Source organism: Stenotrophomonas sp. C3(2023), from assembly GCF_032911385.1.
Lineage (GTDB): Bacteria > Pseudomonadota > Gammaproteobacteria > Xanthomonadales > Xanthomonadaceae > Stenotrophomonas.
The window spans coordinates 3559524-3662036 of record NZ_JAWJLO010000001.1; the positions used below are offsets into that span (position 1 = coordinate 3559524).

The 102513-nt window shown below is 65.9% G+C and carries 87 protein-coding genes, 3 rRNA genes and 2 pseudogenes (1 of these 92 cut by a window edge); 31 read left to right on the top strand and 61 right to left on the bottom strand.

What is annotated here, in order from left to right; all coding sequences use genetic code 11:
- Nucleotides 1-829, top strand: the 3' portion of a protein-coding gene (locus tag RZA67_RS15750) for a BPSS1780 family membrane protein (protein ID WP_317213666.1). Its footprint begins 59 nt before the window's first position; the window shows 829 of its 888 coding nt (coding positions 60-888); the start codon falls outside the window, past its left edge; it ends in the stop codon at nt 827-829.
- 109 nt (nt 830-938) lie between these two features.
- Here the strand turns inward: RZA67_RS15750 and tatC are convergent, their stop codons facing one another.
- The 4 genes from tatC to RZA67_RS15770 all read right to left on the bottom strand — a co-directional run bounded on the left by tatC (nt 939) and on the right by RZA67_RS15770 (nt 3367).
- A complete protein-coding gene (tatC, locus tag RZA67_RS15755) occupies nt 939-1694 on the bottom strand; it encodes a twin-arginine translocase subunit TatC (protein ID WP_317213667.1) in 756 nt (251 codons plus the stop codon).
- Nucleotides 1691-2152 (bottom strand): Sec-independent protein translocase protein TatB, encoded by a 462-nt coding sequence (tatB, locus tag RZA67_RS15760; protein WP_317213668.1) that lies wholly within the window; start codon nt 2150-2152, stop codon nt 1691-1693. The genes tatC and tatB overlap by 4 nt, the downstream gene beginning before the upstream one ends.
- A gap of 15 nt (nt 2153-2167) precedes the next feature.
- Nucleotides 2168-2395 (bottom strand): Sec-independent protein translocase subunit TatA, encoded by a 228-nt coding sequence (tatA, locus tag RZA67_RS15765; RefSeq protein ID WP_317213669.1) that lies wholly within the window; start codon nt 2393-2395, stop codon nt 2168-2170.
- A gap of 78 nt (nt 2396-2473) precedes the next feature.
- Entirely contained in the window at nt 2474-3367 is an 894-nt protein-coding gene (locus RZA67_RS15770; RefSeq protein ID WP_317213670.1) for a lipid-binding SYLF domain-containing protein, read from the bottom strand.
- Nucleotides 3368-3530: 163 nt separating this feature from the next.
- Here RZA67_RS15770 and hemH point away from each other — a divergent pair, with 163 nt between their 5' ends.
- Together hemH and RZA67_RS15780 are read left to right on the top strand one after the other, a co-directional pair.
- A complete protein-coding gene (gene hemH, locus RZA67_RS15775) occupies nt 3531-4493 on the top strand; it encodes a ferrochelatase (protein WP_317213671.1) in 963 nt (320 codons plus the stop codon).
- On the top strand, nt 4490-5344 hold the full coding sequence (locus RZA67_RS15780; RefSeq protein ID WP_317213672.1) for an alpha/beta hydrolase: 855 nt from the start codon (nt 4490-4492) through the stop codon (nt 5342-5344). Before hemH ends, RZA67_RS15780 begins: the two co-directional genes overlap by 4 nt.
- Before the next feature lie 93 nt (nt 5345-5437).
- Here RZA67_RS15780 and rrf (RZA67_RS15785) read toward each other — a convergent pair.
- Nucleotides 5438-5552: ribosomal RNA gene (gene rrf / locus RZA67_RS15785) — 5S ribosomal RNA — on the bottom strand.
- Nucleotides 5553-6048: 496 nt separating this feature from the next.
- Between rrf (RZA67_RS15785) and RZA67_RS15790 the strand changes: the two genes are divergently transcribed.
- Complete coding sequence (locus RZA67_RS15790) at nt 6049-6261, top strand: hypothetical protein (protein ID WP_317213673.1); 213 nt, start codon at nt 6049-6051, stop codon at nt 6259-6261.
- Between the two features lie 43 nt (nt 6262-6304).
- Here the strand turns inward: RZA67_RS15790 and RZA67_RS15795 are convergent, their stop codons facing one another.
- Nucleotides 6305-7681, bottom strand: a complete 1377-nt coding sequence (locus tag RZA67_RS15795) for an HNH endonuclease (protein WP_317213674.1) — start codon at nt 7679-7681, stop codon at nt 6305-6307.
- 441 nt (nt 7682-8122) lie between these two features.
- On the opposite strand from RZA67_RS15795, the gene RZA67_RS15800 reads away from it, so the two are divergent.
- The gene (locus RZA67_RS15800) at nt 8123-8821 is read left to right on the top strand and encodes a hypothetical protein (RefSeq protein ID WP_317213675.1); all 699 of its coding nucleotides are present in this window, start codon (nt 8123-8125) and stop codon (nt 8819-8821) included.
- 31 nt (nt 8822-8852) lie between these two features.
- Here the strand turns inward: RZA67_RS15800 and RZA67_RS15805 are convergent, their stop codons facing one another.
- From RZA67_RS15805 to aceE, 5 genes are all read right to left on the bottom strand, one after another.
- Nucleotides 8853-9164, bottom strand: a complete 312-nt coding sequence (locus RZA67_RS15805; RefSeq protein ID WP_317213676.1) for an integrase core domain-containing protein — start codon at nt 9162-9164, stop codon at nt 8853-8855.
- Nucleotides 9165-9182: 18 nt separating this feature from the next.
- Nucleotides 9183-9677 carry a hypothetical protein gene (locus RZA67_RS15810; protein ID WP_317213677.1) on the bottom strand — a complete coding sequence of 165 codons (495 nt, stop codon included), beginning with the start codon at nt 9675-9677 and terminating at the stop codon, nt 9183-9185.
- On the bottom strand, nt 9677-9991 hold the full coding sequence (locus tag RZA67_RS15815; protein WP_317213678.1) for a DUF1153 domain-containing protein: 315 nt from the start codon (nt 9989-9991) through the stop codon (nt 9677-9679). Before RZA67_RS15815 ends, RZA67_RS15810 begins: the two co-directional genes overlap by 1 nt.
- 176 nt (nt 9992-10167) lie before the next feature.
- A complete protein-coding gene (locus RZA67_RS15820; RefSeq protein WP_317213679.1) occupies nt 10168-13302 on the bottom strand; it encodes an RNA-directed DNA polymerase in 3135 nt (1044 codons plus the stop codon).
- A 115-nt stretch (nt 13303-13417) separates the two neighbouring features.
- On the bottom strand, nt 13418-16105 hold the full coding sequence (gene aceE, locus RZA67_RS15825) for a pyruvate dehydrogenase (acetyl-transferring), homodimeric type (protein ID WP_317213680.1): 2688 nt from the start codon (nt 16103-16105) through the stop codon (nt 13418-13420).
- A gap of 480 nt (nt 16106-16585) precedes the next feature.
- Here aceE and RZA67_RS15830 point away from each other — a divergent pair, with 480 nt between their 5' ends.
- From RZA67_RS15830 to RZA67_RS15840, 3 genes are all read left to right on the top strand, one after another.
- On the top strand, nt 16586-17101 hold the full coding sequence (locus RZA67_RS15830) for a PadR family transcriptional regulator (protein ID WP_317213681.1): 516 nt from the start codon (nt 16586-16588) through the stop codon (nt 17099-17101).
- Between the two features lie 67 nt (nt 17102-17168).
- On the top strand, nt 17169-17966 hold the full coding sequence (locus tag RZA67_RS15835) for a siderophore-interacting protein (protein ID WP_317213682.1): 798 nt from the start codon (nt 17169-17171) through the stop codon (nt 17964-17966).
- 224 nt (nt 17967-18190) lie between these two features.
- Nucleotides 18191-18592 carry a hypothetical protein gene (locus RZA67_RS15840; protein ID WP_317213683.1) on the top strand — a complete coding sequence of 134 codons (402 nt, stop codon included), beginning with the start codon at nt 18191-18193 and terminating at the stop codon, nt 18590-18592.
- Nucleotides 18593-18665: 73 nt separating this feature from the next.
- Here RZA67_RS15840 and RZA67_RS15845 read toward each other — a convergent pair whose 3' ends face one another.
- The 3 genes from RZA67_RS15845 to RZA67_RS15855 form a co-directional block, all read right to left on the bottom strand.
- Complete coding sequence (locus RZA67_RS15845) at nt 18666-19358, bottom strand: YceI family protein (RefSeq protein ID WP_317213684.1); 693 nt, start codon at nt 19356-19358, stop codon at nt 18666-18668.
- Between the two features lie 304 nt (nt 19359-19662).
- The gene (locus RZA67_RS15850; protein ID WP_317213685.1) at nt 19663-20352 is read right to left on the bottom strand and encodes a YceI family protein; all 690 of its coding nucleotides are present in this window, start codon (nt 20350-20352) and stop codon (nt 19663-19665) included.
- Between the two features lie 80 nt (nt 20353-20432).
- Entirely contained in the window at nt 20433-21023 is a 591-nt protein-coding gene (locus tag RZA67_RS15855; protein WP_317213686.1) for a malonic semialdehyde reductase, read from the bottom strand.
- Nucleotides 21024-21135: 112 nt separating this feature from the next.
- Between RZA67_RS15855 and RZA67_RS15860 the strand changes: the two genes are divergently transcribed.
- From RZA67_RS15860 to RZA67_RS15880, 5 genes are all read left to right on the top strand, one after another.
- Nucleotides 21136-22095, top strand: a complete 960-nt coding sequence (locus RZA67_RS15860) for a mitochondrial fission ELM1 family protein (protein WP_317214048.1) — start codon at nt 21136-21138, stop codon at nt 22093-22095.
- Between the two features lie 76 nt (nt 22096-22171).
- Complete coding sequence (locus RZA67_RS15865; RefSeq protein WP_317213687.1) at nt 22172-23020, top strand: DUF2145 domain-containing protein; 849 nt, start codon at nt 22172-22174, stop codon at nt 23018-23020.
- 37 nt (nt 23021-23057) lie between these two features.
- The gene (locus tag RZA67_RS15870) at nt 23058-23570 is read left to right on the top strand and encodes a hypothetical protein (protein ID WP_317213688.1); all 513 of its coding nucleotides are present in this window, start codon (nt 23058-23060) and stop codon (nt 23568-23570) included.
- Nucleotides 23571-23594: 24 nt separating this feature from the next.
- A complete protein-coding gene (locus tag RZA67_RS15875) occupies nt 23595-24104 on the top strand; it encodes a hypothetical protein (RefSeq protein ID WP_317213689.1) in 510 nt (169 codons plus the stop codon).
- A gap of 90 nt (nt 24105-24194) precedes the next feature.
- The gene (locus RZA67_RS15880) at nt 24195-24752 is read left to right on the top strand and encodes a queuosine precursor transporter (RefSeq protein ID WP_317213690.1); all 558 of its coding nucleotides are present in this window, start codon (nt 24195-24197) and stop codon (nt 24750-24752) included.
- A gap of 384 nt (nt 24753-25136) precedes the next feature.
- On the opposite strand, the gene glnE is transcribed toward RZA67_RS15880, so the two are convergent.
- Nucleotides 25137-27950 (bottom strand): bifunctional [glutamate--ammonia ligase]-adenylyl-L-tyrosine phosphorylase/[glutamate--ammonia-ligase] adenylyltransferase, encoded by a 2814-nt coding sequence (glnE, locus tag RZA67_RS15885; protein ID WP_317213691.1) that lies wholly within the window; start codon nt 27948-27950, stop codon nt 25137-25139.
- A gap of 287 nt (nt 27951-28237) precedes the next feature.
- On the opposite strand from glnE, the gene RZA67_RS15890 reads away from it, so the two are divergent.
- Nucleotides 28238-29752 carry an acetyl-CoA hydrolase/transferase family protein gene (locus RZA67_RS15890; RefSeq protein ID WP_317213692.1) on the top strand — a complete coding sequence of 505 codons (1515 nt, stop codon included), beginning with the start codon at nt 28238-28240 and terminating at the stop codon, nt 29750-29752.
- 192 nt (nt 29753-29944) lie between these two features.
- On the opposite strand, the gene RZA67_RS15895 is transcribed toward RZA67_RS15890, so the two are convergent.
- From RZA67_RS15895 to RZA67_RS15925, 7 genes are all read right to left on the bottom strand, one after another.
- On the bottom strand, nt 29945-31309 hold the full coding sequence (locus tag RZA67_RS15895; RefSeq protein ID WP_317213693.1) for a VOC family protein: 1365 nt from the start codon (nt 31307-31309) through the stop codon (nt 29945-29947).
- Nucleotides 31310-31419: 110 nt separating this feature from the next.
- Complete coding sequence (locus tag RZA67_RS15900; RefSeq protein WP_317213694.1) at nt 31420-31872, bottom strand: hypothetical protein; 453 nt, start codon at nt 31870-31872, stop codon at nt 31420-31422.
- A gap of 32 nt (nt 31873-31904) precedes the next feature.
- Entirely contained in the window at nt 31905-32654 is a 750-nt protein-coding gene (locus RZA67_RS15905; RefSeq protein WP_317213695.1) for an HAD family hydrolase, read from the bottom strand.
- Nucleotides 32655-32760: 106 nt separating this feature from the next.
- Entirely contained in the window at nt 32761-33096 is a 336-nt protein-coding gene (locus RZA67_RS15910) for an EF-hand domain-containing protein (RefSeq protein WP_317214050.1), read from the bottom strand.
- Between the two features lie 298 nt (nt 33097-33394).
- Nucleotides 33395-33766: a hypothetical protein gene (locus tag RZA67_RS15915; RefSeq protein ID WP_317213696.1), complete on the bottom strand. Its 372-nt coding sequence runs from the start codon at nt 33764-33766 to the stop codon at nt 33395-33397.
- A gap of 43 nt (nt 33767-33809) precedes the next feature.
- Nucleotides 33810-35270 carry a serine hydrolase domain-containing protein gene (locus RZA67_RS15920; RefSeq protein ID WP_317214052.1) on the bottom strand — a complete coding sequence of 487 codons (1461 nt, stop codon included), beginning with the start codon at nt 35268-35270 and terminating at the stop codon, nt 33810-33812.
- Between the two features lie 342 nt (nt 35271-35612).
- Nucleotides 35613-38645 (bottom strand): TonB-dependent receptor, encoded by a 3033-nt coding sequence (locus tag RZA67_RS15925; protein WP_317213697.1) that lies wholly within the window; start codon nt 38643-38645, stop codon nt 35613-35615.
- A gap of 270 nt (nt 38646-38915) precedes the next feature.
- On the opposite strand from RZA67_RS15925, the gene RZA67_RS15930 reads away from it, so the two are divergent.
- From RZA67_RS15930 to RZA67_RS15960, 7 genes are all read left to right on the top strand, one after another.
- A complete protein-coding gene (locus RZA67_RS15930; RefSeq protein ID WP_317213698.1) occupies nt 38916-40364 on the top strand; it encodes an SH3 domain-containing protein in 1449 nt (482 codons plus the stop codon).
- Nucleotides 40361-41455 carry a dipeptide epimerase gene (locus RZA67_RS15935; protein ID WP_317213699.1) on the top strand — a complete coding sequence of 365 codons (1095 nt, stop codon included), beginning with the start codon at nt 40361-40363 and terminating at the stop codon, nt 41453-41455. The genes RZA67_RS15930 and RZA67_RS15935 overlap by 4 nt, the downstream gene beginning before the upstream one ends.
- 46 nt (nt 41456-41501) lie before the next feature.
- A complete protein-coding gene (locus tag RZA67_RS15940) occupies nt 41502-42350 on the top strand; it encodes a MurR/RpiR family transcriptional regulator (protein WP_317213700.1) in 849 nt (282 codons plus the stop codon).
- 14 nt (nt 42351-42364) lie between these two features.
- Complete coding sequence (locus tag RZA67_RS15945) at nt 42365-43123, top strand: hypothetical protein (RefSeq protein ID WP_317213701.1); 759 nt, start codon at nt 42365-42367, stop codon at nt 43121-43123.
- Nucleotides 43120-44409 carry an amino acid permease gene (locus RZA67_RS15950; protein ID WP_317213702.1) on the top strand — a complete coding sequence of 430 codons (1290 nt, stop codon included), beginning with the start codon at nt 43120-43122 and terminating at the stop codon, nt 44407-44409. The genes RZA67_RS15945 and RZA67_RS15950 overlap by 4 nt, the downstream gene beginning before the upstream one ends.
- 146 nt (nt 44410-44555) lie before the next feature.
- Nucleotides 44556-44900: a hypothetical protein gene (locus RZA67_RS15955; protein ID WP_317213703.1), complete on the top strand. Its 345-nt coding sequence runs from the start codon at nt 44556-44558 to the stop codon at nt 44898-44900.
- Between the two features lie 105 nt (nt 44901-45005).
- A complete protein-coding gene (locus RZA67_RS15960; protein ID WP_317213704.1) occupies nt 45006-46190 on the top strand; it encodes a PQQ-dependent sugar dehydrogenase in 1185 nt (394 codons plus the stop codon).
- 72 nt (nt 46191-46262) lie between these two features.
- Here the strand turns inward: RZA67_RS15960 and RZA67_RS15965 are convergent, their stop codons facing one another.
- The 5 genes from RZA67_RS15965 to tsaD all read right to left on the bottom strand — a co-directional run bounded on the left by RZA67_RS15965 (nt 46263) and on the right by tsaD (nt 52373).
- Nucleotides 46263-46868: a hypothetical protein gene (locus tag RZA67_RS15965; RefSeq protein ID WP_317213705.1), complete on the bottom strand. Its 606-nt coding sequence runs from the start codon at nt 46866-46868 to the stop codon at nt 46263-46265.
- Between the two features lie 138 nt (nt 46869-47006).
- Nucleotides 47007-49181: a glycoside hydrolase family 3 N-terminal domain-containing protein gene (locus tag RZA67_RS15970; protein ID WP_317213706.1), complete on the bottom strand. Its 2175-nt coding sequence runs from the start codon at nt 49179-49181 to the stop codon at nt 47007-47009.
- A 251-nt stretch (nt 49182-49432) separates the two neighbouring features.
- Complete coding sequence (locus RZA67_RS15975; RefSeq protein ID WP_317213707.1) at nt 49433-50698, bottom strand: mechanosensitive ion channel domain-containing protein; 1266 nt, start codon at nt 50696-50698, stop codon at nt 49433-49435.
- A gap of 124 nt (nt 50699-50822) precedes the next feature.
- Nucleotides 50823-51176, bottom strand: coding sequence for a dihydroneopterin aldolase (gene folB, locus RZA67_RS15980; RefSeq protein WP_317213708.1), 354 nt, complete (start codon nt 51174-51176; stop codon nt 50823-50825).
- Nucleotides 51177-51347: 171 nt separating this feature from the next.
- Entirely contained in the window at nt 51348-52373 is a 1026-nt protein-coding gene (gene tsaD / locus RZA67_RS15985; RefSeq protein ID WP_317213709.1) for a tRNA (adenosine(37)-N6)-threonylcarbamoyltransferase complex transferase subunit TsaD, read from the bottom strand.
- Nucleotides 52374-52537: 164 nt separating this feature from the next.
- On the opposite strand from tsaD, the gene rpsU reads away from it, so the two are divergent.
- The 5 genes from rpsU (at nt 52538) to RZA67_RS16010 (ending at nt 57242) form a co-directional block, all read left to right on the top strand.
- A complete protein-coding gene (gene rpsU, locus RZA67_RS15990; protein ID WP_002808376.1) occupies nt 52538-52753 on the top strand; it encodes a 30S ribosomal protein S21 in 216 nt (71 codons plus the stop codon).
- A gap of 149 nt (nt 52754-52902) precedes the next feature.
- Nucleotides 52903-53349: a GatB/YqeY domain-containing protein gene (locus RZA67_RS15995; RefSeq protein ID WP_317213710.1), complete on the top strand. Its 447-nt coding sequence runs from the start codon at nt 52903-52905 to the stop codon at nt 53347-53349.
- A gap of 119 nt (nt 53350-53468) precedes the next feature.
- Nucleotides 53469-54413 (top strand): YihY/virulence factor BrkB family protein, encoded by a 945-nt coding sequence (locus RZA67_RS16000; RefSeq protein ID WP_317213711.1) that lies wholly within the window; start codon nt 53469-53471, stop codon nt 54411-54413.
- A gap of 56 nt (nt 54414-54469) precedes the next feature.
- Complete coding sequence (gene dnaG / locus RZA67_RS16005; RefSeq protein ID WP_317213712.1) at nt 54470-56209, top strand: DNA primase; 1740 nt, start codon at nt 54470-54472, stop codon at nt 56207-56209.
- Between the two features lie 61 nt (nt 56210-56270).
- A complete protein-coding gene (locus RZA67_RS16010; RefSeq protein ID WP_317213713.1) occupies nt 56271-57242 on the top strand; it encodes a bile acid:sodium symporter family protein in 972 nt (323 codons plus the stop codon).
- Nucleotides 57243-57377: 135 nt separating this feature from the next.
- On the opposite strand, the gene RZA67_RS16015 is transcribed toward RZA67_RS16010, so the two are convergent.
- The 7 genes from RZA67_RS16015 to RZA67_RS16045 form a co-directional block, all read right to left on the bottom strand.
- Nucleotides 57378-58133, bottom strand: coding sequence for a hypothetical protein (locus RZA67_RS16015; protein ID WP_317213714.1), 756 nt, complete (start codon nt 58131-58133; stop codon nt 57378-57380).
- A gap of 13 nt (nt 58134-58146) precedes the next feature.
- A complete protein-coding gene (locus tag RZA67_RS16020; RefSeq protein ID WP_317213715.1) occupies nt 58147-58920 on the bottom strand; it encodes a hypothetical protein in 774 nt (257 codons plus the stop codon).
- 5 nt (nt 58921-58925) lie between these two features.
- A complete protein-coding gene (locus tag RZA67_RS16025; RefSeq protein ID WP_317213716.1) occupies nt 58926-59324 on the bottom strand; it encodes a hypothetical protein in 399 nt (132 codons plus the stop codon).
- Between the two features lie 281 nt (nt 59325-59605).
- A complete protein-coding gene (gene cyoE, locus RZA67_RS16030; protein ID WP_317213717.1) occupies nt 59606-60499 on the bottom strand; it encodes a heme o synthase in 894 nt (297 codons plus the stop codon).
- 4 nt (nt 60500-60503) lie between these two features.
- Nucleotides 60504-61667, bottom strand: a complete 1164-nt coding sequence (locus RZA67_RS16035; protein ID WP_317213718.1) for a COX15/CtaA family protein — start codon at nt 61665-61667, stop codon at nt 60504-60506.
- Between the two features lie 10 nt (nt 61668-61677).
- Nucleotides 61678-62256, bottom strand: a complete 579-nt coding sequence (locus tag RZA67_RS16040) for a hypothetical protein (RefSeq protein ID WP_317213719.1) — start codon at nt 62254-62256, stop codon at nt 61678-61680.
- 67 nt (nt 62257-62323) lie between these two features.
- Nucleotides 62324-63055, bottom strand: a complete 732-nt coding sequence (locus tag RZA67_RS16045; RefSeq protein WP_317213720.1) for an SURF1 family protein — start codon at nt 63053-63055, stop codon at nt 62324-62326.
- A 57-nt stretch (nt 63056-63112) separates the two neighbouring features.
- Between RZA67_RS16045 and RZA67_RS16050 the strand changes: the two genes are divergently transcribed.
- Nucleotides 63113-63331 carry a twin transmembrane helix small protein gene (locus RZA67_RS16050; RefSeq protein ID WP_317213721.1) on the top strand — a complete coding sequence of 73 codons (219 nt, stop codon included), beginning with the start codon at nt 63113-63115 and terminating at the stop codon, nt 63329-63331.
- A gap of 11 nt (nt 63332-63342) precedes the next feature.
- On the opposite strand, the gene RZA67_RS16055 is transcribed toward RZA67_RS16050, so the two are convergent.
- The 4 genes from RZA67_RS16055 to coxB all read right to left on the bottom strand — a co-directional run bounded on the left by RZA67_RS16055 (nt 63343) and on the right by coxB (nt 67532).
- A complete protein-coding gene (locus RZA67_RS16055; protein WP_317213722.1) occupies nt 63343-64218 on the bottom strand; it encodes a cytochrome c oxidase subunit 3 in 876 nt (291 codons plus the stop codon).
- A 20-nt stretch (nt 64219-64238) separates the two neighbouring features.
- A complete protein-coding gene (locus tag RZA67_RS16060; protein WP_317213723.1) occupies nt 64239-64832 on the bottom strand; it encodes a cytochrome c oxidase assembly protein in 594 nt (197 codons plus the stop codon).
- Between the two features lie 118 nt (nt 64833-64950).
- The gene (gene ctaD, locus RZA67_RS16065) at nt 64951-66561 is read right to left on the bottom strand and encodes a cytochrome c oxidase subunit I (protein ID WP_317213724.1); all 1611 of its coding nucleotides are present in this window, start codon (nt 66559-66561) and stop codon (nt 64951-64953) included.
- A gap of 62 nt (nt 66562-66623) precedes the next feature.
- Nucleotides 66624-67532 carry a cytochrome c oxidase subunit II gene (coxB, locus tag RZA67_RS16070; protein ID WP_317214054.1) on the bottom strand — a complete coding sequence of 303 codons (909 nt, stop codon included), beginning with the start codon at nt 67530-67532 and terminating at the stop codon, nt 66624-66626.
- Between the two features lie 444 nt (nt 67533-67976).
- Between coxB and putA the strand changes: the two genes are divergently transcribed.
- Complete coding sequence (putA, locus tag RZA67_RS16075; RefSeq protein ID WP_317213725.1) at nt 67977-71201, top strand: bifunctional proline dehydrogenase/L-glutamate gamma-semialdehyde dehydrogenase PutA; 3225 nt, start codon at nt 67977-67979, stop codon at nt 71199-71201.
- Nucleotides 71202-71305: 104 nt separating this feature from the next.
- Here the strand turns inward: putA and RZA67_RS16080 are convergent, their stop codons facing one another.
- Nucleotides 71306-72658, bottom strand: a complete 1353-nt coding sequence (locus RZA67_RS16080; RefSeq protein WP_317213726.1) for an outer membrane protein transport protein — start codon at nt 72656-72658, stop codon at nt 71306-71308.
- Between the two features lie 222 nt (nt 72659-72880).
- On the opposite strand from RZA67_RS16080, the gene RZA67_RS16085 reads away from it, so the two are divergent.
- Complete coding sequence (locus RZA67_RS16085) at nt 72881-73573, top strand: rhomboid family intramembrane serine protease (RefSeq protein ID WP_317213727.1); 693 nt, start codon at nt 72881-72883, stop codon at nt 73571-73573.
- Between the two features lie 156 nt (nt 73574-73729).
- On the opposite strand, the pseudogene RZA67_RS16090 reads toward RZA67_RS16085, so the two are convergent.
- Both RZA67_RS16090 and RZA67_RS16095 read right to left on the bottom strand, forming a co-directional pair.
- Nucleotides 73730-75034, bottom strand: a pseudogene (locus tag RZA67_RS16090) (S41 family peptidase); the annotation flags it as partial.
- Nucleotides 75035-75143: 109 nt separating this feature from the next.
- Nucleotides 75144-76406: a peptidoglycan DD-metalloendopeptidase family protein gene (locus RZA67_RS16095; protein ID WP_317214057.1), complete on the bottom strand. Its 1263-nt coding sequence runs from the start codon at nt 76404-76406 to the stop codon at nt 75144-75146.
- A gap of 124 nt (nt 76407-76530) precedes the next feature.
- Between RZA67_RS16095 and RZA67_RS16100 the strand changes: the two genes are divergently transcribed.
- The gene (locus RZA67_RS16100) at nt 76531-77193 is read left to right on the top strand and encodes a hypothetical protein (protein WP_317213728.1); all 663 of its coding nucleotides are present in this window, start codon (nt 76531-76533) and stop codon (nt 77191-77193) included.
- Nucleotides 77194-77241: 48 nt separating this feature from the next.
- A complete protein-coding gene (locus RZA67_RS16105; protein WP_317213729.1) occupies nt 77242-78948 on the top strand; it encodes a M28 family metallopeptidase in 1707 nt (568 codons plus the stop codon).
- A 60-nt stretch (nt 78949-79008) separates the two neighbouring features.
- Here RZA67_RS16105 and RZA67_RS16110 read toward each other — a convergent pair whose 3' ends face one another.
- The 20 genes and pseudogenes from RZA67_RS16110 to rrf (RZA67_RS16205) all read right to left on the bottom strand — a co-directional run bounded on the left by RZA67_RS16110 (nt 79009) and on the right by rrf (RZA67_RS16205) (nt 102379).
- The gene (locus RZA67_RS16110; protein ID WP_317213730.1) at nt 79009-80058 is read right to left on the bottom strand and encodes an autotransporter outer membrane beta-barrel domain-containing protein; all 1050 of its coding nucleotides are present in this window, start codon (nt 80056-80058) and stop codon (nt 79009-79011) included.
- An 8-nt stretch (nt 80059-80066) separates the two neighbouring features.
- A complete protein-coding gene (gene traF / locus RZA67_RS16115) occupies nt 80067-80636 on the bottom strand; it encodes a conjugative transfer signal peptidase TraF (protein ID WP_317213731.1) in 570 nt (189 codons plus the stop codon).
- A gap of 8 nt (nt 80637-80644) precedes the next feature.
- Nucleotides 80645-81676: a fimbrial protein gene (locus RZA67_RS16120; RefSeq protein WP_317213732.1), complete on the bottom strand. Its 1032-nt coding sequence runs from the start codon at nt 81674-81676 to the stop codon at nt 80645-80647.
- A 29-nt stretch (nt 81677-81705) separates the two neighbouring features.
- Nucleotides 81706-82125 (bottom strand): annotated as a pseudogene (locus RZA67_RS16125) (muramidase); the annotation flags it as partial.
- Nucleotides 82122-84962, bottom strand: a complete 2841-nt coding sequence (locus RZA67_RS16130; RefSeq protein ID WP_317213733.1) for a type IV secretion system protein — start codon at nt 84960-84962, stop codon at nt 82122-82124. The pseudogene RZA67_RS16125 and the gene RZA67_RS16130, both read right to left, overlap by 4 nt.
- 57 nt (nt 84963-85019) lie before the next feature.
- The gene (locus tag RZA67_RS16135; RefSeq protein ID WP_317213734.1) at nt 85020-85760 is read right to left on the bottom strand and encodes a hypothetical protein; all 741 of its coding nucleotides are present in this window, start codon (nt 85758-85760) and stop codon (nt 85020-85022) included.
- Nucleotides 85761-85862: 102 nt separating this feature from the next.
- Nucleotides 85863-87194, bottom strand: coding sequence for a TrbI/VirB10 family protein (locus tag RZA67_RS16140; protein WP_317213735.1), 1332 nt, complete (start codon nt 87192-87194; stop codon nt 85863-85865).
- Nucleotides 87191-87679, bottom strand: a complete 489-nt coding sequence (locus RZA67_RS16145) for a hypothetical protein (RefSeq protein WP_317213736.1) — start codon at nt 87677-87679, stop codon at nt 87191-87193. The genes RZA67_RS16140 and RZA67_RS16145 overlap by 4 nt, the downstream gene beginning before the upstream one ends.
- Before the next feature lie 14 nt (nt 87680-87693).
- Complete coding sequence (gene trbG / locus RZA67_RS16150; RefSeq protein WP_317213737.1) at nt 87694-88590, bottom strand: P-type conjugative transfer protein TrbG; 897 nt, start codon at nt 88588-88590, stop codon at nt 87694-87696.
- 5 nt (nt 88591-88595) lie between these two features.
- Nucleotides 88596-89312, bottom strand: coding sequence for a conjugal transfer protein TrbF (trbF, locus tag RZA67_RS16155; RefSeq protein ID WP_317213738.1), 717 nt, complete (start codon nt 89310-89312; stop codon nt 88596-88598).
- On the bottom strand, nt 89309-91840 hold the full coding sequence (locus RZA67_RS16160; protein ID WP_317213739.1) for a VirB4 family type IV secretion/conjugal transfer ATPase: 2532 nt from the start codon (nt 91838-91840) through the stop codon (nt 89309-89311). Before RZA67_RS16160 ends, trbF begins: the two co-directional genes overlap by 4 nt.
- Nucleotides 91837-92148 carry a conjugal transfer protein TrbD gene (locus RZA67_RS16165; RefSeq protein ID WP_317213740.1) on the bottom strand — a complete coding sequence of 104 codons (312 nt, stop codon included), beginning with the start codon at nt 92146-92148 and terminating at the stop codon, nt 91837-91839. The genes RZA67_RS16160 and RZA67_RS16165 overlap by 4 nt, the downstream gene beginning before the upstream one ends.
- 6 nt (nt 92149-92154) lie before the next feature.
- On the bottom strand, nt 92155-92556 hold the full coding sequence (locus RZA67_RS16170; RefSeq protein ID WP_317213741.1) for a TrbC/VirB2 family protein: 402 nt from the start codon (nt 92554-92556) through the stop codon (nt 92155-92157).
- A gap of 42 nt (nt 92557-92598) precedes the next feature.
- Nucleotides 92599-93558 carry a P-type conjugative transfer ATPase TrbB gene (gene trbB / locus RZA67_RS16175; protein WP_317213742.1) on the bottom strand — a complete coding sequence of 320 codons (960 nt, stop codon included), beginning with the start codon at nt 93556-93558 and terminating at the stop codon, nt 92599-92601.
- Between the two features lie 52 nt (nt 93559-93610).
- Nucleotides 93611-96262 (bottom strand): fimbria/pilus outer membrane usher protein, encoded by a 2652-nt coding sequence (locus RZA67_RS16180; RefSeq protein WP_317213743.1) that lies wholly within the window; start codon nt 96260-96262, stop codon nt 93611-93613.
- Between the two features lie 115 nt (nt 96263-96377).
- Nucleotides 96378-97133 (bottom strand): fimbria/pilus periplasmic chaperone, encoded by a 756-nt coding sequence (locus RZA67_RS16185; protein WP_317213744.1) that lies wholly within the window; start codon nt 97131-97133, stop codon nt 96378-96380.
- A 57-nt stretch (nt 97134-97190) separates the two neighbouring features.
- Nucleotides 97191-97763, bottom strand: coding sequence for a fimbrial protein (locus tag RZA67_RS16190; RefSeq protein ID WP_317213745.1), 573 nt, complete (start codon nt 97761-97763; stop codon nt 97191-97193).
- A gap of 344 nt (nt 97764-98107) precedes the next feature.
- Nucleotides 98108-101248 carry an autotransporter outer membrane beta-barrel domain-containing protein gene (locus tag RZA67_RS16195; RefSeq protein ID WP_317213746.1) on the bottom strand — a complete coding sequence of 1047 codons (3141 nt, stop codon included), beginning with the start codon at nt 101246-101248 and terminating at the stop codon, nt 98108-98110.
- A gap of 584 nt (nt 101249-101832) precedes the next feature.
- Nucleotides 101833-101945 (bottom strand): 5S ribosomal RNA (gene rrf / locus RZA67_RS16200).
- Between the two features lie 340 nt (nt 101946-102285).
- A 5S ribosomal RNA gene (rrf, locus tag RZA67_RS16205) occupies nt 102286-102379 on the bottom strand.
- Nucleotides 102380-102513 lie beyond the last annotated feature (134 nt).

A 102513-nucleotide genomic window follows, 5' to 3' on the forward strand; every position in this document is an offset into this window, starting at 1 on the left:
TGCCCTGCTGCGCAAAGCGCCGCTGGGGCTCAGCGTGCTGGGCGTGATCTGGGCGCTGGCCGCCCTGTTGGTGATGGCCCTCTCAGCATTGCACCCGGTGATGAGCACGCTGGGCCAGCTGGTGATGGCCGTGGCAGGCCCCGTGTTCTTCGGCGGGCTGGTCTGGGCCGCACGCGAAGTGGACCAAGGACGTGCACCACAGCCGGCGCATCTGCTGCAGGGGCTGTATGAAGGGCGGCTGCCCAACCTGATGGCCGCGCTGTTGCCGCAGCTGGTGGCGGGGTTGGTGCTTGGCATCCTGCTGTTCACCCTGATCGGCACCGACGGCCTGCATCAGCTCGGCGCCGTGGTGGACAAGCTCAACACGCTCAGCCAGTCCGGAGCCCAGCCGACCCAGGAAGAAATGGAAGCCATGGCCGCCAGCCTGCCGGCCGGGCGCATTCTGTTGTGGCTGCTGTGCGTGGTGGCCGTGGTGATTGCCGTTTCCCTGGCGCTGTTCACCTTCTCACCGCAGGTCATGTTCGAGCACCGCAATGGGCTGCAGGCGCTCAGGCAGAGTCTGCTCGCCTGTCTGCGCAACCTGCTGCCGATGGCGGTGTTCATCATCCTGGCGATCATCGCGGTATTTGCCGTGTACTTTGCGGTGATGATCGTGGCGATGCTCTTGAACCTGGTCGGCGGCGCCATGCTCGGGCTGTTTGTTGCCCAGCTCGCGCTGATGGGCGTGGTGATGCCGGTACTCGCCGGCGCTGTCTACGCGGCCTGGCGTCAGCTGTTCGGCCCCGCCAGCACCCCGCCGCCGGTGCCCGGCGACGTGTTCCACGCCTGACAGGCCACGCCTCTGCAGCGTGCCCGGCTGTTGGCAGGTGACGACCGTTGGTCGTCACGCTCCATCTTCCCGTCCCTGTTGCGTGCGGGTCGGCCCGCAGGCCCCGCCCTCACCCCTCCGAGCTGGAGGGGCTCTTGGCCGACGACGGTACCAGCCACCGCGATGCATGAATGCCCAGCTCGTAGAGCAGGCACATGGGAATGGCCAACATCAGCTGGGACACCACATCCGGCGGTGTCAGCACCGCTGCGATGATGAAGATGCCGACAATGGCATAGCCCCGACCTTCCTTGAACTGCGCCGGCGTTACCCAGCCCATCAGCACCAGGATCACCATCGCCACCGGCAGCTCGAAGCTGCCGCCAAAGGCGAAGAACAGCGCCAGCACGAAATCCAGGTAGGCATTGGCGTCCGGCGTGATGGCAATCACTTCCGGGCGGAACGTGGTCAGAAAATGAAAGACCGCTGGCAGCACCAGGAAATAGGCGAAGGCGCAGCCGAGATAGAACAGCAGCACCGACGATGCCAGCAGGGGCAGCGCCAGGCGTTTCTCACGCGCGTACAGGCCGGGTGCCACAAAGGCCCAGAGCTGGTACAGCAACCACGGCATGGCGACGAACAGCGCGACGAAGAACGTCAGCTTCAGCGGGGCAAAAAAGGCACCCGCCGGGTTGATGGCGATCATCGACTGCCCGATCGGCAGCTGCGAGATCAGCGGTTCGGCAAGCTGTGTGTACAACGTGCGCGAGAACGGCAGCAGCGCGAGCAGCACCACGCCCAGACCCAGCAGGCCACGCACCAGACGCGCGCGCAGCTCCACCAGATGCTCGATGAGCGAGCTTTCGCCGAATTCCTCAAGGCTCATGGGCGCGGCTCCCGCGCATTACAGTCGTCGTTCGCGTGCCCGCCCGCCGATGCCCATCCTTTGGGCAATTCCTTGACGGTGTCCTGCTCTGCGTCCACCGTCTGCTTCACGATCGCCGCGGCCGCCGACGTCGCAGGCGCGTCGTCCGCACGGACCTCCTCGGCCAGGGTCCGGCCCTGTGCGTCCAGGTCCTGCATCTGGCGCCGCGCCGCTTCACCGCTGGCACGCAGCTCGTTGCCGGTATCCTGCATGCTCTGCCGGACCTCCTGCATCTGCTTCTTGATCTCCTCGGCCTGCAGCTCGCGTTCGAGTTCCTGCTTCACCGAATCCCATTGGTTGCGCGCGCGGCGTACCCAGAGGCCGGCAAACCGCGCTGCCTTCGGCAGGCGCTCGGGACCGAGCACCACCAACGCCACAATGGCGATGACCACCAGCTCACTGAAGCCGAAATCAAACACTGCAACGGTCCAGGATCAACGCCGCGTACGGTCGTGTTCGTCGTGGCTGCTGCCGTGGACCGCGTCGTCGCGGGTCTGGTCGCCGAGCTGTGCTGTCGGCTTGTCCTCGTCGCGCATGCCTTTCTTGAACTCCTTGACGGCCGAGCCAAGGTCCTTGGCGCCACTGGTCAGCCGCTTGGTGCCGAACACCAGCAGAACGATGACCAGCACGACCAACCAGTGCCAGATGCTGAAAGAGCCCATGGAATGCCCGCGTCAGGATGTTGTTGTCAGGACCCCGAGCATAACGCACCGGCAGCAGGCCGGCGCGCGTGCTGGAAGTCAGTTGCCGTCGAGCGACTCGGTGCGGATCTCACCTTCGGTCACCGGCTGGAAGCCCTGCTGCGGGGCGGGCTCCGTTGTGGCGGGCTGCAGCGGCGCCGTGGTGGCTTCCTGGATCACCGGCTGCGCGGTCTGCGCCGGTGCGGCAGCCGCCGGTGCTGCAGTGCGCGGCGCCGGTGCGGTGCCCGCCGTACCACGGTTGTTGCGCGCTGCATACGTCGCTTCTTCCAGACGGTCGCGGAACGCCACCACGTCCATCGACGGCGCGTCCGGCAGGCGGCCCTCGAAGATCATCCGCGGCGTGGTCCGGCTGCCATAGGCATCCAGGTTGGCCGCATCGTCGATCTGCAGCACCGCGCCGTCCAGCGCCACGCCGGCAAACAGCCCGCGTGCGCGTGACCACGACCAGATCTCCGCCTTCAGCTGGCCGTCGGTGGCGGCCGCGGCATTGCGACCGACCGGGCCGGCGGCCACGCCGGCATCGGCACCGAGGGTGAACTTGCCGTTGACCAGGTTGTCCAGATTACGGTCGTTGCGGAACACCAGCACCACGTCCGAGGACTGCACACCCGCCTGGAAGCCGATGCTGCCGCCGGTGAGTTTGATGAACACGGGATTGGACCAGCTGCCGTCTGCATTTTTCACCGACATCAGGCCGTGACCACGCCGGCCGCCGATGACCAGGCCGGCCTTGATCGTATCGGGGATCACGATGACCGCGCGGCCTTCGTCCAGCAGTTTGTCCGGGATGCCCTGCTCGGGAATGCTCTGGATCTCGTTGAGCACGCGCACCGCATTACGGGCGCGCTGGTCTTCCTGCGGCCCGGCCATAGCGGCCTGGCTGGTCAGCAGGGCGCTGGCGGCAATCAGCAGGGAAAGGCAGTGGCGGCGCATGGCGGACTCCGGATTCAGATCAGCAGAAGATATAGCAACTGGCTGAACGTAGGCGCATCCAGGTGAACCGTCGGTAAGCCTGCGGTCGTCTGCGCACAGCCTTGCTGCAGCCGCAGCGCGCATCCGCACGCCGTCGTGCAGCTGAATCGGTGACAATAGCTGCATGCTCGACGCTCCCGATACCGCCGTGCTGGTGGTCAACCTTGGCACACCCGAAACGCCGACCGCGCCTGCGGTAAGGCGTTACCTGGCCGAATTTCTCGGCGATCCGCGCGTGGTCTCCATCCCCGCGCTGTTGTGGAAGCCGTTGCTGCACGGGCTCATCCTGCCGTTGCGCAGCAGCCGGTCAGCGGAAAAATATGCCCAGGTGTGGCTGCCCGACGGGTCGCCGCTGATGGTGCACAGCCGCGCACTGGCCAGCGCCATCGGCGAGCAGATGCCGGAAGCGCGGGTGCGCCTGGCCATGCGGTACGGGCAACCGGCGATGCGCCGCACGCTGGACGAACTTGCCGCCGACGGCATCAAGCGCGTGGTCGTGCTGCCGCTGTATCCGCAGTACTCCACCACCACCACCGCCTCGGTGGACGACGTCGCGGTTGCCTGGCAACGCGAGCACCCGCAGGTGCAGGTGACCGTGGTGAACAACTACGCCACCGACCCGGCCTGGGTGCACGCGGTGGCTGACTCGATCCGTGCCTACTGGAACGAACACGGGCGCGGCGACATCCTGATGTTCTCCTTCCACGGCATTCCGCAGCGGCTGGCCGATGCAGGCGACCCGTATCCGCAGCAATGCGAAGCCAGTGCACAGGCCATCGCCGCCGCGCTCGACCTGCAGCCGGGTCAGTGGCAGATGGGTTACCAGTCCCGCTTCGGTCGGGAACGCTGGCTGCAGCCCTATGCTGAGCCGGCGCTGTGGGCGCTGGCCGAACAGGGCGTTGGCCGCATCGACGTTGCCTGTCCCGGCTTTGCCACCGACTGCCTGGAAACGCTCGAGGAAGTGGCGCTCGGCTTCACCCACACGCTGGCCGAGCGCGGTGCCCGCATGCAGTACATCCCCTGCCTCAACGGCAGCCAGGCGCACGCCCGCGCATTGGCCAGCGTGGCCCGCGCCGCTCTGGCATGACGCTGCAGCCGTTTCAGCTCCAGCTCGGCGGTGCCCGGGTGGCAGGTCTGCGCCAGCACGGTGAGGGTCCGCGCGTGCTGGCCCTGCACGGTTGGCTGGACAATGCCGCCAGTTTCGTGCCGCTGGCAGCGCATCTGGCGGATCTGGATCTGGTGCTGCTTGATCTGCCGGGCCATGGCCACAGCGCCCACCTGCCGCCGGGAGCGAGCTACACCACGCCGGCCGCGATCACCCACGTGCTCGCCGTCGCCGACGCGCTGAACTGGGACCGGTTCGCGCTGCTGGGGCACTCGATGGGCGCCGGCATCGCCAGCCTCACCGCAGCGGTCAGCGAGCGCGTGCAGTGTCTGGTCGCCATTGAAGCACTGGGTGGACTGCGCGGGCCGGAAGAAGAGACCGCGCAGCGACTGCGCGAACATGTAGAGGCCAGCCGACTGCTGCCGCAGAAGCGACTGCGCGTGTTCCCCGACCTGGCCGCGCCGATCCGCGCGCGCATGATGGCCAACCAGCTCAGCGCTGGCAGCGCACGCCTGCTGGTGGAGCGCGGTGTTGCCGAAGTGCCGGGCGGGTACAGCTGGTGCAGCGATCCGCGGCTGATGCTGCCCACTGCGGTGCGCATGAGCGAAGCGCAGATCGACAACGTGCTGCAGGCCATCGCCTGTCCCACGCAGGTCATCTACGCGACACCGGCCCAGTCGTATTACCCGGAACCGCTGCGCAGCGAACGCCTGCGCCACCTCCGCGACGGCCGCCTGGCCGTACTGCCGGGCAACCATCATGTGCATATGGAAGCGCCGGCTGAGGTCGCAGCGATCATTGCACCGTTTCTGGCGCAGCACGCCCGGGATTGACGGGCAGAGCCCGGCGCTACGGGGGCATCGCGTTGCGTCAGCAGCGCACAAAGAAAAACCCCGCTGCATGCGCAGCGGGGTTTTGGGTGTAAACCCTGGCGATGACCTACTCTCGCATGGCTTGAGCCACACTACCATCGGCGCAGCTGCGTTTCACTTCCGAGTTCGGGATGGGATCGGGTGGTTCCACAGCGCTAGTTTCACCAGGGAGGCGTTTGGAGTGTCGCACCATCTGTCCTTTCCAGAAGTCCGCACGGCAGTGCGGTCTTGTGCAGGGACGGGCGGAGCGCCTGCCTCTCATAGTTCTTGTGACGTAGCGTGCAACTTGGACTCTAATCGACATGTCATGTCGGCCAAGGCAACTTGAGGTTATATGGTCAAGCCTCTCGGATCATTAGTATCAGTTAGCTCAACGCATTGCTGCGCTTACACACCTGGACCGCCTCGGCCTTGAACTCATCTGTGTACTGCTTGCTCGCCATAGACACCTCTTTGGTTACCATTGATTATGGCTCCGAGTTGCCTACGAAATCCTGGCCGGTCCACGGCTTGTGGACGGAAATTGTTTGATCGTCTTGCAGAGGGTGCGATCAGAGCTTGCACCTATGTAATCTGTAAGTCACGGTTCTACACCTCGTCCGAGGAAAGGTCAGATCATGAGCCTCGTCTGGCATCATCGGCCGGCCCGCCTAAGGAGCTTTCTGATGTTCGAGGTTGACCCGGAGTGGCTTGGCGCTTTCGATGCGGCGCTGCAAGAACTTTTCGCGATAGACCATGTCGACGCAGGGCTCGACTCACGCCTGATTAGCTTATATTCCGATCGTGCTCCTAGGGAAGCGGCGATGGCTTATGGCGACGACTACGATCTAGATCGAGTCGACACGTTCTGGCCACCGCCCTGCAGAGATACTCCGTAGTCAGCGCCCTAAGAATTTCGGCATACAGATGCGACGGAGGCAACTACTCTCCCCACTCACTACGTCGACGACTAAGCGCCATTTCCACGTGATGAGCCAAGTTCTTGCCAAGGGGTCGCTCGCTCGCCGATGCAGGCAAGGCAATCGTGGTGCCCTCGTAGATCTCGTACTCTGATCCGCGTAGCGTCGGGGAGATTCGTACCGCCAGGTCTTCATCGACCCAAAGTAGCCCCAGATCAAACAAAGTATGAATGTCTGAACGAAGTAGCAGGGCATTGCTGACCGTGTTGGTATGCTCCCCCTTGTAGGGGCGAATGTGTGCCGCCTCAAGAACGTGCCTCGCGTTAGATCCCGTGACGCAGCATGTCTCGCTGTAAGCAGCGAGCACGCGTCGCCGGAAGGCGGGCTGCCCTTGTCGTTTTGCCACGGCTCGAAGGGCCCAAATGCGGGCGTCATGATCCGCATCGGATTCTTCGGGAACGTCCTCCTCCATACCCTCAGCTTCGAGTACCGCAGCCTCAATTTCGCTCAAGGCGAGATCAACTACGCGCCACTTTCCATCCTCTGAGCGCTTGAGGTCGAAGTAGCCGTGCGTCTTCGGCTGGTATAGCTCGTAGCGAGCAGGTCGCCCGTCAATCTGGAACAGGCGGTCGCGCTCGTGACCCAGACTGCTTCGCCAATCCGTGCGGCGACGATCGTAGTGAACGCGGCTAGGTGCATTGACGGTCAGGTGCGCGAGATTCTCACGCAAGTCACTGCGATCATCCTCAGGATGATTCTCAGCCAGCCAAGTATCGACCTCAACAAGGGAAGGGCGTCCAAGCGCCGCGACCGCATCAGCTACTCTCCAGTACTTAGCTCTTTTGGCTTGGCGGCCAGTAGACGACTTTCCCCCTTTCAAGACACTTTTCCGGCTTTCAAAGATGTCGGTGGATGAACCGGGCCGCCAGTTGTAGACGGCCTCAAGTGCCGGGGCTGGATCATCCTGGTAATCCAGCGCCTCGAAGAGACAGGTTACCGGCTTGCTCCCCTCCATCGCAGGGGCTCCGAGGCGCCCACAGTAGACGAACGGAAGTGCCTTTGACGAGCGCTTGTACTTTCCCCGCAGCCGGGCAAAGAGCAGCGTGTTACCACCAGCTGCAATCCTCTTAATCGTTGAAGAGTTCTGGGTCTGCCTGTTCTGGCTTTCCCAGAAGAACTCCCGCCCGTCGAAAACATCGAGATAGTTCACGTCCGCGGTCTTCTCAAGAGTCACGAGGAGAAGAACTGCGTTCTCAAACTCCACGATGCCATCGGCCCATGGGGTTCCGTAGACCTCTGCGGGGACAGGCACGCCCCCGAACTCGGCGATCAGCTGGCGCGAATACTCGGCGCCCACCTCAAATCCATCTAAGGCAAAGTACGAGGCAATCTTCCCCATATCCAACAATCAATAGCAAATGGCTATTGATAGTAGTCGGATTGGTCCGTTTCGGCCACTTAGTGGCGTGATCGGCGCCAAATACGCTCGCCGAGCAATCGAGATGCTGACATGCATGCCTGCGCACACGCGCAGACATTCTTTTGATACGTTATGCCCTGCGGGAACCACGCCAATCGAGGGCCACGAAGGTCAGGCGATCAACCGTAACGCACATTTCGACGCTTCTGCGATCTTAAAGCGGACAGAGAAACTTGGCTATTCGCTGTAGATACAAGCTACAACCCTCTCCCCTAAGCCAGGCTGTGAAGTAATTCTTGTCACAATTGCACTTTATGCATTAACAGCTGAGTCACCGCAGGCGCCTCTCCGGGCCTGCCACCTAAAGCATCTCGAGAGCGATGAAACAGCCGTTCCCGAATCCGCTGACGCGAGGTCAACTTGCTTGAACTAATAGTTACGAGCTTCAATTTCAGCGATCTTCGACTCTCAGAGCTAGAGATCCGGGAGCATAGCAACGAAGTCTTTGACGCTTGGGCGAGGGATATCGAAGAGAGACTTCTGCTCCCAGACTATTCAATAGCTCTTGTTGTTGAAGAGGGATCGATAAAAGGGAAGGGAAAGATACTAGTTGCCGCGACAGCTTTGTACGGCGGAATATGCAGCTATGGCAGCTTCGTGTCTGGCGTCGAAACGATAGCGCGTCAAGCATCAGCGGCATCCGACTTCCTTTACAAGAACGCCCAATCAGCTTTCAATTGTACGAGCCCTCGAGAAGGTAGTCGCCGCCACAGCGGTGAGGCTTTCTACATGAAGAAGATCCTCGACCGCGTCAGTCGCGGACAGATTAGCGCCGAGCATGCCGCAGTTGAGCTCTCCAGCCGATGGGAGAAGCTCGATCCCGGAAACTCTGTATCCCTCCACGATTTGGCAGCCGAACTGACAACGATTCCGCGCGATCCGCAGCAATTGGAGCTAGATACGCGTGGTTGGCCAGACTGTGAGGGCAAGCCGCCCAAGGTACCTCAGCCCAGGAAGCCTCCAAATGACAACGGCAATAGGATTGACAGTCACTTAAGGATCGAGATATCTAAAGCATCGCGTCGAGATCCCAAGCGGATATGGATCTCACGGGTTTGAGTATGTAATGACCCACCGCTTTCTGCTCAGGTCACGCGGTTAATGTAGCGGCATAGGCCGCATCCGGGGTCATCATCTTCAGCGCCTGATGAGGACGCTGCTGGTTGTAGAAGGCGATCCAGTCGGCGATCACCCGCAGGGCGTGGGTTTGGCTCTCGAGGCGATGTCGGTGCACGCATTGCTCCTTCAGCGTCCGGATCACGCGTTCAACCATCCCGTTCTGCTGAGGGCAGTGTGGGGTGATGAACTCCTGCTTCAGGCCATAGCTGCGCACCAGTCGGGTGTAGTCGCGGCTGGTGAACACCAGGCCGTTGTCCGAGCGAAGCAGGAACGGCTCCCGCACTCGCCCCAGCGTGCCGTATCAGGTGATCAGGGCCTGCTCCAAGGCCGCTGAAGCGGTGCTGGCCTTTCCTGTTCGCGACAGGTGCCAGCCGAGCAACTGTCGGGTGCTGCAGTCGATCACCAGCGCCAGGCTGAGCCAGCCATCCTTTCCGCCCCAGACGCGACATAGATCGGTCGCCCAGCGCTGGTCCGGCTTTTCGGCACGAGAGACCTTCGCCTCGATCCGCGGGCGTTGACCAAGGGCACGCTTACGCACCTGCCAGCCTTTGAGCTGGAAGATCCGCTGCACCGTGTTCTTGTTCATGCCAAGCAAGGCGGCGACGGTGCGATAGCCAAAACTCGGCTCGGCCTCAATCATCTCCTTGATGGGCTCGGCGAGCTCAGGTCTCACCTTCGCAGGTGACCTGGTCGGCTTGTAGTACGTCGTGCGGCGAGCCACGCCGAACCACTGGCACAGTTTGGTCATCGATACCGAAACGCCTTCGTCCTTCAATCCATGCTGGACCGAGAGCATCAGCTCTCGTCCTTTCCCAGCAGGGATGCCAGCTTTTTTCGGGCGCGGATCTCCAGCATGGCCTCGCCGTAGGCTTCCTGCAGATCCTTCAACTGCCGCTCGTACTGCTCGCGCACGTCTTCGGGCTTGGCCCGCAGCGCGTTTTCCATGCCGCGCTTGCCGTCCTCAACCCAGCTCTCGATCTCGGCCGGGCTCAGATCGAACTGCCGGCTGGCCGCTGCCACTGTCGTCTTGCCTTGGATGATCTCAAGGACCAGCGCTGACTTGCGCCGGGCCGTCCAACGCTTGATCTCTTCTTCCATCACTTCGCTCATCGGTGTCTCCTTCAGGAAAAGTAACACCTGAGCAGGAAATCAGTGGGTCATTACACCATCAGCAGCGGACCCCAAGCCCGCATGCTAACCGATTCTGGGGAAACGTCGCCGTGAAATCTCTTACTCTGAAATCCACGAGGCAATTCTAGGTCCAAACGCAGCTGGCTGGGCTGATCTCACTTGGCGATAGACTTCCTGCGAGGCGACATCTCAAAACCCTCCGGTACAGCCTTGAACTTATCGGCTTCTTTTGGCCAGCGCTTAGCGCGGCTCTGAAAGGAGCGGAGCGCTTTCAAATCCAAACTTACCGAAATGACAAAATCATTCTCACCTCCACGGATCCGTGCGAGGTCTCTCGAAAATGACTTCCTCGCAGGCGCCCTTACTCTACTATCACCATACTTACGATTATTGACCAGAACAGTATAGGCATGAACATCGAGTGACGCGGCATCTACCAGAGACGAAAACGTCTCAATATCCTGGTTCCAGCACAATACGAAAAGCGAATCAACCTCTCCTTGGAATGCTATGCGTTCTTTACTATTTTGAAGCTCGGAGCAAACCATGACGCCGAAGAAAAATCCTTCATGGGAATAGACTGGCTTCTCTTGGACACGTCCCGGCGGATCACTGATCCATTCTTTACCATGGACAGAAATGAGCTCGTATTCCTCATGAACAGCGGGCTTTACTTTAGGCTGCCATACGCGAACTGACGAGGGAAATCCAAGGCGATCGTCCGTCAAGCACAGACACGCCTCACTGTAAACCTTGCCACCCTCGAGGTGACGATACTCAGTTCCCGCTATTAGACTAATGCCAGCTGAGATGAGCCTGCCCGACACGCTCTCAACCCACTCTATTGGCAGGGACAGCTCCGGCAGTACTAAGTAGTCAGGACGCGGCTCTAGTTTCAGTGTGTCGTTGACGATTTTGGCTATGGCGCTATAGCGTGTCTTCGTCAGGCTTGACCGGCCAGCAGCTGAGCCTTCCCATTCCATGTCGCCTACGAAAAGACTCGGCACAGCGACTCGAATGTGACTCTTCTTCTGCAACCCTACGTTGATAGTTCGTTTTCCTCCGAATATCGAATCAAGAGTTCCTTGCGCAGATCCGCTGTCGACAGTGGCCTTTCTCACCCAAACGCCCCGTAGTGTTTCAGCAAACGTGGCGAGTCGCTGGAGCCCTGCAGTGCCGAGAGCCGGGTCGAGACAGCACGGCGCCTGCTCTGATATTTCGGCGATAGTCAATGGACGTGTGGGAAAGAGATATGGCATGGCAGATGTACGGCTCGGCACACCCGGCAACTTGTTAATCTCTCGCCTTACCTGCCTGAACTCTGACAAAACAGCGTTGTCGACGAAGCCTGCATCGGCCAAGCTTCGAGCAAGCTCTTCCTCGTTTTTCACAGGCAACTTAGAGGGCAATCTGCTGGCACCGTACTGGCCAGAGAGGTTCTTGAACGAAATCTTGGCAAGATCGACCTGCGCGACATCGAGAGCTGCCTTAAGGATCGCATCTTCATAAATCTTCGCATCATCGCCAAGTATCTTACTAATCAACGGCGATGCAGCACTCGGCAGCGCGTGACCGGCCAAGTATTTTAAAGGAATTGATCGTACGAGCGAATCCAACAGGAGGGTGCTCAGCGAGGACCGTACGGCCAGCCAGACTTGCGATCCCGTGTCTCGACAGGCGCCGTTGATGACGACACTGTGCTTTGAGCTCGCCCGGCCCTCCAAGTTCTTCAGGGATTTGGAAACTGTCTGAACGATCTCCTCAGCTTCCGCCCACTCCCCGAGTGCGATGGCGAATCCGACAAGTCGAGGCACGTAATTGAAGTGCGCGAAGAGGGCGTCCGGCCTCAGCACATGGTCCCGCGCAAACTCATAGAACTTCTTCCTTTGATTCTCCCACTCATGCTTAGGCAAATCCCTCGCGAGCGTCTCCACATGACGAAGCTGCATCGCCCAACCGAGCCGTCTAATCGTCAGTCCGTCGGCTCGACGTAAGGTATCGGCGCTATCACCCACTACGCCCGCTGCAGTAAGTACACGCGCCGCTTGAGAGTTCTCAAGATCATCTGGCAATGGGAGGAGACGATGTTCGCTGGACAGATCTGCTATTTCGCTTTCGATGCTGTCTATCAGATCCACGCCGCCGCGGCCCGCGAGGATGAAAAGCTTCTGCTTATCCGCTTGGAGTGATATGTCTGAACTACCTGTCCATTCCCCGCTAATAATCCAGCGTGATGGATCACCTTGGTCTTTCTTCAGGAAATCAACACCAATCCGCTCAGCGACGTGCGACAGAAAGTGTTCAGCATTTTCAATGCCACCTCCGTCTCGTAGAACGATGAACATGTCATCTACGTACCGCCCGTAATGCACCGGCGTCAGCTTCTCAAGAATCAAAGAGTCCCAGAAATGCAGTATGGCGTTCGAGACCACACGGCTAGCGGTTAGCCCGATGACCAAACCGCCAGCCGGAGGACTGCCGCCTGAAGTTAAAGCAGCCACGTATTTTTCAGCGGATTTCGACCATTTCGACAAGAATGCCGCGAATTTCTTGTGAAACGCATATTCGCTCTGGCTTAAATTAACTCCAAGCTGCCTCAGAAATCCTTTCTTCGCAATTACAGAAGGATCTACACGGTGATAATAGCTCTTGAGATCTAGCGACGCTGCAACAACTTCTCGCCCCGCTTTCAGCTCTCCGCGGATCGCATCGAGGCCATCACTTCGCCATCGACGGTATGCCTGATAGTACGGAGGGAAAGATCCAACAGCTTTCAAGTGAAACTCACCTGCATCGCTTACCGCGTCGCAGGCCGAACCAGCGCGAACTCTTCGCAGCCGCGCGCCGTAGCATGTAGACGTGAGCCTCGAGTCGATCTTTTCACCGATATATCTCATCCACAGTGCAGAGAGTATATGAGCCGACACCGGGAAGTCGCCAACCACCCTGAATTCCGGGACGACGTCGCTGTACTGATGGAGATGCCTAGAACTACGTTCCGGATCGGAAAAATAAACATGCCCCAAGGGGCTTACACCAGCCTTAGGCTTGTAACCAAGCTTTTTGGGGATAACTCTGAATTCCCCCGAAATCCCCTTGATAGAGAATATGCCCCCTGCGTTTACAACTTTCAAAAGAGAGGACAAATTATCGTGCAGATCCTCCTCGTACTTTGCAAACTTGATTGCAGTCGGATACGTGTTCTCAAAAAAAGCATCGGCCTTTGCCTTTCTGTAAGCAATGGTCAAATCAGTGAGAGTTACGCTCTCCCATCCTTGGAAATTATCCATCCACCATCCATCCCTATTACATTGCGCCCATTACGGCTGACGCAGAACGAGCTATACCTGCGGCAAAGATAAGGCGGCCACTTGGCCGCCTCACCTAGGAACTTTATTTCCTCAATCAAACCCCAACAGGGTTAGCCTTCTCTGCATCAATCCCATACTGCTTGATCGCCCGGGCCACATCCTTGCCCGTCATCTTCCCATCCTTCGCCAGCGCCGCAATCGCGGCATGCGCGATGTAGTACCGGTCAACCTCGAAGAACCTCCGCAGGTTGGCACGCGTATCCGAACGGCCGAAGCCATCGGTACCCAGCACGGTGTAGCTGGCCGGCACGAACGCGCGGATCTGGTCCGCATACGCACGCACGTAGTCGGTCGCGGCAATCACCGGGCCCTGGCGGCCTTCCAGCAGCTCGGTCACGTAGGCCTTGCGCTGGTCGCCTTCCGGGTGGAAGCGGTTGTGACGCTCGGCGTCGAAACCGTCCTTGCGCAGCTCGTTGAAGCTCGGGCAGCTCCAGATATCGGCGGTGACGCCGAAATCCTTCTCCAGCAGTTCGGCCGCCGCAATGGCTTCGCGCAGGATGGTGCCCGAACCCATCAGCTGCACGCGCAGCTCGCCCTTCTTCGGCTTGCCGGCGTCGGTGAGCAGGTACATGCCCTTGACGATGCCTTCGGCCGCACCCGCCGGCATTTCCGGATGGGTGTAGTTTTCGTTCATCAGGGTGATGTAGTAGTACTCATCAATCTGATCTTCCATCATCGCCTTGGTGCCGTGCTGCAGGATCACCGTCACTTCGTAACCGAAGGTCGGGTCGTAGCTGCGCACGTTCGGAATGCCGCCAGCGGCCAGATGGCTGTGGCCATCTTCATGCTGCAGGCCTTCACCGTTGAGCGTGGTGCGGCCGGCGGTGCCGCCGAGCAGGAAGCCGCGGGTACGCATGTCCGCTGCCTGCCAGGCGATGTCGCCCACGCGCTGGAAGCCGAACATCGAGTAATAGATGTAGAACGGCAGCATCGGCACGTTGCTTACCGAGTAGCTGGTACCAGCGGCCATCCACGAGGCGATGGCGCCCGGCTCGCTGATGCCCTGCTGCAGCACCTGGCCGCTCTGGTCTTCGCGGTAGAACATCAGCTGGTCTGCATCGACCGGCTTGTACTTCTGGCCGAACGGGGCGTAGATGCCGATCTGGCGGAACAGGCCTTCCATACCGAAGGTACGCGCTTCGTCGGCCACGATCGGCACGATGTGCGGGCCCAGTTCCTTGTCGCGCAGGGTGATGTTCAGGCTCTGCACGAAGGCCATGGTGGTGGAGTAGCTGCGCTCGCCGCTGCTCTTGAGCAGGCGCTCGTAGGTTTCCAGCTTCGGTGCGTTGAAGCTCTTGCTGGCCTTCTGGCGACGCTGCGGCAGGTAGCCACCCAGGGCGGCACGGCGTTCCTGCAGGTACTGCACTTCCGGCGAGTCCGGGCCCGGGTGGTAGAACGGCACCTGGCCGTCCTTGAGCTGCTCGTCGGTGACCGGAATGTTGAAGCGGTCGCGGAAGTGGCGGACGGCCTCGTCATCCAGCTTCTTGGTCTGGTGGGTCGGGTTCAGTGCTTCACCCGCGCTGCCCATGCCGTAGCCCTTGACCGTCTTGGCCAGGATCACGGTCGGCATGCCCTTGGTGTTCACGGCCTCGTGGTAGGCGGCATACACCTTGTGCGGGTCGTGGCCGCCACGGTTGAGGCGCCAGATGTCATCGTCGCTCAGGCCGGAAACCATCGCAGCGGTTTCCGGGTACTTGCCGAAGAAATGCTCGCGGGTATACGCGCCGCCGAAGGCCTTGCAGTTCTGGTATTCGCCGTCGACGGTTTCCATCATCAGCTTCTTCAGGACGCCATTGGTGTCCTTGGCCAGCAGGGCATCCCAGTAACCGCCCCACAGCAGCTTGATGACATTCCAGCCGCCGCCACGGAACACGCCTTCCAGTTCCTGGATGATCTTGCCGTTGCCGCGCACCGGGCCGTCCAGGCGCTGCAGGTTGCAGTTGACCACGAAGATCAGGTTGTCCAGGCCTTCGCGGCCGGCCAGGGCGATGGCACCGAGGGTTTCCGGCTCGTCGCTCTCACCGTCACCGATGAAGCACCACACCTTGCGGTCACTCTTTTCGATGAGGCCACGGTTTTCCAGGTAACGCAGGAACTGCGCCTGGTAGATGGCGGCCAGCGGGCCCAGGCCCATCGACACGGTCGGGGTCTGCCAGTAATCGGGCATCAGCCACGGGTGCGGATAGCTGGAAAGGCCACCGCCGTCGACTTCCATGCGGAACTTGTCCAGCTGCTGCTCGTCGATGCGGCCTTCCAGGAAGGAACGCGCATAGATGCCCGGGGCGCTGTGTCCCTGGATGAACAGCAGGTCGCCCGGGTGGTTGTCACTCGGGGCGCGCCAGAAGTGGTTGAAGCCCACGTCGTACAGCGTGGCGCCGGAGGCGAAGCTGGCGATGTGGCCGCCCAGGTCGCCCGGCTTGCGGTTGGCGCGCACCACGGTGGCCATCGCGTTCCAGCGGATGATCGAACGGATGCGCCACTCCAGATCGGCGTTGCCCGGGCTCTTGGCCTCCAGGTGCGGCGCGATGGTGTTCACGTATTCGGTGGTGGGAGAGAACGGCAGGTAGGCGCCCGAGCGACGGGTCAGCTCCACCATGCCTTCCAACAACTGATGCGCGCGCTCAGGGCCCTCGACATCAATCACGGCCTTCAACGACTCGATCCACTCCTGGGTTTCCACAGGGTTGGTGTCGTTGTTCAGCACATCGTTCAACCAGTTCATTAGCGCTCCCATTACCGCACGCACGCGCGCGACTGTTATTGATTTCTAGACCGGGAAGTGTAGCGCACACATGGCTTTCTTCACTTGGCTACGGCACCGTATGGTTTAGGGAGCTGCTTGTCCCACGGGACTGTCCGGGGTTGTCCCGGGGGTTTTCAGGTGCTTACGGGCGCGCAGCGGGATTGCGCGGGTGAGCAGGACGCATTGTTGCGTGGGGCGGTGGCAGGTGTTGGTCGGGCCAGCGGGCTGCTGTTGGCCTTGGTAGGTGACGCAAGCAACGGCAGGAGCCGTTGCTAACGGCGCTTGCGCCGGCCAGGAGGGCCGGCATACCGTTGGTCGTCACGCTCCTGGTCTTGGAGCGCAGCCCACCGACGGCAGGAGCGTGACGACCAACGGTCGTCACCTACCGGCTGCGGGGGCGGCCTTGCCTGGGTGCGGATTTCGATATATCGTTTTCGCCATCGCTAACGATATATCGAAATGTCTGAAGCCTCGCCATCGCCCCGCTCTGCCCGCCTGCTCAGCCGGGGCGACCTGCGCCTGCTGGTGCTGGCGCTGCTGGCCGAGCAGCCACGCCATGGCTACGAGCTCATCCAGCATGTCAGCGAGCTGTTTGCACGTACCTACACGCCCAGTGCGGGCACCATCTATCCGCTGTTGACCCGGTTCGAGCAGGACGGCTGGATCGTGGCCGAAGATGGCGCCGAGGGCAGCCGTCGCCGCTTCCGCCTGACCGCTGCAGGGCTGGCCGTGCGCCAGGCGCTGGCGGAGGAGATCGACCAGGCCCAGCGCCGTGCCTGGCACCGCGCGCGCGAGGTTGCCAAGGCGGCCATGCCCGAGGCCCTGCGCATGGCGCTGCACGGCTTCAAGCAGGCGCTGGTGCGCCACCACGGTCAGTGGCAGCCCGGCGAAGCCGAGCGCGCAGCCGCCCTGCTTGATGCGGTGACCGCTGAATTGAACCGTTTGCCGGCAGCGCCGCTGCCGCCCTCTTCCTGACCCCGCCCGCCTTCGCCCGCCAGGTCAGCATCGCGCATCTGCGCGTTTCCCCGCCAAAGGTAATGCCATGTCTGAACATGAAAACAAGCGTCTGCGCCTCGATGTGCGCTTCCGCAACCTGCACGTGCTGCGCACCGAGGAGGTCACCCCGCAGATGCGCCGTGTGGTGCTGGGTGGCGCGGAGCTGGAGGGTTTCGACTCGCCGGGCAGCGATGACCATGTGAAGCTGTTCTTCCCCAACAGCAGCGGTGCGCTGGTGCTGCCGACGCTGACCGATGAAGGCCCGCGTTATCCCGAAGGCGAGGAGCCCTCGCCCGCCCGCGACTACACCCCGCGCTGGTGGGACCTGGAAAAAGGCGAGCTGGCCATCGACTTCGTGCTGCACGACGACGGTGTGGCCGCGCTGTGGGCAGCGCGCGCCCTGCCCGGTGATCTGATCGGCGTGGGCGGGCCGCGCGGCTCGTTCGCGGTGGCCGATGATTACGACGGGTATGTGCTGATCGGCGATGAAAGCGCGCTGCCGGCGATTGCGCGCTGGATCGAGGCGCTGCCCGAGCAGGCGCAGGTGCAGGCCTACATCGAGATTGCCGACGAAGCCGAGCGCCAGGACCTGCCGCAGTACGAAAACGTGAGCATCCAGTGGCTGGAGCGCAATGGGTTTTCGGCGGCCACGAGTGATCTGCTGGAGCAGGTGTTGACCGACCTGGAGCCGCCGGAGGGCGATGTGTTCTATTGGATTGCGACCGAGTCGCGCCGCGCGCGGATGATGCGCAAGTTCATTGAGGGGCATATGGGGGTGCCGAGCGCGTGGATCCGCTCGACCGGGTATTGGAAGGCCTACCCGGATGAGGCTGACGGGGACTGAGGGCGCGGTGAGGCCCGGCATAGCGTTGGTCGTCACGCGTCTGCCGTTGATCTGCGGGCCGGGCGATCCCGCGAAGAGCGTGACGACCAACGGTCGTCACCTACCGAAGCCAGAGCGGAGGCCAGAGCCGGAGTCAGGGCCGGGGCCAGAGCCGGGGCCAATGGCCGGGGGGCTGGCTGGCAGGGCGTACAATCGCGGGCCCTTTGCTGTTTTACGAGTGTGCTGTGGCCCGACTTGGCTTGAGCGGTGTGTCCGCGCTGATGGCGCGCATCGCCGATGATGATGCGGCCTGCGATGCGCTGCTGGCGGCGTTCGCTGAGCCGGTGGCCCTGCGCGCGCCGCTGCGTGAGCTGGTGCTGGCCCAGCAGCAGCTGCTGCAGGCCGAGCACGAGGTCGGCCAGGTCGCCGATGTGCTGCGCCGCGACCAGAAGTACGCGCCGGTGGGCCGTCCTTCGGTGCATATCGTGCAACTGCGCAAACAGCAGGCGGCCACCAAACAGGCGGCGCTGGTGGCACGCCAGCGGCTGGCACAGGCCGCGCAGACCTTCGTGCAGCGCAGCGGGCTGCCGCTCAAAGCCCGCCAGACCCCCAGCGAGGCCGTGGCGGCCTGGCTGCCCGCCCGCTGAGAACTGCGTTTGCACCCCGAAGGCCCGCTCCATAGCGCGCTTTCTGCGTTTGCGCCAATGCCACGCGGTGGCGTCACTCGCGCAGCAGGGCTTCGGCGCTGATGCGCAGCTCCACCATGTTGCTGATGTTGGGAACGTAGAGGCCCAGACCAAACTCGCTGCGCGGGATGCGGGCCGTGGCCGTGAAACCGATCACCGGCACCCGCTCGAACTCGCTGATGCCGGAGCCGACGAAGGTGACGTCGAGTTTGACCGGATGGGTGATGTCCTTGATGGTCAGGTTGCCCACCACCTGCAGCTTGTTGACGCCGGTGGGCATCACCTGCGTGCTCTTGAAGGTTGCCGTTTTGTAGATGGCTTCATCGAAGAAATCCGAGCTGAGCAGATGGTCGGTCAGCGGCGGGAAGAAGGCGGTGATGCCCTCGATCGGTATCGTCACGTCCACTCGTGAGTTGCGCGGGTTGAGCGCGTCGTAGTCCAGCGTGCCGGTAATGCCACCGATGCCCGCACTGGGGCGCGAGTAGCTGTAATGCTTCCACTGCACCAGCACATTGGTGTGGCCGGTATCGAGCGTGTAGTGACCCGATGCCACGCGCTGCAGGTTGACCAGCCCAGCGCGGTCAGCATCGGCACTGGTGACCACTGCGGCGCCCGGTTCCGGTGCAGGCAGGGCGGATATCGCGGCGCTCTGCGAGGGCGACCTGGAGCAGGCCGTCACGGCAAGGGTCAGGGCCAACGGCAGCAGCAGCTTGCGGGGGTCGGTCATGGCAGGTCTCTCCTGTGTCGGTGAAAGGAACCGCAGTGCGGCAACGGGCCGTCGCAAGGACGCTTCATTGCAGCACCGGGTCACCGACGCAGGTGGCCGCTTCTTCAAACGGCAGCGCAAAAGGCGCATGAACGGTCGTGTCGGGTCGCCATGCGCAGGCCTGTGCGGGACGCCGTTGCGGTCACGGGCCGTTGTCGACCACCTCGACGGGATCAAGCCGACACCGCACACAAAGAGAGGGCCCGCTTTTCAGCGGACCCTCTGCCTGCTCACGACGAGTGAGATGACGCGGTGTCGTGCGGGCTTACTTGTTGCCCAGCACTTCGGTGGTGATGCTCACATTGACCTCGTCGCTGACGTTCGGCGCGTAGGCGCCCACGCCGAAGTCGCTGCGCTTGAGGGTGGTGGTGGCGTTGAAGCCCGCCGCCGGCACCTTGGCCATCGGGTGCTCGCCGGCGCCGTTGATGGTCACGTCCAAGGTCACCGGCTTGGTGATGTCCTTGATGGTCAGGTCACCGGTGACCTTCAGCTTGTTGGTGCCGTCGGCTTCCACCTTGGTGCTCTTGAAGGTGGCTTCCGGGAACTTGGCGGCGTCGAAGAAGTCGGCGCTGCGCAGGTGTTCGTCGAACTTGGCGGTGAAGGAGTTCAGGCCGCTCAGCGGCAGCTTCACTTCAACGGTGGACTTGCTCACATCGTCAGCGTCGTAGACCAGGGTGCCGTCGGCGTTGCCGAAGTGCGCGCTCGGCTTGGAGAAGCCGAAGTGGCTCCACTGCACCAGCACGTCGGTGTGGGTCGGGTCGATCTTGTAGGTGCCCGAGGCCACGGCGATGGCCGAGGTCTGCTCGGCAGCCGGGGCAGCGGCCGGAGCGGCGGCTTCAGCGGTCGGGGCGGCAGCGTCGGCGGCCGGGGCGGCGGTCTGCTCGGCCGGCTTGGAGCAGGCGGCGACAGCCAGGGTCAGGGCCAGCGGAAGAAGCAGCTTACGGGTAGTGGTCATTGCAGGTCTCTCCTGTAGGGAATGGGGCAATACATCAGACAACAGCCCGTCGCACGGACGGGGCATTGCAGCACAAACAATCAGGCAATGGTGGCCGCTTCGTCGAAGGACAGGCGCGGCAGACGCGGGAACAGACCCGACGGGTCGCCATAGCCGAGGTTGATAAGGAAATTGGACTTGATCGAGGTACCGGCAAAGAACGCCTCATCCACCTTGGCCGGGTCGAAACCCGACATCGGGCCGCAGTCCAGACCGAGCGCGCGGGCGGCCATGATCAGGTAGGCACCCTGCAGGCTGCTGTTGCGGAAGGCCCCTTCCACGCGGCCTTCCTGCGGGCCATCGAACCACGACTTGGCGTCGGTATGCGGGAACAGGTAGGGCAGCTTTTCGTGGAAATCCAGGTCGGTGGCGACGATCACGGTGACCGGTGCGGCCAGCGTCTTTTCGGCATTACCCTCCGACAGGGCCGGCGCCAGCTTGGCCTTGGCCTCGGCCGACTTGACGAACACAAAGCGCGCCGGGCTGCCGTTGGCGGCGGTCGGCGCCCACTTGGTCAGCTCGTACAGCGCCTGCAGCTGGCTGTCTTCCACCGGCGTGTCGAGAAAGGCGTTCTGGGTACGGGCGGTGCGGAACAACTGATCTAGCGCGGCAGCATCAAGCGGGTTGGACATGGTGGCTCCAGTTCGGTCGAGGTTCGCACCCGGCCGAACCGGGAGCATGCGTGGCAGTGTAGAGTGTTGCGTCTGTCGCAACAGCCAACAGTGCTGAAACGAATTAATGCCAATCGTGAAACGATCGACCGCACCTTGGACGATTACCGATGGCCGCGCTGGCAATGTCCGCCAGGCGGTGGCGCTGGCCTCCGCGCTGCGCCTGGGCACCCATCGCCCGCTCACGCTGCAGCCGCGCGCGCCGTGGCGCTGGCTGGCGCCGCGCTGGCTGCCGGCCGCGCAGCACGGTTATGGGGCGGACCTGCAGGCGCTGGCCACGCAGGCCCCGCGGCTGGCCGTGGGCTGCGGCCGCCAGGCTGCCGGTGCCCTGCGCGTGCTGCGCGCACGCGGCAGCCATACCGTGCAGATCCTCGATCCCCGCATCGGTTCCCGACACTGGGACCTGGTGGTGGTCCCCGAACACGATGCCCTGCGCGGCAGCAATGTGCTGACACTGCTGGGCAGCCTGAATCCGGTGGATGACGAGTGGTTGTCGCTGGGTCGTGCGGCGTTTGCCGCGTTCGGCGCGCTGCCGGGCCCACGCACCGCGCTGCTGGTGGGCGGGCCGACCGCCCATGCGCCGTGGCAGCCGGAGGCGATGGAACAGGTGTTTGCCGCGTTGGCCGCGCAGGTGCGTGCCGAGGGCGGCAGCCTGCTGGCCACCACCTCGCGACGCACCCCGCCGGCGCTGGCCGAGCGACTGCGCGCGCAGTTCGCCGGGCTGCCACATGTGATCTGGGGTGACGGTGGCGACGGGGTCAATCCATATGCCGGCCTGCTCGGCTGGGCGCATCGGGTGGTGGTGTCGCCGGATTCGGTGAATCTGCTGTCCGAGGCATGTGCAACACGTTTGCCGGTGTGCGTGGCGCTGGCCGCTACCGTGCAGGGACGCATGCAGCGCTTCCAGCGCGCGTTGATCGAGCGCGGGCGGCTGCAGCCACGCTGGTTGGAGTGGGACGGCGACGTGGCCGAGCCGCTGCGTGAAACCGCACGTATCGCCGCCGAGGTGAAGCAGCGTCTGCGGCTGGGGTGAGCTGCCACGTGCCGGGCAGAGCCCGGCACTACGCGTGCGGGTAAGATGACGGCGATCTGCTGGACTCTGGACTTACATGGAACGTCTGATTCGCCCGCTGCTGTCCGCACTGCCGCTGCTGCTTGCGATGGCCCTGCCCGCGCACGCGCAGAGCGGTATCTGCAAGGAGCGCTACCCCACGGTGGCGGCCGAGGCGGCCATGTTCGATGTGGCCTGGACCGCCAGCGAGCGTCTGGACGCGCTGGATGATGTGGACGTGGTGCTCGCCGCGCGCGGTGGCCAGGACCTGAGCCGCTACGGGCTGCGCCACAGCCACCTGGCCCTGCTGATGCGCGGCGATGACGGCCACTGGCGCGCCTTCCATCTGCTCAACCGCTGCAGGACCGACAGCTCCCGGCTGTATCGTGAGGGGCTGGTCAACTTCATCGGTGAAACCGGCGGCCATACCGACCTGCGCATCGGCGTGCCCAACGCCGCCACGCGTGCGGCGCTGAAGGCCATGCTGACCGAACCGGCCATCCAGGCGCGCGTGCTGCACGAGCCCCGCTACAACGTGGTGGCCTACCCGTTTGCTACCGAGTTCCAGAACTCCAACCAGTGGGTGCTGGAAGTGCTGGCCGCCGCGCTGGCACAGGTGGACGGCGACCGCCCCATCGTCAACCGCAGCCAGGCGCAGCAGTGGCTGCAGGCGCACGGCTACCTGCCCAGCAAGCTGCACCTGGGCCTGGGCAAGCGCCTGGGTGCACGCCTGTTCGTGGCCAACGCCACCACCACCGACCACCCCGCCGGTGAGCGCATTTCGGGCAACTACTCGGTGGTGACCGTGGAGTCGGTGTTCGATTTCCTGCGCCAGCAGGATCGGCTTCAGCAGGAGCTCAGTATTCCGCACGTACCTGTGGAAGGTGCGCAGCCGCCTGCGCTGTAAGCTGCCCACGTCTGCTTTGCTTCAACGAGGACCCTGCATGCGCCTTTGCCTTCGTACCACCACGCTGGCCAGTCTGCTGGCTGTGAGTACCTCTTTTGCCCCGGCCGCTCACGCAGGCGCGGCACCGCAGCTCAACAGCAGTCAGGTCTCGGTGCTGGTCACCGCTTCGCTGGTGCTCTCCATTCCGCTGGCGATGTCGATGGGCCTGGCGCGTGCCTCCGAAGCGACCGGCGAAGCCAGCCGCCGCAGCGATGGCAAGCGCGAAAAGGCCAGGCCGCTGCCGCCGATGGAGGTGAAAGCGATCGAGCCGGCCGCCGACGGTGGGCATGCGGTGCGCCTGCAGGTGCCGGATGCACCGGACCAGCACGCCACCCTGCAGTGGCCGCAGGGGGCACCGGCGCCCGCCTCGCGCTTTGAAATCGGCGATGTGGTGTATCTGGACCCCACCGACACCGGCGCCGGCTGGAACGTCAAGGACGATGACGGCCAGCTGCTGGCGTTTGTGCCCACCGCTGCTGCGGCAGCCGACAACGGCAGCCAGGCCTGGTAACCCGAGTACGGTATGGAGACCCGCATGCGCCACCCGCTCACGACCCCGCTGCTTGGCCTGCTGCTGGCCACCAGCCTGATGCTGCCTGCGCGCAGCCACGCCGGTGACCTCAACAGCAGCGAAGCCAGCGTGCTGATCACTTCGGTGCTGATCGTCTCGATTCCGCTGGCCGCGTCCACCGGGCTTTCCAATGTCATCAAGGAGCCGTTGCAGGCCAGTGCCCGCCGCCATGAAGCCGCCAGGCGCAAGCCGGCGCAACCGCTGCCGGACATGGAGGTCAAATCGATCGAGAGCCGCGGCAACGAGCGCTGCGTGGAGCTGCAGGTGCCCGGCCAGCCGGACCAGACCGCATCACTGCGCTGGCCGCGCGCCGAAGGCCATGACCCGGCGTCGCGTTTTGCGGTGGGCCAGACCGTGCAGTTCAAGGAAACCGGCAAGGGCTCGGGCTGGACCGTGCGCGACGCGCAGGACCAGCTGCTGGCCTACGTGCCCACCGAGGCGGCGGCGGCGGACAACCTCAGCAGCGACTGGTAAGCCGCACCCGTGCCTGCCTGAACGGCTGGTTTTGGCGTTGCCGGTGGCAAGGGGGATAATGCGCGGTTCCCCACTGCCTTCCCGCTCGCCATGTCCGCGCGTCCTTCTCCCGTGTTTGCCCCGATGACCGGCCGCGCCCTGCTGTTGGCGGTCCTGGCCATGGGCGCGGTGGTGCTGGGCTCCAATGTGCTGGTGCAGTACCCGATCAACGACTGGCTGACCTGGGGTGCCTTCAGCTACCCGGTGGCGTTTCTGGTCAGCAATCTGATCAACCGCCGCTTCGGCCCGGGCCCGGCGCGCCGTGTGGCGTGGGCGGGCTTCGCTCTGGCCGTGCTGCTGTCGTTCTGGATCGCGACCCCGCGCATTGCCGTGGCCTCGTGCTCGGCCTTCATCGTGGCGCAGCTGCTGGACATCACCGTATTTGACCGCCTGCGCCGTGGCAGCTGGTGGCGCGCCCCGATGGTGGCCACCACCTGCAGTGCCACCGTGGACACCACCCTGTTCTGGAGCATTGCCTTTGCCGGCTCCGCGCTGCCGTGGATGAGCTGGGCGCTGGGCGACCTGGCGGTGAAGCTGCTGATCGGCGTGTGCCTGCTCGCCCCGTTCCGCGCCCTGCTGTGGAAGATGGCACCGACGGCAGTGCGCTGAAGCCGCCTTGACGCCGGTAGGTGACGCAAGCAACGGCAGAAGCCGTTGCTGACGGCGTGTGCGCCGGCCCGAAGGGTGCCGGCCAGGAGGCCGGCATAGCGTTGGTCGTCACGCCTCTGCTGTTGTTCTTGCACCCCGCGAAGATCAGGAGCGTGACGACCAACGGTCGTCACCTACCAACAGCGCGAACAGCCCGGCGCGGCCGAGCCCGTCGGAGCCGGTAGGTGACGACCGTTGGTCGTCACGCCGTTGCTGGTGCTCTGGCGCCCCACGAAGATCAGGAGCGTGACGACCAACGGTCGTCACCTACCAGAAGTGCGAACAGCCCGGCCAGGAGCGTGACGACCAACGGTCGTCACCTACCAAAGGCGGGCGCAGGAGGGCTTAGCCGCTGCGGGGGGTGGTGTCGAAGGGCAGGCCGGCGGCGCTGCAGGCGTCGCTGATGATCCGGCTCGCCTGCTCCAGCGCGGGGGTGAGCGGGGCCAGCCGCGGGCGCCGGTCCAGCGTGCAGGCCAGGCCGACATCCAGCAGCGCGGCATGGGCGTCCTGCAGGGCTGCGGCGGTGGCCGGCGGCAGGAAACCCGCCTCGGCCAGCACGTCGATCAGCGTCGGGGTATCGCGTGGCTGCAGCAGCGCGGGCTGCTGCGCGGCCTGCAGCAGCACGCCGGTCTGCAGCAGGAACTCCAGGTCCACGCCGCCGCCAGCGCCCTGCTTGAGATCCCACCGCCCCGCATCGCTGCGGTCCAGCTCGGTGCGCATGCGTCCGCGCATCTTCAGCACGTCGGCAAACAACGCCTCGCGCTCGCGCGCGCGCCCCAGCGTCTGTGCACGCACCTGCTCGAAATCGGCCAGCAGGCTGGCATCACCGGCCACGCCGCGCGCGCGCACCAGCGCCTGGTGCTCCCAGGTCCACGCGCGCTCGCGCTGATACTCGCGGTAGCTGGCCAGCGAAGACACCAGCGTGCCCTTGCCGCCGTCAGGACGCAGCCGCACGTCGATGTCGTACAGCCAGCCGGCGGCGGTCACCGCCCCCAGCAGCGCCATCACCTTCTGCGCAAGCCGCGCGTACCAGCGGCCCGGCTCCAGCGGGCGCGGACCGTCGCTGGCCTCCACGTCCGACGGGTTGTCGTGCAGGAACACCAGGTCCAGGTCCGAGCCGAAGCCCAGCTCCAGCCCGCCCAGACTGCCGTAGCCGATGATGGCAAAGCGTCCGCCGCAGATCATGCCGTGCGCGGCCTGCATGTCGGCCTCGGCCATCTCCAGCACCGTGGCCACCACCACTTCGGCCAGTTCGGCCAGCTGGCGGGTGCTGTCGCGTGCCCGCTGGCGTCCGTCCAGGCTGGCCAGCGCCATGCGGAAGCTCAGTGCCAGCCGCACCTCGTTGAGCCAGCGCAGCGCCGATTCGGGGTCCTGCATGGCCAGCACCTTGCGGCACTCGGTCTGCATTTCTTCCTGCGTGGGCATCGGGCCGGACACCGTGGTGTCCAGCAGTTCGTCCAGCAGCAGCGGATAGGCTGTGATCCGCTCGCCCAGCAGCGCACTGCGTGCCAGCACATCCACCAGCCGCGCCAGTGCGCTGGGCTGCTCGTCCAGCAGGGCCAGGTAACTGGTCCGGCGCAGCACCGCCTGCAGCAGCCCGAGCACGCGCTTGAGCGCGGCATCGGGCTGCGGCGAGCGCGTTGCCGCGTGCAGCAGCGCCGGCAATACGCGGTCCAGCCGCGCGCGTGCACCGTCGGACAGCGAGCGCACGCCCAGCGACTGGGCGAACTCGCGCAGGCCCTGGTCGGCGCCGCTGGCATCGACGAAGCCGGCCTCGGCCAGCAGCGGTGCGTCACCGCTCTCGGCCAGACCGCGCCAGTAGTTGGCCAGCGCATCGGGTGCAGCCTGGCCCTTGCGCGGCGCCAGCAGTGCGGCGAACTCGGTGCTCACCCGTTGCTGCTGCTCGGCCAGCGCGGCACGCAGCGCCTCCCAACCGGGATAGCCCAGCCCGGTGGCGATGCGCAGCTGGTCCTGCGGGTCGCTGGGCAGGGTGTGGGTCTGGGCGTCGCGCAGCATCTGCAGACGGTTTTCCAGCCGCCGCAGGAACAGGTAGGCCTGCCGCAGCTGCTCACCTTCCTGCTCGGCGATCTGACCGCTCTCCACCAGCGCGGCCAGCGCATGCAGCAGGCGCCGCTCGCGCAGTGCCGGCTCGCGGCCGCCACGGATGAGCTGCAGCGCCTGGCACAGGAACTCGATCTCGCGGATGCCACCGGCGCCGCGCTTGATGTCGTCGTGCATGTCACGCCGCGCCACCTCGGCGGTGATCGCTGCCTTCATCTCGCGCAGACCATCAAGCGCGGTGAAATCCAGATACCGCCGGTAGACGAACGGGCGCAGCGTGGCCAGCCAGGCCTCACCAGCGACGATGTCACCGGCCACCGCGCGCGCCTTCAGCCAGGCATAGCGTTCCCAGTCGCGGCCTTCGCGCTGGAAGTACAGGTCCATGCCGGCGAAGGACAGGGCCACCCGGCCGGCATTGCCGAAAGGGCGCAGGCGCAGGTCGACCCGATGGCTGAAACCATCGACGGTGGTGTCATCCAGCAGCCGCGCCAGCCGCTGGCCCAGGCGCGCGAAGTACTCCTCGGCCGCCAGCGGCCGCGCGCCATCGGATTCGCCGCCTTCCGGGTAGGCGTAGACCAGGTCGACGTCGGAACTGAAGTTGAGCTCGCCGCCGCCCAGCTTGCCCAGCCCGAACACCACCAGCTGCTGCGCCTTGCCCGCCGCGCTTCGCACCACTCCGTGGCGGGCGGCGAACTCGGCTTCCAGCGCGGCCAGACCCAGCCCGAGGCAATGCTCGGCCAGCGCGGTGGCACCGGCCAGGGTCTGCTCCACGGTGTCCAGTGCGGCCAGATCACGCCAGATGAGCCGGGTCGACATCGCAGCGCGGTAGCGGCGCAGCTGCGCCGGCCATTCACTGGCCTGCTGGGGTTCGAGCAGCGGCAGCGGCAATGGCGGGCAGCCCGGCTGGGCCATGTGCGCAAGCAGCGTAGGCTGGCGGCACAGCGTGTCCAAGGCGAAATCGCTGGTGACCGCCAGCTGCTGCACGAAGGGCACCAGCGCGGGGTCCAGCGGCTGCGGCAGCACGGCGGCAAGGCGGGCGAGCGCCCGCTCAGCCAGTGGCTGCAGGGCGTGAGGCAGTTCAGCGTGTTGAGGGCTCATACCGCATTATGGCGTGGCCCAGTGCAGGCCGGTCGCCTGTTCAGCATCTGCGATCGGCCATAAAAAAGCCCGCTTGCAGCGAACTGCCAGCGGGCTCTGCTCCCTCCCCCACGTCGGGATGCAGGTCCATCCTGCGGGCTGCGACGACAAGTTGCACGCTGCAGTGCAAAACAATACTCCGGGGTACAGGAGGCGAAGGCGTCAAAACGCCATCCCACCAAGGTAGAAGCCCCCGCCATTGCAGCCATGGCCGATAATCGAGGTTTCCCCCTTGAAACACGGTCGTCATGTCTGTTGATCGCATCGCCAACGCGCGTCTTCGTGAGCGCGTGGTCTCTGCCGAGGCTGCCGCCGCGCTGATCCAGCCCGGTGAAACTGTTGCCATGAGCGGGTTCACCGGCTCGGGCTATCCCAAGGCCGTACCGGTGGAGCTGGCGCGCCGCATCGAAATGGTGCACGCCCAGGGCCTGCCCTTCCAGATCAGCCTGATGACCGGTGCCTCGACCGCGCCGGAGCTGGACGGCGCGCTGGCCAAGGCCGATGGCATCGCCATGCGCATGCCGTTCCAGAGCGACCCCGATGCGCGCAACCGCATCAACGAGGGCAAGCTGGACTACATCGACATCCATCTCAGCCACGTGGCCCAGCACGTGTGGTTCGGGTTCTACGGCGAGATCGACACCGCCGTGATCGAAGTGTCAGCCATCCGCGAGGATGGGTCGCTGGTGCCCTCGACCTCGCTGGGCAACAACAAGACCTGGTTGGACCTGGCCAAAAAGGTGATTGTCGAGGTCAACGAATGGCAGCCGGCCGGCGTGGACGGCATGCATGACATCTACTACGGCACCGCACTGCCGCCGTACCGCAGGCCGATTCCGCTGGTCAACGCCAACGACCGTATCGGTGAAACCGCGCTGCGCTGTGACCCGGACAAAATCGTGGCGGTGGTGCGTACCAACGGCCCGGACCGCAACAGCCCGTTCAGCCCGATCGATGCCACCAGCGAGCAGATCGCCGGGCACCTGATCGAGTTCCTCAAGCACGAAGTGAAAAAGGGCCGCCTGCCGGAAAACCTGCTGCCGCTGCAGTCGGGCGTGGGCAACATTCCCAATGCGGTGCTGGCTGGCCTGGCCAAAAGCGGGTTCCGCGATCTGGCCGCCTTCACCGAGGTGATCCAGGACGGCATGCTCGACCTGCTGCGCGACGGCGTGCTGAGCTACGCCTCGTGCACGGGCTTCGCGCTGAGCCCGCAGGCCAACGAGACCTTCAAGCAGAACATCGACTTCTACCGCGAGCGCATCATCATGCGCACGCAGGAGATCTCCAACCATCCCGAGCTGGTGCGGCGTCTGGGCTGCATCGGCATGAACGGGATGATCGAAGTGGACCTGTACGGCAACGTCAACTCGACGCACGTGATGGGCACGCGGATCATGAACGGCATTGGCGGCTCGGGCGACTTTGCCCGCAACGGGTTCCTGTCCGCATTCCTGAGCCCGTCCACGGCCAAGGGCGGCAGCATCTCGGCGATCGTGCCGATGGTGAGCCATGTGGACCACACCGAGCACGACGTGTCGGTGATCGTTACCGAGCAGGGCTTGGCCGACCTGCGCGGCCTGACCCCGCGGCGACGCGCGCAGGTGGTGATCGACAACTGCGCGCATCCGGACTTCCGCGCGCAGCTGCAGGATTATTTCGACCGTGCCAGCCGCGAAAGCTACGGCAAGCACACCCCGCACCTGCTGCCCGAAGCCTTGTCCTGGCACCAGCGCTGGCTGGATACCGGCAGCATGCGCGCCTGACCCAGTGACGACCAACGGTCGTCACCTACCGGGGGTCATCGCACGGCAGAGCCGACCCCACGGTCGGCTCACCGCGCGGCGCGCGGCGGGCAGAAGCCGTGACGACCACGGTCGTCACCTACCGGGGCCATCGCACGGTAGAGCCGACCCCACGGTCGGCTCACGCGCGCAGCGCGATGGCGCATCGCGGCCCTACGGGGTACGCAGGGCGGCTAGCGATTGCGCCTGCAGGCCTTCATACAGCGCGAATTCGTCGTGTACCTTCGCACCCAATGCTGCCTCGAACGCTTCACGGTTGGCATGGGCGGCGTACGCCCGCTGCTCTTCGCCGCCGAGATTGGACTGGAAAATACCGGCAGCACTGACCGGCAGGAAATCCTCGTAGACGATCGGGTCGGCTGTGGCCAGGCCACTGGCCACCAGCACCTCGGCCGGCAGATCGGCCACCCGGTGCGGCTCGGCATGGCCGGCGTCGGTGAGCTGGTAGCGGTAATACCCCAGCCCTTCCTGGCGCAGCGTGGCATGGTCGTCCGGGAAGCTGGCAAACACCGCCTGAAGGCGGGTGCCGTAGTCACCGCCGGTACTGCCGGTGCCCTCGATTTCGCGCGCCTGCGCCAGCAGCTGGTCATACAGCGCGCGGCCCTTCGGTGTCAGGGCAAGGCCGCGCTGTTCGATCTCGCCAAAGCGCGCGGTATGCCGGCCCTGCGCACCGCCCTGCCCGTCCGGGAAGTGCACCTGCTCTTCCAATGCCTTGAAGCTGGTCTGCCGCAGCAGGATCGGACAGGCGCGGCGCGGTGGTCCTTCAATGACCGCCTTGGCCGCAATACCGGCGTCAACCATGCCCGCCTGGGCCGCGTCGATGTCCAGCGTGCGCGGCGTGAGGTGGTTGATGTGCGGTCCACGGAAACTGACCACGTCGGCGATCAGCCGGTGCGCGTCGTGCAGCGCGTGATAGGTCGGCAGCGAGACGGTGGCATCGCCATGCCAGCGGAACGTCTCCAGCGCCTCGGCGACAAACCGTTCGGCATCGGCCTGGCCCAGCCCGCCCTCTCGCTCGGCCTGTTCGATCAGCGCCAGTGCCTGCGGGGTGAAGATGCGGCGCCGGCCGAGAATCTCGGCGGCCTGCGCACGCAGTGCCGCGTCGTCGATCAGCTCCAGCCGCAGCAGCGAGGTGAACACCCGGAACGGATTCTGCGCCAGCGCCTCGGCGGTCAGCGGGCGGAACGCGGTGGAGTGCACCGGAACACCGGCCACACTGAGATCGTAGTAGCCCACCGGCTGCATGCCCATCACCGCGAAGAGGCGGCGCAGCGTGGCCAGCTCTTCGGCCGTGCCCACGCGGATGGCGCCATGGCGTTCTTCATCCAGCCGCTCGCGTTCGCCGTTGCGGCGCAGCTGTGCGGCCAGCGCGGGGTCATCGGCCAGCACCTGCGCGTTGATGCGTTCGACCAGTTCCACCAGCGTGCCGTACAGCGGCACCTCGGTGCGGTACATGCGGGACATGGCCTGGGCAAACAGGCGGCGGATCTGGTCTGGGGTGGTGAAAGGCGCGCTCATCGGTCACTCGGCTTACGGGAACGGGGAACAGCTCGACTCCCCATTGTCGCCGCTGCCGCGGGTGCGCGCGATACGCACAGCAGCATGACGACGCGGCGCGGCAACCGGCGTTACGGGGCCGGGCGATCCCAGTGCTTGTAGCTGGCTTCCACGGCCTCGCGCATCGCCTGCCAATGGGCGCGCTCGGGTGGCACCGGCAGGCGCGTGACCACCGCCTCCCAGCCGCCTTCCGGGTCCGCACTGAAGGCGCGCACGCTCTGACGGCAATCGATCTGCACGACCTTGGCCCAGAAGCAGGCGAAGTACACATCCGCCGCCTGCCAGCCGTGGTTGTTGATCAACGCGGCGGCGTAGGCACGGCGCACACCGCTGTAGCGCGCCAGTTCGTCGAGAAAACTGTCCGGGTAGCGCTCGGCGTAGTGGTTGATGTCGGCAAGCCGCGCATCCAGCCAGCTGTGCCCGGTGTCCACCGTATAGGCGGCCGAACGTTCGGCGGTCTGCTGGGCCGACACGACGGCCGGCACCAGCAGCAGGGTTGTCAGCAGGAATGGCAGCAGCTTCATGCCTCTGATTCTGCCGCAGCCCTGCCCGCCTGTCAGGCGGCGCGTGCCTTGGCTTCGATGGCGGCCAAGGCCTCGGGCCACTGCCAGGCCGTGTCGGCGGTGATCATGCGCGGCTCGTCGTCGGCCACGCCATGCTCGGTCTCGTGCGCCCAGGTCACCGCATACGGGGTATGGATGCCCCAGCCGCCCAACGTGACCACCGGCTCGATGTCCGAGCGCAGCGAGTTGCCCACCATCACGAACTGCTCGATCGGCAGGTCGAACTCGGCCAGCACGCGGGCGTAGGTCTGCGGGTCCTTCTCGGAGACGATCTCGATGCGCGGGAACAGATCGTGCAGCTGCGCGATTTCGATCTTGGCCTCCTGGTGGAACAGGTCGCCCTTGGTGATCAGCACCACCGGGTAATCGGCTGCAATGCGCGCGACCGACTCGCGTACGCCGTCGATCAGCTCGACCGGGTGACGCAGCGTGGCATGGCCCATGTCCAGGATGGTCTGGATGTCCCTGGCGGAAATACGGCTGGCGGTGATGTCGATGGCCGCTTCGATCATCGAGAGCGTCATTGCCTTTACGCCGTAACCAAACACGCCCAGATTGCGGCGTTGCACATCCAGCAGATGACGCGCGGTTTCGCTGTCGTGGACGTCGATGTAGTTCGACAGCAGCAGCAGATAATCCTGCTCGGCCTTGCGGTAATAGTCCTCGCTCTTCCAGAGCGTATCGTCACCGTCAAAGCCAACCAGGCCAATGGCGCGGTCAGGCGCGGATGTGGGGGTATTCATTGCACAAGAATACCAAGGGCAACGGCCCGGACGGATGTGCAGCACCCGCCCGGGCCACGGGACGCCACCTCGTCATGGCGTCCGGCCGGGTCCCCTCAGCAGAGGATCAGCGGCCCTGCGCAGCTGCGGCGCCCTGCTGCGACTCGACATAGGCCTTGTACTCCTCCGGCGTCAGCTCGCCGTCCTTGTTGGTGTCGGCCTGGTCGAAGACCTGCGCCAGACCGGCGTTCACCTGTGCCTCGGCCTTGCTGATGGTGCCGTTGCCGTCGGTATCCACGCTGGCCCAGGTCTGGCCGCCGCCATTGGCCTGCGCCGACGCCGCCCCGGCTGACTGGCTGGCCTGATCAGCGGCCGCACCGGCCTGCGCCGCTGCCTGCTGGGCCTGTGCGGCCTGCGCCTGTGCAGCGGCGGCGTTGTCCTGGGCGGCGGTGCTCTGCGCCATGGCCGGCAGCGCCAGCATGCTGCCAGCGGTCAGCAGCAGAGCGAACAGGGGCTTGCGGGTACGATTGTTCATGGGGAAGTCTCCGTCTGGGTGGTGTTGCACGGCCTTGGTGTTCCGTACGGCTCACACCCTGCCAGCGCGGAAATGAACGCAAACAGCGCTGCAATCGGCGTCACAACAACCCGTTAACCACTACGTGAAACCGCTGCGTTACCCGCCTGGTTAGGTGGCCGTGAGCGCACAGTCATATGCGCATTCAACTTGCGGTTTTTTAACCGCCAGCGAACGAAAACATGACTCAGCGGCTGTTTTCAGGCGCTGACCGCGAACTGAATGTGACCCAGGCCAGGGCAACGCCCGCGAGCGCGCCGAAGATTTCCAGCACGACGCGGCTGCCCAGTTCGTTGGGGTCGTGGATCGTGGAGAGGAACATGCGCGCCAGGAAGGGCGACTCCATGCGCACGATGCCCATGTAGAACAGCTTCCACATGTCGATGCCCGCGCTGGCTGCCACGGCGATGACGCAGGGCCATGCCAGCGTGTGGCCCATCGACCAGCGCAGACGGCGCGCCAGCAGGTGCCAGAGAAAGTAGACCAGCAGACCGACCAGCAGGGCGATGGCACCGGCTTCGAGCGTGCCGAGCAGGCCGAAATGCAGAGGAAGATTCATCCGCGAAGTGTGTAGTGCCGGGCTCTGCCCGGCAAGCCGGAGCTCAGCGGCGTTGGGGACAGTCACCGGTGCGGGTGAAGTGCAGGTCCTGGAAGTCGTAGCTGAAGTCGATGCGCGGATCGATCGCGCGCAGCTGCAACGTGGCTGGCATGCCCGCTGCGGGCAGCAGCTCGGCGTGCGCGCTGGACTCGAGCGCATCCCAGCGCAACAGCCAACGCGTTCCCTGCTGGACCACATCGGCAGCCAGCCGCGGTGAGCGCTGCACTTCAAAGCGCAGGCCGCTGCCACGTGGGCACAGCAGCGCCTCGCCCAACCATGGATCGCGGTAGCGCCCCTGCAACGCCTGCAGCGCGTCGACGCCAGCCGGCTGGGCTTCGGCAAGCGCGTCCGCCTCCGGCGCGGCTTGGGGTGCGGCAGCGTCGAGTTCATCGAGGTAGGCCGCCACGCCAAGGTTCCGGTCCGGCGCGGTGTACTGCATGAGCACCGCCTGGGTGAGCGCGGTACGCGCGGCCTCGCCTTCGCCATTGATCAGCATCACCACGCCGGCCCGCCGGTCCGGCAGCAGCGCCAGTGACGAGTACATGCCGGACAAGGTGCCGGTATGCGCCACCTTCCACTGCCCGTGCATGTCCGACACACGCCAACCGTAGCCGTAACCCATGACGTGGGCGTTGTCCCAGCGTCGCTGGCGCTCGCCCAGCGGCATCGGCATGTGCAGTGTCCACAGCTGGCGGCGCTGCCCTGCACCGAGCCATCCCGGTGCCTGCGCCGGGTCAAGCAGCACCTGCATCCAGCGGGTCATGTCACGCAGCGAGCAGCGGATGCCGCCAGCAGCCATCGAAGGCAGGTCCGGGCTGCGGGCACCATCGATGCCACTGGGCACCGGGCCGTGCGCGCTGCGCCGGTGCGGCTGGGCGACGTTGCCCACCGCCGCCACCGACCAGTCGCCGACCTGGCACCGGGTCATGCCCAGCGGCACGAAGACCTGCTCGCGCATCAGCACGTCGTAGGGTCTGCCCCCCGCTGCGGCGGCGACCTCACCGGCCACCACGTACATCAGATTGTCGTAGGCGTAGCCACTGCGGAAGCTGGTCACCGGCTTGAGGTGGGCCAGCGCGGCGATGATGTCTTCACGGGTGTAGTGGTTCGGTTCGGGCCACAGCAGCAGGTCGCCCGCGCCGAGTCCGAGGCCGCTGTTGTGGATGAGCAGGTCACGCACCTGCATGTGCTCGCCGACCCACGGGTCATGCATGGCGAAGCCGGGAAGGTGACGGCGCACCGGGTCGTCCCAGGACAGCCGGCCCTGTTCGACCAGCCGCGCCAGCAGTGCAGCGGTCATGGCCTTGCTGTTGGAGGCGATCTTGAACAGGGTGTCGCGGTCGATGCGGGCGTCCGGGGTATCGCCACGCTGGCCCTGCGCGTGTTCGAACACCACCTTGCCGTCCTCGACGACGGCGACGGCGATGCCAGGCAGCTGCTCGCGCTGGACCACCTGCTCGACCATCGGTGCGAAGGGCGAGGTGGCCAGGGCCAGCAACAGGGTGAGGGACGATGGGCTGGGCATGGGCGGTCCGCAGGATGAGGGGTTGGGCCGGGGTGCGCCCGGCGACCAACCGCGTAGTGCCGGGCTCTGCCCGGCAACCCCGAAGCAGAAGCGTGACGACCAACGGTGCGCCGGTCTTCCTGACCAGCGCCCTTCGGGCCGGCGCAAGCGCCGTCAGCAACGGCTCCTGCCGTTGCTTGCGTCACTTACCGGAGTTCAGGCACGTAGTGCCGGGCTCTGCCCGGCAACCCTGAAGCAAAAGCGTGACGACCAACGGTCGCCACCTACCGGAGTTCAGGCGGGTCAGAAGTTCCAGGTCACCACCAGCTGGGCGTAACGCGGGGCCTGCCAACGGGTGCCGGTGCCGAAGGTGGCCTCGCGGTACACGCCCGGCTGGGCTTCGTAACGCTGGTGCACGTTGACCACGGTCTGGTTGTTGAACAGGTTGTACACCGACAACCGCGCGCTCAGGTCGATGCCGTCCACCGGCAGGCGCCAGGTCACGTTGGCCCCCATCGTCCAGGTCCACGGCAGGCGGCCGAAGGCACCGCGCCCGGTACGCACCAGCTCGCGCCCGGCCAGCGTGGCGCACTGTTCGCGGGTGCCGGTGCACAGCCAGCCGGTACCGGCGCCGCTGCCCTCGCTGGTAGTGCTGCCACCGGCGGTGGTGTCGTTGGGCCACATCACGCCGAAAGCGGTGATCGGGCCGCCGGACTGCACCTGCAGCGTGGTGCCGAACGACCACTGCTCGCTGAGCGCATAAGCGGCGCGGAACTTGAACTGGTGCCGGAAGTCGTTGAACAACACACCGTAACGCTCGTTGCCGGCCGGGTGGTCCCAGTGCTGGACCATGCCGGTGTCGCCATAGCCGGTATCGGAGTTGACCGGGCCTTCGAAGTTGCCGTCGCTGCGCGACCACAGGTACGAGGCATTGAACATCCACTTCTCGTCCCAGGCACGGTCGATCTGCAGTTCCACTGCCTTGTAGGTGCGCTTGGGCTTGGAATAGCCGACCACTTCACCGCTGCCGCCCTTGCGGTAGCCGCTGGTGGCGGTGTCGATGGTGATCCAGCCTTCCTCGGCGCAGCCGATGCTGGCATCGCCCCAGATGGTCAGCGACTCGCCCGGGTTGGCGATCGGCCACAGGGTGCTGCCGGTCGGACCGCAGGGGGTGTAGTTGATGCGCATGTCGTCCAGCGCGCGGGTCATGCGCCGGTAGGTGGCATTGACGCCCCACGACCAGGCCTGGTCGATCATGCTCTGGTAACCCAGGATGTACTCGTCCTGGTAGACGGCCTTCAGGTCACGGTCCACGGCCTGGCGCAGATCGGCCGCACCGGTGTTCATGCGCGTATCGGTCGGCCCGATCTGCGGGCCGATGATCGGGGCCATGTAGGGCGCGCCGGTCACCGGATTGACCTGCTGGCTCCACCCTTCCAGCACGTAATAGCTGAACTCGTCGGTGAGCCCGCCGGCGAAGTTGACGTTGATGTTGTTGGTCACCGGCAGGTAGTAGCGGCCGGCGTTGCCGAACAGCTTGCTGCTGCCGTCGCCCTTCATGTCCCACGAGAAGCCGACACGCGGCGCCACGAGGTCGTCCATCTTGATGAAGGCGTCACCGTCGGCGGTGCGGTTCTCGAAGCGGTCCCAGCGCACGCCGAGGTTGAGCATCAGGTTCGGGGTGACGTTCCAGATGTCTTCCAGGTAGAACGCGTTGGCCTCGGTCTCGAAGGTGCCACCGGACACGCGGTTGCGCGCGCGCAGCATCTCGGTGACGCCGGCCGGCACGAAGGCGTTGGCGCCGTCCCAGACCTCGTCGCCCGGCGCCGCCACATAGGCGGTATAGGTCTTCTGGTTCGGGCCGGGGTAGCGCGTGGACTGCTCGGTGGTCATCAGCTCGCGGTCCACACCGAAGCGCAGCAGGTGACTGCCCAGCTGCCATTCGAAATCCAGACGGGCGGCGTCGCGGGTGTCATCGCGCTCGGCCACGGCCGTGCCGGTGGGATGGCAGCCTGCACCCAGCCCGTTGAGCTTGCCCAGCCGCGGTGCATAGGTCGGGTCGGTGAACACCGCATCGCAGTACTGGTCGAGCGTGGAGTTGGAGAACGCGCGCTGCGCGTTGCGGCCGACCATGGCCTTGGCGGTGAAGGTTTCGCCGAAGCGGCCGGTGTAGGTGGCCGACCAGTTGCGCCCGCCACCCTCGCTGAGGGTGTCGCCGCCCCACGCGCCGACGGTGTCGCTGGCCCAGTTGTAGCCGTTGGCTCCCACCGTGGTCTCGGTTTCGTCGGAGAACGCCAGCAGCTCCAGCGTGTGGTTGTCGGTGATGTTCCAATCGAGCTTGGCGCCCCAGAAATCATCGTTGTTCTTGTTGTCGTACCACGTGTTGCCGTTGGAGCTGGTGTTGCTGCCGTGTTTGTCGCGGTTCTCGTACATGGCAAACAGGAACAGGCGGTCCTGCACCAGCGCGCCGGAGCCCCACACATTGGTCTTCAGGAACGAGGTGCTGTCACGGCTGGCATAGGAATGCGGGCTGCCGTCGCGATGGAAGTGATCGCGCGCCGAGGAGCGGAATGCACTGGGCTCGAAGGTGACTTCCACGCCGCCTTCGAATTCATTGCTGCCCGAGCGGGTAACCGCATTGATCACACCGCCGGTGGAGCGGCCGAACTCGACCGAGTAGCCACCGGTCTTGACCTGGAACTCCTTGAAGAAGCCGAACGGGGCGGTGGAGAAGCCCTGCCGGGTATACATGTCGGTGACGTTGAGGCCGTTGATGTAGACCGCGTTCTCGGCCACCGAGGAACCAGCGAAGGAGATACCGCCGAAGGTCGAGTTGCCGGCCACCACGCCCGGTGCCAGCAGGGCCACCGAGGACAGGTCCTGCGCCACCGGCAGGCGCTTGAGTTCTTCGCGGTTGACGTTGAAGGAGGTCTCGGTGGAATAGACGTCGACCCGGTTGACCACACGGGAGCCGACCACCTGCAGGGCATCAAGGTTGACCACATCGCCGCCGCTGGCGAGGTTGACCGTGGTGGTGCCACCCACCGCCACGCTCACCGCCACCGGCGTGCCCACGGTCTGCCCGTTGCGGCTGACCTGCAGCTGGTAGTTGCCCACCGGCAGCTGGCCGAGCCGGTAGCTGCCGTCACGGCCCACCGTGGCGCTGCGGGTCAGGCCGGTGCCACTGTTGACCACGGTGACCTGGTCACCGGCGGTTGCCCGCCCGGCCACCGCGCCGGACACATTCTGGGCCGTAGCCATGCCGGGCAGCAGTGCGCCCAGGCAGGCCGCCAGGGCGACGCTGAGGCTCGCCCGCTTGATGCTGTGTACCTTCATCCCCTGCTCTCTCCTGCAAGTTTGAACGCGACGTGGTGGTTTGGCGCCAAGCGGCCCCGGCTGCAGGTGCGCGCATGCGCCGCAGGCACGGCAGAACGCAGGCCGGGCAGCAGGCAGACAATGCAGACAGGTGATTCCACAACGACACTTCCCCGTGTGAGTGGTCATGGCTGTGTAACACGCACCGGGTAGGGGGTCAATAATTTATTCTTGCGCTATTGCAGAAAAGGAATAACTATTCCAGACACGTCCCAGGAGGGTGTCCGCTGCATGTCCAACCCATCCGCATGTTCCCGCCGCTGGCGCCCCGCCCTGCTCGGCCTGGCCATGGCGATCACCGCTGTCACCGCGCCGGCCGGCGCCCGCTCCGCGCCCGATCCCGGCCCGGCGCTGCCCTACATCATCGGGTTGCATGAGGCATATCTCACTCCCGGGTACTGGGCCGCGCGCCAGCCTGAGCCGGACCGCGTGCTGCTGGACCCTGCGCAGATCGCCGCCGGGAACGCACGCATGCTGGCGCTGGACGCGCACATCCAGGACATCGCCGCGTTGCCGGAACAGGTAACCGCCGCGCAGGTGCGCGAGGCGATCTCGGCGCTGTCACGCTGGCCGCAGCGCGCGCTCTACGGCGCCGATGGCGCGCCGGTGCCGGCCGCCACGCGCGCCGCCATCGAGGCCAACGTGGGGCTGTCCAAGGTTGCGGCGCAGGCCGCGCCGCAGTTCGGCCTGGTGGTCAAGCGTGCGGCGCTGCGCACCTGGCCCACCCGCGAACGGGTGTTCAGCACCCCTGACAACACCGACATCGACCGTTTCCAGGAATCGGCGCTGTTTCCCGGTGACAAGGTGGCCGTGGTCCACCGCAGCGCCGACGGCAACTGGATGTTCGTGCACAGCGAGCGCTACAGCGCCTGGATCGAGGCCGATGCGGTGGCCACCGGCAGCAGGGCGCAGGTGCTCGGCTACGGCAGCACGGGGCCTTACCGGGTGATCACCGGTGCCACCGCGCAGACCGCCTACACCCCGGAAGAACCGCGGCTCTCACGCCTGCAGCTGGACATGGGCGTGCGCCTGCCGGTGCTGGCCGAGTGGGATCCGGCGCAGCTGGTGAACGGCCAGCAGGCACATGCCAGCTGGGTAGTGCAGCTGCCCGCGCGGCGCGCCGATGGCAGCCTGGAGCTGCTGCCGGCCCTGCTGCCGCGCTCGCAGGACAGCCATGCCGGCTACCTGCCGCTGACGGCACGCCACCTGCTGCAGCAGGCCTACAAGTTCCTCGGCGAACGCTATGGCTGGGGCCATGACTACGAGGCGCGCGACTGCAGCGGTTTCGTTTCGGAGATCTACCGCAGTTTCGGCATCGTACTGCCGCGCAACACCAGCGCGCAGGGCGTCAGCCCGGCCCTGCAGCGCACGGCGCTGGAAGGTCGCGACGCCGCCGCACGCCAGCGCGCGGTGGCCGGTCTGCAGCTGGGCGACCTCATCTACATCCCCGGCCACGTGATGATGAGCATCGGCCAGGTCGACGGTCGCCACTGGGTGATCCATGACACCGCCGGGGGAAGCTGGACCGGCGAGGACGGCACGCGCGTGCAGGCCCACCTCAACGGCGTCTCGGTGACCCCGCTGGAACCGATGATGGCCAGCGACGACCGCAGCTACATCGACCGCATCACCAACCTCCAGCGGATCCTTCCGCCCCTGCGCCAGCCCGAGCACGAATGAAGATCACCGACATCGAACTGGGCATGCTGCGCGTGCCGCTGAAAACACCGTTCAAGACCGCGCTGCGTACCGTGGACACGGTGGAGGACGTGGTGGTGCTGGTGCGCACCGACGGCGGCCACACCGGCTACGGCGAGGCACCCGCCACGGCGGTGATCACCGGTGACACCCACGGCTCGATCATCGAGGCCGTGCGCCATTTCATCCGCCCACGGTTGATCGGCCAGGACGTGGCCAACCTCAACCAGCTGTGCACGCTGGTGCAGACCTCGATGGAACGCAACACCAGTGCCAAGGCCGCGGTGGAGATCGCGCTCTACGACCTGTGGGCGCAGCTGCACGGTGCGCCGCTGTACCAGATGCTCGGTGGTGGCGACCCGGTGATCACCACCGACATCACCATCAGCGTGGACTACATCGACAAGATGGTGGCCGACTCACTCTCGGCCATCGACCGTGGGTTCGAGTCGCTGAAGATCAAGGTCGGCAAGGACATCGGGCTGGACATCGAGCGGGTCAAGGCGATCCATGCCGCCGTGCAGGGCCGCGCCCTGCTGCGGCTGGACGCCAACCAGGGCTGGACCGCCAAGCAGGCCGTGCACGCGATGCAGGCGCTGGAACAGGCTGGGGTGGTGCTGGAGCTGCTGGAGCAGCCGGTCAAGGCAGCCGACATCGAGGGCCTGAAGTACGTGACCGACCGGGTCAACACCCCGGTGATGGCCGACGAGAGCGTATTCCATCCCAGCCAGGTGATGGAGCTGATCCGCCTGCGCGCGGCCGACATCATCAACATCAAACTGATGAAGACCGGCGGGCTCTCCAACGCCATCCGCATTGCCGACATCGCCGCCATCTACGGCGTACCGTGCATGATCGGCTGCATGATCGAGTCGAGCATCAGTGTGGCCGCCGCCGTGCACCTGGCGGTGGCCAAGAGCGATGTGATCACCAAGGTGGATCTGGACGGCCCCTCGCTGGGGCAGTTTGACCCGGTCAGCGGCGGTGTACGCTTCAACGAATCGGAGATCAGCATCAGCGATGCACCGGGGCTGGGCATCACCGAGGTGCGTGGACTGGAGATGCTGGCCTGAGCACCGCGCATCGCACCGCATCGCCGACAGCCTGCTGGAGGCCCGCATGTCACCGCTGCTGAAAATACGGACCGGACGCGGGCAGATGTCGGCCATCGAACGGCGCATTGCCGACTTCCTGCTCGACAACGCCCACCTGCTGCGCGACTACTCCTCGCAGCAGCTGGCCAACGCGTTGGGCATCAGCCAGTCCAGCGTGGTCAAGTTCAGCCAGAAGCTCGGCTTCAAGGGCTACCCGGACCTGAAGTATTCCATTGGCCAGGATGTGGCGCGTGCCGGCGCCCCGCCGGACGCTGCGCCGGTGCCGGCGCTGGATGGTGACCACTACGCGCAGCTGGCGCAGACCCTGCAGACCCTGCGCCGCGCGGCCGAGGCGGAAACCCGCGCGGCCAACCCGCAGGCCGAGGTGCAGCGCATCGTAACGATGCTCGATGCAGCCCCGCAGCTGTTCGTCTACGGGCTGGGCGACGATGGCGTGTACGCCCGCGAGTTCGCCATGCGGCTGTCGCTGCTGGGTCTGCTGGTGGTGCAGCATGCCGACCCGGTGCTGATGCTGGCCAACCTCTCGGCCGCGCGCGCCGGCGATGTGATGCTGGTGTTCTCCGAGTTCGGCAAACTGCCGCAGCACTCGGTGCTGTCGCGGCAGTTCCAGCAGGCCGGTGGCCAGGTGGTGTCGATCACCCGGCATACCGCCAACCCGCTGCGCGCACATGCCGATGCATCGCTGGCCATCTGTGCCGATCCCCCTGCCCCGCACCTGGCCCAACTGCTGTACCGTTCTTCCCTGCAGTTCCTGCTCGACTTCGTGTTCGTGCTGCTCTGCGACGCCAACCCGGATCGCCAGCGTCAGCTGGCGGTGAACCTGGAACGCATCGAACAGCTGCTGGACACCTGACCGGAGTTCCCCTGATGACCGCGTTGTTGCGCCACGCCGCCCTGGTGTTTCTGATGCTGGCTGGCTCCGCCCATGCCGGGTTGCCGCTGGACGGCGCCACCCAGCTGGTGGTGGTGACCAGCGACAACTGGGACAGCACGCGCGGCGAGCTGCATGCCTACGAAATGCGGCACGGGCGCTGGCAGCCGGCGCGCGCGCCCTTCGACGTGGCCCTGGGCCGCAGTGGCAGTGCGTGGGGGCTGGGCCTGCATCCGCAACAGAGCGACGGGCCGCGCAAGCAGGAAGGCGATGGGCGCAGCCCGGCCGGCATCTTCGCGCTGGGTACCGCGTTCGGCTATGCAGCGCAGGCCGAGACCCGCATGCCGTGGCAACCGATGCAGGCAAGCAGCTACTGCATGGACGTGGTGGATTCGCCCTACTACAACCGCATCGTCGACGCGCGCGAAGTAGGCACCGAGGCGGTGGCCGGCTCGACCGAACCGATGCGACTGGACCTGCACGGCAACGGCGATGTGCGCTACCAGCAGGGGCTGGTGATCGAGCACAACCCGCGCAACCTGCCTGGTCGTGGCAGCTGCATCTTCGCCCATCTCTGGCGCCAGCCGGGTGAGGCCACCGCCGGCTGCACCGCGATGAACGCTGCTGACATGCAGGCGCTGCTGGCCTGGCTGCAGCCGCAGGCACAACCGCGCTTCGTGCTGCTGCCGCGTGCGCAGTACGCGCAGCTGCGCAGTGCCTGGCACCTGCCGGCATTGCCGGAGCCGGCACGATGAGCGCGCCTGCAGACGAGCCACAGCTGCAGCGCGCGGTCAGCCGCTGGCAGATCGTCGGACTGTCGATCAACGATGTGATCGGCAGCGGCATCTACCTGCTGCCTGCCGCAACGGTGGCCCTGCTCGGGCCCTTCAGCCTGTGGGGCGTGGTCGCCGCCGGCATCGTGGTGGCCCTGCTGGTGCTGTGCTATGCGCAGGCAGCCAGCTGTTTCGACGAGCCCGGCGGCAGCTACCTGTACGCGCGCGAGGCCTTTGGCCGGTTTGCCGGTTTCCAGATCGGCTGGATGATCTGGCTGACCCGCATCAGTTCGGCGGCAGCGCTGAGCAACGCGCTGGCCGACGCGGTGGCCCGCTTCTGGCCGATGGCGGGCAGCGGCGCCGGGCGGCTTGCCGTGATCGTACTGTCGTTGGGCTTTCTGACCGCGGTGAACATCGTCGGCGTGCGCTCGGCCGCACGCACCGGGGTGATCCTGGTGATCGGCAAGCTGGTGCCGCTGGTGCTGTTCGTGGCCATCGGCCTGTTCTACATCGACCCGCAGCTGGCCTTCGCCGGCCAGCGTCCGGACCCGCACGACCTGCAGCGCATGGGTGAAGCAGCGCTGTTGCTGCTGTATGCCTACGCTGGCTTCGAGAACATTCCAGCTGCCGCTGGCGAGTACCGCAACCCGCGCCGCGACATTCCGTTTGCGCTGATCACCATGATCGTCAGTGTCACCGTCATCTACGCGGCGGTGCAGCTGGTGGCCCAGGGCACCCTGGCCGGGCTGGCCAACTCGGCCACGCCGCTGGCCGATGCGGCCGCTGGCTTTGGCGGCGAGGCGCTGGCGCTGATCCTCACCGTGGGCGCGACCATCTCCATTCTGGGTACCAACAGCAACACGATGATGATGGGGCCGCGCTTCCTGTTCGCCCTGGCGCGCGATGGCTACGGCCCGCAGCTGCTGGCGCGCGTACATCCGCGCTTCCGTACGCCGGCTGCGGCGATCCTGTGCCAGGGCATCATCGCGCTGGCGCTGGCACTGACCGGCTCGTTCGTGCAGCTGGCGCTGCTGTCGATGACTACCCGCCTGTTCGCCTACATCGGCACCGCGGCGGCTGTGCTGGTACTGGCGCGGCGCTTTGCCGATCGACCCGGTACGCTGAAGCTGCCCGGCGGACCGCTGATTCCGGTGCTTGCGCTGCTGGTGTGCCTGGCGCTGTTTGCCAGCGCCAGCTGGCTGAACATCGGCGCAGCCGCACTGGCGTTCGTGGTCGGCGCGGTGATCTATCGGTTCCCGCGTAGGTGACGACCGTTGGTCGTCACTGTGTCTGGCTGCCGCGCTGCGCGTGGAGCCGACTGTGGGGTCGGCTCTACGCCGGGATCACGCGGCGGGGCCGTGGGGTTAACCACTGATACGCGACCCTCGAGACTCATCACGACCGAGGAGGTTCCATGAGCAACGACTACCAGATCCCCGGCCGCGTGCCGAACGATGGCGTGCCGCGTCAGGCTGTCTCCGATTACTGGCGCGACCGTTACTCGAACGAGCCGTACTACGACAACAAGCTGTTCTTCGACGACTACGAGCCGGCGTATCAGATGGGCCACGCCAGCCGCGCCGACCAGATCGCCCGCGCCTACGAGGAAGTGGAGCGTGAGCTGGAAACCCGCTGGGCCGCCGAGCGTGGTCAGAGCCGTCTGGAGTGGGAACAGGCCCGATTGGCCGTCCGCCGCGGCTGGGAAGAAGCCCTGCTGCTGGACCCGCGCCTGGACAAGGGCACGCCCCGCGGCACCTGAGCTTCGCACGCCATACAGCACGCGGCAGGACCTTCGGGCCACGCTCGTCACATGGGTCTGGTGTAAAAGAGGGTTTGGCCATCCGCATCCCCTCCTGGAGATCCCATGACCCGCAAGCTGCTGCTTACTCTGGCCATCGGCCTGACCCCTGCCCTGCTCACCACCACCGCCTGCAGCGCCTCCGGCCCGGATACCCCCGTGGCCGCAGGCGCTGCCAAGGCAGCCGAAGACAAGACCACCACCCAGCCCGGCTGGACCTTCAATGCCACCGAAGTGGCCCGGTTCGATGAACCCTGGGCGATGACCTTCCTGCCCGATGGCAGCCTGCTGGTCACCGAAAAGCGCGGCCGTCTGCAGCATTACAACGTGGCCACCGGTGCACGCCATGAGATCACCGGAGGGCCGAAGGTGGCCTACGGCGGTCAGGGTGGCATGGGTGATGTGCTGCTGCACCCTGATTTCGCCAACAACGGCTGGGTCTACCTCAGTTATGCCGAGGAAGGCAGCAACGATACGCGCGGTGCTGCCGTGGCCCGCGCCAAGCTGGTGCTGGCCGACGATGGCAGTGGCGAGCTGCAGAACATGCAGGTCATCTGGCGGCAGGAGGCCAAGGTCAGTGGTCGCGGCCACTATGGTCACCGTCTCGCCTTCGGTCCGGATGGCAAGCTGTGGATCACTTCAAGCGAACGGCAGAAGTTCGATCCCGCCCAGGACATGTCCAGCAACCTGGGCAAGCTGATCCGGCTCAATGATGACGGCAGCGTGCCGGACGACAACCCGTTCGCCGGACAGGGCGGTGTGGCGGCACAGGTGTGGTCGCTGGGTCACCGCAACGCGCTGGGCATCGCCTTCGATGCGCAGGGACGTCTGTGGGTCCACGAGATGGGCCCGGCCGGCGGCGACGAACTGAACCTGATCGAGCGTGGCGCCAACTACGGTTACCCGATCGTCTCCAATGGCGACCACTACGATGGCCGCAAGATTCCCGACCACAGCACCCGCCCCGAGTTCAACGCGCCGAAGATCACCTGGAATCCGGTGATTTCGCCGGCAGGCTTCCTGATCTACAACGGCAGCCTGTTCCCGCAGTGGCAGGGCAGCGGCTTCATCGGCGGGCTCTCTTCGCAGGCGCTGGTGCGGGTGGCGTTCGACGGTGAGAACGCGCGCGAGGCCGAGCGCTTCGACATGGGCGCGCGCATCCGTGAAGTCGAGCAGGGACCGGATGGCGCGGTGTGGGTGCTTGAAGACGGCAAGAATGCCAAGCTGCTCAAGCTGACCCCGAAAGGCTGAGGAGCGCAGGCCCGACCCCGGTCGGGCCTGATGCAGCACACGCGCCGGGCAGCGCCCGGCGCTGCGCGCAGCTTACGGCTGCAGCGTGATGACCTTGACGTCGACCTGGGTGCAGGCGCTGTCCTTGCAGGTGCCGTTGAGCCACACCTGGCCACGGCCGATCATCACGCCCTGCGAGTTGACGAACACCTTGTCGAAGTCCTGCGCAGCAAGCGTCTTCTTCAGCGCGGGGGTCAGCAGGCGGTCGTAGTTGTTCTGGAACTGGCCGGGGCCGTCGATCTTCTCACCCGGGCCGCTGTTGAGCGGGAAACGAAGATACTCCACGACCTGCATGCGGTCGTTGTCGGCCACTGCCTTGCGGAAGCCGTTGAACACCTGCTCGTACTGCGCGGCATCGCCCAGCAGTGCTTCGATACGCGCACGTGCGCCGCCCTCGCTGTCGGTCTCGCTGGTGGACGGCAGGGTGGCGGCCGTGGGCTCGTTCGGCGACGGCACATCGGTGGCCGGACGCGTCGGTGCCTGCGGTTGCGGGGCGGCAGCCGGATCAGTCGCGGTGGTGCTGGGGCTGGTGGCCGCCGCGGTAGCGGTGCTGGCCGGAGCCTGGTCGTCGGCAGGCTTGCTGCAGGCCGACAGCGCCAGCGGCAGGGCCAGCAGCAACAGGGAAGGGGAAATACGCATGCGCAGGCTCCGAAAGGGACAATAGCCGCAGCCTACGGCAGCACCTGTGATCGGTCCCTATACGGCAAGGCCCGCGTCCTGCGACGCGGGCCTTGTCGGGCGTTACGGCAGCCTTCGGGCAAGCCGAAGGCGTCAGCCTCAGCCGGCCAGCAGCTCGAACTGCACCGGCTCACCGGCAATGGCCGAGGCACAAACCCACACATCGAACAGGCCGGGCTCGGCGCGCAGCTGGCCGTCACGGCCGGTGAAGGCAAGCTGACTGCGATCAAGCGTGAACTGCACCTCGGCCGATTCACCCGGCTGCAGCAGGACCTTGCGGAATGCCTTCAGCTCGCGCACCGGACGCACGCGGCTGGCTACACGGTCATGGATGTACAGCTGCGCGACTTCCTCACCGGCCACGCTGCCGGTGTTGGTCAGCGTGGTGGTGATGACCAGGGTGTCATCCCAGCCCAGACGTGCGGTGCTCAGCGCCGGCACGCCGTAGGCAAAGCTGGTGTAGCCAATGCCGTGGCCGAAGGCATACAGCGGCTCGTTGGGAATCTCGCGCCAGCGGGCCTTGAACTCGGACATGGTCGGCAGTTCCGGGCGGCCGGTGCGCGGGTGGTTGTAGAAATAGGGCTGCTGGCCGGAGACCTGCGGGAAGCTCACCGGCAGGCGGCCGGAAGGGCTGTACGCGCCGAACAGCACATCGGCCACGGCGTGACCGGTCTGCGTGCCCAGGTACCAGGTGACCGCAACGGCCTGCGCATTGCGTACCGCGCCCTGCAGGGCCAGCGCGCGGCCATTACGCAGCAGCACCACCAGCGGCTTGCCGGTCATCGCCACCGCTTCGGCCAGCGCCTGCTGTGCCGGCGGCAGGGTGATCTCCACGCGCGACTGCGCTTCACCGCTGTATCGCTGCGGCTCGCCCAGTGCCAGCACCACCACATCGGCACGCAGCGCGGCCGCCACGGCCGCTTCTATGCCACCGTCGAGGGGGGCTTCCAGCGCGCAGCCGGGCACGATTTCCAGATCGTCCGCGCTGTCCATCGCCGCACGCACGCCGGTTTCCAGGTCCACGTAGCGATCCTTGTCGCCGAACAGCGTCCAGCAGCCTTCGATGTTTTCGCGGTCCTGCACGAACGGGCCGATCAACGCGAGCTTCTGCCCCTGGCGGCGCAGCGGCAACACCGACTGCTCGTTCTTCAGCAGCACGATGGAGCGACGCGCCGCATCGCGCGAGAGCGCATCGTGCGCTTCGATATGCGAGGTGTCCGCTTCACGCTGCGGGTCGAGCGAGCGGTAGGGGTCGTCGAACAGGCCGACCGCTTCCTTCAGCCACAGCATGCGACGCACGCCCTCGTCGAGCACCGACATCGGCACCTCGCCGCTTTCCACCAACCCCGGCAGGTGCTCGGCGTAGAAGCCGCTCTGCATGCTCAGGTCGAGCCCGGCGGTGAACGCCTTGGCGGTGGCGTCGCGGTCATCGGCCGCATACCCGTGGGCCACCAGCTCCATGTCGGCGGTGTAGTCGGAGATCACCACGCCGGGGAAGCTCCATTCGCCGCGCAGGATGTCGGTGAGCAGTTCGGCGTTGGCGCTGGCCGGCACACCATTGATGTCGTTGAACGAGGACATCACGGTGATGGCACCGGCGTCGAAGGCCGCCTTGAACGGCGGCAGGTGCACATCGCGCAGGGTCTGCGGCGAGATGTCCACCATGTTGTATTCCATGCCCGCCAGCACCGCGCCGTAGGCCGCGAAATGCTTCGGGGTGGCCAGCAGCGAATCACCGGCGCGCAGGTCGTCGCCCTGGAAACCGCGCACGCGCGCAGCAGCGAACGCGCAGCCCAGCACCACGTCTTCGCCGGCGCCCTCAGCGCCACGGCCCCAGCGCTGGTCACGGGCGATGTCCACAGCCGGGGCGTAGGTCCAGTGCAGGCCGGCGGCGGTGGCTTCGATGGCGGTGGCGCGCGCGGTGCGCTCGGCCAGGTCCGGCTCGAAGCTGGCCGCTTCGCCCAGCGGAATCGGGAAGACCGTGCGCATGCCGTGGATGACGTCGGCAGCCAGGATCACCGGAATGCCCAGACGGCTTTCTTCCAGCGCGACCTTCTGGATCTGGCGACCCAGCTCGGCGCCCACTCCGTTGAACAGCGAGCCGACCTTGCCTTCGCGCACCTGCTGCAGCACCTGGTCGGCGTTGCGCACGTTGTTTTCCGGGTTCACGTCGGGCGCAAACGGGCGGACCATGTCGGCAAAGACGCCCAGCTGGCCGACTTTTTCCTCGACGGTCATCTGGGCAATGAGGTTTTCGATGCGTTCGGAGGCCACCAGCTGTCCTTATGAAAACGTTTACAAGCCCGGCATTGTAGAGGTACCGGGCACAAAAGTGCGCAACTTCGTCGTTCATGTTGAAGGCGTGGGCGCCCTTGGGCACCCCTGCCCTGTGCAAGCTTACCGTCTTGGGACGATGGCGGTCGTGCGTGACCCGTAGTGGCGGGCCCCTCCGGTAGGTGACGACCGTTGGTCGTCACCGCTGCTGCCTGCCGCGCTGCGCGCGGGAGCCGACCGTGGGGTCGGCTCTACCGCTGCAGGCGCTCGCGGGCGTCCATCAGCATCGCGTCGCTGGAGGCCTGGAACACGCGCAGGCCGAACAGCGGCATGATCGCCAGCAGGTGGTCGAAGATGTCCGACTGCACTCCTTCGTACACCGCCCATGCGGTGCTGCGGGTGAAGCAGTAGATCTCCAGCGGCAGGCCTTCGGTGGTGGGCTCGAGCTGGCGCACCATCAGGGTCATGTCGGTGTTGATCCCCGGGTGACTGCCCAGGTAACGCTCGATGTAGGCGCGGAAGGTACCCAGGTTGGTCACGCGGCGGCTGTTGACCTCGGCCAGCCCCTGCTCGCGCAGCCTGGCATTCCACTGCGCCAGTTCGTCATCCTTGCCGCGCAGGTACTCGTCCAGCAGCGAGAACTGGCCCAGCGCGGCGCGCGATGTCTCATCCAGGAAGGCCACGCTGTGCTGGTCCAGATACAGCGCGCGCTTGATGCGGCGGCCGCCGGACTCCTGCATGCCGCGCCAGTTCTTGAACGACTCGGTGACCAGCTTCTTGGTCGGAATGGTGGTGATGGTCTTGTCCCAGTTCTGCACGGTGATGGTGTGCAGGGCGATGTCGATGACATCGCCGTCGGCGTTCTGGCTCGGCATCTCGATCCAGTCACCCAGCCGCACGCGGCCATCGCCACTGATCTGCACGCTGGCAACCAGCGACAGGATGGTGTCCTGGAAGATCAGCATCAGCACCGCGGTGGCCGCGCCCAGACCGGTGACCAGCGGCCCGACGTGCACGCCCAGCAGCTTGGCCACGATGACCAGACCGGCGGCGAAGAAAATGAGGATCTTGGCCACCTGCAGGTAGCCCTTGATCGGCTTGTTGCGTGCGTCCGGGCGGCGGTCGTAGATGGCGTTGGCCGCGTCGAGCGCGTGCGAGAAGGCCAGCGCCAGAGTCAGCACAGCCCAGGCAACGCACAGGTTGACGATCAGCGTGGTCAACGCCACCGGCAGGTCAGGCACCATCACGATGCCCCAGGCAATGACCTGGCTGGGCACCACGTTGGACAGGCGCGAGATCACCCGCATCACGTGACTGCCCGGGCCCGAATCGGCCCCGGGCAGACGGCTGAGCAGGCGCCGCAGGCCGCGCACCAGCACCCGCTTGGTCACCCAGTTGGCCAGCGCGGCGGCCAGCACCAGCGCGGCAAGCATGAGGGCGGTATAGGCGCCGGGCCACGGCTGCAGTGTGGCTTCCAGGTTGTCGAGCATCTGCACGGTGTGGGCAGGGTTGATCATCGTGGGTACCTCTTTTTGCCGGGCAGAACCCCGGCAGTGCGTGTGGAATGCCAGGCACGGCCCGGCGTTGCGGTGGATGGCCGGGCATGTCCCGGCAGCGGGGCATGCACGGCCCCGCTTGGGATCAGGCGCGTTCGCGCTCGATGATCACGCCGACGGCGCGTGCGCCGCGCACGGCGCCGGGCTTGCTCAGCTTCAGCCGCAGCCAGCGCACATTGAACTCGTCCAGCACGATCTGCGCACAGCGCTCGGCCAGGGTTTCGACCAGGCCGAAATCCGACTCACGCACGAACGCCTCCAGCCGCTTGCTGACGGCCTTGTAATTGAGGGTATCGGCGATATCGTCGCTGGCCGCGGGCGGACGGTTGTCAAAGCCCATCTCCAGATCGAACACCAGCGTCTGGCGGATGCGCCGCTCCCAGTCATAGATACCGATCAGGGCGTCGATCTCCAGCCCTTCAATGAACACCTTGTCCATATAGCCTGCCAATAAAATCAGGCGATCATGGTAACGGCAGCGTCGTGACGCTGCCCGCAATGCGGTGTTCGCCGCCCGGCCTCGACGCCCTCTTCGTTGACTGACCGGCGTCGTTGCCGCCGCCTCGGCGTGGCATACGCGACATATCAGACCGCAGCGATCAACGCGCGGTCATACCGCCGGCAGGGTCGCCATGTCCCAGCGAGGGGTGACCTGCACACTGGCCGGGCTGTGCTGGCCAGCCTGCAGGCGCAGGGCGCCGGCGAAGGCGATCATCGCGCCGTTGTCGGTGCACAGCGCCGGGCGCGGGAAACAGGCGCGGCCACCGCGCCGCTGCGCCATCTGCTGCAGCTTGGCGCGCAGGCGCTTGTTGGCACCCACACCACCGGCCACCACGATGACATCGGTACCGGCCGCATCCAGCGCGCGCTCACACTTGATCGCCAGGGTGTCGACCACCGCGTCCTCGAAGCCACGGGCGATGTCGGCGCGGGTCTGCTCGCTCTGGTCGCTGTCGCGCCAGGCCAGCAGCACCTGGGTCTTGAGCCCGGAGAAACTGAAATCCAGCCCCGGCCGGTCGGTCATCGGCCGGGCGAACCGGTAGGCGCCGGGTGTGCCCTGCTCGGCCAGCGCGGCCAGCTGCGGCCCGCCCGGGTAGGGCAGGCCCATCAGCTTGGCGGTTTTGTCGAAGGCTTCGCCGGCGGCGTCATCGAGCGTTTCGCCCAGCAGCCGGTACTGGCCGATGGCGTCCACCGCCACCAGCTGGGTATGCCCGCCGGACACCAGCAGTGCCACGAACGGCGCCTGCGGCGGGTCGTCCTCCATCAGCGGTGCGAGCAGGTGACCTTCCATGTGATGCACGCCCACCGCCGGTACCTCCAGCGCCCAGGCCAGCGCGCGGGCCACGCCCGCGCCGACCAGCAACGCGCCCACCAGGCCGGGGCCGGCGGTGTAGGCAACGCCGTCAATGTCGGCAATGGACAGGTCGGCTTCGGCCAGGGTCTGACGGATAAGCGGCAACAGCTTGCGCACGTGGTCCCGGCTGGCCAGCTCCGGCACCACCCCGCCGTACTCGGCGTGCAGGGCGATCTGGCTGTATACCGCATGGGCGCGCAGGGCGGCGATGCCGGACTGGTCGGTGTCATACACCGCCACTCCAGTCTCATCGCAGGATGATTCGATACCAAGAACTCGCATATGGAGTATTATGCGCCCCCTGCCTGCCCCGTTGGGGACTGGCAGATCCCGATCGCGCAACGTCACTTCCCCATTCAGGTGAAGCGGCTTGCAGTTTGTCAATCTGCCGCTATAATGTGCGGCTCGCCGGGCGTGACCCGGTCTTACTGTGTCCCGGAGATTTCATGCCCAGCGTCAAAGTCCGCGAGAACGAGCCCTTCGAGTTTGCTCTTCGCCGCTTCAAGCGCACTTGCGAAAAGGCCGGCGTGCTGGCCGAGACCCGCAAGCGCGAGTTCTACGAAAAGCCGACCCAGGAGCGCAAGCGCAAGGCTGCTGCTGCCGTGAAGCGTCAGCTGCGCCGTTCGTCGCGCGACGTCACCAAGCGTCAGCGCCTGTACTGATCGGACGCACTCATGGCGATGGGCCCCGGTCCGTCGCTTTGGGATGAAAGCCGGCACGCGCAAGCGTCGCCGGCTTTTTGCGTTCCCGCCCGCGCGAACGCGATCCCTGCCCTCCTCTTTCCCGTTCCCATCGACACACGAGGTGTCCCATGAGCATGAAACAGCAGCTCACCGAAGACATGAAGGCCGCCATGAAGGCCGGCGAGAAGCACAAGCTGGGCGTCATCCGCCTGATCAACGCCGCCATCAAGCAGAAGGAAGTGGACGAGCGCATCGAACTGGATGACACCGCCGTCATCGCCGTGCTCGACAAGATGGTCAAGCAGCGCAAGGACTCGGTGAGCCAGTACGAAGCCGCCCAGCGCGAAGACCTGGCCGAGATCGAGCGCGCCGAGATCGTGGTGATCGAAGCCTACCTGCCGGCCAAGATGGGCGAAGCGGAGATCATCGCGGCCATCCAGGCATCGATTGCCGAGACCGGCGCCGCCGGCCCGGCCGACATCGGCAAGCTGATGGGCTCGCTGAAGCCGAAGCTGGCGGGCCAGGCCGACATGGGCCTGGTGTCCAGGCTGGTCAAGCAGCAGCTCGCAGGCTGACGCGTCCGGCCGGGTCGGCAGGCAGATGCCTGCACCCGGCCGCCGCTGCCGCCGCGCTCCGGCCGGCGGCAGCGCATCGCTTCACCCGTTCTTCGGGAGACGGCTGCTACAACCGGACCATGGTTGATTCTTCCCCCGCCCCCGACAGCCGCGCCGGCAACGGCCTTCCCGCCCATCTGCAGAAGTACGCCAAGCGCCTGCAGCGCAGCTTCCCTGCTGCGGTGATCAAACGCTTCATCGACGTGGACGTGCTGACCCAGGCCGCGTCGGTGTCCTTCTATGCCCTGCTTTCGATGGCGCCGCTGCTGGTGCTGCTGCTGTGGCTGACCGCCTCGCTGTACCCGCCCGCGCAGCAGGCACTGGTGGGGCAGATCGCCGCCGCTGCCGGCAGCAGTGCCGCTACCGTGGCCGAGACCGTGCTGCAGAACGCCGACAACCAGCCCGACGTGGGCTCGTTGGCCGGCCTGTGGAGCACCCTGCTGCTGTTCGTCGGTGCCACCGCGGTGTTCGCCCAGCTGCAGAACGCACTGAACCTGATCTTCCGCACCAGTGGCGAGCGCCTGGACGGCCTCAAGGCCTGGCTGCGCAAGCGTGTGTTTTCCTTCGGCGTGGTGCTGGCGCTGGGCTTCCTGCTGATCCTCTCGATGACCGCCACCACCATGCTGCAGGTGGCCTTCGCCCAGCTGCCTTCGGTGCTGCCGGCCATCGGCTACCTCACCACGCTGCTGCTGTATGCAGTGGGCTTTGCCTTCATGTACCACTATCTGCCCGACCGGCGGGTGGAATGGCGCCAGGCGTTCATCGGCGGGGTCATCACCTCGGCGCTGTTCGCGCTCGGCCGGTATGGCATCGGCGTGTACATCGCCACCGTTGCGCCCGGCAGCGCCTATGGCTCGATGGGCGCGCTGGTGATCTCGCTGGTGTGGATCTACTACGCCACCGTGGTGTTCTTTGTCGGTGCGGTGATGACCTCGGTGATCGACGAGCGGCTGCGCGCCCGTGGGCATCTGGTGGCGGCCGGCATCGCACCGCCGACGCCGGGCAACGAGGTCGCCAAGGGGTAAACTAGCGGCCATTGCCCTTATCCCCGCGCGGCCCGTGCCGCGCCTGCCGTCTGCCCATGGCCCGCATTCCCGACGCTTTCATCGACGACCTGCTCGCCCGCTCCGACATCGTCGAAGTGGTCGGCAGCCGGGTGCCGCTCAAGCGCCAGGGCAAGGAATACGCAGCCCGCTGCCCGTTCCACGACGAGCGCTCGGCTTCGTTCACCGTGTCGCCGACCAAGCAGTTCTATCACTGCTTCGGCTGCGGTGCGCACGGCACCGCAATCAGCTTCCTGATGAACTACGACCGCCTCGAGTTTCTCGACGCGGTGGACGAACTGGCCAAGCGCGCCGGCATGGAAGTGCCACGCAGCGAGAATCCGCGCAGCGCCCAGCAGCACGACGACAGCCGCGAGCTGTATGCCGCGCTGGATGCCGCCTCGACGTTCTTCCAGAAGAACCTGGAAAGCAGCGAGAAAGCGCGCAGCTACCTGGACGGGCGCGGGGTGGACGAAGCCAACCGCGCGCGTTTCCATATCGGCTACGCGCCCGACGGCTACAGCGGTCTGCGCGACGCGCTGGGCAAGGACGAGCGGCGCATGAAGCTGCTCGACCGCGCCGGGCTGTTCTCGAAGAACGACCGCGGCCATGTCTACGACAAGTTCCGCGACCGGGTGATGTTCCCGATCTTCGACCGCCGCGGCCGGGTGATCGCCTTCGGCGGCCGCGTATTCGAGAAGGACGACGGCCCCAAGTACCTCAACTCGCCGGAAACCGCGCTGTTCCACAAGGGTCGCGAACTGTACGGCCTGTGGCAGGTGCGCCAGGCCAACCAGAAGATCGAGCGGCTGATCGTCGTTGAAGGCTACATGGACGTGGTCTCGCTGTTCCAGTTCGGGGTGACCCAGGCGGTGGCCACGCTGGGTACGGCCACCACGCCCGACCACGCCGAGCTGCTGTTCCGCAACGCGCCGGATGTGTTCTTCTGCTTCGACGGCGACGCCGCCGGCCGCCGCGCCGGCTGGAAGGCGCTGGAGTCGGTGCTTCCGCGGATGAAGGATGGCCGCCAGGCGTTCTTCCTGTTCCTGCCCGACGGCGAAGACCCGGACACCATCGTGCGCAAGGAAGGCGCCGAGGCGTTCGATGCCCGTCTCAAGCAGGCCACGCCGCTGTCGCAGTTCTTCTTTGACGAGCTTACCCGGGAGATCAACCTGGCCACGCTGGACGGTCGCGCACGGCTGGCCGAGCGTGCCAGGCCGATGCTCGCGCAGATTCCCGACGGCGCCTTCGGCGACCTGATGAAGCAGCAGCTGGGCCAGCTGACCGGGCTGGGCGGCGGTACCTCGGCCCAGCCCAGCCAGGCACCGCGCCTGCCGCCGCGCCCGTCGGTGGCGCCCATCACCAAGCGCAGCCTGGTGCGGGCGGCCATCGCGATTCTGCTGCAGCAGCCTTCACTGGCGATCAGCCTGGGCGGGCGCCACCATTTCCAGGGCCTGCGCCTGCCCGGTGTGGAGCTGCTGCTGGAACTGCTGACGCTGATCGAACAGCGCCCGGACATCAGCACCGGCGCGCTGCTGCAGCACTTCGAGGGCCGCGAGGAACAAAGTGCGCTGCACACGCTCGCCGCGCAGACCCTGCCCGGCGATGAGGCGATGTGGACCCTGGAGCTGCACGACGCGGTGACCCAGCTGGAGAAACAGCTGTTGCAGCAACGTCTGGAAGAGCTCACCGCAAAGCAGCGCCAGCAGGGTCTGGACGATACTGACCGCTACGAACTGCGCGAGCTGCTCAAGGCGCGCGCCACGGTACGACGCTAGCGATGGTTTGCCGCGCAGCGCCCCACCGCCCCCCTTTTCCTGACCATGGAGCCTGCCCACCATGACCCGCTGGTGGTCGCGCCTGCGACCGGACAATTTCACCCTGGCCCTGCTGGGCACGGTTCTGCTGGCCTCGCTGCTGCCGATGCAGGGCGCCGCTGCGATGGTGCTGGACGATGTGACCAACGTAGCCATTGCGGCGCTGTTCTTCCTGCACGGTGCACGGCTGTCACGCGAGTCCATCGTCGCCGGCATGCTGCACTGGCGCCTGCACCTGGTGATCCTCGGCTGCACGTTCGTGATGTTCCCGCTGCTGGGGCTGCTGTTCAAGCCGCTATCCGGATGGCTGCTGACGCCTGAGCTGTACCTGGGTGTGCTGTTCCTGAGCACCCTGCCCTCCACCGTACAGTCCTCGATCGCCTTCACCTCGATGGCCCGCGGCAACGTGCCTGCGGCCGTGTGCAGCGCCTCGCTGTCGAGCATCCTCGGCGTGTTCCTGACACCGCTGCTGATGACCCTGCTGGCCGGCACCTCCGGCGGCGTCCACAACCCCTTGGGCGCCATCGGCGGCATCATGCTGCAACTGCTGGTGCCCTTCGTGGCCGGCCACCTGCTGCGCCCGTGGATCGCCGGCTGGGTGGAACGCCAGCGCGGCCTGCTGCGCTACACCGACCAGGCCACCATCCTGCTGGTGGTGTACTCGGCCTTCGGCGAGGCGGTGAGCGAAGGTCTGTGGTCGAAGACCCCGCTGCTTTCACTGGTGGCCGTGGCCGTGGTGGCCGCCGTGCTGCTGGGCATCGCCATGCCGCTGATCACCCTGATCGCGCGCCGCCTGCGTTTTTCGCGCGAGGACGAGATCGCCATCGTGTTCTGCGGCTCGAAGAAAAGTCTGGCCACCGGCATCCCGATTGCCAAGGTGCTGTTTGCCGGCGGCACGCTCGGCGCCATCGTGCTGCCGGTGATGGTGTTCCATCAGATCCAGCTGATCGTCTGCGGCGTCATCGCCCAGCGCTACGCCCGCGACCCGCGCTGACACAAGCGGGTCTGGCCCCCGCCGGGCATGGCCCGGCGCTACCGGTAACCGCGTAGAGCCGGGCTCTGCCCGGCTGCACTTCTGCCGCCAGCGGGGCAGAGCCCCCTCTACGTGGTGGCTAAGCGCGCACGCGGGTCAATCCACTACATTCGCTGCAATCGCGCGCAACACTTGCGCGGTGCGATGCACGTCGTGGCGTTGATCGCCAACTGCGACCAGGGAATACGACTTGGCGCCGCGGTCCCAGTACAGTTCAACCCTGTTTCGCCCGTGCGGGTCTGCTGTCATCTGCAGAAACGCCGGCTGCCCTGACACCTCGGTGTTGTTCGCCTCGGCAAACGTGCTGCACACACCGGCGCGAGCTGACCCGGACACCTCGTCGAACTCGACGATACCTACCTCATCAAGCTGGAAGTAGCGCGTCAGACCACTCGATCGGAGCCCATCACGCGCTCCGCTGGGTTCCATGCCCAGCAACCGTGCCGCGCCGAGGAGACTATTGCCCAGATCGCTCGGAGGCGTCGGCAGCCGTTGCCTGAGCTGCGCATCGGAGCGCCACGTACGTGGAACCTGATCCATCAGCGTGGCAAGCGCTGGAATGCTACCCGCAGGCACTGCCACGACACCGCGGGCTGCGCGCTCGAAGCGTGCTTTCAGCGCCGCCTTGACCTCATCTGGCGCGTCAAGCGAATCAACCGTGATCAACTGGTCTGATGGCGCCGGATCCGCTTTTTCTTTCAGTAACGCAATCGGGCGTCCTTCCCGCGCCGCCTGCAGGGTTTTTTCGGTCAACCAGCGCCCGACAGCATCAACATGCTCAAGGGACGCTGCGGCGGCACTGGATGACATCACCAGTGGGAGCAGCAGTGCAGTCAGGCTCTTCGGGCTCATCTGCTGCACCGTCTCAATCCCGGACAGCCGACGCGATGTCGCGTATCAGCCCCAGGTAGCGTTCGAGATGTTCAGCATGATCGGTAGTGAGGGTGAGCCCATAGGATTTGAGTTCGTTGATCCACGACAGCTCGATGCGCGCCCGCCCGTCAGAACCGCGCGTCACGCTCAGCATCGCCGGCGTGCCGTTGACCTCGGCATTGACTGCCTCCCGGAACGTTTCGATCAGCGTCCCTGGCGCGCGATAGTCCTCCTCGTGGAATTCGACAACGCCGACATCCGGCAATCGAAAGTATCTGGAAGCCCCGGTGGCGCCCTCGCTTCCGCGCGCGCCCGCCTCCTTTGTGGCAACAAGTCTTGCCGCGCCCAGCACGGTCCGCGACAGGTCGCTCAGTGGCAGGCTCAATCGGCGTTGAAGAAGCTTGGGGTCATCAGTAGACGCGCCCAGCTCACGCAATACGGTGCTTTCGGCTGGTAGAACGCCGGCATCGACCTCAAGTATCTGATTTTGCCGTCTTTTGATGCTCTCAAGAATGTAAGTTCTGATGTTCTCAGGTGCTTGCAGATCGTCGACTGACAGGATCCGATGCATTCCATCCGGAAGGCGTTGACCTGATGCGAGTAGGCTCATCTTCCTCTCACCATCGCGCTCTGCTCTTTCGTCGATCCAAGCCTGCAATGCGATTGCAGATGCCTCAGCAGGTTGAGATGCTGCTTTCTCGATTGCGAACGAGGAAATTGGCAGCAAAGAAGCGAGGGCGACGATGGGCCGGATGGGATTCTTCATTTTGGTCACCACTCGACGAGATTGCAGTCGGTTGCTGTAGTTGATCGACTGCCAAGTTGACCAACAGGATTGCCTGCGGCGTCGAGCTCGACCCAGGTGTGCTCACCGAAGACGGTTATTCGTTCGCTGTCTGAACCATCGCCCGCGTAGAAACGCCAATCGCGTTGACGATTGTTCGGTGCAGCCAGCACGTGCTTGGGGAAGACATTTCCCTGTGGAACGTGCCGGCTATATGCCGTGCCTATGAAGCGGTTGAGATTTGGACGGTCATAGGTCACGGACTCGTTGACGAAGCCGAGGCAATTGGCCCGACTGAGTGAACCTATACGTGCGTCCGCTGCTTGGGTGACAAGAGCAAGACCAATGACGGCGCTCAGCGCGAGCGCTCCCGGGAATTGCGGCATGGCAGGTCCTCGGTCTACGTGCGATGTGCACGCAGATACGCTATCGCCCCGTGTCCGGCAGGTGTATCAGAAAATGCCAACCCCGCAGTAGATCTTGCCTTTTGAGCTGCAGTGGGATGACTTGCCCGACTATCGCTTGAGCAGCATGGCGCCAGCAGTACCCGCGCCATGGTCCATGTTTGCGCAAAGCCGGGCTCTGCCCAGATGCTCTTCAGCCACTTGATCGCGCAAGGCCGCGCTGCACGCGCGCCGGGCAGAGCCCGGCGCTACGGGCGCTGCGCTCAGACGTACGGCAGGATCCAGTGGTCCACCAGCAGGAAGGCGAACAGGGCCATCAGGTAGACCACGGAGTAGCCGAACATCTTCATCGAGAACAGTTCGTCCGGCGGGTTCTGCATGCGCCACGCGTACCAGAGGAACACGGCATTGAGCACCAGCGCGCCGCCCAGGTAGAACGGGCCGCTCATGCCCACCACGTACGGCACCACACACACCAGCGCCAGCACCACGCTGTAGGCCAGGATCTGCCGACGGGTATGCACTACGCCGTGCGTCACCGGCAGCATCGGCACCTTGGCCTTGGCATAGTCCTCGCGGCGGAAGATCGCCAGTGCCCAGAAGTGCGGCGGGGTCCAGATGAAGATGATCAGGACCAGCAGTCCCGAGTACGCCCAGTCGGCGGGGGTCTGCATGCCGGTGACCGCTGCCCAGCCCAGCATCGGCGGCATCGCGCCGGCCAGCCCGCCGATCACGATGTTCTGCGAGGTGGCCCGCTTGAGGTACACCGTGTAGATGACCGCGTAGCCGATCAGCGAGGCGAAGGTCAGCACCGCCGTGATCAGGTTGACCCACACCACCAGCAGGGTCATCGACAGCGCGATCAGCACGCCGGCAAACACCAGCACCTGCCACGGCTTGACCTTGCCCACCACCAGCGGACGCCACGAAGTACGCGCCATCTGCGCGTCGATGCGCGCGTCCAGCAGCTGGTTGATTGCGGCCGCCGCCGAGGCGGACAGCCAGATGCCGAGAAAGCCCAGCACGCCGGCACGCACCTGCTCCCAGCTGGGCACGCCGGGAATGGCCAGCACCATGCCCACCAGTGCGGTGAACACGATCAGGGCAACAACCTTCGGCTTGGTCAGGTCCCAGTATTGACGGTAATTGGCAAGCATCGGCTCAGTCCGGGGCGCGCAGGCGGGCCAGCAGGGTCACCAGCACGAACAGCAGGGCCACCGCGCCGCCGTTATGCAGGACAGCCACGGCCAGCGGCAGCGCCATCTTGACGTTGGCGATGCCCAGGCCGACCTGGATCACCACCAGGCCCATCAGGGCCACCGCCCAGCCGCGCATGCTGGGCACGCGGAACAGGCGCAGGCCCAGCCAGAACAGGTACACGCCGACCACCATCGCAAACAGGCGGTGGGCCATCTGGATGGCGATGCGCGAGGCACCGTCGAGTACGCCGCCTTCGTAATCCACGCCGATGCCACGCCACAGGGTGAACGCTTCGCTGTAGTTCTGCTGCGGCCACCACTGGTTGGCGCAGCGCGGGAAGTTGTCCAGCGACAGACTGCCGCCGCCGCAGGCCAGCGCGGCGTAGTTGGCGCTGACCCAGCCGCCCAGCGCGATCTGCAGGGCCAGCACGGCCACACCGGCACGCAGCCACCAGACCAGACGCGGTGCCTGCGCCAGGGTGATGGGCCGGTTGGTGGCACGCCAGGCCAGCCAGATCAGCAGCGCGAACATCAGCATGCCGCCCAGCAGATGGCCCATGACGATGATCGGCTTGAGCAGCATGGTGACTGTCCACATGCCCAGCAGGGCCTGGAAGATCACCACCGCCAGAGTGAGCACGGCCGCGCGCGCCAGGTCGATGTTGCTCCAGCGCAGCGCGGCCACCAGCAGGATGGCTTCGCCCAGCAGCGCCAATACGCTGGCTGATGTGTGCCAGCCCATCATGTACAACGGGATGCCGGTGGCCACCAGTGCGCAGGCGGTGACCACGGTGGCGGTGCCGAACCGGCGGCGCCGGGTGGCCAGCAGCGCCAGGGTGAGTATCTCGATGCCCAGCGCACCGGCCAGGAAGCGGTGCACCTGCTCGCGCCAGGCCTTGTGGGTCTCCAGCGGGCGGATCTCGGCAGCGGCGTGGCCGATGGTTTCTTCCACGTGCTGGGGCCAGGTGACCCGCCCATAGCAGGTCGGCCAGTCCGGACAGCTCAGGCCGGCGTCGGACAGGCGCACGAACGCGCCGAACATGATCGTGCTCGCGGTCATGATCATCGCGAACCACGCCAGGCGGTGGAAATTACGGTGCAGCGCCGGACGCGCGGACTGGCTCATCAAACGGAACTCACTTCAGTTTCAGCAACGTGGCCATGTCCTTGCGCAGGCCGCCCAGGTCACTGCCCGGGGCATGGCGCATGATCACGAACCCATGAGGATCGACCACATAGACCGGCGTACCTGCCGGATCATCGGCTCCTGGCAGGGCCGCGCGCAGTGCGGGCGAAGGGGCCAGCTCGCGCAGCGCGGGGACACCCGCCAACGCGGCCGGGGGCGTACCCAGCCACAGGATCTCCACATTATCGGCCTTATGGCCGAACAGCTGCCACACCTTGAGCAGATCCTGCGACAAAGTGACGCACTCCTGTGCGCACCCCGACGCCGGGGCGACCAGGATCTTCCAGGTCTTCAGGCCGTCGTGCTGCCAGGCGTAGGGCTGGCCGTTGGCCAGACGCGGTGGCTGCCGGGTGAGGTCTACCGGCGGCTGCAGCAGCTGCCCGACATTCCGGTGACCCACCGGCTGCCAGCCGGAAAAGCGCAGCACGCCCGCCAGGGCAATGGCGCCGAAGAACAGGGCGAACAACAACACCAGCGTGCGGCGGCCGGAACCGCGAGCGGGAGACTGCGGTGACGGGGCGGCGTTCATGGGTGGCAGTTTCTCATGGATGGCGTGACCTGACGACCGGCAGACCAAAGGTTGCCCGGCACGCGCGTCAGCCACCTGCGGCTCGGCCGGCGCGGCGCCGGCGGTGGCGCACTTCCAGCAACAGGGCCACCACCAGTACCGCCAGCGCCAGCCCGAACCATTGCACCGCATACCCGAGATGGCGCTGCGGCGGCAGCGTGTTGGGCAGCAGGTCCAGATCGCGCTCGTCACCGATGGGCAGCGTCGGGTCCAGCCGCAGCACCCGGTCGGGCAGCGTGCCCACTCCGAGCACGGCAGCCAGCTCCGGCGCCGCGTAACGGCTGGCCAGCCACTGACCGGGCTGGGCGGTGGCCGTCAGCGCGGGGCCAAGCGCCAGCCCCGCCGCCGGTGGCGGCGCCAGCAGGCCGCGCACCGCGCCGGGCGGCGGCGCAGGCGGCAACCGCGGCAGCTGCCGGTCCGGGGGCAGCGCGCGCCAGCCGAGGTCGACCAGCAGCAGCGCTCCGCTCTCGGCGCGGAACGGCCGGTATACCTTCACCCCGGCCCGGCCGTGGCGCATCTGGTTGTCCAGCAGCACCGCCCCGGGCAGAAATCGACCGCGGTCGGCCACGCCGTGCACCGGGCCCGGTGCCTGCAGGGCCTCGGCCAGCGACAGCGCCTGCTGCGCGGCGGCGGCGGCCGCATCAAGCAGCGCCTGTTTTTCGGTCATGCGCTGCAGCTGCCAGTGGCCGAGCAGGCAGAACAGGACGATCGCTGGCACCGCCAGCAGCCAGCCCAGCAGCCGCGTGTGCTGGCGCATCATGACAAGTGCGCGCAAACGCGCTCAGATAGCACCACCTGCCCCGTCGCCGAGCCTCCCATGAGTGATTCGCTGAAGACCCTGCTGGTGATCGCCTTTCTGATCGTCATCGTCTGGAACCTGGGCGCCGGCCTGTATTACCTGCTGGTGGACCGCGGCCAGACCAAGCGCACGGTGAACGCATTGACCCGCCGCATCGGGGTATCGGTGGCGCTGTTCCTGCTGGTGGTGGTGGGCATCTACAGCGGCTGGATCCGACCCCACGGTGTGGGTGGCTGAGTGCCGGCCGCTCAGAGCACGTAGACGAACAGGAACAGCATCAACCAGACCACGTCGACGAAGTGCCAGTACCACGCGGCTGCTTCGAAGCCGAAGTGGTTGTCGCGGGTGAAATGCCCGCGCGCGGCGCGCAGCCACATCACCGCCAGCATGATCGTGCCCAGCAACACATGCACGCCATGGAAGCCGGTGAGCATGAAGAAGGTGGACCCGTAAATGCCCGAACCCAGCGTGAGATTCAGCGCGGTATAGGCGTGGATGTATTCCTCGGCCTGCAGGGTGAGAAACACCAGCCCGAGCACCACGGTCAGCCCCAGCCACACCAGCAGCTGCCGACGCCGGCCCGCTTTCAGCGCGTGGTGGGCGATGGTGAGGGTGACACCGGAGGTGAGCAGGATCAGCGTGTTGAGCAGCGGCAGGCCCCAGGCCGGAATGGTCTGGAAGCTGCCACCCACCGCGCCGGGGCCATTGCTGGGCCAGCCGGCCGAGTAGCCCTGCCACAGCAGCTCGTTGGTCATCACCCCATCACCCTCGCCGCCGAGCCACGGCAGGCCGAGCGTGCGTGTGTACAGCAGCGCGCCGAAGAACGCGCCGAAGAACATCACCTCGGAAAAAATGAACCAGACCATGCCCATCCGGAACGAGCCATCGACCTGCCGGTTGTAGCTGCCCGCCTGCGACTCGCGGACCACGTCGGAGAACCACCAGAACAGGGTGAGCACCAGCATCGCCAGCCCAATGAAGAAGGTCCAGCGGCCCCAGCTGGCTTCATTGAGCCAGCTGGCCACGCCGACCATGGTCACCATCATCGCGATGGAACCAACGAAGGGCCACCTGCTCTGGGCCGGCACGAAATACACGTTGGCATCGGGAGGCGGCTGGGCCATGGGATCGTCTCGGCTGGCGGTCAGGGGGCGGCGTGGGCGTTGCGCGATGGCGTGCTGGCCGGGGCCAGGCGCTCGGACAACGCGTCGTTCTTGAAGAAGGTGTAGGACAGGGTGATGGTGCGGATGTCGGCGGGCAGGTCCGGGTCGACGATGAACCGCACCGGCATGTCGCGCTTTTCGCCGGCCTGCAGGGTCTGGGCGGTGAAGCAGAAGCACTCGGTCTTGCTGAAGTAGCCGGATGCGCGCGCCGGCGCCACCGACGGCACCGCGCTGCCGACGATGGCTGCACCGCCGTCATTGCGGGCGAAGTACAGCGCTTCGTTGAGCTCGCCGGGCACCACCTCCATGGTCAGCTGCTCGGGGTGGAACGACCAGGGCAGGCGCGAGTTGACCCCGCCGTCGAACTCCACGCGCACGGTGCGGCGCGCGGCGGCTGCACCGGCGCTGGCCTGCGCACCGGGCCCACGCTCCAGACGGACGCCGAAAACCTTCTCGCAGGCGATGCGGTACAGCGGCACCAGCGAGAACGTGAGCAGAAACACGGCCACCGCCACACCGATCAGGCGCGGCAGACCGGCGTGGCGCGGGGGTGGCGGGGCGGGCGTCTGGCTCATCGTCCCACCACGCCACTGAGGATGAAGGCGGCATAGACCAGCACGGCGATGCCGCCGACCCACCATGCCGTGCGGCGTGCGTTGCGCTGCTGCTGGTCATGCATGGCGCCGCCTCCGTTCAATGATCGAGATCGTCATGGGCCAGATCGCCGCGGCGGATCGTCGGCGGCGTGGTGAAGGTATGCGCCGGTGCCGGCGACGGTACGGTCCACTCCAGCCCGCGTGCGCCTTCCCAGCTGCGCGCCTCGGCCCTGGGGCCGTTGCGCAGCGAGGACAGCAGGATGGCGGCCATCATGAAGGGAGTGACGAACATGCCGAACGCACCGATGGAGCTGATCAGATTCCAGTCGGCAAAGGCCACCGAGTAATCGGGAATGCGCCGCGGCATGCCGGCCAACCCGAGGAAGTGCTGCGGGAAGAACAGCAGGTTGACGAAGATGATCGACCACCAGAAGTGCACCTTGGCCCACTTCTCGCTGTACATGCGCCCGGTCCACTTCGGCCACCAGTAGTAAACCGCAGCGATCAGCGCGAATACCGCGCCGGTGACCAGCACGTAATGGAAGTGCGCCACCACGAAGTAGGTGTCGTGGTACTGGAAGTCGGCTGCGACGATGGCCAGCATCAGCCCGGAGAAGCCGCCGATGGTGAACAGGATGACGAAGGCCACCGACCACAGCATCGGCGCTTCGAAGGTCAGCGACCCCTCCCACATGGTGCTGACCCAGTTGAACACCTTCACCCCGGTGGGAATGGAGATCAGCATGGTGGCGAACATGAAGTAGATCTCGCCGCCCAGCGGCATGCCCACGGTGAACATGTGGTGGGCCCATACGATGAACGACAGGAAGGCGATGGCCGCGGTGGCGTAGACCATCGCCTGATAACCGAACAGGGGTTTGCGGCTGAAGGTGGGGATGATCTCACTGACCACGCCGAAAGCCGGCAGGATCATGATGTAGACCTCCGGGTGGCCGAAAAACCAGAAGATGTGCTGGTACATCACCGGGTCACCGCCGCCGGCGGCGTTGAAGAAGCTGGTGCCGAAGAACTTGTCGGTGAGCAGCATGGTCACCGCACCGGCCAGCACCGGCATCACCGCGATGAGCAGAAAAGCGGTGATCAGCCAGGCCCAGCAGAAGATCGGCATCTTCAGCAGGTCGATGCCCGGCGCGCGCATGTTGAGCACGGTGGCGATGATGTTGATGGCCCCCATGATGGAACTGATGCCGGCCACGTGGATGGCGAACACGCTGAAGGCCACGTTGTAGCCACCCTGCAATGACAGCGGCGGGTACAGGGTCCAGCCACCGGCCGGCGCGCCGCCGGGCAGGAACAGGGTCACCAGCAGCAGGCTGAAGGCCACCGGCAGCAGCCAGAACGACCAGTTGTTCATGCGCGGCAGCGCCATGTCCGGCGCACCGATCTGCAGCGGGATCATCCAGTTGGCCAGACCGACAAAGGCCGGCATCACGCCGCCGAAGATCATCACCAGCGCATGCACGGTGGTCATCTGGTTGAAGAACTCGGGCTTGACGAACTGCAGCCCGGGCTGGGCCAGTTCGGCGCGGATCACCACGCTCATCGCCGCGCCGATGATGAACATGATGAAGCTGAAACCCAGGTACAGCGTGCCGATGTCCTTGTGGTTGGTCGAGAAGAACCAGCGGGCGAAAAAGCCCTGCGCGTGCCCGTGGTGATCGTCGTGCCCAACTGCCGAGTGCGTCATTGCAAAACACCTCTCAGTTTCATGTGCCGTGCGGCCACCGCTGCAGCCGCCGGTGGATCAGGTCACGCGCTTTCCGGCGGGCTCGGCGATGGCGCCGGCGCATCGCCTTCCTCGGCGCCGGCAGGCGTGGCCCCGGCGGGGGCGACGTCGGTCGGGACGGCCACAGGGGCGGCGGGCACGCCCGGCGCAGGCGCAGGTTTCTTCTGCGCCAGCCAGCGCTGGAACTGGTCCTTGGGCAACGCCTCGACCACGATCGGCATGAAGCCGTGGTCCTTGCCGCACAGCTCGGCGCACTGCCCGCGGTAGACGCCGGGCTGCTCGATGCGGGTCCAGGCTTCGTTGATGAAACCGGGAATCGCATCCTGCTTCCAGCCCAGGGCAGGCACCCACCAGGCATGGATGACATCGTCGGAGGTGATGACGAAACGGACCTTGGTGTCCACCGGCAGCACCAGGCGGTTGTCCACATCGAGCAGGTAATGCGGGTGGCTCTGGCGGGTGGGCACGATGCCGCTCTGGCGGACGCGGTCGGACTCGCGGTCCAGACGGCTGGTGAACTCGACCCCTTCGCCCAGATACTCGTATTTCCACATCCACTGGTAGCCGGTGACCTTGATGGTCATCTCGGCATCGCGGGTGTCATACATCTTGATGAGGTTGGCGGTGGCCGGCCAGGCCATCACCACCAGGATCACCACCGGGATGACCGTCCAGATGATCTCGGCCCGGGTGTTGTGACTGAAGGTGGCGGCCACCGCACCCTTGGACCTGCGGAACTTGAACATGGCGTAGGCCATCGCACCGAACACGATCACGCCGATGACGGTGACCACGATCAGCGAAAGCATGTTCGACTCCCACGCCAGCCGCGAGGTCTGGGTGACGCCCTTGCCCATGTTGAGCTGCCACGGTCGCGGGTCGGCCGACTGCGCCCAGGCGGGCATCGCCAGCATCAGCGCGGCCAGTGCCATTGCATGCAGGTACAACGTGGTGCCCCACCCTCTGCTTTGCTTCATTGCCTAGACCTTTGCTGTCGTCGGTTGCCGCCATCGCTGGCGGCGAGCAAGCTTTCAAGCATTGTTGTTGGTTGCGCTCCGGGCGGCCCGTGGCCGTCCACCTCTCTGCCGACATCGGCATCGGGACCGGGTTGCAACCGCACTGCTGTCGCGGGAAACGACTTGATGGTGCCTCGGCTGACCGCGCGCCGCAAGGTCCATTCACGGTATTTCGGTGCTGCAGCACAGCATTGGACCGGCGGCCGAAATGCCGATTTCAGCACAATTCTTCGCGCCACTTCGCATTTCGGCACATCCACCGCCCTGCGGGGCTATCGGGCGTGTAAACAGGTTCATCAGGGCACTTCCTGAGCACGAAAAAATGATTAAAATCGCCAAGTTTTCCATTGGTCAGACGGCATGAACTCACCTTCGTCCCCTTCCGCTGCGACCTCCGCCGCATCGGCTCCGCCGACAGCGCTGCTGTCGCCTGAACTTCCCGCCGTGCCCAACCCGTTCCGCCAGGCGATCACCGCTGCCTGGCTGAAGGACGAAGCCAGCCATGTCCGTGAGCTGCTGGAGCAGGCCCGTCTGCCGGCCGACGAGCAGGCCCGTGTGCAGGCGATGGCCGCCGACCTGGTGGCCCGCGTGCGTGTGCGCGCCAAGGACCAGGGCGCCATCGAAGCCTTCATGCGCCAGTACGATCTGGGCAGCGAGGAAGGCGTGCTGCTGATGTGCGTGGCCGAAGCGCTGCTGCGCATCCCCGACCAGCAGACCGCCGACAAGCTGATCCGCGACAAGCTCGGCGAGGCCGACTGGAAGAAACACGTGGGCCAGTCCGATTCGGTGCTGGTCAACGCCTCCACCTGGGGCCTGATGCTGACCGGCCAGCTGGTTGACCTGGCCGATGCGACCAAGCGCGACGTCCACGGCGCCTTCAAGCGCCTGGTCGGGCGCGTCGGCGAGCCGGTGATCCGCCTGGCGGTGCGCCAGGCGATGAAGATCATGGGCCACCAGTTCGTGATGGGCCGGACCATCGGCGAAGCGCTGACCCGTTCGCACAAAGGTGACAACGCCAATTACCGCTACTCCTTCGACATGCTCGGCGAAGGTGCGCTGACCATGAAGGATGCGCAGCGTTATCTGGAAGACTATCGCCGCGCGATCCACGCGATCGGCAGCGACAACATCGCCCGCGGCGGCAAGGCCGATGGCGATGTGACCCGCTCGCACGGCATCTCGATCAAGCTCTCGGCGCTGTACCCGCGCTATGAGCACGCCAAGCGCGAGCGCGTGCTCCACGACCTGGTGCCCGGTGTGCTGGAACTGGCGCAGCTTGCCCAGTCCTACGGCATCGGCTGCACGGTGGATGCCGAGGAAAGCGACCGCCTGGAACTGTCGCTGGACATCATCGAGCGCGTGGTCAGCCATCCTTCGCTGCAGGGCTGGGACGGCTTCGGTGTGGTGGTGCAGGCCTACCAGAAGCGCACGCCGTACACGATCGACTACCTCGCCGACCTGGCCCGCCGCATCGGCCACAAGCTGCAGGTGCGCCTGGTCAAGGGCGCGTACTGGGATGCGGAGATCAAGCGCGCGCAGATCGAAGGCCTGCCCGGCTACCCGGTGTTCACCCGCAAGCAGAACACCGATGTGTCCTACCTGGCCTGCGCCAAGCGCCTGCTGGACCACAGCGACACGCTGTACCCGATGTTCGCCACCCACAACGCGGCCACCATCGCCGCGGTGAAGCAGATCGCACGCGGTCGCACCTACGAGCACCAGAAGCTGCACGGCATGGGCGATGACCTGTACGCCGAGGTGATTCCGGCTGACCGCCTGGATGTACCCTGCCGTGTCTACGCGCCGGTCGGCTCGCATGAGGACCTGCTGCCGTACCTGGTGCGCCGCCTGCTGGAAAACGGCGCCAACTCCAGCTTCGTCAACCGCATCACCGACGAAGACGTGTCCATCGACGATCTGATCCGCGACCCGGTGGAAGCGGTGTCCTCGTTCGCCTCGATTCCGCACCCCAAGATCCCGCTGCCGGTGAACCTGCTGCGCAGCCAGAACCACGACAGGAACAACTCCATGGGCATCAATCTGGCCAACGACAACGAACTGCGCGCTCTGGCCGAGCAGCTCAACGCCGCCGTCAAGCCGTGGCAGGCTGCACCGCTGGTGCCGGGCGCGCGCATCGAAGGCGCCGCGCAGCCGGTGCGCAACCCGGCCGACAACCGCGAGGTGGTCGGCCACTGGCAGGCCGCCGACGCAGCCACCGTGCAGAAGGCACTGGCCAACGCCACGGCCGCCCAGCCGGGCTGGAACCGCACGCCGGCCGCCAGCCGCGCCGCGATCCTGGAGCATGCGGCCGACCAGCTGGAAGCGCGCATTGCCGAGTTCATGGCGCTGTGTGTGAAGGAAGCCGGCAAGAGCCTGCCCGACGGTGTGGCCGAAGTGCGCGAGGCCGTCGACTTCCTGCGCTACTACGCCAAGCAGGCGCGCGAGCAGTTCGGTCATGCCGAACAGCTGCCCAGCCCGACCGGCGAGAGCAACGAACTGCAGCTGCACGGTCGCGGCGTGTTCGTCTGCATCAGCCCGTGGAACTTCCCGCTGGCGATCTTCCTCGGCCAGGTGGCCGCCGCACTGGCCGCTGGCAACAGCGTCATCGCCAAGCCGGCCGAGCAGACCAACCTGATCGGCTACTACGCGGTGAAGCTGCTGCATGAGGCCGGCGTGCCCGCCGACGTGCTGCAGTTCCTGCCGGGCGACGGTGCCACCGTCGGTGCCGCGCTGACCGCCGACCCGCGTGTGGCGGGCGTGGCCTTCACCGGCTCGACCGACACCGCCCGTGCGATCAACCGCGCCATGGCAGCGCGCGATGCGGCCATCGGCGTGCTGATTGCCGAAACCGGCGGCCAGAATGCGTTCATTGCCGACTCCTCGGCGCTGCCCGAGCAGCTGGTCAAGGACGCGATCGGATCGGCCTTCACCTCGGCCGGCCAGCGCTGCTCGGCCGCCCGCGTGCTGTTCGTGCAGGACGACATCGCCGACAAGGTGATGTCGATGCTGGCCGGCGCGATGCAGGAACTGAAGATCGGCGATCCGGGCCTGTTGTCCACCGACGTCGGCCCGGTGATCGACGCCGACGCGCTGCAGATCCTGAAGGACCATGCCGAGCGCATGGACCGCGAAGCCCGCCTGATCGCCAGCGCCACGCTCGGCGATGACGCTGCGCACGGCACCTTCTTTGCGCCGCGCGCGTATGAGCTGAAGGACCTGGCGCAGCTGCAGCGGGAGATCTTCGGGCCGGTGCTGCACGTGATCCGCTGGAAGAACGACCAGCTCGATGCGGTGATCGACCAGATCAACGCCACCGGCTACGGCCTGACGCTGGGCGTGCACTCGCGCATCGACGAGACCGTCGAGCGCATCACCACCGGCATCCAGGTCGGCAACGTCTACGTCAACCGCAACCAGATCGGCGCGGTGGTCGGCGTGCAGCCCTTCGGCGGCCAGGGCCTGTCCGGCACCGGCCCCAAGGCCGGTGGCCCGCACTACCTGCTGCGCTTTGCCACCGAAAAGACGGTGACGGTGAACACCACCGCCGCCGGCGGCAACGCCTCGCTGCTGACCCTGGGCGACTGACCGGGGCCGGGTGCCGGGCAGCGTCCGGCACCTTGCAGTGACATCGACGCGAAAAGAAAAACCCCGCTTGCGCGGGGTTTTTCATGTCTGCGATGACGCTTCTATCAGAACTTGTAGTTCAGCGAAGCCGCCAGCACGTCGCCCACCACCTTGTACTTGCCGCGGGTGACGTTGCCGGTTTCCGAAACCGTGGTCACGCTCGGATCGGAGGCGAAGATGTGCAGGTAGCCCAGGTTGAACTCCATGTTCTCCGAGGCGTTGTAGCCCAGGCCCAGGGTCACCCACTTGCGGGTGGTGTCCGGCACGCGCACATCGCGGTGTGCGTCGGTGGTCGGGGTCTGGTCGTACGCCAGGCCGCCGCGGAAGGTCAGCTTGTCGTTGATCTTGTAGTCCGCACCGATCGAGGCGAAGGTCGTGTCGCGGTAGTCGAATTTCAGCACCGAGTCCGGCTGGTTGGACGCGTAGTCGATGGTGACCTGGTCAAAGGCGGTCGACCAGGCGGTACGGGTCACGTCAGCGGCAATCATCAGGCGGTCATTCACCTGGTGGGTCACGCTGAAGGTCGCCGAGGCCGGCAGGGTCACGGTGGCGCGGCCCTTGGTGTCGACGAACCAGCCCGGGCGTGCGGCGCCGAGCAGGCCGGTGATTTCCGGGCTCTTGGTGAAGGTGGCATCGCCGCCGGTGATCTTGTGCTCGACCTTGGAGCGGTAGCTGATACCGATGTGGGTGTTCTCGTCCGGGCTGAACAGACCGCCGATGGTCCAGCCCACCGCGTTGTTGTCACCCTTCACCTTCAGCGCGCCGTCGTTGCTGCCCGGCGCGAAGCCCGGGGCACCGGCCTGGGCGGCAATGGCGCCGAAGTCGATGGCGTTGCGCAGTTCGATGGTCATGTGCTCGACGAACACGCTGGCACCGAAGGACACGTACGGGTTGACGTCGTACGACGCGGCAAAGCCGAGGTCGACGGTTTCCATCTCGGTGCGGGTGCCGCTGTAACGGCCGATCCAGTCACTGTCGTACTTGGTGGCAAAGCCATAGGGCACGCTCAGCGACACGCCCAGGTGGGCCTGGTCGCCGACCGGGGTGTAGAAGTAGGCAGCCGGGATGGCAGCGATCTTGCCGGCGTCACCGCCATTGCCGCCGCTGATCGGCGTGCCGGTGCCCGGACCGGTCGGGCCGGCGTTGCGGCCGGCGCCATCGAACTTGGCCGAGAAGCTCACCGCGCTCAGGTCGGCCTGGAACTGGCGGCCGTCCAGCTGGCGCATGCCGGCCGGGTTGTTGACCATGATCGAGGCATCGCCCGGGGCGCTGGCCGAACCGGCGAACGCACGGCCTAGGCCCTTGGCGCTGTTTTCCTTCAACTGGAAGGCGGCGGCGTTGGCGTCAGCCGCCGCCAGGGCGCCGGCGACGCCGACAGCCAGCAGGGTGATGCGGGCGAAAGTGGAAGCAGTTTGCATCGTTTGTACTCTCCGGAAAGCGGTTGATTTGCTCTGCGCGCGCCTGCACGTGCCCGGACCCAAAGGCCCTGACCCGTGCGCCGGAACCCCTCCCGACATACGACGCCGTATGCGAGTATTACCCAGAGCTGTTAATGAAACAATAACAGCTACAGGCAGTTACGTCGCTGTAAGCTGAATGCGCGACGGTCGTTCGCGCCGTCCCGGGATATCCTCAAACCCATGTTCGTTTCACTGCCATCGCGTGGAAAACCTGCCTTGCGCTGGGCGACCCCGCTGCTGTTTGCGGCCGTATGGCTGGCCTTTCTGTGGTGGACCAGTCGTCCACTGACTGCACGCAATGCGCTTTGGCTGGACTGGGGCGCGTTGTCCACCGGCCTGACCCACCCGCTGGACTGGTGGGCGATGTTCCGTGACGGCAGTGTCTCGCGGCTGTTCACCGCGCTGTTCCTGCATGCTGACTGGTCGCACCTGCTGGGCAACCTGGTGTTCCTGCTGATCTTCGGCCTGCCCGCCGAGCGCGTGCTGGGACCGTGGCGGCTGCTGCTGCTGTTCCTGCTGGGCGGGGCCATCGCCAACCTCACTGCGATCTACACGATGGGCAGCCCGGACCAGATCATCATCGGGGCCAGCGGCGCAGTGTCAGCGCTGATCGGCGCCTACCTGGCGCTGTTTCCTGGCGCGCGGCTGGGCGTGGTGATCCCGCTCGGCCTGTTCCTGGAGTTCGTGCGGGCGCCAGCGTATCTGCTGATCGGGGTGTGGGCGGCACTGCAGGTGGTGTTCGCGTACACCGGCCCCGCATTCGGCATGGTGGCGTGGTGGGCGCATATCGCCGGCTTTGTGTTCGGCGTGCTGTATGGCGTCTATGTTCGCGCCGCGATCGCGCGGCGGTTGCGCAAGCGCCACGGGTTCTAGCAGCGCGTACTGCGCGTCGCGCCAAACTGCGATGAAGCCGCGCTGCGCGCTCGCCGGGCAGAGCCCGGCGCTACGCGACGCACGGTGCAGCGCCCCCGCGCTGCGCGCGTGAGCCGACCATGGGGTCGGCTCTACGGGAGCGCGGCATCACCGCTTGCGCGCGGTCACGCTGCCAGGCTGCTTGAGCTCGGCCAGTGCATCGTTGATCGGGCCGTCGCCGGTCAGCACGGCACCGGCGCTGTAGCCTTCGCCCCCTTCCTCATCGCCACGCAGATGTCCGGGCAGGGTCGCTTCACTGTAGTCACTGACGCTTGCCGGCAGTGCATCGTCACCCTCCTGCGGCGTTGGCTGCAGTTCCACGTCCGGCACGATGCCGGTGGCCTGGATAGACTTGCCGCTGGGCGTGTAATAGCGCGCGGTGGTGAGCTTGACCGAGTCACCGTTGTCCAGCGGCAGCACGGTCTGCACCGAACCCTTGCCGAACGTGCGGCTGCCCACCACCCGTGCACGACCGTTGTCACGCAGCGCGCCGGCCAGCACTTCGGAGGCACTGGCCGAGCCGGCGTCGACCAGCACCACGACCGGTGCGCCCTTGAGCAGGTCACCAGGGGTTGCATCAAAGCGCGTATCGCTGATGCTGATGCGGCCACGGGTGCTGACGATGTTGCCCTTGTCGAGCAGATCGTCGGCCACCTGCACGGCGGCGGTCAGCAGACCACCCGGGTTGCTGCGCAGGTCCAGCACCAGCCCCTTCAACTGGCCGCCGGCCTGCTTCTGCAGCTGCTGCACCTGCGTGTTGAAGTCAGCGCCGGTGTCGGCCTGGAAGGTACTCAGGCGTACATAGCCGTAACCGGGTTCGAGCATGCGGCTGCGCACGCTCGCGATGCGGATCGTCTCGCGGGTCAGACTGACATCAAAGGGCTTGGCGCGCCCGTCGCGCACCAGCGTCAGCACCACCTTGCTGCCGGCGGCGCCGCGCAGCGGCTCGCTGGCATCGATGGCGCTGACCGGCTTGCCGTCGATGGCGATGATCAGGTCGCCGGCCAGCACGCCGGCGCGAGCGGCCGGGGTTCCATCGATCGGCGCGATCACCTTCAGGCTGCTGTTGTCCGGCTGCTGCTGCAGCTCCACGCCGATGCCCTCGTAGGCACCACTGGCCTGTTCGTCGAAGGCTTCGGCATCTTCCTTGTCAAAGTAGGTGCTGTGCGGATCCAGGTCGAGCAGGAGGCCACGCACGGCGGCCTTCATCAGCTGCTGGTCCTGCACCGGGTCCACGTAGGCGGCACGCACCGCGTTGTAGACCGCAACGAAGCGCCGGATGTCCTCAAGCGGCACTTTCGAGGTCGCCGCCTCGCCATCCTCCGCCTCCACCGTCGCCGATGCGGACGGGGGCGCCGGCTGGGCCCAGGCAACGACAGGCAGCAAGGCCAGCAGCAGGGTGGCGGTTCGGGCTACACGCATGAAACACTCCTGTGGAGGATACGGTCGCATCGACGTCGATGCCTGGCCCGATTATGCGTCAACCCTCGATAAATTCCCGTTGAATCCGCACCGCGTCGCCGCGGCGGATTCAGCGCCGCTGCAGCCAGCTGTCCGGGTTGACCGGCTGGCCGTTGCGGCGCAGCTCGAAGTAAAGGGCGGTCACGCCCTGCCCGCCCGAGTTGCCGACCTTGGCCAGCGCATCGCCACGCGCGACCCGCGCCCCCGCATCCTTGAGCAGGGTGTCGTTGTGCGCGTACAGGCTCATGTAGCCGTTGCCATGATCGATGATAAGGATCATGCCGTACCCGGTCATCCAGTCGGAGAACACCACGGTGCCATCGGCAACCGCAGTGACCGTGCTGCCGGCAGGTGCGCCGATCAGCACGCCGCTGCTGGTGCGGCCATCCGGCAGGCGGCCGCCATAGCGGGCCAGCAGGTTGCCGGTGAGCGGCCACCCCAGTCCGCCCACCCGCGGCGCGGGTGCCGTGGCCACCGGTACCGGCGTGCGCGTCGGACGCGGTGCGCTGCCGCCCTGTGCGGCCGCGCGATCGGCCGCAGCTTTTTCGGCAGCGGCGCGGCGTGCTGCCGCGCGGCGCTCGGCCTCGGCGCGTGCTGCCGCCGCGCGCAGGTTGGCCAGCAGCGTTTCCAGCGCGCGCGCATCCTTGCCCAGCGCTTTCTCGCGCTCGCTGCGGTCCTGCAGGCGCTGTTCCAGCGCGGCCACCGACTGCTGCCGCTCGCGGCGGTCGGCGGCCAGCGCCGCCGCCTGCTGCTTCTGCTGCTGCTGGGTGCTCTGCAGTTCCTGCTGGCGCTGGCCGATCTGCGCCTCGAGGGTATCCAGCTCGGCCAGGTCGTGGCTGAGCGCTGCGATACGCTGGCTGCGTTCGCGCTGCAGGTAACGATGGTAGGCCAGCGTGCGGCTGGCGTCGGCGGTCGAGTCCTGCGCCAGCAGCAGCTTCAGGGGCGCATTGTTTCCCAGCCGATAGGCCCCACGCAGCAGTTCGCCAAGCTCGGCGCGCTGCTGCTGCAGGTTGCCCTGCAGTGTGCTGCGGCGCTGGCGCAGTTGTGCCAGCTGGTCCTGCTGCGCCTTCAGCGCACTCTCGGTCTGGGCCAGCGTGCGCCCGGTGCGGGCGACCTTCTCGTCCATCTCGCGCAGCTGCCGCGTGGCCTGGCCGCGCTGACCGTCAAGCTCGCGCCGCTCCTGTGCGACGCCCTTGAGCTCGCTGCGCAGTTTCTGCAGTTTGCGCTCGGCCTCACGGGTGTTCTGCGCCTGCACGGCGGGCAACGCAGTGCACAGCACAGCGACCGCCAGACCGGCCGCGGCCAGCGTACGCAGCCGCGAAACGTTAACCATGCGTGAGGGGAACTCGTTGGCGCGCAAGGGCTTTCCAGTGACTTCAGGCAGATGCGGAATGCAGGTGCGCATGGTGACATCTTTCCCGTGCGGCCTGCCAGCCGCGAGACCCCGTGAGGAACCCATGAGACATCTCCACCTGCCCCTCCTGCTGGCACTGGCCATGGCCTGCGGCCCGGCCCTGGCCCAGGAAGGCATCAGCAAGGTCAACGGCAGCATCTCCGCAGAACCCGGCCAAGCCTACGGCGCGCTGGAAACCGTCAACGGCAGCATCAAGGTGGCCGACGGCGTGGAGACCGGTGGCATCCAGACCGTGAACGGCAGCATCCGGCTCGGCCAGCGCGTGCACAGCGGCGGCATCTCCACCGTCAACGGCGGCGTCCGGCTCGGTACCGACGTGGTGGCACAGGGCGATGTGCGCACGGTCAATGGCAGCATCTTCAGCGACCGCCGCAGCCACATCCAGCGCGACGTGGAAACCGTCAACGGTGGTATCGGTCTGGTGGAAACACGGGTTGATGGTGATGTCACCACCGTCAACGGCGATGTCACCATCGGGGTCGGCTCGCTGCTGGCCGGCAACCTGCTGGTCAAGAAGCCCAGCTTCAGCTTTTCATTGACGCCGGCACGCAAGCCGCGCGTCATCGTCGGCCCCAACGCCGTGGTTGAAGGCACGCTCACCTTCGAGCGCGATGTGGTGCTGTACGTGCATCGCAGCGCGCGCACCGGCCCGGTAACCGGCGCCGAAGCGATCGCGTTTGACAGCGACAGCGCGCCGGAAAACTGATCCCGCGCGTCACCAGCGAAGGTGGCGCCCCAAACTGCAGGACCCTTCATGCCCCGCAAACTACTGCTCTGCCTGGCCGCCGCTGCGGCCCTCACCGCCTGCAAGGGCGACACCACGCCCGCGCCGGCAGACGCACCCGCCGGTGCTACCGCCGGCAGCCATGCGTTCACTCCTGAAATCACCGAAGCCGACTTCGCCGAGCTGGTGAAGACGCTGGCCTCCGATGCCTTCGAAGGCCGCGCACCGGGCAGCCACGGTGAGGAGCTCACCGTGAACTACATCCGCGACCAGATGCAGCGCATCGGCCTGCAGCCGGGCAACAACGGCAGCTGGTTCCAGGACGTGGCGATGACCGAAACCACGGCCAGCGAGAGCACTGTGCTGCGCATCGACCAGGCCGGCAAGCGCAAGGAGCTGCGGTTCGGCACGGACATGGTGATCGGCACGCGCACCGGCCAGACCGAGGTGAGGATCGACGGCAGCGACATGGTCTTCGTCGGCTACGGTGTGGATGCACCGGAGCAGAACTGGAACGATTACGCCGGCCAGGACTGGACCGGCAAGACCGTGGTGATGTTCGTCAATGATCCGGGCTTCCACGTCGACGACGCCACCCTGTTCGATGGCAAGCGCATGACCTACTACGGGCGCTGGACCTACAAGTTCGAAGAGGCCGCCCGCAAGGGGGCGGCGGCGGCGCTGATCGTGCATGACACCCCCGGCGCTTCCTACGGCTGGGACGTGGTGAAGAACTCCTGGTCCGGCCCACAGTACGACCTGCCGGCCAAGGATGATCCGGAACCGCGTCTGCCCGCCCAGGGCTGGCTCAGCGCCGAGGCGGCCAAGACGCTGTTCGCCGGTGCCGGCCTGGACCTCGCCCAGGCTTACAAGGATGCCAACCGGCGCGGGTTCAAGCCGGTGCCGCTGAAGGCGAAGCTGTCGGTCGACCTGGCCAGCACCACCTCGGCGAAGACCTCGCGCAATGTCATCGGTGTGCTGCCGGGGACCGACCGCGCCGATGAGGCCGTGTTGTACATGGCGCACTGGGACCACCTGGGCAAGCACGAAGGCGAAGACGGCGACACCATCTACAACGGTGCCATCGACAACGCCACCGGTGTAGCCGGCATCCTGGAGGTGGCCGATGCGATGAAGCATCAGCAACCGGCGCCGCGGCGCTCGGTGGTGTTCCTCGCGGTCACTCTGGAAGAATCCGGCCTGCTGGGTTCGAAGTACTACGTCAGCCACCCGACCTTCCCGCTGGACCGCATTGCCGGGGTGATCAACATCGACGCGATGTCGGTGGCCGGCCGGGCCCGCGACATGACGGTCACCGGTTTTGGCAGCTCGGAGCTGGAAGACATCCTCAAGCCGCTGGCGGCCGCGCAGGACCGTACCCTGCATGGCGAAACCGCAGTGCAGAGTGGTTTCTACTTCCGGTCGGACCATTTCAACTTCGCCAAAGCCGGCGTGCCCGCGCTGTATGCCGACGGCGGCGAAGATCTGCGCGAGGGCGGTGTCGAAGCCGGTCGCGCGGCAGGTGAGGATTACGGTCGCAACCGCTACCACGGCCCGGGCGATGAGTACGACCCTGCGACCTGGAAGCTCGATGGCACCGTCGAGGATCTGCAGCTGCTGTACGGGGTGGGCCGCGAGCTGGCCGGTGGCGAGCGCTGGCCGAACTGGTATGAGGGCAATCCGTTCAAGGCAGCACGCGACGCGATGATGAAGGACAAGGCAGCCGCGCAGCCCTGATCCGGGCGGCAGCATTGCAGCGGTGGCCCGCACTTGCCGGCCGCCGCTGCGTCGCCGCGCTCACCAGTTGATTTTCAACCCCACCAGGGCAGCGGCCACATCAAAGCGGCTGCCGCGCTGCACCGACGCCTCGCCCCAGGCACTCATGCGGCGTCCCAGCTGCAGCTGCATGCCCGCCGCCACTTCGGTGCTGCGAGTGGTACGGGCGCCGTGCTCCGCCGTGCGGTAAAGGTTGAGCACGGCGTAAGGCTGCACCACGGCATGTTCTGCGTCGCTGCTGCGACCGTGCAGCCGCAGGCCGGTGCGGACCTGCAGCCCACCTGCAGCACCGGCCACCGCCATGCCGTCGAACGTCACCCGTTCGCGGCTGCGGACATCGACCCTGCTCACCTGCAGCTGCGGCTCCAGCAGCAGCCGGCTGTCGCCGGAATCACGCACGATGTACGCATACCCCGCTTCCAGGGAGCCGCCACGCACGGTGGCCACATGCCGCTGCGCTGGCCGCTGGTCCACCGGCGTGACCTGCTGATGCGCGCGCCCGAGCTGCACCCAGCCGTCGGCGTACCAGCCACCTTGCATCTGCGGATCGGCGAACCAGGTAGCCTGCAGTCCCACGACGTCCACTGTAGTGCGTGCCGGCACGCCCTTGCTTGTCGATCGTTGCCGCACCTGACCTTCTGCGCGTTGCACGATCACGCCCAGGCTGCGATGGCCGCCGCTGTCGTCGGCAAGCAGCTGTGCGCCTGCCGTGAGCTGCCGCACATCCGCGCGCAGGCCGCCGTCCTGTGATCGGCTGCGATAACGCACCTGCTGCTCGCGCACGTCGACCCAGGCCGCCCCAGGTGCAGCATGCTGGCTGCCCCGCCAGTCCAGCCGCGTCTCACCGGCGCGCTGCTGCAGGCCATGCCGCAGGCTCAGCAAGGCAAGGTCCTGCAGGGCCACGTAGGCATGTCCAGGTGATCGAGGCAGCGGCTCATCCAGCCGGCTCCACACATCATTGCCTGTGGCGGCCAAGGCGCTGGATGGCAGCGCGGTCAGCAGCGAGGCAGCCGGCACCACCATCGATGCCCACATCGCGCCACCGGCGGGGCCGCGATGCAGCCACGGCACCCGCCCCCTCATCGCATCCCCCGACGATGCCAGGTGAGCACCGGCTCAACGACAGCGTGCACGGCGTCGGCGTCAAGCACGCCAAAGTAGCGGCCGTCGAACGATCCCGGGTTGTAGGAGGAAACCAGCAGCAGTTGCCCATCGGCCAGGCGCTGCTGTCGCGGTTGCGGCCGTGGCATCGGATGGCCGGAAGGATCACGCGGCAGCGCCGCACTGTTGGTCAGCGCCACCCCGTTGACCTCCACCGCGGCATCGGCAAACACAACCTGGTCACCGGCAACGGCCACCACGGGTTTGATCAGCGGTGCCAGGCGCGCGGGACAGTGCCCCGGCGAGAGATAATGGCGTTGGCGTGCAAGTTCGGCGTGCGGTCCTTGTGGCAGGCAGGCCAGCACCAGCACGCCACGCTGCACCGGCACGTCCACTTCCCGGTACAGACCATACGGCAGACTGGCGGTCATGTTGATATGGAAGCCGGACACCCACAGCGCGCACAAGGCCAGCAAGGGCAGCAGCGCGAGCCCGACCGCCCAGGCCCCACCACGCGAAAAGCGCGCGCGTCGCAGCAGTACTGACACGCTCACGCTCACATGAAGTCAACCGTGACCTGCACCGGCGTGTTGATCGTCCCGGCGCTGGGCTGCTGCCCCGCCAGCGCCTGCAGGCGCGCACGGAACAGGTAACGGCTGCCCGTGCTCAGCGGCAGCACGGACACCGCAGTATTCGGTTTGACCGTCACCGCGCCACTGGCCGGCATCGCTTCCAGTGCCAGCCCTATGCCGGTCGCCCCGCCCTTGACCTCGAACAGATCGGTGCCGGACACCGCAGGCGCGCTGAAGGTGAAGCGCGCATTGGTGAAGCGCGTGGCATCGCAGCTTTCGGAGGTGAACGAGAAGTCCGTCCAGGCGCTGGGGCCAGCCATCAGGTCGCTGGCCGAATGCCGGCCCAGATCCACCGACTGCTTCAGGTCGCTGGCGTTGATGTCACACGAAGGTGCCACGATCGTCATGCCACTCATCGTGAACACACGGTACGGCGCGTTGGTCACGTTGTCGGTGTAGAAGTAGGCAAAATCGCCGTTGCTGAGCTGACCGAATTCGATGGTGGGTTCGCTCCAGACGAGTTCGAGCAGGTACACCTGGTCATCGAACACCTGCACCAGGTTGGGATATCCCGGAACCAGCCTGCCGTCAGCAGCAGTCATCCTGCGCCGGTAGGTGAACTGCAGCGGCCGCTCGACACCGCCGGTGAGCTTGGCGCCCTTGGCGGTCATGCGGAAGGCAACGCCACGCAGATTGGTCTGCAGCCAGTTGTTGGCCGCGTCCCAGCTCCAGCCCGCAGGCAGTTTGTAGCCGCCCGACCAGTCTGCATCGGCGTTGACCGCGCAGATGCCGGTGGACACCGCAGCCCCGGTGAACTCGGTGTACGCCATCCGGGTACCGACGGTACCGCTGTTGCGCGGGATGAAGGTGCCGCTCCAGGTGGAGGAGGTCGGTCGCACGGCATTCCCGTTGCCGTCCTGACGTGTGCAGGTGGCTGCTGCCACACCGGGCAGCAGAAGCGCCAGAATGGGCAATGCCAGGCGGATGAGCGTTAAGGTCTTCGTTCTGATGTTCATGGCTGTCGCTGTTCGATGGTGGCTTCGCCGTAGAAAGCACGCAGCCAGTGCGCCCACTTGCGGGCCTTGATCCTGATGCGTTCCCGGTAAACCTGGTTGTACTTCGGCGTCCGCGAGTGATAGTTGGCCACCCGGGTCCAGACATCGCCGCTGTCGTTGCGCAGGTGCTGGCGGATGCGCCACGCAGCCAGCCGGTAGGGGTAGCACCCGGATTGGGCCACGTGTCCGGGAGAGATGCCGAACCGCTGCAGGCTGCGCAGGTAAGCCGTGTTGAACTGCAGCGCACCCACGTCATGGGTGCCATTGCTGTTGCGCACCCATTGCCCGGGCCGCCCCGCCTCCTGTTCGGCAACGGCCAGCAGCAGGTTGGCGGGAATGTCGTACTCCACCGCGGCTGCGACCGAGCACAGCACCCGCTCCTGCATCTGCGGCGGCAGGTCGGCGATCATGGAGCGCCCTCTTCGCCGCCGTTGCCGCCGTCGCCGTCGCGGAAGCGGGCAATCTCATCCTCGTCGTCGACCGGCTCCTGGTTCCTGCCGCCTGCACTTGACATGCCATTGCGCCGGGTCTCCCGTTCGCGCCGGTCTGCCGCCTCCTCTTCGCTGAGCACGTCCCCCAGCAACCGGCCTGGCCGGCGTCGGGCATCGGGCAGCGCTGCGCCCGATCCACGCTGCGCGGGAACATCGCGGGTGCCCACGATGGTCTCGCGACCGCGTTCGTTCGCGGTACGTTCCCCGCCTGCCAGAGGGCGGCCATCCGCCGTACGTCCGGGCGATGCGGTGCCGTGCGGGTCCTTGGTGGACGTGTCCCCCGTGGCGCTGCGCGACACCGTCTGCCGGTCGGTCGACCCGACCGGCGCAGTGCCTTCCGCTTGGTGCTCGGCGGGGGGCACGGCACCCCCACCAGCGCGCGGCGCAGTGGAGCCATCGCGCGCAGCGCCGGTCCGCGAGTCGCCTGGCGAGGGGGTACTGCCGCGGTCGCCGCTCCTTTCACCTGGCGCCGGCGTGTCACCGTGGCGTGCACGCGCGACGTCCGCCACCCCAGTCTTGCCTGCGGACTGACCCCGGCTCAGCGCGGGCACATCCTCACCACGCGCGGCGGAACCACCGGGTTCAACACCCGAAGGCGCCGGCTTGCTGCTGCGTGCGGGCGCGACGCCTGGGCGCAGCGAAGGCGCGGCATCAGCTGGCGCGCCGCTCTCTCGCCCGCTGGGCGATGGCGTGGCCGCGCTGCCGGTACGGCTGCCAACGAGGCGTGCACTTTCATCACCACGTTCGCCCACAGGGTGCCTGCCGATCACCACGTCATCGCGCTTGCCAACGGGCACCGCTGCGGTGCCGTCGCGCTCGCGTAGTGAGCTGCCGTTCTGCTGCGTGCCCGCCATGCCACGCTCCCCGCGCTCGCCGCGCAATGCTTCTTCCTGTCGATGCGGCATCTGCCCCGACACCCGCGCGGTTTCGGGCGCGCTGGGCTGCCCGCCGCCCGGTGCATACTGCTGACGGAAGCGTGTTTCGTCTGTTCTCGACCGACCCTGCTCTTCCGATGGCCGCACCGCCTGCAACGCGCCATCGGGCTGGCGCAGGCGCGTTTCGGCAGTGCCCTGCGACGGCGATGACAGATCGCGGCCGATGTCGGACCGCTCGCTTCGGCGGGCGCCCGGCTGATGCAGCAGTGCATCGTCCATCGTTGTTGCATGGCGGCGCATCGTCGTCGTATCCATGGGCTGACGCTGGTCGTCCCGCGCTGCCTGCGTGGAGCGCAGTGACGAGGTGCCGTCCCGCATGCCGTCGCGTAGCGGCGAAGGCGGCGGCGTTCCGTCAACGCGCGTTGCTGCCGTGCCGAGCGCTGCGCTCGCAGCGCCGCTTCCAGCCGCCGCTGCCGTGTTGGCTGCCTGCCGCCGTTCCTGTCGCGCCGGCTCCTGCCACATCGGCGCGGCATCCTGGACGCCGCCGACGCTGGCTACCGGCGTGCCAGCCCGGTGTCGCCGCTGCTCCACGCTGGTGTCGAAGACCGCATCCTGCCCAGCGTCGCGCTGTCGGCTGGCCCAGGTCGAGCGGGTCCAGTCCGAGCTCTCCGGGCTCGATTGGGGCGACACCACGACAGCCGGAGAGGAGTGCGACGGTGCAGCGCCTCCACCGGTGCCGGGCTCGAAGCCATTGCCGCTGCGGAACTGCAGCGACGCGTAGTTGCCATAGGGTGCAGCGACGTTGGCGTAGGTGGGCATCACCGGCGAGGGCACCGCGGTGTCGTACAGCCGGCTGTTGCTTTCGGTGGTGCCAGCGGACGTGCGCGCCAACCGCTCATAGGCCTGGCGCGCGTCCTCACGCATGCTCTGGCTGCTGCTGGACACCGCAGAGCCGGCCGTCGCGAGGGCCTGCACCGAGACCGAGTACGCACCGCCGCGCGCCACACTCGCGCCCAGGATCGCGCTGCTGAGCAGCCCTGGCAGTCGCGTCATGATCACCGCGACTGCGACGGAAAGCACCATCATCATCGCCACGCCCTGCAAGGTGAGCCTGCCATTGACCTGGCTTGCGAACAGCAGATCGATCTGGGCTGCCGCAACCACAGCAACCAGCCGCAGCGCGAGCAGCGATACCACGACGGCCAACACCGTCTTGAAGTAGCCGATGGCGATGTCCGAACTCCAGCGAGCGCCGGCGAAACCGAGCAGGAATATGCCGGCGTAGGCCAGAATCCACAGCGTTACACTGAGCAGAACGATGTTCACTGCGGCGAGCGCCAGCGCGATCATCGCCACAATGGCCATGTTGGACAGCATGCCGTACTGCTTGTCAGTGACTGCATCGCCGTCGGAGGCCTTGATGACCGCATCCAGCATCTGCCAACCCGAGCGCAGCATGCCGTCCGGCGAAGGCGCCTCGCCGGTCATCTTCCTGCTCAGGGTCTGCATGGCGCTGTCCAACCCCATGGCCAGACCCGAACCTGCGTCCGAGCCCGTGGCAGGAGTGAAATCGCCTGGCACCACGTCGAGCAGCCACCCGAACAGTGCCACCATGATGCAGAAGCGCATGAAGGTGACAAAGAACTCGCTGAAATCCGGTCCTCGCAGCAACAGCATGCCAAAGGTCCAGACCGCGCCGGTTACCGCCATGAAATAGAACAGCCACGCGCTGAAATCACGCATACCGGTGAGCCAACCGTTCCGTTTGGCGGAAAAGCCGGTCAGCAGATCATTCAGCATCAACCCATTGGCGTGCGCCGCAGGCACGAGAGCAAGCAGCAGCAGCAACACCATGGCGATGCGGGCAGAAGACAATTTCATGGAGAACCTGTGGACGGGTGCCGACGGCGTGCAGCGCCGCCGCCGGCACCGTGAGGATTACCAGCTGACCGAACTGGTGCTGACGGTCAACGGCGCGACACCTTCGGTGAGGCGCCTGGAGTTGACCAGCTGCTGGGCCTGGGTTTCAGCGGCGGCCTGGGCCCGCGCATTGTTGGCGGTCTCGGTGGCGAGCATCAGCGACCGCATGCGCATCAACTGGCGGTTGGTTTCCAGCGCGATGGCATTGGCGTACTGCAGCTGTGCTGCATTGCCACCCTGCTTCTGGGCATCTGCGGCACCCTTTGCCAGATTGTTGTTGTAGGTGTATTCCCTGCCCATGCTCTCGGCCTGGGAGTCGATCGCCTGCATCACCGAAGTATTGATGCCGGTGACATTGTTGTTGATGGTTCGACTCTGACCCGCCTGACTGCCCAGTTCGCCGTTCTTCTTTGCCAGATCGTCATAGCTTCGGAACATCGCCTGGTAGGCGGCCAGCTGCTCGGTCGGGATCGGTGGGCCGATCGGGTCGCCGCCACCTGGCGGCAGCACGATGTTGCCGTCGTAGTAATTGTTGGTGACGTTGTTGGTGTACTGGTTGTTGTAGGTGTTCTTCTGCACTTCCAGCGAACGGCCCAGATAACCGTTGGACTGCGAGCCGTGATAGTGAACCTCGTCGCGGATCTGCTTGTTGACCTTCAGGTTCCACGGATCCAGGAAGATGAAGGCGTTGGCCGTCATCGGCAGCATGGCAGCCGCCAGTGCAGCCAGACCCAGTTTGCCCATCCCTTTCTTCAACATATGCTTGCTCTCTTTGTTGCGGTATGGCCCCTTGAAAACCTGCATCTGGCAACAGACAGCCAGCTACCGCGCGGGGCCAGGGCACGGAGACGGTGAAGGCGGTTACGGCGCTGGCAGGTAGGCCGCGTCCAGATCGATGTCCTTGGTGACCATGATGTTGAACCGATAGCCGGGCCGGACTTCCAGCGTCGGGGCGATGGTGAGGTTGCGCTGGATCATCTGCGTGGCCACGCGCCCCATCTGGTCGACCAGCGCACGGCGCATGTCGTCGCTCAGGGTGGGCGCTTCGAAGCTGCCGCGTCTGCTTTCGCCGCTGCTCATGCCGGCGACGATGCCACTCATCAGGAAGGCGGTACCGAACACGCGTGCGTAGTGGTTGTCCACGCGGTCCTTGAAGCCGGCATAGCCGGCCGAATCGGTGCCGGGCATCTGGCCGATGTCGCGCGCACGACCGTCCGGGAACAGCATGCGCTGCCATGCCACGAACAGGCGGCGCTGGCCCATGCTGATGCTGCTCTGGTAGGTTCCGACCAGGCGCGTGCCCTGCGGGATCAGCAGCTGACGGCCGGTTGCACTGTCATACACCGGCTGCGCGACCTGGCCCACGATCTGCCCTTCCAGGTCGGAGTTGATGCCCGAGACCATGATGCCGGGAATCACGTAGCCCGCACGCAGCAGATAGGGGCGGTTGGCCTCGGTGCCGGTCTTCAGCTGCCAGGCCGACGGACCGGTATCGCGAGGCGCCACACCGCTTACCGCGTTGATGGTGCCACCGCCTTCGCCCTCATGGTCGTGGCCGGCGGCGGGGCGGGCCTGCTGCATCCGTGCAGCCAGGTCCTGGTCGAAGCGCGCCGAGGAGGCCTCACTCTGCTGGCGTATTGCTTCCTGGCGTGCCAGTGCATCGGGCAGCACCATCTGCGCGCCACCCGGGTTCGGCCGACCGCCCTCATAGGTCATGCCGCCCTGGCCACCGCCCGAACCGCCACCCGCCGACGTCCGCTCGTTGACCAGCGTCGAGGCGGACAGCGCTTTCTCCAACTCCTGCAGGCGACGCTCCTGCAGCCCGGCAACATAGGCATCGGCTGGTGGGGTTGGCGGAAGCTCGGCCTGCTCGTCGGTAAGCACCTTGATGCCGGGCGCCGCTGGCACATTGCCAGCACCGACCAGACCGGACTGTGTGTCGAAGCCTTTGAGCACATCCGGCGCGGGCGTGCTGACGACCGCCTCCGGGACCTCGGCTTCGGCCTGGCTGCGCGCCGCCTGGCCGCGCTGGGTAATGACATAGGCGAGCACCAGCGCGAAGGCCGCCAGAATCCCGACCACGATGAAGACCGGTCTGTTGTTGAGACGCTTCACGCCCGCGGCGGGTGACTCAACCACCGGCGGAGGCGGCGGTGGTGCGCCGCCGGGCGTCATGCGCGGTTCGACCTTCATTGCACACGCTCCTGGCGCGCCCACGCGCCGGCCGGGGCGGTGCCCTTGGTGGTCAGCACCCACGACCGCGCAAGTACCGTGGTCCCCACATCGACGCGGACGTAGAACAGGTCCGAAGCCACGGCCCCCTCATGCACATCCAGCGTCTTGGGCTCGATCCCGAACAGACCACGCGAGTACTCACCCGGTGCGCTCTGGGCAGCGACACGCGCGCGTGCATCGGCAACCGACAGGCTTTCCTCGATCGAGAACCCGCGCCGCCGCAGGGTCGCCACCAGGGTCTGACCCAGCGCCGACCGCAGCGGCCGCGCCAGCACCAGTGGCTGCTTGGCCGGCAGCACGGTCTGCTCGATGACCTGGGCGGCCTCGTCGGCAACATAGCTGACGAAGGCGTCCGGCAGATGCTGTGTGTCCATCACCTGGGTGCGCTCGGGCAACACGCCGTGGCTCGCACAGCCGGTGAGCGCCAAGCCTGCGCAGGCCATACCAAGCGCGCGCCTCATTTGTCCCTCGCCACGGTCACGCTGACCTGGTTGCGGCCGACGCCAGCAACCATCATCGCCTTGTCGAACACGCTGTCGACAATGTAACGGTTGCCGTCAACGCGGTAGTTGACCATCACCTGCTCCTCCCTGCCGAGCACGCTGCCCTTCTCGCGCAGCAGGAACATGGCCGGCGCTTCGGTCTGCTGCATCGCAGCCGGCATCTCGATCACGGTCCGGGTGCCATCGTTGTAGACGCGCACCGGCTTCCAGCGCGCGCGGCCAGTGATGCTGTAGCGGAAGTCCAGTGCATCCAGCGTGTCCTTGCCGCCCGGCAGCGTGCGCTGTTCCTGCGCCACCTGTTCGGCGCGCTGCAGGGCAGCCCAACGCGCCTGCGCCTCTTCCGGGTAGACGAAGGAGACGCGCGGCAGATACTCCTTGGCGGTGGAGCGCAGTCGCAGGTGGTAGCTGCGCCGGTCGGTGGTCACCAGCAGGGTGGTATCCAGACCGGCATCCAATGGCTTGATGACCAGATGCTGACTGATCTGCCCCATCGCATTACCGGAGACCGCCGGCTCGACCATCCAGCGCACGCTGTCGCCCAGATGCAACGACGACACCCGTTCATTGGGCTGCAGCTGCACATCGCACACCTGCATCACCGCACAGACGATGGTCGGCTGACCGGCACCGAAAACAAACTGGACGTCGCCGTCACGTCCGGCGCGGGCCTGCGCGGCCACGCTGCTGTTGCTCTGCCAGCGCTTGGCCAGCTGCACGGATGCAGCCTGGTCGCTGCTGAGCGCCTGCTCATCGGCGGACACCACTTTCTGCAGCCGGCTTTGTTCGCTGTCGGCGGCCTGCACTGCCAGCGGCAGCAGCACCATCAGGGAGGTTGCAAGATAGGATTTCATGGCAATCACAGGGGCTTGGACCAGTTGAAGTCGGACACGTAGATGCCCAGCGGGTTGTCACGCATCTGCTGCTCGGTGGTTTCCGGGCTGGGCGGGATCTGCTCGACGGTGAGCAGCGCGCGCATGCGCACATCGCCGGAGACCACCGTGCCGTTGCGGTTCCAGGTCGATTCGAGCCAGTCAACCTGCCAGGTACTCTCGGTCTGCTGCAGCACCGAATTGATCTGCACGGTCACCGTCTGGTTCGCGGCGCGTGTGAACGGATTGGTCGTGGCGCCGTTGTAGAACGCGTTCGCCTTGGTCGCCGCCGCCGAGCTGGTCTGCAGCATCGAATACACCTGCAGGATGTTGCGCCGCTGCATGGCGATGTCCGGCGTCACCGTACGGATGTCCTCGATGAAGCGGCTGACCTGCGCGGTGACCACTCGGGTGTCCGCCTTGCCTGCGCGCGGCGCTTCGGCCACGGCCCGCACCTTGCCGAGGCTGTCGACCTCCACCACATAGGGTACGTAGCGCGACTGCGAGCCGATGTGGATGACACCGCCCACCGCGGCCAGCGCGACGAGCAGCGCAAGCAGCGCAACCAGCTGCCACATGCGGTGCTGGGCCAGCGCCGTGCCGGTGTGGATGTTCCAGATACGCCGGGCATCTTGGAAGGGGTTCTCGGCCTGGCCGCTGCTGCCGGCCGCGCCGGCGCGCTGGCGGTTGAAAACTGCTTTCATTGTTCCACTCCACTGTGGGTCAGGACCGCACCCTTCTGACGGGCCCAGATGGCGGGCCAGTTCTCGCCTTCACGCGACATGAGCACCTTGATGCGTGCCACCGAATCGCGGTCGGTATTGCCGACAAACGCCAGCGCCAGCGGCCCCAGCGCCAGGTCGTACAGTCGTCGGCCCTGTTCGGATACGTAGTAGTAGTGCCGCTTGGGTGTGGCTCGGGCGATGATCTCGATCTGCCGGGCATTGAGGCCCATGCGGCGGTACAGGGCTGCCGCGTCCTCGTCCTGCGCATGCACGTTGGGCAGAAAGATCTTGGTCGCGGTGGACTCGACGATCACATCGAGAATGCCGGAGTTCGCCGCATCGCTCAGACTCTGGGTGGCCATCAGCACCAGGCAGTTGGACTTGCGCAGCACCTTCAGCCATTCGCGGATCTTCTCGCGGAACACATCGTGGCCGAGCATGATCCAGGCTTCGTCGAGAATGATGGCGGCCGGCTGGCCCCGCAGTGATACCTCGATGCGTCGGAACAGATACAGCAGCACCGGCAGAGCGAACTTGTCGCCCAGCGAAAGCAGTTCCTCGATCTCGAAAACCGTGAAGTCGCTCATCGCCAGTCCGTCTTCGGCTGCGTCGAGCAGGTGGCCCATCGCACCGTCGGCGGTGAAGACATGCAGGGCCTCGCGCATGGCGGTGTCCTGCAGGGTCAGCACGAACTCGGAAAGCGTGCAGGCGCCGCTGCGGTGCATGCTCATGATCGCCATGCCGATCTCGTTGCGCTGGGCTGCGGTGGTATGCAGGCCGTTGAGCGCCAGCAGCGTGTCTACCCACGACATCGCCCAGGCACGGTCGGCACGGCTGTCGAGGAACTGCAGCGGACAGAACGCCAGCCGGCTGTCGTCGCTGCCGACCTCGAAGTGCAACCCGCCGCAGGCCTTGACCAGCGGAAACATCGAGTTGCCCTTGTCGAAGCAGTAGATGGTCATGTCGCGGTAGCGGCGCAGCTGCGCGGCGATCAGCGCCAGGTGGGTCGACTTGCCTGCACCCGTGGGGCCGAAGATGAAGCTGTGGCCAAGATCACGTACGTGCAGGTTGAGACGGAAGGGTGTCGCCCCTTGGGTGACACAGGACATCAGCGGTGGCGAGCCGGGCGGGTACATCGGGCATGGCGCGGTCGCGGTGCCTGTCCAGATGCTGCTGGTGGGAATCATGTCGGCCAGGTTCAAGGTGTTGATCAATGGCCGGCGCACGTTCTCGACGCCATGGCCGGGCAGGCTGCCCAGCCACGCGTCCATCGTGTTGATGGTCTCGATACGGGCCACGAAGCCGAGGCTGTTGACCGTCTTCTCGATGTAGCGTGCCGCGCTCTCGACCACCTCGCGGTTCTCGTCCATCAGCACGACCACGCTGGTGTAGTAACCGTGCGCGACAAAGCCACTGTTGAGCTCGGCAATGGCCGCGTCGGCGTCCTCGACCATGCTCAGCGCATCCTGGTCGACCTGGCCGGAGCCGATGTTGAACACCTGGTCCATGAAGCCGCGCACCTTCTGCTTCCAGCGCTTGCGGAACTTCTCCATGTTGGCGATGGCCTCATGGGTGTCCATGAAGATGAAGCGGCTCGACCAGCGGTAGTCGGCCTGCAGCTCGGACAGGGCGGTGAGGATGCCCGGCTGCGACTCCACCGGCAGCCCTTCGATGGCAACGACCTGCAGGTAACGCCGACCGATGCGCGGCAGGGTGCCGCCCCACAGCTCACGGCCGCCGAGTACCGCGTCGAGGTAGATCGGCTGGCTGGGCAGCCGCACCGGGTGCTGGTCGCCACTGATGCAGAACTGCAGCCAGCTCAGCAGGTCGTCATAGTGAACCAGGCGTCCATCCTCGTCCTGGACGGTCGTGGTGGCCAGGCGCTTGAGCTTCACCGCAGTGGACAGACGACTCTCCAGCGCACGGCACTCGCGGCCGAACGTGCCGAGCAGGCGCGCGGTGTCCGAGTCGGTGACCTTGCCTTCGTCGTCGAACATCATCTCGGCCAGGCGCTGCTGCACCTTCGCCGGCGGCATGTAGGTCGCGGTCAGCACGAACTGCCCTTCGTACATGTTGCCCAGCGACTCGAACAGCGCACGCCGTTCGTCCTCGATGGCCGCCGACACGGGGTCAGGGAAGTGTGACTCGTCCGCAGCCGGGTAGCGTGGCGCCGGACGGCGCACGGCGTCGACGTGGATCATCCAGCCGCTGCCCAGCCGCACCAGCGCCTGGTTGATCGCCGAGGCGACGAACTCACGCTGTGCCTCGGTGCTGCTGGCATTGTCGTCGGCCGCATAGGACCAGGCTGCCAGCAGCGACCCGTCCTTGCACACCACCACGCCGTTGTCGACCACGGCTGCGTACTTGAGCAGGTCGTTGAGCCCTGCTCCGCGGCCGCGGTGCGCGGCCAGCCGCAGTGTCTGGTTGGCTGCGCGCAGACGCACGAACAGCGCAATGACCAGTGCGGCGAGTACCGCCGCGATGGCACTGTAGATGAAGGCGATCATTGGTACTGCTTGCCCTGGCTTTCCGGGTTGATGCGGAACGGTGTGGACCGCGGCGGGTAGTAGACGGCGTAGCGTCGGTTGCGCATGTAGGCCTGGCGCATGCGCGGGTCACTCTTGGCCATGCTGCGCAGCAGCCGCAGCGCAATGAACCAGAGGGCGGCGCCGAACAGCGTGGCGAACCAGTTCATCGCACTGAAGATCAGCGCGCCCGCCAGCAGACCGCTGAGCATGACCAGCTCGCGGTCGCCACCCATGAACAGGATGACCCGGTTGCTGGAACGCCGGATGGGGACGCGCCGAAGTGCCATGGATGATCAAACCAGAAATCGCTGGACGTCTGACGCGAAGCTGGGTACGTGGCCCGCGACAACTGCTGAACTCCCACCCAGGAACGTCACCAGGCTTCCAGCAGTGATGATCATTGCGATAACCATGACGAGGAAGATCAGAGTCCGCATGAATCCATTCATGTCACCGCCGAAGATCAGCATGGCACCCGCGCCGACGATGGCGACGATGGATAGCGCCGTCGCGAAGGGACCTGACAAGGAGTCACTGACCCGTTTCATGCTGCCGACGAACGGAAGATCGTCCGCACCCGGCGCTGATGCCATCGCCAGCTCCGGCATCACCATCAGGGCCACCATCACCAGCATCATCAGCAGGCGCACATCAAGGTTCAGCAACTGGCTGGACAGGGTCTTCAGAGTTTTCATGGTTTTCTTCGATCAACAGTGAGGGGGAGGGAGAGGAAGCGCTCAATGCGCTTTGAAGGTGAACTCGGTGCCATCCAGGCCGGTGACTTCCAGCACCTCGCTGACGCGGCGCTGGCCGTTGCTGCGTCCGATATGCACGACAAAGTGGATGGCCTCGGCCAGCAGGTGATCGATGTTCTTGGGCGCGTTGCGGTTCATGCTGACCAGCATCTTCAGCCGCCCCATCGCAGCGCGGGCGCTGTTGGCGTGCACGGTGGCCGCGCCGCCTTCGTGGCCGGTGTTCCAGGCCATCAGCAGATCCATCGCCTCCGGGCCGCGCACCTCACCCACCAGGATGCGGTCCGGGCGCATGCGCAGCGTGGTCTTCAGCAGCCGCGTCATGTCGATGTCGATGGTGGTGTGGAACTGGACGAAATTACTGGCCCTGCACTGGATCTCACCGGTGTCCTCGATGATCACCACGCGTTCCTCCGGTGCGTTCTGCACCATCTGATGGATGATCGCGTTGATCAATGTGGTCTTGCCCGAGCCGGTACCGCCCACCACGAGGATGTTGCGGTGGTCATCCACGGCCGCCGCGATGACGTCACGGTGTGCGGCGCTCATCACGCCGGTCTCCACGTAGCTGTCGAGCGGAATCAGCGACACGGCCTTCTTGCGCAGCGCGAAGGTCGGCTGCGAGACAATCGGCGGCATCTGTGCGGCGAAGCGCGAGCCATCCAGCGGGAACTCGGCCTCCAGAATCGGGTGCGTGCGCGTGATCTCGTGCCCGTGGTAACCGGCCACGGTCTTGATCAGCGCTTCGGCCTGGGCGGGGCGCAGCTCACCGATGATGCGCATCGGCTCGCCGATCTTTTCCTGCCACAGCTTGCCGTCCTCGTTAAGCAGGATCTCCAGCGTGCTGCTGTCGTGCAGTGCTGCCATGAACGCGGCGCCGGCGTCGCGCTCCAGCTTTTCCTTGGCGCGCTGTTTGACCGACACGTGGCTTGCTTCTTGCATCATGGCGTACGGTGACCGTGGTTGGAATGAGTGCGGCGGTGCGGCAGGGCGTGCATCAGTGGATGCTCGACACCTTCAGCCCCGGTGCGGCATGTGGCTGCTGCGCGGTGTTGGTGTCAGGCGGTTGCGTGTTGCGCTCCGCAGCGACGCAGCGTGCGGCAGGGCCGAGATTCTCGGCGTTGCCTGCGGCGAAGGTGATAAGACACATCTGAGTTTCGTCAGGACCCCAACTAACCTTCAACGGACTTTGATCGACCTCGCCTCTCAACACGATGCGACTACCCTGGGTGACCACGCCGACAACCTCACCGTTGGCGCGCGTGACCTCAGCACCGAACGGCAGCGGTCGTCCATCCTCGCGCTGTGCATCCACGGTGCGCAGCTCGCCCTGTGCGGTCTTGAACTCGAGCATCACCACGGCACCGCGTGTCGGTGCCGTGGTGGCACGTGTGTTCAGAAGGTCGATGTCGTCACGTGTGCCGATCGCATCAAGACTGACCTGGTTGAGGCGGTAGGGCCGCAGCGCGTTGACCACGCCATAGCCATTGCGACCGATGCGCGCCTGCGAGACATTGTCGACGCGCGCACCCTCAGCACCCTCGGCGTGGGCGAGCGTCAGCGTCTGTGGTTCGCGCGAGGTCAGCGTGAGTCCGCCACGGTGTATGACCATGCCGCCAGACGCGGAGGCACTGATGCTGTTGCCAGCCGAGCGGGTGAAGCCGCCGCGCAGATTGACCTGCGCACTCTCGTAGCCAAGATCACCGGAGGTGCTGATCCGACCGTCTTCGCCGCGCGCCAACCCGGCGCCGTAGGTGAACTGGTTGTCGGGCCCGCCAAACCCGCTCAGGCGCACGTCCTGTGCCGAGCCGGTGGACGTGCGTAGGCCGCGCGCGGACAGGTTGACCGCACGGGTCGACGAACGCGGCCCCAGCGGTACGCTGATCGTCAGCGACACCTGGGTGTCACGCATGCTTTGATCCTGCGGTGCCCAGAGGTCACTGCGCAGCGAGCGCTGGACCTGCAGGGTGACGCTCGCGCGCCCGATGGTGCGTACGTACTGTGCGGAAAAATCGTTGTCGGTGCGCTTGTCGAAACGCTCCCGGCGCGCGGCACTCAGATACAACGCCCCCTGCCCCGCGCCCAGCGAGCGCGAGATCGTGGCCTCCAGGGCCTTGTGCTCGCGCCGCGGATCGACCACGAACTCGTCATCGCGACGCTTGCCGCGCCATTGCACGACGTCGGGCAGGTCCACGTAACCCGGCGACCGGATCGTACTGCTCAGCGTAACTGCGGTCGCACCGTCGTTGAATGCGTTGCTGTAGCTCAGCCGACGTGCCCCACCCTGCCGGTTCGGGCGGCCCTGGTGAAGCATGGACCCGCTGATGTCCAACGCGAAGGCGCCGATGCCGGTGTTCACCGCCGTGCCCAGCACGAAGGCCTGGTATCCCTGCAGCAGGCTGCCACCCCCGTAGGCGGTGAAACGGTCGTCAAGCCCGCGCTGCAGCGTGCCCTGCAGCAGCGCCTTGCTGCCGTTGTCGCCGGTGTCGACCGCTTCGCCAGCAGAGAGCGAGTAACGCACCTGGCCGGCACGCAGGTTCATCGGCGTTAGCGCGTACGGAATGAGCTGGCGGCTGACACTGCCATCTGCCTCGGTGACCACCAGCTCCAGCGCGCTGCCGTTGATCGGGTTGTTGAGGTCGTCGATGACGAAGGGACCGGGGGCGACCGAGGTCTCGTAGATACGCACGCCGCGCTGGAACACCTCCACCCGTGCGTTGGTCCGTGCAATGCCACGCAGGGTCGGCGCATAGCGGGTCATGTAATCAGGCAGCATGGCGTCCACGCTTTCGATCGAGACACCGCGCAGTTTGACGCTGCTGAAGATGTTGCCCTCGGTGTACTTCTCGCCCAGCACCAGGCGTGAGGTCAGGTTGGGCAGGTCGCGTTCCAGCGAGGTCTGCAGGCGGTTGTAGCGGAAGCCCTCCAGTTCGTTCCAGCCCGCGCTGCCCTGATGGCGGAACTGCCATCCCTCCAGGTTGATGCCGGCATTGATGCCCAGGAAACTGCTGCGCCTGCGCTGCCCGCGGTAGTCCTGCTGATACGTGCTGAACTGATAGCCAAGCAGACCGGCATTGATTCCCCTGTCCCACTGATCAGGGGGCACGTAGCGGGTGTCACGACGGTCCAGAAACGCCTGTGGCAGGCTGATATGTACCGCCTGTTCCTCCACCGACGTCTGCCACTGCGCGTCAGGCACCAGCTCGGCCAGGTCGATGCAGCGGAACTCCCCTTCTTCCGGCAGCGGGTGCGCCGCATCGTCCTCGCGGGCCTGCAGCGTGCCGAGGTTGAGACCGATACGCTGCAGGATGCTGCGGTCGATGCAGGGCAGCGGCTGGTCGCGGCCCTCGACCTCGCGGTACTCCAGCTCGATGGAGCCTCGTGGTTCGGCATTGACATACAGAGCCATCAGATAGCGGCCCGGCAGGATGGCGTTGCCCTGCTCGAAGCGTGTCAGGTCGATGTCCGCGCCTTGCCCGTTGCTCAGAAAGCGCGCATCGAACTTGACCTCGGCCGGTGCGCTGCGCGTTCTTGGTGCGGGCGCGGCGGCAGGGGGTTCCTGCGCACAGGCGCCCGTGGCATGGCTGGCCAAGGCGGCGGCGATGCCGGTGTACAGCAGGCACGAAGGCCGATGGATAAGCGGGTTCATGGCAGACGTCATCACAAAGCGGCGGGCGCGGGGGCGCCTGCCGAGGCCATGGCAGGCCGGGCAGCAGAAAGAGATCGGTGCGGAATATCCGGATGCACGCAGCACCCGGACAGGGTCAGTGCGGAAGCTCGGCCGTCAGTGCAACACTGCCGCCGTAGTCGTTGATCCATTCGGCCTTTATCGATACCGGCCCCACCGGTATCTGCGTGAGGTCACCGAGCGGAAAGACCAGGGTATCCAGCGGGGGCACCATGCCGCCGCCGCCGTTGGAGGCTTTGTCCCCGCCATATTCCCTGGCGCCCGCCACCAGAGCGACCGAAGCGAAGTTGACGTAGTACGGGGTCGGGTTGGTGGCACGCAGGACAACCTTTCCATCGCGTTTTTCCAGCGCCCACTGCACCAGCCCGGCTGCCTCGGTGACATCGCCCGCCAGCTTCTTCGGGCGATAGAACAGCTTGATGCGGGTCCGCATCGCAAACTGGATATGCGCGCCCTCGCTGGCCGCTGCGGCCTCGGGGTCCACCCGCGGGATCGAGAGCACATTGAGCCAGTACACCGACTCGCGATCTTTGGGAAGCGCATTCTGCTGAGCGCGTATCCGCAACGACTGCGCGCCGGAGGGCTCGACCCGTGCAACTGCCGGGGTCACCGTGAACGGCACGCGGATCGTCTCCGGCGCCTTGTTGGCGTCGCCGTCGTCGATCCACACCTGGATCAGCTCAGGACTGGTTCCTTCATTGGTGGCGGGCAGGGTCACTTCAGGCCGGCCTTCACGGTAGATCACCCGGGTTCCCCCGAGAACCATGGAGGCGTGCGCAGAAGCGGCCAGCATCAGCAGGGCGAGCAGTGTTGTGAGGCGTAATGTTTTCATCGCGGTGAAGATCGACCGACAGCGAGGCTGCCGGCCGACGGACTCCTGTAGTGCCTGTTACTGGTACATCACGGTGTAGGTCATGTCGGCGGCCAGCGAACCGGCGGTCGACGAGTTGACCGCGCCGTAGCCCTTCAGCGCACCCCAGAAGTTGAAGGTTGCGGCCGTGGTGTCATCCACCGCCTGGGCCGGGGTGGTCCAGCCGATGGCCATGTTCTCCTCATCACCGGCCGGGTTGAGGATGACCACGCCCACGTTGTCGGCACCGCCGGTACCCGCCGTGTTCGGCAGGAAGCCTGCACCGACCGTACCCGGCTTGGCATCCAGGCGAACGCTGGCGGTACGCGCGGTGGTCGCCGGGCAGTTGCCGCCCGGGCCGCCCACGTAGACGTTGAATGCCTGGGTGGCCGAACGACGGTTGGTGCTGTCGTTGTTCATCGCCGACGTGCTGACGGTCCCCAGGTCCAGGCGGAAGTCAGGATTGTTCGAACCCGGAGCCGTACCGGCTTCGACCTTGCAGGTGCTGGCGGTGACCACGCCGACGAAGGAAATGGTGCCGTCCGCGGCCTGCGCAGCGCAGATACCCGACGACGACAGAATGACGGCGACTGCAGTAGCGATATGCTTCATGGGGATGATCTTGAGTGTTGTTGTAGGAATCGCAGTCTCGGCTGCCTGCGGGCAGCGAGGTTGCGGCGTAGTAATGCTCGTGCAGTCATGCACCGGACATAGGACGCGCCTCAAGCTATGCATATCGGTGAACTACTCAACGGAATGCAGGACTTTGCGAAAGATCTGCACTCATTTCGCCTTACATCAATATGCATTGCCTACCGTAATTGGCCTTCTGCGATTGCGTTTACGACGCCAGCACGTCGATCAAGTCACGTGGCGCTGTCGTCCGCAGCAGCAGCGAGACGGCGCCCTAAGGCGCCGTCTTTTCCTTCTGCCGATGTGATCAATACGCCAGATCGCTACCAGCTGTACTTCAGCCCCAGCGCGGCCTCTGCATCGTGGTAATCGCCCGCTTCACGAAGACCAAGCTGTCCCCAACCGCTGAGCGCGCGTCCGAGCTGCGCCTGCAGCCCGGCCTTGATCTCAAACAGACTGCGCGGCTGGACGCCGTGCAGTGTCTGGCCATCGAACCCAACGCTGTTCGCGCGTCGGCTGTAATAGTGGTTGAGGGTGAGGAAGGGCTGCACCAGATTGCCCGCCGCGTTCGCGCGACCGTACAGGCGGATGCCGCTGCGAACCTGCAGACCGCCGGCCTTCGCCGGGGCGATGGCGGTACCGTTGTGCTCCACAACGCCATCACTGCTGTAGCCGACATAGCTGGCCTGCAGCTGCGGCTCCAGCCACGTGCTGCGGGTTACCGCATGGCCCAGCTTGAACGCGTAGCCGCCTTCCAGTGAGGCCGCCCACACATTGGCGGTGTAACGTTCCTGCGGCAACGCCTCGCCTTCGATGCGATGCCGCGCCTTGCCGCCGGCTGCCCATGCATCGACATACGCCCCGCCGCCGCTTTCAGGATCGGCAAACCAGCTCGCGTACAGTCCGGCCGTGCTCACCTGCGTCCTTCCCCGCGCACCGTAACCACTCATCACCGAGCGTGACTGCAGACGGGCATCCTGCAGCTGTGCCATCACGCCACCCTGCAGCAGGCCATGCGCGCGGTTGCTGTACAGATGCGTGCCCAGCCACACGGCGTCGTTGCGCGATTGCACATCGAGCTGGCCCGCGACGATGGTGTCACGCAGGTGAGCCTGCGAGATGCGCACCCATGCGCTGCCCGGCAGGTCAGTTGCGTCGGCTGGCCGGCCAAGCGCGGTTTCGCCAACGCGGTCGTGCAGCGAATGACGCAACCCCTCCGTCGCCGCGGCCTGCCCGGCGAGGTAGATACCCACCTCCGGACGATGGATCTGCGGTCCCGGGCCTGGGCCTGGACCTGGACCTGGACCTGGGCCTGGACCTGGGCCTGGACCTGGACCTGGACCTGGACCCGGATTGGGATCCGGATCGGGATCCGGACACGTTCCGTCCTCCTCACAGACCGGAGGCGGCGTGACCGGGAGTTCCGAACGCAGATACCAGTTGCCGTTCTCCGGCTCACTGATGCCGCCCTTATGCAGGAAGTACTCGTAGGCGCCTGCCACCGTTCGTCCCTGCAGGCTGAAGACCGCATCGGAGTGACCATCCACGCGCACCAGTTCAATGCCGTCGGACGTCTGCTCGCCGGTGCCACCCAGGTTGTTGACCGAGATGCGGGCATCGCCCGACGTGCTGCCCTTCACATGCAGATGATCGGTGGCGGAACTGTCGTCACCCAGCACCGTGTTGATCTGCAGCAGCCCGTTCTCAGCATGGAAATCGCCATCCACCACGAGCCCCAGCGCTGCAGCACCGGTTGGGTTGAACGCGATCGTGCCGTTGATCAGATCCAGCTTGCCGACCCGCGAATTACCGCTCAGGTTCCAGAGGCTGCTGTCGACCACCAGCGTCGACAGCCCGTTGGTGGCACCGTTGAGCGTGCTGCCCGCAGTGAGGCTGACACGGTTGCTGCCGCCGCTGACATCGTTGATGTCACCTGCAAGGGTGCTGCCGGCCGTGATGAGGGTGAAGCCATCGGTGCGCTGTCCATCCGCCCCATCGGCGATGTCCAGAGACCCCAGGCTGCCCTGTACCATGCTGTCGGTCAGGGTTACCTGGCCGGCGCCACCGCGCACGGCGATACCGGCGCCGGCGGTTGCGGTGAGCGTCGCCGTGCGCAGGTCAACGCGTGAAACCGCCGCCGGCGCCGTCGCATCGGTCGCCACGCGCAGGGCGGCCGCGTCCTTGCCACTGGCATGCAGCGTGACATCGGTCACTGCGATACCACCACCGTTGATGGCTGCCAGCACGTCGGCGCCGTCGCCGACAGTATCCGCGGTGAGCCTGCCAGCGGTCACCAACGCCTGCTCACCTGCGCTGCGTACCGCGTTGGCGTCGTTACCGTTGGTGGCCAGCAGCGTGTCGGTCAGGTCCACCTTCGCATTGCCCTCGGCGTACGCTGCTACGGCCCCTGCACCGAGCGTGGTGACGCGTGACTGCAGCGCCGCGATACCCGGCGCGGGTGTACCCGCGCTGGCCGGCCCCGCGTAGAGTCCGTGCGCATCCTTGCCACGGGTATCGATGGTCGCGTCGGCCAGGGCAACCGAACCGCTGCGGTTGTAGATGCCAACGGCACCGTCGCCAACCGTGCTGACCGTCAGGTCATCGGCGCTGATGCGGTTGCCCGCACCCGCAGTGGCGGCGACATCGAGTCCATTGGACCCGTTTCCCAGCGTGGAGATGTCCACCGCCCTCAATGTCGCCGTGTGGTCCTGCCCATCGACGCGGAGACCGTCGGCGTCGTCGGCGTTGGTCAGCAGCCTGACCCGGCCCTTGCGACCATCCAGCGTGAGCTGCGAACCGCTCGATCCGCTCATGAGGACAATCGCATGTGCCCGGGCCCCGGTGGTCTCGACCTCGGCCCCCTCGCTGATGTTGACGATGGCATCGGCGCCCGCGACAGCGAAGCCTGCCGCGCCGCTGCCTGCGGTGGCGAGCGTGCCGCCCTGCATGGTGATGCGTCCCAGGTCTGCGGCCTGCAGACCATGTGCATCGGCGCCCGAGGTGCGTATCTGGCCGCCAACCGTGAGAAGCTCCGATCGGTCGCCTTTGACCGAACCGGCCGATGCTCCAGCGCCGGTTGTTGCGATGGTACCGCCGATCAACGTGATGCCGCCGCCGTCGATCGCCACAACGCCCACCGTGTTGTCGTTGGCGGTTGTGATATCGGCGTTGGTCAGGCTTACCCGTGAGCTGCCGCCGTCGGCGACGGCTGCATGCGCGCCGGCATGCGTGCTTTCCACGGTGATGGTTCCGATGCCGGTGATCGACCCACCGTTGCGCGCCTGCAGTACGGGGCGGTTGTCGGCGTCGCTGGTGTAGGTGTCGGTCCGGATGGTTTCCGACGTACCGTCAGCGAGGACAGGGCCTGCCGCCATTGTGTTCGCTGGCAGCGTCACAGCGGTGGCCAGGGCCAGAGACAATGGATGCAACACAATGCGGCGTACGCTGCGCTTTACTGGGCTCATGGGTGTACTCCAGAACGTGCTTGTTGAAACCCGCAGCAAATACTGCGGGAGGTGCACACAAAGCCGTCGCTGCTCTCGCAGCGCGACCACGTGGTGGGGGCCGGATATGAGTAGGCTCAGCGCACAGCGCGGGGACAGCAGGAGGCCGGCACACGCGACATCAGGGAGAAGACACTGATTTCACTGCAGAAAAAGAGATCAAAAAGCTTCATTTGATCGAGCTCACATACCGGTGAGCGGCCAGTCTTCGGCGCTGGCATTCAGCCAGATATAGGTCATGGCTTAACCTTCCCCCGCTAGCGATAGATGGGCTCAAAGCGGCACGCCGCCATGTCACTGCAGAGCGTCCAGAGTCATGCAGCCCAAGGCATCTACGCGCTGGCACGATGCGACTGGCGTAATTGTCTCCCGGTGCGGTTGCGTCGTCGGGCTCCCGCTGCTTTCCTGGCCACCGTATGTCGACGTCATTCGCGACCGACGACAGCAGGCCGCGCTGGGCCATTGCGGCCTGTCGCGGGGTCGCCCCTTCCGCGCGGGAAGCAAAAAAAACCCCGCTGCGCTGGCAGCGGGGTTTTGGGTGTAAACCCTGACGATGACCTACTCTCGCATGGCTTGAGCCACACTACCATCGGCGCAGCTGCGTTTCACTTCCGAGTTCGGGATGGGATCGGGTGGTCGTAGCGAGCCGCCCATTATAGCCGGCAAATCCGCTTCGTCAACACCTTTTTTCAAGGCCGTCACACCGAGGTGGACGTTGTTGCCGATGCTGCTTCGAGGTCGGCCCCAAGAGGCTTTCGTCGTTGCGAGCCGCCTATTATGGCAGGCTTTTAAGCTTTGTCAACAACCTGTGAGAAGAACTTGAAGCACTTCCTGAAGTTGTTGTGGCAACCGAAGGTCAAAACCGGGTGCCTGCAAAAAAAGGAAAAACCCCGCTGCGTGAGCAGCGGGGTTTTTGGGTGTAAACCCTGGCGATGACCTACTCTCGCATGGCTTGAGCCACACTACCATCGGCGCAGCTGCGTTTCACTTCCGAGTTCGCATGGCTTGAGCCACACTACCATCGGCGCAGCTGCGTTTCACTTCCGAGTTCGGGATGGGATCGGGTGGTTCCACAGCGCTAATTTCACCAGGGAGGCGGTTGGAGTGTCGCACTGCTGTCCTTTCCAGAAGTCCGCACGTGAGTGCGGTCTTGTGCAGGGACGGGCGGAGCGCCTGCCTCTCATAGTTCTTGTGACGTAGCGTGCAACTTGGACTCTAATCGACAT

Excerpts from the sequence above, each read along its gene's own strand:
- putA (WP_317213725.1), top strand. The coding sequence starts at position 67,977 with ATGAACTCACCTTCGTCCCCTTCCGCTGCGACCTCCGCCGCATCGGCT.
- RZA67_RS15855 (WP_317213686.1), bottom strand. The coding sequence starts at position 21,023 with ATGTCCAACCCGCTTGATGCTGCCGCGCTAGATCAGTTGTTCCGCACC.
- RZA67_RS16145 (WP_317213736.1), bottom strand. The coding sequence starts at position 87,679 with ATGGCCTGCGCAGGCTTGGCGCTCACCGGCTGTGCGAGCCACGGCGTG.
- RZA67_RS15995 (WP_317213710.1), top strand. The coding sequence starts at position 52,903 with ATGAGCATGAAACAGCAGCTCACCGAAGACATGAAGGCCGCCATGAAG.
- RZA67_RS16160 (WP_317213739.1), bottom strand. The coding sequence starts at position 91,840 with ATGATCGCCTTCATCTACAGTGCCATCGCGGCGGTACTCGCCGCACTG.
- tsaD (WP_317213709.1), bottom strand. The coding sequence starts at position 52,373 with ATGCGAGTTCTTGGTATCGAATCATCCTGCGATGAGACTGGAGTGGCG.
- RZA67_RS15835 (WP_317213682.1), top strand. The coding sequence starts at position 17,169 with ATGTCTGAACATGAAAACAAGCGTCTGCGCCTCGATGTGCGCTTCCGC.
- RZA67_RS15780 (WP_317213672.1), top strand. The coding sequence starts at position 4,490 with ATGACGCTGCAGCCGTTTCAGCTCCAGCTCGGCGGTGCCCGGGTGGCA.
- trbG (WP_317213737.1), bottom strand. The coding sequence starts at position 88,590 with ATGAAATCCTATCTTGCAACCTCCCTGATGGTGCTGCTGCCGCTGGCA.
- tatC (WP_317213667.1), bottom strand. The coding sequence starts at position 1,694 with ATGAGCCTTGAGGAATTCGGCGAAAGCTCGCTCATCGAGCATCTGGTG.
- RZA67_RS16060 (WP_317213723.1), bottom strand. The coding sequence starts at position 64,832 with ATGAGCCAGACGCCCGCCCCGCCACCCCCGCGCCACGCCGGTCTGCCG.
- RZA67_RS16165 (WP_317213740.1), bottom strand. The coding sequence starts at position 92,148 with ATGGCACTTCGGCGCGTCCCCATCCGGCGTTCCAGCAACCGGGTCATC.
- RZA67_RS16045 (WP_317213720.1), bottom strand. The coding sequence starts at position 63,055 with ATGATGCGCCAGCACACGCGGCTGCTGGGCTGGCTGCTGGCGGTGCCA.
- RZA67_RS16015 (WP_317213714.1), bottom strand. The coding sequence starts at position 58,133 with ATGAGCCCGAAGAGCCTGACTGCACTGCTGCTCCCACTGGTGATGTCA.
- RZA67_RS15770 (WP_317213670.1), bottom strand. The coding sequence starts at position 3,367 with ATGCGCCGCCACTGCCTTTCCCTGCTGATTGCCGCCAGCGCCCTGCTG.
- RZA67_RS15895 (WP_317213693.1), bottom strand. The coding sequence starts at position 31,309 with ATGAGCGCGCCTTTCACCACCCCAGACCAGATCCGCCGCCTGTTTGCC.
- RZA67_RS16180 (WP_317213743.1), bottom strand. The coding sequence starts at position 96,262 with ATGAACCCGCTTATCCATCGGCCTTCGTGCCTGCTGTACACCGGCATC.
- hemH (WP_317213671.1), top strand. The coding sequence starts at position 3,531 with ATGCTCGACGCTCCCGATACCGCCGTGCTGGTGGTCAACCTTGGCACA.
- RZA67_RS16085 (WP_317213727.1), top strand. The coding sequence starts at position 72,881 with ATGTTCGTTTCACTGCCATCGCGTGGAAAACCTGCCTTGCGCTGGGCG.
- RZA67_RS15890 (WP_317213692.1), top strand. The coding sequence starts at position 28,238 with ATGTCTGTTGATCGCATCGCCAACGCGCGTCTTCGTGAGCGCGTGGTC.
- RZA67_RS16035 (WP_317213718.1), bottom strand. The coding sequence starts at position 61,667 with ATGAGCCAGTCCGCGCGTCCGGCGCTGCACCGTAATTTCCACCGCCTG.
- RZA67_RS15915 (WP_317213696.1), bottom strand. The coding sequence starts at position 33,766 with ATGAATCTTCCTCTGCATTTCGGCCTGCTCGGCACGCTCGAAGCCGGT.
- RZA67_RS15815 (WP_317213678.1), bottom strand. The coding sequence starts at position 9,991 with ATGAGCGAAGTGATGGAAGAAGAGATCAAGCGTTGGACGGCCCGGCGC.
- RZA67_RS15865 (WP_317213687.1), top strand. The coding sequence starts at position 22,172 with ATGGAACGTCTGATTCGCCCGCTGCTGTCCGCACTGCCGCTGCTGCTT.
- RZA67_RS16050 (WP_317213721.1), top strand. The coding sequence starts at position 63,113 with ATGAGTGATTCGCTGAAGACCCTGCTGGTGATCGCCTTTCTGATCGTC.
- RZA67_RS16185 (WP_317213744.1), bottom strand. The coding sequence starts at position 97,133 with ATGAAAACATTACGCCTCACAACACTGCTCGCCCTGCTGATGCTGGCC.
- RZA67_RS15930 (WP_317213698.1), top strand. The coding sequence starts at position 38,916 with ATGTCCAACCCATCCGCATGTTCCCGCCGCTGGCGCCCCGCCCTGCTC.
- RZA67_RS16195 (WP_317213746.1), bottom strand. The coding sequence starts at position 101,248 with ATGAGCCCAGTAAAGCGCAGCGTACGCCGCATTGTGTTGCATCCATTG.
- RZA67_RS15845 (WP_317213684.1), bottom strand. The coding sequence starts at position 19,358 with ATGACCGACCCCCGCAAGCTGCTGCTGCCGTTGGCCCTGACCCTTGCC.
- RZA67_RS15905 (WP_317213695.1), bottom strand. The coding sequence starts at position 32,654 with ATGAATACCCCCACATCCGCGCCTGACCGCGCCATTGGCCTGGTTGGC.
- RZA67_RS16020 (WP_317213715.1), bottom strand. The coding sequence starts at position 58,920 with ATGAAGAATCCCATCCGGCCCATCGTCGCCCTCGCTTCTTTGCTGCCA.
- ctaD (WP_317213724.1), bottom strand. The coding sequence starts at position 66,561 with ATGACGCACTCGGCAGTTGGGCACGACGATCACCACGGGCACGCGCAG.
- tatA (WP_317213669.1), bottom strand. The coding sequence starts at position 2,395 with ATGGGCTCTTTCAGCATCTGGCACTGGTTGGTCGTGCTGGTCATCGTT.
- RZA67_RS16100 (WP_317213728.1), top strand. The coding sequence starts at position 76,531 with ATGAGACATCTCCACCTGCCCCTCCTGCTGGCACTGGCCATGGCCTGC.
- RZA67_RS16190 (WP_317213745.1), bottom strand. The coding sequence starts at position 97,763 with ATGAAGCATATCGCTACTGCAGTCGCCGTCATTCTGTCGTCGTCGGGT.
- RZA67_RS15830 (WP_317213681.1), top strand. The coding sequence starts at position 16,586 with ATGTCTGAAGCCTCGCCATCGCCCCGCTCTGCCCGCCTGCTCAGCCGG.
- RZA67_RS16080 (WP_317213726.1), bottom strand. The coding sequence starts at position 72,658 with ATGCAAACTGCTTCCACTTTCGCCCGCATCACCCTGCTGGCTGTCGGC.
- RZA67_RS15875 (WP_317213689.1), top strand. The coding sequence starts at position 23,595 with ATGCGCCACCCGCTCACGACCCCGCTGCTTGGCCTGCTGCTGGCCACC.
- RZA67_RS15960 (WP_317213704.1), top strand. The coding sequence starts at position 45,006 with ATGACCCGCAAGCTGCTGCTTACTCTGGCCATCGGCCTGACCCCTGCC.
- RZA67_RS16130 (WP_317213733.1), bottom strand. The coding sequence starts at position 84,962 with ATGAAATTGTCTTCTGCCCGCATCGCCATGGTGTTGCTGCTGCTGCTT.
- RZA67_RS16095 (WP_317214057.1), bottom strand. The coding sequence starts at position 76,406 with ATGGTTAACGTTTCGCGGCTGCGTACGCTGGCCGCGGCCGGTCTGGCG.
- RZA67_RS15850 (WP_317213685.1), bottom strand. The coding sequence starts at position 20,352 with ATGACCACTACCCGTAAGCTGCTTCTTCCGCTGGCCCTGACCCTGGCT.
- RZA67_RS15920 (WP_317214052.1), bottom strand. The coding sequence starts at position 35,270 with ATGGTCGAGCAGGTGGTCCAGCGCGAGCAGCTGCCTGGCATCGCCGTC.
- RZA67_RS15880 (WP_317213690.1), top strand. The coding sequence starts at position 24,195 with ATGTCCGCGCGTCCTTCTCCCGTGTTTGCCCCGATGACCGGCCGCGCC.
- RZA67_RS15940 (WP_317213700.1), top strand. The coding sequence starts at position 41,502 with ATGTCACCGCTGCTGAAAATACGGACCGGACGCGGGCAGATGTCGGCC.
- RZA67_RS16010 (WP_317213713.1), top strand. The coding sequence starts at position 56,271 with ATGACCCGCTGGTGGTCGCGCCTGCGACCGGACAATTTCACCCTGGCC.
- RZA67_RS16120 (WP_317213732.1), bottom strand. The coding sequence starts at position 81,676 with ATGAACATCAGAACGAAGACCTTAACGCTCATCCGCCTGGCATTGCCC.
- aceE (WP_317213680.1), bottom strand. The coding sequence starts at position 16,105 with ATGAACTGGTTGAACGATGTGCTGAACAACGACACCAACCCTGTGGAA.
- RZA67_RS15795 (WP_317213674.1), bottom strand. The coding sequence starts at position 7,681 with ATGGGGAAGATTGCCTCGTACTTTGCCTTAGATGGATTTGAGGTGGGC.
- RZA67_RS15870 (WP_317213688.1), top strand. The coding sequence starts at position 23,058 with ATGCGCCTTTGCCTTCGTACCACCACGCTGGCCAGTCTGCTGGCTGTG.
- RZA67_RS15790 (WP_317213673.1), top strand. The coding sequence starts at position 6,049 with ATGTTCGAGGTTGACCCGGAGTGGCTTGGCGCTTTCGATGCGGCGCTG.
- cyoE (WP_317213717.1), bottom strand. The coding sequence starts at position 60,499 with ATGCTTGCCAATTACCGTCAATACTGGGACCTGACCAAGCCGAAGGTT.
- RZA67_RS15965 (WP_317213705.1), bottom strand. The coding sequence starts at position 46,868 with ATGCGTATTTCCCCTTCCCTGTTGCTGCTGGCCCTGCCGCTGGCGCTG.
- RZA67_RS16055 (WP_317213722.1), bottom strand. The coding sequence starts at position 64,218 with ATGGCCCAGCCGCCTCCCGATGCCAACGTGTATTTCGTGCCGGCCCAG.
- RZA67_RS16170 (WP_317213741.1), bottom strand. The coding sequence starts at position 92,556 with ATGAAAACTCTGAAGACCCTGTCCAGCCAGTTGCTGAACCTTGATGTG.
- RZA67_RS16140 (WP_317213735.1), bottom strand. The coding sequence starts at position 87,194 with ATGAAGGTCGAACCGCGCATGACGCCCGGCGGCGCACCACCGCCGCCT.
- RZA67_RS15900 (WP_317213694.1), bottom strand. The coding sequence starts at position 31,872 with ATGAAGCTGCTGCCATTCCTGCTGACAACCCTGCTGCTGGTGCCGGCC.
- RZA67_RS15810 (WP_317213677.1), bottom strand. The coding sequence starts at position 9,677 with ATGCTCTCGGTCCAGCATGGATTGAAGGACGAAGGCGTTTCGGTATCG.
- RZA67_RS15955 (WP_317213703.1), top strand. The coding sequence starts at position 44,556 with ATGAGCAACGACTACCAGATCCCCGGCCGCGTGCCGAACGATGGCGTG.
- trbF (WP_317213738.1), bottom strand. The coding sequence starts at position 89,312 with ATGAAAGCAGTTTTCAACCGCCAGCGCGCCGGCGCGGCCGGCAGCAGC.
- rpsU (WP_002808376.1), top strand. The coding sequence starts at position 52,538 with ATGCCCAGCGTCAAAGTCCGCGAGAACGAGCCCTTCGAGTTTGCTCTT.
- coxB (WP_317214054.1), bottom strand. The coding sequence starts at position 67,532 with ATGGCACTGGCCGCGCTGATGCTGGCGATGCCCGCCTGGGCGCAGTCG.
- RZA67_RS15910 (WP_317214050.1), bottom strand. The coding sequence starts at position 33,096 with ATGGCGCAGAGCACCGCCGCCCAGGACAACGCCGCCGCTGCACAGGCG.
- RZA67_RS16135 (WP_317213734.1), bottom strand. The coding sequence starts at position 85,760 with ATGTTGAAGAAAGGGATGGGCAAACTGGGTCTGGCTGCACTGGCGGCT.
- dnaG (WP_317213712.1), top strand. The coding sequence starts at position 54,470 with ATGGCCCGCATTCCCGACGCTTTCATCGACGACCTGCTCGCCCGCTCC.
- RZA67_RS16040 (WP_317213719.1), bottom strand. The coding sequence starts at position 62,256 with ATGAACGCCGCCCCGTCACCGCAGTCTCCCGCTCGCGGTTCCGGCCGC.
- RZA67_RS15820 (WP_317213679.1), bottom strand. The coding sequence starts at position 13,302 with ATGGATAATTTCCAAGGATGGGAGAGCGTAACTCTCACTGATTTGACC.
- RZA67_RS16000 (WP_317213711.1), top strand. The coding sequence starts at position 53,469 with ATGGTTGATTCTTCCCCCGCCCCCGACAGCCGCGCCGGCAACGGCCTT.
- RZA67_RS15950 (WP_317213702.1), top strand. The coding sequence starts at position 43,120 with ATGAGCGCGCCTGCAGACGAGCCACAGCTGCAGCGCGCGGTCAGCCGC.
- RZA67_RS16025 (WP_317213716.1), bottom strand. The coding sequence starts at position 59,324 with ATGCCGCAATTCCCGGGAGCGCTCGCGCTGAGCGCCGTCATTGGTCTT.
- folB (WP_317213708.1), bottom strand. The coding sequence starts at position 51,176 with ATGGACAAGGTGTTCATTGAAGGGCTGGAGATCGACGCCCTGATCGGT.
- RZA67_RS15945 (WP_317213701.1), top strand. The coding sequence starts at position 42,365 with ATGACCGCGTTGTTGCGCCACGCCGCCCTGGTGTTTCTGATGCTGGCT.
- RZA67_RS16105 (WP_317213729.1), top strand. The coding sequence starts at position 77,242 with ATGCCCCGCAAACTACTGCTCTGCCTGGCCGCCGCTGCGGCCCTCACC.
- RZA67_RS15925 (WP_317213697.1), bottom strand. The coding sequence starts at position 38,645 with ATGAAGGTACACAGCATCAAGCGGGCGAGCCTCAGCGTCGCCCTGGCG.
- trbB (WP_317213742.1), bottom strand. The coding sequence starts at position 93,558 with ATGATGCAAGAAGCAAGCCACGTGTCGGTCAAACAGCGCGCCAAGGAA.
- glnE (WP_317213691.1), bottom strand. The coding sequence starts at position 27,950 with ATGAGCCCTCAACACGCTGAACTGCCTCACGCCCTGCAGCCACTGGCT.
- RZA67_RS15975 (WP_317213707.1), bottom strand. The coding sequence starts at position 50,698 with ATGATCAACCCTGCCCACACCGTGCAGATGCTCGACAACCTGGAAGCC.
- RZA67_RS15935 (WP_317213699.1), top strand. The coding sequence starts at position 40,361 with ATGAAGATCACCGACATCGAACTGGGCATGCTGCGCGTGCCGCTGAAA.